This window comes from uncultured Pseudokineococcus sp., assembly GCF_947499845.1.
GTDB lineage: Bacteria > Actinomycetota > Actinomycetes > Actinomycetales > Quadrisphaeraceae > Pseudokineococcus.
In genome coordinates, this window is record NZ_CANMPM010000006.1 from 1 (window position 1) to 115,343 (window position 115,343).

Below are 115,343 nucleotides of genomic sequence, written 5' to 3' on the forward strand. Positions count from 1 at the left end.
TGGCCCGGTGGGGACCAGGGGTGCGCCCGAACCCTGCCTGCCTGGGGCCCGGACAGGAAGAAGGTGCACCAGTGAGCGGGAGCAGCAGCCCGGACGCCGCAGGGCGCGGGGAGGTCGCCCCCGAGGCGACGCCGGACGCCGCCGCCCCCGGCCCCGTCGGCACCCCGCCGGCGGACGGCTCCTACGCGGGCGACGTCACGCCCCGCGAGGCCTGGGACCTGCTCGCCGGTGACGAGCGCGCCGTCCTCGTCGACGTCCGCACCGACGCCGAGTGGGCTTACGTGGGCGTGCCGGACCTGTCGTCGGTGGGCCGCGACGTCCTCGGCGTCCAGTGGCAGCACTTCCCGACGGGCGAGCGGAACCCCTCCTTCCTCGCCGAGCTCGCCGACGCCGGCGTGGGGGAGGGGACGCCCGTCGTCTTCCTCTGCCGCTCGGGCGTGCGCTCCGTCGGCGCGGCGCAGGCGGCGACGACGGCGGGCCTCGGCCCGGCGTACAACGTCCTCGACGGCTTCGAGGGCCCGACGGACGACCACCACCACCGCGGGGTGCGCGGCTGGCGCGCCGACGGGCTGCCGTGGCGGCAGGGGTGACCCCGCCCACCGGGGGCGCCGACGACGCCGTCTTCCCGCTCGACCCGGCGGCCGCGGCCTCCGACGACCCGTCGGCGGGGGACGGCGCCCGTCGGCTGCGCCCCGACACCCTCGCCGTCCGTGGCGGTCTCGAGCGCTCGGGCTTCTCCGAGACGGCCGAGGCGCTGTACCTGACGTCGGGCTACGTCTACGGCTCGGCCGCCGAGGCGGAGGCGGCGTTCTCCGGGGACCTCGACCGGTTCGTGTACTCCCGCTACGGCAACCCGACGGTCGCGACGTTCGAGGAGCGGCTGCGGCTGCTCGAGGGCGCGCCCGCGTGCGTGGCGACGGCGTCCGGCATGTCCGCGGTCTTCACGGCGCTCGCGGCGCTGCTGGGGCAGGGTGACCGCGTCGTCGCCGCCCGCAGCCTCTTCGGCTCCTGCTTCGTCATCCTCGACGAGATCCTCCCGCGCTGGGGCGTCGAGACGGTCTTCGTCGACGGCGCCGACCTCGACCAGTGGGAGGCCGCGCTCGCGCAGCCGACCACGGCGGTCTTCTTCGAGACGCCGTCGAACCCCATGCAGGAGGTCGTCGACGTCCGCCGCGTCTCCGAGATGGCGCACGCGGTCGGCGCGACGGTCGTCGTCGACAACGTCTTCGCCACCCCGGTGCTGCAGAAGCCGATGGAGATGGGCGCCGACGTCGTCGTCTACTCGACGACGAAGCACATCGACGGCCAGGGCCGCACCCTCGGCGGGGCCATCCTCGGGCCGGTCGAGCTGCTCACCGGCGGCGTCGAGACGCTGATCCGGCACACGGGGCCGTCGCTGTCTCCCTTCAACGCGTGGGTGCTGACGAAGGGCCTCGAGACGCTGGCGATGCGGGTCGAGCGCCAGGTCGCCTCGGCCGAGCGGATCGCGCGGTGGCTCGAGGGGCAGCCCGGCGTGCGGTCCGTCGTCTACCCCTTCCTCGACAGCCACCCGCAGGCCGACCTCGCCCGCGCGCAGATGAGCGGCGGCGGCACGGTCGTCACGATGACGCTCGACGGCGGCAAGGACGCGGCCTTCCGGCTGCTCGACGGGCTGCGCGTCGTCGATATCTCCAACAACCTCGGCGACTCCAAGTCGCTCATCACGCACCCCGCGACGACGACGCACCGCCGGCTCGGGCCGGAGGGACGCGCGCGCGTCGGCATCACCGACGGGCTCGTGCGGCTGTCGGTGGGGCTCGAGGACGCCGACGACCTGCTCGAGGACCTGGCGCAGGCGCTGCCGGGCTGACGGCCGGGGCGCCCCGCCCGAGAGACCGGGTGGGGGGAGCGGTGCGCCGAGGACGCGGCTGACCGCGTCCTCAGCCCACGGCTGACGTCGTCGGCGCGAGAAGTCCCTCGACCGTGCGACGGGCGCCACGTAGCGTCCGCGCGTGCCCGCCTCCCCTCACCGCCATGTCGCCCTCGTCACGGGCGCCAACCACGGCATCGGCGCCGCCACCGCGCGGCGCCTGGCCGCCGACGGGTGCGCGGTCCTCCTCACCTTCCTCGCCTTCGACGACCCCGAGGCCGAGGAGGGCTCGCGGCGCGCGCACGCCTCCGACGCCGACGGCGTCGTCGCCGCGATCCGCGCCGACGGCGGCACCGCGCTGGCCGTCGCCGCCGACCTCTCCGACGCGGACGTCGTCCCGGCCCTCTTCGACCGCGCCGAGGCCGCGCTCGGGCCCGTCGACGTGCTCGTCCACAACGCCACGGCGTCGCTGCTCGACACCTTCCGCCCCCAGGCGCGCGACTGGGCGGGCCGGCCGCAGCACGGGCTCACCGTCGAGAGCTTCGACCGCCAGCTCGCCGTCGACGCGCGCGCCGGGGCGGCCCTCATCGCGGACTTCGCCGTCCGCCTGCAGGTGCGCGGCGGCACCTGGGGGCGGATCGTCACGCTGACGTCCGGTGGCGTCGAGGGGTTCCCCGGCGAGGTGTCCTACGGCGCCGCGAAGGCCGCGCTCGTCAGCCTGACGCTGTCGGCGGCGCTCGAGCTGTCGCGCTTCGGCGTCACCGCGAACGCTGTCCACCCGCCCGTCACGGACACCGGCTGGGTCACCGACGAGGTGCGCGACGCCGTCGCGGCGGACGACCGGTGGATGGGCGTGGCCGGGCCCGACGACCCGGCCCGCGTCATCGCGTGGCTCGCCTCGGAGGCGGCGGACCGGGTGACGGGGAACGTCCTCCGGATGGCCTGAGCGTCGGCGCGACGGGTCGAACGGTGCGCCGAGGGCGCGGCGCACCGCGTCCTCGGCGCACAGCTCCCATCGATCCGCGGTCCATCACGCGGAAGAGACGCCGCGGGATGGTCGTTGCCCCGGGCATGACGACGATCGGACTCATCGGGGCCGGCAACATCGGCAGCACCGTCGCGCGACTGGCCGTGGACGCCGGCTACGACGTGGTGCTCTCCAACTCGCGCGGCCCGGAGACGCTGTCCGACCTCGTCGGCGAGCTCGGCCCCCGGGCGCGGGCCGCGACGGCGACGGAGGCCGCGGAGGCGGGCGACCTCGTGGTCGTCACCGTCCCGCTGCACGCCTACCAGGCCGTCCCGGCGGCGCCGCTGGCCGCCAAGACGGTCATCGACACGAACAACTACTACCCGGACCGCGACGGGCACGTCGACGCCCTCGACCACGCCGAGGTGACGACGAGCGGCCTGCTGCAGGAGCACCTGCAGGCCTCGCACGTGGTCAAGGCCTTCAACAACATCTTCTTCGTCGCCCTCGGCCAGCTCGGGCGCCCGCAGGGCGAGGAGCGCAGCGCGCTGCCGGTCTTCGGCGACCACGCCGGCGCCAAGGGCGAGGTGACGGCTTTCCTCGACGCGATGGGCTACGACGTCGTCGACGGGGGCGGGCTCGACGACAGCTGGCGCTCGGAGAACGGCCGCCCCGTGTACGTCATGCCGTACGCGACCGACGGCGACGTCATGAAGCCCTCCCGCGGCAGCGCCGAGGACGTCCGCGAGGCCCTGGCCCGCGCCGACCGCATCAGCGAGCCCCAGCCCGCGCAGGCGGCCCCGCCCAGCTGATCGATACCCCCAGCTGATCGACACCGCCCAGCTGATCGACACCCTCTGGGCGCAGTCCCACGACGCCCCGGAGCGCCGCCACAAGCGGCGCGTCGGGGCGTCGTCATCCCCGGCCCGCAGCGGCCGGAGGGGCCTCGTCGAGCCCCTCCGGAGCCCCGCCGTGTAACGGTCGTGTAGCGCGCCGTGAACAGTGGATGGCGGGGCCTCAGGGAGGGCGCGCGGAGGGCGATGGAGGGGCTACCGTCCCGCCACCACGACGACGTGGACGACGTCCGGCGACGCACGACGCGCCGGGCGACCCTCAGCCGGAAGGAGCCCGCCGTGAGCCACATCACCACCTTCTACGAGCCGGGCTCCGATACGGGGGGCTGGCGGGGCACGCGCGTCGCCGCCGTCCAGGTCGCCCCGGTCCTGCTCGACCTCGCGGCCAACGCCGCTCGCTCGGCCGCGGCCATCACCGCCGCCGTCCTCGACGGTGCGGACGTCGTCGTGCTGCCCGAGCTCGTGACGAGCGGCTACGTGCTGGCCGACGTCCACGAGGCGCGGTCGGTGGCCATCCCCGCGACCTCCCCGGTGCTCGCCGGGTGGGCCGAGGCCGGCAGCGCCCGGCCGGGCGCCGTGGTCGTCGGGGGCTTCCTCGAGCTGGCCGAGGACGGGCGCCTGCACAACAGCGCGGCCGTCGTCGACGCGGCCGGCGTGCGCGCCGTCTACCGCAAGGTGCACCTCTGGGACGCCGAGCGGCACCTCTTCTCGCCCGGTGACGCCCCGCCGCCCGTCGTCGAGACGGCGCACGGCCGCGTCGCCGCGCTCATCTGCTACGACCTCGGCTTCCCCGAGTGGCCGCGCACGGCGGCGCTCGCCGGCGCCGACCTCATCGCCGTCCCGACGAACTGGGCGGCCGGCTACCGGCCTCCGGGGGAGCGGCCGATCGGCCAGGTCGCGGCCATGGGGGCGGCGCGCGCCAACCACGTCGTCGTCGCGTGCAGCGACCGGACCGGCGTCGAGCGCGGCGTCGAGTGGAGCGAGGGCTCCGCCGTCGTCGGCGCCGAGGGCTGGGTGCTCAGCGAGGACGTCGCGGGCGAGGGCGTCGCCTGGGCGACGGTCGACCTGCAGGCCGTCCGCGACCGCCGGCTCGGCCGGCACGGGCACCTGTGGGGCGACCGGCGCCCCGACCTCTACGGCGCGCTCATCGCGCCCCTGCTCCCGCACGCCGACGAGGCCGTGGCCGCGCACGTGCCCGCCGTCCGCGAGCCGGTCGGCCCGGAGGTCGGCGTCGAAGTCGGCGCTGCGGTCGGCTCTGCGGTCGGCGCCGAGGTCGCCGCTGCGGTGCCGGCGCCCGTCGAGTGACCGTCGGGCGGGCGCCCGTCATGCACGGCCGCCCGCCCGCCACCACCGGCCCGTCCGGCACGCCCGGCCCCTGACGAGCACGCCCTCGGACGTGACCGCCGTGGGAGCATCCGCGCCGGGCGTCCGGACGGTCCGGTCCCCGGCGGAGGAGAGCGCGTGGCCCGGACGACGAGCGCCGACGTCGCGCGCGCCAGCGGCGTCTCGCGCACCACGGTCAGCTACGTGCTCAACGGCCGCCGCGACGCCTCGATCTCCGAGGCGACCCGCGAGCGCGTCGTCGAGACGGCGCGCCGGCTCGGGTACGCGCCGTCCGCCGCGGCCCGCGCCCTGCGCACCGGTCGCAGCGACCTCGTGCTCTGCGTGCTGCCCGACTGGCCGATCGGGCCCGTCGTCGACGTCCTCCTCGAGGACCTCACCGAGGAGCTGGCCGCGCGGGGCATGGCCCTGCTCGCCCACCACGGGCGCGACCGCCGCCCCCTCGCCGACCTGTGGCGCGCCGTCGACGTCCGCGCCGTCGTCGGCCTCACCGCCTTCGCCCCCGAGGACGAGGCGGCCATGCGGCGCGCCGGCATCCAGGTCCTGACGACGGCGGCGGCCGAGGGCGGGGGCCGTGCCCCCTTCGCCGGCGACCAGGTGCGCGCCGGTCGTCTCCAGGCCGAGCACCTCGCCGCCACGGGCCGCCGCCCCCTCGGCTACGCCTACCCGGCGGACCGGCGCGTCGCGGCCTTCGCCGACCAGCGGCTCGCCGGCGTGCGCGCCGCGTGCGCGGAGCTCGACCTGCCCGCCCCGGTGGTCCGCGAGGTGGAGCTGGAGGCGACGTCGGCGGCCGCGGCCGTGCGCGCGTGGCGGTCGGCGGGCGACGCCGTGACGGGGGTGGCGGCGTACAACGACGAGGTCGCCCTCGCCGTCCTCGCGGGCGTCCGGCAGGAGGGCCTGCGGGTGCCCGACGACCTCGCCGTCGTCGGCGTCGACGACGTGCCCCTGGCCCGGCTCGCCGCGCCGCCGCTGACGACGGTCGCGCAGTCCGTCGACCGGCAGGTGGCCCACCTCGTCGCCCGGCTGGTCGCCGGCATCGACGACGGCGCTGAGGGCGGGGACGCACCCCCCGCGCCGCCAGACCTCCTGGAGCTCGTGGTGCGCGAGTCCGGCTGAGCGCGAGCGCGTCCGGGGACGCGCAGCCGTGCGGATCGCTCTCGCGAGCACGGCTGCGCGTCCCCGGACGCAGGGGCGCCGGACCTGAGGAGCCCAGGTGCTCAGGAGGTCAGCGGACGGGGAAGTCCGCGACGTACTGCGGCGTACCGGTGTTCGTGTCGTCCACCTGGCCGCCGACGCCCTCGACGACGTGGCGGATGGTGCCCGCGCCGAGGTTGACGGTGAGCAGGTGGTGCAGCTGGACGCCCGGCGTCGTCGGCGCCTCGAACCCGTTCTCCGTCACGATGCTCGGGTTGTTGCGGTTGTAGACGTACGACCCGCCGCCGTAGAGGCGGTGCGTCCGCACCGAGTCCGCCACCCGGTAGCCGGGGTAGCCGAGCGTGCCGTCGGGCTGCGTCCAGTCCGCCTGCGTCGGCGGGTCGTACGGCAGCTCGTTCTGGTAGAGCACCACGGTGCCGCGCTCGCCGTTCCAGGTGGTGTTGACCCGCTGGAAGTGCTCGACGAAGAGGCCGGTCGCGGTGACGTCGTCGCCGTTGACGACGGCGCCCTGGCGGCCGGTGTTGACGGCCCAGCGCTCGTCGTCGCCGAGGAAGCCGCCGGAGAAGTCCTCGACGCCGTGGTCACCGCGCCAGACCCACGTGTGGTCGACGAGCACGTCGTCGCTGTTGACCTCGAGCGCGGTGTCCACCTTGCCGACGTGGGGCCCGCCGACGCGGAAGAAGACGTCCGACAGGGTCGTCGGGTCGTCGGCCCCGCGGTGGGCCCGGCCCGCGTTCCCGTTCTTCGACCCCACCTGCAGCAGCACCGGCGACTCGACGGTGCCGGCGTCGATCGTGACGCCCGCGACGACGACGCCGGGGACGTCGGCGACGGTCAGGGGCACGGCGCCGCCGACCGCGGTGAGGGTGGCGTGGCCGAGGCCGAGCACGACGGTGCCGGCCCGCTTGACGGCGATGGTGCGGTCGACGTCGTAGACGCCCGGCGTGAGCAACAGGTTGCTGCCGCGCGCGAGGGCCGTGTTGATGTCCTTGACGGCGCTGCGGGGCGTGGCGACGTAGAAGGACGACAGCGGCAGGGTGCGGCCCTCCGTCACGTCCTGCTCCCAGGAGGCGCCGCGGGTGCCGCGGTGCGCCGCGGGCACGCGGACCTGGTACCGGCCCTGCCCGTCCACCCAGAGCCAGGGCTTCTCGCGGCTGAGCGGCGTCTCGTCGAGCACCGTGTACGGCGGCGTGGGGAAGCCCTCCTCGCTCGGGGCGCCCTCGACGCCGGAGAAGACCTGGTTCCAGACGCCGTTGGACCACGAGCCGATCGAGCTGTTGCGGGTGAGCCACTGCTGCTGCGAGCCGTTGACGACGTCGCCCGCGACGGTGTCGGCCATGAAGCCGCCGCTCGCGAACTGCGGCCCGTCGGTGCAGTAGTCCATCAGCGAGAGCGTGCCGCCGGTGACGTGCACGCGCCGCATCGGCGAGGCCTGCGAGACGGCGAAGAAGTTGGCCGTCGAGCGGCAGCCGTCCTGCCCGGCCGCGTTCACGGCGATGTGGAGGTTGGACACGGTGCGCCAGAAGTTGTCGAGGGCGATGCAGTTGGGGCTGCCGTCGGCGTTCGGGCGGCAGCGGTTGTAGACCTCGACCTTGCCGTTGATGGTGACGTCGTCCGGCGAGGCGCCGAGGCCGGCGACCTCGGTGTAGTAGCCGACCTTCACCTGCAGCGGCTCGGCGTCGGTGCCGTAGGTGCCGGGGCGGAAGAGCAGCGCGTAGCGCTCGGTGCCGAACTCGTTGGTGAACTGCTGGGCGTAGACCTCGTCGACCCGAGCCTGGATCTCCGCCGTCGGCATGCTCGGGTCGAAGACCGTGACGTTCGGACCGAGGTCCGACGTGGGGGGCTGCGGCGGCGCTGCGGCCGCGGGTCCGGCGCCGAGGGCGCCGGTGAGCAGGAGACCGGCGGTCAGGGCGGCGGCGCGCCGTCCCGTCCGTCCGGGTCGAGGGAGCTGGTGTCGCAACGTGGTCCTCCTCGTCGAGGGCGTCACCCGGTGACTCGTGTCACCAGCGCCCGGATCGTCGCACGACGGCGCGCTCCTGCCCAGGCCCCACCTCCGGGGCCCGGGTGGTCGGCTCAACCGCCGGCCACCCGGTCGCCCAGACCGACAGCAGGGCGAGCTTCTCGGCGTCGGGCGTGCCCGGCGTCGCGGTGAAGACGAGCAGCGCCTGGCTGCGGTCGGAGGTGTGCAGCACCTGGCAGTCGAGGTCGATCTCGCCGAGGTCGGGGTGGACGAGGACCTTCCGCTGCTCGGCGCGGACCGCGACCTCGTGCCGCGCCCACACCTCTGCGAACTCGGGGCTCACCCGCAGCACCTCCGCGACCAGGCGCTGCGCGGGCGGAGCGGCGTCGCGCCCGAGCGCGGCGCGCAGGTCGGCCGCCCAGACCCGGCCCTGGCGCTCGTGGTCGCGGGCCGCGTAGCGGGCGCGCTCCTCCTGGTCGCCCGCGAACCAGCGCCAGACGGCGCTGCGCGAGAGGCCCTTCAGCGCCGTCTGGTCCCCGAGGAGCGCTCGGGCGCCGGGGTTCTGGACGAGCGTGCGCGCGAGGTCGTCGACGACCTGCGCCGGCGTGTCGTGGAGCCGGTCGAGCACCCGCAGGAGCGCCGGGTGCACGTGCTCGGACCGGCTCGTGCGCTCGGGCGCCGGGTGCCCGGCGAGGCGGAAGAGGTGGTCGCGCTCGTCCTGGGTGAGCCGCAGGGACCGGGCGACGGCGAGCAGCACCTGGGGCGACGGCTGCGGGCCGCGCTGCTGCTCCAGCCGCGCCCAGTAGTCGCTGGAGATGCCCGCGAGGCCGGCGACGTCCTCGCGGCGCAGCCCGGGCGTCCGCCGTCGGGCCGTCGTCGCCAGCCCGACGTCGGCGGGCTGCAGGGCCTCGCGGCGCCGCCGGAGGAAGTCGGCGAGCTCGGATCGGTGCACGGGCGCAGCATCCCCCGCCCGACGGGGCACCAGCCAGGGACCGGCGGTCCCTGGACGAGCCGTCCCTTCCGCCGCCCAGACGCGGGGCGCAGGCTGCTGCGGCACAGGGGGTCCGGGCGCGGGAGGGTCCGTCGCCCCCACGGCCCGCAGCGGGCCGCACCCACCCAGGAGGAGGACCCATGAGCACCACGGCACCGGCGGGCACCGGACCCGCGACCGAGAAGATCGCCGTCATCACCGGGGCCGGTCGCGGCCTCGGCCGCAGCACCGCCGAGCACCTGCTGGCCCGGGGCACCCGGGTCATCGGCACCTACCGCAGCGACGAGGCCGCCGCCCGCTCGCTCGTCGAGGCCCACGGCGCCGACCGCGTCGAGGTGCTGCGGCTCGACACGGCCCGCACGGCCGAGTACCCGGCGTTCGTCGACGCGGTCCGCGCCGCCGCCGCCCGCTTCGGCCGCGACCGGGTCGACCACCTCGTCAACAACGCCGGCACGGCCCTGCACGCGTCCTTCGCCGAGACGACGGAAGAGCAGTTCGACGAGGTCCTCGCCGTGCACCTGCGAGCGCCGTACTTCCTCACCCAGGCGATGCTGCCCGTGCTCGCGGACGGCGGCCGGGTCCTCAACGTCTCCAGCGGGCTGGCGCACTTCGTCGTGCCGGGCTCGTCGGCCTACGCCGTGATGAAGGCCGGCGTCGAGGTGATGTCGCGCTACCAGGCGGTCGAGCTGGGGGAGCGGCGCATCCGCGTCAACACCGTCGTCCCCGGCGCCATCGCCACCGACTTCTCCGGCGGGATGGTGCGCGACGACCCGGGCGTCAACGCCGCCGTCGCGGCGAGCATCCCGCTCGGGCGGGTCGGCCGCCCCGAGGACGTCGGCGGGGCCGTCGCGCTCCTCCTCGACGACGCCTTCGGGTGGGCGAACGGGGCGACCGTCGAGCTGACGGGCGGCCAGCGGCTGTAGCCGGTGGCCCGGCGCGTCGGGCCCTGGCGCGTCGGGCGCTGGCGAGTCGGGCACCGGGGGGTCGAGGCCCCGTAGGTTCGGCTCCTCGACGAGGGGAGGTCGGCCATGGGACGCGACGAGTTCGCCGTGGCGCCGGGAGCGGCGCAGGAGCCGCTCGTGCTGGCGCTGGATGTGGGGTCGACGGCGACGCGCGGCGCGATCCACGACGCGACCGGGCGGCCGGTCGGTCGCCGGGCCAAAGTCGCCCACGCCTTCACCACGGGGGCCGACGGCACCTCGGAGATCGACGCCGACCAGGTGGTCGACGAGGTCGCCGACGTCGTCACCCGCCTCCTCGACCACCACGAGGGCCCGCCCGTGGCGGGCGTGGCGCTCGACACCTTCGCCACCTCGCTGGTCGGCGTCGACGCGGACGGGCGCGCGCTCGGGCCCTGCTCGACCTACGCCGACGCCCGCGCCGCGGCCCACGTCGCCCCGCTGCGCGCCGAGCTCGACGAGGCCGCCGTGCAGCAGCGCACGGGCACGCGCCTGCACACGAGCTACCTCGCGCCCCGGCTGCGGTGGCTGGCCGAGACCCGCGCCGACGTCGTCGCGCGCGCGAGGACGTGGATGTCGCTCGGCGAGTACGTCCACCTCCGGCTGCTCGGCGCCACCGCGGCGAGCACGCCGACGGCGGCCTGGACGGGCATGCTCGACCGCCGCACCGGTCGCTGGGACGAGGAGCTGCTCGCCGCGAGCGGCACGACGGCGCAGCGCCTCTCGCCGGTGCAGGACCCCGGCGTGCCGATCGACGGCGTCGACGCCGCACGCGTGGCCCGCCGCTGGCCGGCGCTCGCGCACGCCGCCTGGTTCCCGGCCGTCGCCGACGGCCTCTCGAGCAACCTCGGCACCGGGGCGGGCGACGCCGCGTCGATGGCGCTCGCGGCGGCCACGAGCGGGGCCGTGCGGGTGCTCGTCCCCGGCGTGCCCGAGCACGTCCCCGAGGGCCTGTGGTGCTACCGGGTCGACGCGCGGCGCAGCCTGCTCGGGGGCGCCGTCAACGACGTCGGCCGGCTCGTGGCGTGGGCGCAGGCGACCCTGCGGCTGCCCGAGGACGACGCGGCGCTCGACGCCGTCCTCGCCGCCGACCCGGACCCGCGGACGCCGGCCGTCGTGCCCTTCCTGTCCGGCGAGCGGAGCACCGGCTGGGCGGCGAGCGCCCGCGCCGTCGTCGCCGACGTCTCCGCGGGCACGACGCCCGAGGCCCTGTTCCGCGGCAGCGCCGAGGGCGTCGCGACGACGTACGCCCGCGTCGTCGAGCAGCTCGTCGAGGTGGCGGGCCGCCCCGAGCGCCTCGTCGCCTCGGGGCGCATCACGCAGGGCCTGCCGCACCTGCTGCAGCTGGTCGCCGACGCCATCGGCGCCCCCGTGCAGCGGGTCGACCTCAAGCGGATGACGCTGCGCGGCACGGCGCTGCTGGCGCTCGAGGCGCTGGCGCCCGATGTCGTCCGCGCCGACCCGCCGGTCGCGGGCGTCTTCGAGCCCCGGGCCGAGCGGGCGGAGCACTACGTCGCCGTCCGGGAGCGCTTCGACGCGCTGTACGACGTCGCGCGGGGTCGCTGAGGCTCGGCCCGACCGGGAGGCGGTGGACCTGTTCGACGCTCGTGACCGTGCACCGTCACGAGCGTCGAACAGGTGAGGCGGGGGTCAGGCGGGACGCACGGCGAGGGCCGCCACGGCGGCGACCACGACGACCGGCACGAGCACGAGCCCGCGGGCGGCGAAGCGCCACCAGTCGACGGGCACGCCGGCCTCGCGGCACGCCCGCGCCCACAGCAGCGTGGCCAGGCACGCCCACGGCGTGACGAGCGGGCCCAGGCCGACGCCGACGAGGAGGGCGACGACGCGCTCCGGGCTCCCGGCGACGGGCTCCAGGGCCAGGTAGGCGGGCAGGTTGTCGACGAGGTTGGCGCCGACGGCGCCGACGGCCGCCAGGCGCAGCAGCCCGCCGAAGCCGTCGCCGTCGCCGGCGGCGACCGCGAGGGGCGCCGTGAGGCCGTGCTCGCCGGCGGCGGCCACGAGGAGGAAGAGGCCGAGGACGCCGACGAGGAGGGGGAGGTCGGTGAGGCCGCGCAGCGAGGCGCGGCGGCGGAGGGCCGCCGCGAGCAGGACCGAGGCCGTCACGAGGGCGGGCACCTCGACGGGGACGCCGACGAGCGGCAGCACCGCCAGGGCGGGCGCGAGCAGCACGCAGACGACCGACGCGAGGACCAGCTCGCCGCGGTCCGCGACGACCGGCGGCGGCACGAGCGCCGGGTCGTAGCGGCCGCGCAGCGCCGGCCGCCCGAGCAGCGCGAGGACGGCCACGGTGACGAGCACGCCGACGACGGCGGGCGCCAGCGCGAGCCGCAGGAACTGCTCCTCCCCGCCGGGGAGCCCGGGACCGGCCACCGCGAGGAGGTTGGTGAGGTTGGCCACGGGCAGCAGCAGCGACGCGGTGCTGGCCAGCCAGACCGTCGTCATCGCGAGGAGCATCGGCGGGGTGCCGGTGCGCCGGGCCAGGACGAGCACGACCGGTGTCAGCAGCACCGCGGTCGTGTCGAGCGACAGGACGGCGGTGCACGCCGTCGCCAGGGCGACGACGGACAACCACAGCACCAAGCGCCGGCCGCCCGCGAGGACGGCGAGGCGCGCGGCCGCGGCGGCGAAGACGCCGGCGCGGTCGGCGAGCGTCGCCACCACGGTGATGCCGAGCACGAAGAGCAGCACGGGCGCCGTCCGCCCGACCACGTCGCGGGCGCCGTCCTCGCTCAGCGCGCCGCTCACCAGGGCCAGCCCGCCCGCCCCCGCGAGCAGCAGCCAGACGCCGCCGCGGGCGGACGGTCGCTGGAAGGCGGCCCTCACGTCAGCACGGGGTCTCGGGCGCAGCGGTGCACCGCTGCCGGTCCACCCCGGAGCGGCACCGCGGCCCGGCGCCGGAGACCGGCGAGAGCGTCACCGCAGGACGACGTCGAGCGCACGGCGCCTGTCCCTCGCCGGGGTGCCGAGCTCGACAGCGACCTCGTCGGCGCCCCGCACGGACGCGGCCGTGGCGTCGCGCACCAGGGGCGGCAGGGCGGTGGCGAGCAGGTCGCGCAGCTCCTCCGGCGTCGCGGGCGCCGACGGCTCGAGGGCGCAGGCCCGCGCGACGAGGCCGCGCGTGTGCTTGGCCATGTGGGAGACGACGGACCGCTTCCCGTCGCTCTCGCGCAGGACCCGCACGGACGCCGTCCGGGAGGCCGTCTCGCCGCGCGGGGTCCAGGCCGCGGCGTAGTCGGCGGAGCGGCAGTCGACGACGAGGCGGCCCGCCGCCAGGGGGTCGAGGGCCGCGCGCAGCGGCTCGCGCCACAGCGCGGCCAGCCCGCCCAGGTCGGGCAGGGCGACCCCCATGGACAGCCGGTACGGCGGCACGCGGTCGTCGAGCCGCAGGGCGCCCCACGCCGCCGAGGAGACGAGGAGCCGCTCGTCGGCGCGCTGGCGGGCGCCGTCGTCGAGGGAGGCGAGGTCGAGGGCGTCGTAGAGGACGCCGGTGTAGAGCTCGGCCACCGGGACGGCGGGCTCCGTGCGCCAGCGGGTGGTGCGCTCGGCCTCCGGGCGCAGCTGCTCGCTGCCGGCGCCGAGGGCCTCGCGGCCCGCGCGGGTGCGGCTCAGCCGGGCCGCCGCGCCGAGCACCCGGCGGCGGGTCGGCGTCAGGCCGGGGGAGGAGAGGGCGCGCAGGTCGACGGGCTCGCCCTCCGCGGCGCCGGTCTTGCCCTGGGACGGCGGGAGCAGCACGAGCACGGCCGGAGCCTACGGACCGCCGTCGCCGCTCCCGGACGCGTCGTCGCCCGCTCGCCCCCGACGCGGGCGCCTCAGGGGCGAGTCGTCGCCGGCTCGCCCCGGGGAGGGGCGCACGAGCGGCGAGTCGTCGTCGGCTCGCCCTCGGGAGGGGGCGCGCAGGTCAGGCGCCGGCCGCGTCGACGGCGACGCGCAGGCTCTCCCGCAGCGCCCGGACGCCCGGGCTCGTGGCGGCACCTCGCCGCACGGCGGTGAAGAGGCGGCGCCGCGGGCGCTCCGGAAGGCGGTGGAGGACGACCCCCGGCGTCCTCCCGGCGCGGACGAGGTCCGGCACGAGGGCCGCCGCGTGGCCGGAGGCCACGAGGTGGGCGTGCAGGAGGACGTCGCTCGTGACGATCCGCACGTCGGGCTCGAAGCCCGCCTCGCGGCAGCGGGCCAGCGCCCAGCGGCCCGGGTCCAGGCGCGGCGGCTCCATGACCCACGGGACGTCCGCGTGGTCCTCCAGGCGGTGGCCCCGGCCGGCCAGCGGGCCCTCGAGCGGCACGGCGAGGCGGAACTCGTCGTGGAGGAGGTCCTCGACGTCGACGCCGGGGGAGCGGACGGTCGGCGATCCCGGGTACTCCTCGCCGAGGACGAGGTCGGCGTCGTGGGCGGTGAGGGCCGACAGCGCCGGTGCGGGCTCCTGCTCGACGAGCTCGACGCGCAGGTCGGGGTGGTGCTCCGCCAGCCAGGTGAGCGCGTCGGGCACGAGCGAGAGCAGGACGGAGGCGAAGGCGGCGACCCGCAGGGTGCCGCGCGCCGTGGACCCGAGGGCGGCGAGGTCCGCCTCCGCCTGCTCGAGCTGCGCCAGGACGGCGTCCGCGTGGCCCACGAGCACCCGGCCCGCCGCGGTGAGCCGCACGCGCCGGCCGGCCGGCTCGAGCAGCTGAGCCCCGGCCTCGCGCTGCAGCTGTGAGAGCTGCTGCGAGACAGCGGACCTGCTGTACCCGAGGGCGGCGGCGACCTCGGCGAGGGTCCCGCGGCGGTCGAGCTCGTGGAGCAGGCGGAGCCGGTGGACGTCGAGCACGGTCCGCCTCCTTCGAACGGTCAGCAGAGGTGAACGGTACCGCTCGGACAGGGTCGCTGGACGGGAAGGTTGACAACGCGGACACTGGGGGCTGCGACGGCGCGCCGAGGTGGTCCACGCCCGCGTCGGCGCGTGGTGGTCGCCGTCCCGCACGCCGGGACGCCGTGCGCGGCAGTCGCTCGCGCACCCCGACGACCTCCGAGGAGGAGCCCTCGTGACCTTCACCTTCACCTTCTTCCTGCTGCTGGGCCTCACCGCCTGGGTCGTCGCCCTCGGACGCCAGGCCGTGCCGCGCCGCCTCCGCGTGCCGCTCTCCCACGCGGGCACCGGTGACCTGGCGCGCGACGCCGCCCGCGGCGCCCGCCTGCTCGCCTCGCCGGCCGGCCCGCGCCGCTGACGCGGTCCCCGGCCGGGCGGACCCCCTCCCGCCCGGCTGGGGTCGGCCGCTCGGGGGAGCGTGACGATCCGCCCGTCGGCGGACGCACCGGGCAGGTGGGGCGTCCTAGCGTCGCCAGTGCCGGGCGGCCCGTCCGGTGTCGACCGACCCGGAGGACCGGACGTGGCCCCCACCCCTCGCCGCACCGCTCGCCCCACCGCTCGTCGGGGCGCTGCCGCAGCCCTCACCGCCGCCCTGCTCACGACGACGCTGCCCTCGGCGGCGGCTGCTCCCGGCCGCGCGCCGGTGGCCGCGGCTCCCGTGGCCACCACGGACCTGACCACCGGGGACCTGAGCACCGGCGGCGTGAGCGCCCCCGTCCCCGCGCTGGACTGGCGGCCCTGCGGCGCCGGTCTCGAGCCCTTCCTCTGCGCGCGGGCCGAGGTGCCCGAGGACTACGACCGGCCCGAGGGGCCCACGAGCAGCATCGCCCTGACGAAGCTGCCGGCCTCCGACCCCGCGGGGCGCATCGGCACCCTGTTCACGAACCCCGGCGGGCCGGGGGGCTCCGGCGTCGACTTCGTCCAGCAGGCCGCGCAGGTGGCCTACTCGCCCGAGGTGCGCGCCCGCTTCGACGTCCTCGGCTTCGACCCGCGGGGCGTCGCCCGGTCGACGCCGGCGACCTGCTTCCGCACGGCGCAGGCGGAGGAGGACTTCCTCCTCGGCCTGCCGCCCATCGCCTTCCCCGTCACGGAGGCCGAGGTGGCGCCCTACCTCGGCGCGAACGCGCGCCTGTCGACGCGCTGCGGCGTGACGGCGGGCGAGCGCCTCGACTCGTCCTCGACGGCGAACGTGGCCCGCGACATGGACCTCCTGCGCCAGGCGGTCGGCGACGAGGGGCTCACCTACGCGGGCTACAGCTACGGCTCCGTCCTCGGCGCCACCTACGCGGCGCTGTTCCCGACCCGGGCGCGCGCCCTCTTCATCGACGGGACCCTCGACCCGGCGGCCTGGGTCGGCGACCCGAGCGGGCGCGACCCGCTGTCGGTCGGCGTCCGCACCGGCCAGGGCGTCGCCGCCAGCCAGACCTTCGCCGAGCTCCTGCGGCTCTGCGCCGAGGCCGGGCCCGGCTCGTGCCTGCTCGCCTCGCTGGGCGACCCGGCCGACGTCGCCGAGCAGGCCCTCGCCGGCCTGCGCGCCGAGCCGCTCGTCGTGCCCGTCCCCGGGGCCGCGCCCGTGGTCCTGGACTACGCGACCACCGTCGCGAGCCTCTTCCCCCTCCTCTACAGCTCGGCCACCTTCCCCCTCGCCGACCAGCTGCTCGCCGAGGTGGCGGTGCTGCAGCAGGTGACGACGGGGGCGACGCGCGAGCGGGCGCTCGTGCGCGCCGGCGATGTGCTCGGGGCGCTGGCGGACGCGGGTCTGCTCGCGCCCGCGGGAGCGGCGCCGGCGCCCGGAGCCCGGGTCGGCGAGGAGTACGCCTCCTTCGGCGGCAACCTGGCGAGCCTCTGCGCCGAGACGGCGCGCCCGGGCCGCCGCTCGGCCTACGCGGCGATCGCGGCGGCGCAGGAGGACGTCGCCCCCCACTTCGGGCCCTACCGCGCCTGGGTGGGCCTGCAGTGCGAGGGCCTGGGCGCCGACGACCCCGACGCCTACCTCGGGCCGTGGGAGCAGGCGACGGAGATCCCCGTGCTCGTGGCCGGGACCCGCTTCGACCCGGCGACGGCCTACGGGTTCACGGCGCCGTACGCCGCCTCCTTCCCCGACGGTCGGCTGCTCACCGTGGAGGGCGTCGGCCACACGACCCTCGGCGTCAGCTCCTGCGCGGACGCGCTGGTGACGCGGTACCTCGTCGACGTCGAGGCGCCGCCGAGCGGAGCCGTGTGCGGCCAGGACGTGCCGGCGTTCCCGCCGCCCGTGCCGGGAGCCGGCGCGCGCGCCCTGCTCGCGGACGACGGCGCCGCGGCCCGCGAGGCGCTGACGCGCACCGCGGTGCTCTCCGGCGCGCGCTGAGCCTGCGCACCACGGGGGCGCTGTGGCGCCCGTGGGGCGGGCCCGCTTGCCGGGTCCGCCCCGCGAGCGCAGCGTGGGGCCTCCGACGGGTCGGCGCTGGAGACGGCGGCGCGGCCCGTGCGCCCGTGAGGAGCACCGTGATGGCTGCGCGACGGCACGGCACCGCAGACGCCCGGCACGACGGAGGACGAGCCGGTGCCCCGGTCCCGGCGGGCCGCGACGGGGAGGTCCGACGGTGACGACCGAGCTGCTCGACCCGCGCGGGGCTGCGCCGGTCGCGACCGCCCACTTCGTCGGGACGGCGACGACCGTCCTGCGGCTCGGGCCGTTCACGGTGCTGACGGACCCCAACTTCCTCCACCGCGGCCAGCGCGCCTGGCTCGGGTACGGGCTCGTCAGCACGCGCCTGTCCGAGCCGGCGATGAGGGTGGACGAGCTGCCCGGACTCGACGGCGTCGTGCTCAGCCACCTGCACGGGGACCACTTCGACCGGGTCGCCCGGCGCGGTCTCGCGCGGGACCTGCCCGTCCTCACCACCGGGCAGGCCGCCGAGCGGCTGCAGCGCTGGGGCTTCTCGGCGGCGCGCGGGCTGGCGACGTGGGAGACGACGGTCTTGCGGCGCGACGGCTGGACGCTGCGCATCACCGCGACGCCGGGCACGCACGGGCCGGGGCCGGTGGCGCGGGTCCTGCCCGACGTCATGGGCACCGTCTACGAGCTCCTCCACGGCGAGGGCGCCGCGGAGCCGGCGCTCGTCCACCGCCTCTGGGTCAGCGGCGACACCCTCCGCCGCCCCTTCCTGCACGAGGTCGTCGAGCGCCACGGACCGCTCGACGCGGCCGTCCTCCACCTCGGCGGCACGCGCGTGCTCGGGCTGCTCGTGACGATGGACGCCCGGCAGGGCGCCGACGTCGTCCAGATGCTCGCGCCCCGCGTCACCGTCCCCGTGCACTACGACGACTACACGGTCTTCCGCTCGTCGCTCGGGCACTTCGTCGACGAGTGGCGGCGGCGCCGCCTGCCCGGCGAGCTGCGCCTCGTCCAGCGCGGGGAGACGGTCTCGCTGGTCCCCGCCGCCTGAGGCGCCGTCCGAGGGCGCGGCCTCACGCCGCCCGGTCGCCCGACGTCCGGTGGCCCGCCGTCCGCTCGCCCGTCGTCCGGTCGCTGGTCGCCCGCAGCCAGCCCCGCAGGAGGGCGGTGGCGGCGCGGTCGGGGACGGCGCGCAGGAGCGCCTCGGGCAGCACCCGGCCGGTGGGCTCCCGCCGCGACGCCTCGGAGACGAGCGCCGTGCGGGGGTGGCTCGCGCGCTCGTAGGCGCGCAGCGCCGCCGCCGGGTCGGCCGCCGCCGAGGGCCGGCGCAGCGCGCGGGCGAGGGCGGCAGCGTCCTCGAGGGCCTGGTTGGTGCCCTGCGCGAGGGCGGGCGGGACGGCGTGGGCTGCGTCCCCGAGGAGGGTGGCGCGCCCGCGGCCCCACGGCCGGTGGACCCGGTAGGTGCCGCGCTCGTAGGCGGTGAGCCGCGCCCGCGGGTCGTCCAGCAGGGCCAGGGCCGCCCGCGCCTCGGGCGCGCGCCAGCCGCCGAAGAGGCGGCGCAGCAGGTGCGCCGGCTCCTCGGGAGCGTCCAAGGGTCCGCCGCCCGCAGGCGCCTCGCCCGCGCCGGACGCCGGCTGTCGACGGACGTCCCACCACACCTGCACCAGGCCGTCGCCGCAGGGGTTGAGCCCGAGCATCCCGGCCCGCCCGACGAGCAGGAGGCACGTGTCCCCGTCGTCGACGGCGGTCCCGGTGGGCAGGGGCGGCAGCTGCCACGTCGTCGCCCCCGTGGGGCGCAGCGCGTCGCCGTGCAGCGCCGCGCGGACGGCGCTGCGGGCGCCGTCCGCGCCGACCACCACGTCCGCCTCCGCGCGCCCGCCCCCGTCGAGGAGCACCGCAGGGCGCCCCCCGCCGCCTCCGTCCTCGTCCTCGGCGCCCTCGCTGAGCCCCGCGCACCGGGTGCCGGTGCGGACGAGCGAGCGCGTCGCGCCCGCGGCGAGGGCGTCGACGAGGTGGCCGCGCGGGACGGTGACGACGGCCCCGCCGGCCGCCCGCAGGTCGAGGGACAGCAGCGGACGTCCGTCCGGCGAGCGGCGCTCCATGCGCGCGAGCCGCCGGCCCAGCCGCGCGGCGCCGACCTCGAGGTCGTCGAGGACGGCCGTCGCCCCCGGCCACAGCGTCACCGCGCCCCCGCTGGCGCGCAGGGCCGGCGCCTCCTCGAGCACGACCACGGCGTGGCCGTCACGGTGAAGGCCCCGCGCCGCGGCGAGCCCTCCGACGCCGGCGCCGACGACGACGACCTCCACCTGCCCACCGCCCTCCGCCGCCCCGGCGGCGGCCCCGGCCCATCGTGCGCGACGGCGCCCGCCGCGGCACGACCGGCCCGGCGCCGCCTCCCCGGTCAGCGGCCCGGGCACGGTCCCGGGGCGCGGTCAGCGGTCAGCGGCCGGGGCGCCGGCGCTCGTCGCGCCTCCTGCGGCCCTCGAGCCGCTGCAGCCGCACCGGGCACACCGGTGCGTGCACCAGGGCGAGCTCGCCCTCCGTCATCCCCGGGTAGCGCGCCGCGTACTCCCGCGCGCACCCGCATCCCCCCGTGTCCTCCATGCTTCAACCATCGGCCGCTCGTCCCGCTCCGACGAGCGCCCGGCGGCCCCGCGGGTGACGCCGCTCGGCCGGTCGGGTGCGCGACGGCGCGGCCGCCACCCGCCGGGTCCGCGGCCGCGAAGCCGCCTCCCGCGGGGCGCCGCACCTCCGACCGCGCTCCTGCCCGGGCCCCTGATAGCGCCCCCGACTGCGCCCCTCACGGGGCCCTCACCCGCGCTCCGGCCCCGGTGCGACCGGGCCCGCGCTCCCGGGCCCGCCCGACGCCCGGGCGGCGAGCTCCTCGCGCAGCGCGGCCACCTCCGCCCGGAGCGCGTGGACGTCGCCGCGGGTGGCGGCCTGCTGCTCCGCCTCGACGTCGCGGACGCGGTCGATGAGCCAGGAGGCGAGGGAGGCCGTCACGGTCCCGAGGAGCGCGACGCCGGCGACCATGAGGCCCACGGCGACGGCCCGCCCGCTGTCCGTCACGGGGTACAGGTCGCCGTAGCCGACGGTGGAGATCGTCGTGACCGCCCACCACACGGCGTCGGGGTAGGTCTCGATGAGCGCCCCCGGCGCGCCCCGCTCGGCGTCGAGGACGGCGAGGCCGGCCACGACGACGACGAGGACGGTGGCGCCGCCGACGTAGACCGCCACCCGCCCGCGGAGGCTGTCGGCGGCGTGGCGGTTGAGCACCTGCAGCAGGGTGATGAGGCGCAGCAGGCGCAGCGGCCGCAGCAGCGGCAGGACGACGACGGCGACGTCGAGGGGGTGTCCGCGGAGGAAGCCCCACCGGTCCTCGCTGAGCACGAGGCGCACGGCGAGGTCGACGGCGAAGACGGCCCACAGCAGCCACCCGGCGACGTGCGCCGTCGTGGCCCAGGCCGAGGCGAGGTCCGGCTCGAGGATCGGCACCGCGTAGGCGACGAGGTAGAGCAGCGCCGCCGCGGTGAGGGGCCACTCGGCCCGCCGCTCCCAGCGGCGGCGCCGCGCGTCGTCCTGCAGGCCTGCCATGGGGTGAGGCTAGGAGGTGCGCCCGACGCTGCCCGGTCGCGCTGCCCGGTCGCGCTGCCGGTCCCCGCTGCCCGGTCCGCCGGCGCGTCCGGCTGCCGGCGCCCGCCCGGCCGGGGCCTCGACGGCGCCGACGCGTCCGCGCGGATGATCTCCGGCGCCCCGGCGCCGGGTCTCCTCAAGCGGGGGAGGGACCCGGACGACGGACCACCCATGGGGGAGACCGGTGACCGGTGGATGGCGACGAGCCAGGCGAGCGCCGCCGCGGGCGCGCGGCGCGCCGGCGCCGAGGCGGCCGGCCGCGCGCTGGCGGGCCGTGCGCCGGCCCTCGTCGTCGTCCAGTCCGCCGGCCACCTCGACCACGTCGAGGTGCTCGCCGGCGTCCGCTCCGTGACGGGGGAGGCGCCCCTGCTCGGCGGCAGCGCGACGGACGCCTTCGGCGCGGAGGGGCCCGCCACGGACGTCGTCGTCACCGCCCTCGGAGGGTCGGGGCTGCGTGCGGCCACCGCCGCCAGCAGCGACCCCGACGTGCGCGCCCGGGGCGTCGAGGTCGCCCGGGCGCTCGAGCACGTCGCCGGGAGGCACCGCCTGCTCCTCCTGCTCCCCGACGGGCTGGACTACAGCCAGGACCAGCTGGTCCGCGGGGTCTACGACGTCGCCGGGCCCTCCGTGCCCGTCGTCGGCGGCGGCTCCTCGGCGGTCGTCGGGCGGGAGCGCACGGCGCTGCTGCACGGCGGCGAGGTGCGCCGCGGCGGCGTCGTGGCGGCTGTCCTCGCCTCCGACCGCCCCTTCGGCGTCGGCGCCCACCACGGCATGCGCCCCGTGGGCGACGCCCTCGTCGTCACGGGCTCGACGGGGCTGGAGGTGCAGACGCTGGACGGCGAGCCGGCGCTCGACGCCTACCTCGCCCGCCTGAGCGCGCCGTCGGCCGCCCACTACGACGCCAGCGCCTTCGCCGCCTTCGCGCAGCTGCACCCGCTGGGGCTGGCCCGCCGCCGCCGCGAGGAGGCGCGCGTCGTGGTGGGGGCGGACCTGCGGAACCGCACGCTCCAGTTCGTCACGCCCGTCCCGCAGGGCGGCCTCGTGCGGCTCATGGAGGGCGACACGGGCTCGGTGCTGGAGGCCGCCCGCACCGCGTGCGACGAGGCGGTCGGGGGCCTGGGCGACCACGCGCCGGCCGGGCTCCTCGTCTTCAGCTGCGTGGCGCGCCGGCAGCTGCTCGGCGAGGAGGGCGTCGCCGCGGAGGTCGCGTCCGTGCGGGAGGTCGGCGGCAGCGCGACGTCCGTGTCCCACAGCTTCGGGGAGATCGCCCGCACCAGCGGCTACGCGGGCTGCCACAACCAGACGCTCGTCGCGCTGGCGGTGTGACGTGCCCGCGTCCGCGACGTCCCAGGCGCAGCTCGTCGAGTTCGTCGCGGCGACGTCCTCGAGCCGCTCCGAGGCCGAGGTCGTCGGCGCGGCGGCCGAGCTGGCCGCCACCACCATCGACGCCGAGGTGGCGCTGCTGCTGGACGGCGAGGAGGTGCTCTCCTCGACGGGGTGGGCGCCGGGCGCGGACGTCGGTCCCCTGGTGCGGGCGCTGGGGACCTGCGGCTCGGCGACGGTCGACCTCCAGGACCTGGGCCCCGTCACGGCGCTCGCCATGCCCGTGCCCTCCCTCGGACCGGGCGGCCAGCTCGTGGTCGCCCGTCTCGACGACGGGTTCGAGCCGGCCGAGCGCGCGCTCGTCATGGGCATGGCGCGGCTGCTCGGCGTCTCGGTGGACGCCGCGCGCGCCCTCGAGGGCGAGCGCGACGCCCGCGCCGAGGTCGAGGCCACCGCGGGGGAGCGGCTCCGGCTGCTCGCCGCCCTGCGGGAGCGGGAGATGCTGCTGACGACCCTTCTCGAGGTCCAGCGGGCCATCTCCCACCGGCGGCCGCTGGAGGAGGTGCTCGACCTCGTCGCCCGCGGGACGAGCGCCTCGCTCGGCGACGTCCCGGTGGCGCTGGTGCTCCAGAGCGGCCCCGCCGGCGACCGGCTCGGCGTCGTCGCCTCCACGCACCCGGCCCTCACGGCCACCACCGGCGACGACCTCGTCGCGCTCGCCGCCAGGGCCGTCACCGCCCCCGGCACGAGCAGCGAGCGCGTCGGTGGCGAGGTGCGCCTCGCCGCCCCCGTCCACCTGCAGGGGCGGGCGCTGGGGGCGCTCCTGGCCCGTGTCGCGCCCGCGGACGTCGAGGCGGCCGAGGGGCTGCTCGCCGCCTTCGCCGCGCACGCGAGCATCGCCCTCGGTGACGCCGACACGGCGGCCATCACGCGGCAGGCCTTCTACGACCAGCTGACGCGCCTGCCGAACCGGGCGCTGCTGCTCGACCGGCTCGAGCGGGCGCTCGCCCGCCGGGACGCGACGGGGCGGAGCACGGCCCTGCTCTTCGTGGACCTCGACCGCTTCAAGCAGGTGAACGACCGGTACGGGCACGCCGTCGGCGACCGCGTGCTCGCGGAGTGCGCCGCCCGGGTCGAGGGCTGCCTGCGCGCGGACGACACGGCCGCCCGCCTCGGCGGTGACGAGTTCGCCGTCCTGCTCGAGGACGTGACGAGCGAGGGCCACGCCGTCGAGGTCGCCGAGCGCCTGGTGCACGCCGTCTCCGCGCCCCTGCGCTCGCTCGGCATCGAGCTCGGCGTCGGCGCGAGCGTGGGCGTGGCGCTGGCCGCGGACGGCGCGGGCGACGCCCACGCGCTGCTCGGAGAGGCCGACCTCGCCATGTACCGGGCGAAGGCCGAGGGGGGCGGGGCCGTCGTCGTCTTCCACCCGAGCATGCACGCCGAGCGCACCGACCGGCTGGCGCTCGAGGCCGACCTCGCCCGCGCCGTCGACCGCGAGGAGCTCGTGCTGCACTACCAGCCGGTCGTGGACCTGCGCGACGGGCGCGTCCTGGGCGCCGAGGCGCTCGTGCGCTGGCAGCACCCGGTGCGCGGCCTCCTCGGCCCGGACGTCTTCGTGCCGGTCGCCGAGGCGACCGGGGACATCGCGGCGGTGGGGCGGTGGGTGCTGCGCGAGGCCTGCCGGGCGGCGGTGCGCTGGCGGGTCACGGCGCCGTCGGCGACCGTCGCCGTCAACGTCTCGCCGCGCCAGGTCGCCGACCCGGGCTTCGTCGCCCTGGTGCGGGACGCCCTGCGCGACGCGCGGCTGCCGCCCGAGGCGCTGGTGCTCGAGATCACCGAGAGCATGCTCCTGCCGGGCGGGGCGCCCGTCCTCCAGCGGCTCGAGGAGCTGGCGCACGCCGACGTGTCCGTCGCCGTGGACGACTTCGGGACCGGCTACTCGTCGCTGTCGTCGCTGCGCCGGCTCCCGGTGGACGAGCTGAAGGTCGACCGCAGCTTCGTCCGCGACATGGGCGACCGCGAGGGCCTGGCCGTGGTGCGGGCCGTCCTCGACCTCGCCCGCGCCCTGGGGCTCCGCTGCGTGGCCGAGGGCGTCGAGCACGCCGAGGAGGCCGCTCTGCTGGCCAGGCTGGGGTGCGAGCGCGCGCAGGGGTACTACTTCTCGCGCCCCCTGCCCGAGGGCGCGCTGCTCGAGATGCTCGCCGAGCGCGCTGCCGCCCCGCGCCCCGCGCCGGTGCCCGTCCCGCGGCAGCCGCGCCGTCGTCCGGCCCGAGCGGAGCGGCGGGATCCCGCGGGCGCGCCCCGGGGCTGAGGGCGCTCCAGGAGCCGCGGGTCGCGCAGCGCCTGCGGCCCCGGCGCGTGGCCGGCGGCGTGGGTGCGGACGAGCCGGTCTCTACGCCGGGTTCTGTCCCCCACCGCCGTCGCCGGCGCTGGTGGGGTGGCGACCATCCATCTCCGACGTGCGTCGCCGCACGCCTCCAGCGACCTACCCGGCAGCTCGGGCGGGCCGCCCTCTGACGCTGCCTGTCTGGTCTTGCTCCGGGTGGGGTTTGCCGAGCCACCCCCGTCACCGGGGGTGCTGGTGGTCTCTTGCACCACCCTTTCACCCTTACCGGGGCCGTCCGTGGACGGTCCCGGCGGTCTCCTCTCTGTGGCACTGTCCCGCGGGTCACCCCGGGTGGGCGTTACCCACCACCCTGCCCTGCGGAGCCCGGACGTTCCTCGGCGCCGCCCCTCGCGGGGCGACGACGCGGCCGCCCGACCGACTCGTCCGCGAGCGGGAGGCTAGACCGCCGGGCGGGGCGCCCGCGAGCCCGGCGCCGCGTCGTCGGCGGTCGCCCGGCGCGGCCCCGGCACGTCGGCCAGCCCGCTGCCTGGGTGGGCGTCCCCGGCCGGTGCGGCGCTCGGGCGTCGCAGCCGGGCGGCGAGCGACGCCAGCGGCTCGGGCCGGCCGAGCGCGAAGCCCTGGAGCAGGTCGCAGCCCAGCCCGGCGAGCGCGCGGCCCTGCTCGGGCGTCTCGACGCCCTCGGCGACGACGTAGAGGCCCAGGGAGCGGCTCATCGCCGTCACCGCGCGGACCAGCCGGGCGCGCCCGGCGCAGGTGTGCGCCGTCGCGGTGAAGCCGGCGTCGAGCTCGAGGTAGGCCGCCGGCAGCCGGTCCAGGCGGCTCAGGGAGGAGTACCCGGTCCCGAAGTCGTCGACCGCCATCCGGACGCCGAGGACCCGGGCCGCCAGGTGGGTCGCGACGGCGCGCTCGTCGCCGCCCTCGACCACCGACTCCGTCACCTCGAGGACGAGCTGGGCGGCGGGCCAGCCCGTGCGGTCCAGGACGGCGGCCAGCCGCTCGACGTAGTCGTCGTCGACGAGCTCCAGCCCGGAGACGTTGACGGCCAGCACGAGGCCGCGCTCGCGCGCCTCCGGCAGGGACGCGAGGACGTGGCAGGCGCGCTCGAGGACGGCGGCGCCGAGCTCGCCGACGAAGCCGTGCGCCTCCGCGACGGCGACGAAGACGTCCGGGCTCACGGCGCCGCGCAGGGGGTGCGTCCACCGGGCCAGCGCCTCCACCCCCACGGGGGGTCCGCCGGGGGCGTCGGCGGCCACCAGCGGCTGGTAGACGGGACGGACGGCGCCGGCCGCGACCGCCGCGCGCAGGTCCGTCGCCAGGGCGACCGACGCCGTCTCCGGCCCGGCGACCTCGCACCGCGCCCGTCCGCCCCGCTTGGCGCGGTAGAGCGCGGCGTCGGCGCGGTGCAGCGCGGCCGCCGGCCCCTCGGGCGGCGCCCAGGCGGCCACGCCGGCCGACGCCGGGCGCCCGGGGTCGCGCACCAGCGGCGACAGGACGAGCGCGAGCTCGGCGGGCGGTGCCGCCAGGGCCACGGCGAACTCGTCGCCGCCCACGCGGGCGAGGAGGGCCGACCGCGGGAGCACGGCGCGCCACCGGGCCGCCGTCGCCCGCAGCAGCTCGTCGCCGGCGTCGTGCCCCGAGGCGTCGTTGACCGCCTTGAAGCCGTCGAGGTCGACGAGCGCCACGGACAGCGGCCCGCCGGAGCGGCCCGCGGCCAGCGCCAGCCGCTCGAGGGCGTCGTCGAGGCCCCGCCGGTTCGGCAGCCCGGTGAGGCCGTCGACGCTCGCGCTGGAGGCGCGGCGCGCGAGGACCCCGACGACCAGCGCGACGGCCACGAGGACGAGGTCGAGGGCCAGGGCGCTGAGCAGGCCGACGCCGCCGCGCACGAGCAGGGTCGCCGTCGTGGTGGCCAGGCACGCGGAGAGGTGGACCAGGGCGTGCAGCCGGGCGAAGAAGACGCCCGTGTCGACGGTGACGAAGACGGACACCGCGGCGACGAGGACGGCGCTGCGCGGGTCGGGGGTCACGAGGACCGCCGCGCCGATGAGACCGGTGGCCAGCGCGGCGAGCGGGTGCGTGGCGAGGCGCGGCAGGTGCGCGCGGCGTGCGGCCACGACCGCGCCGACGAGGAGCGCCGACGCGCCCAGGGCCGTCAGCACCGGGCGCCCGGGCGCCCCGGCGGAGTCGGACGCCGCCACGAGCAGCGCCACGAGGCCGCCGGCGACGTAGAAGACGCCGAAGGCGGCGCCCACCGCGCGCGGCGTCGCCACCTCCGGCTCCCGCCGCCACTCCTCCACGTCACCTTCTTCGGCCGGGGAGGGCGCGGGGCGCTGGGGGGCGTCACCCGGACGCCGGGCGTGCCAGGGTGGCGCCGTGGACGCCACCTCGGCCGCGGGCGGCGGCGGGCTCGCCGTCGCGGTCTCCGTCGTCTTCCTCCTGTTGGGGGTCGCGCTCGTCGTCACCGGCGTCCTGGGCGTCCGGCGGGCCGCGGCCGCCCGCCGTCGCGTCGCGGCCCTGCGCGAGCGGGGGGTGCGGGCGCGCGGCACGGTCGTCGACCTCCAGATCAGTACCCGCGGGCGGGGCCCGGAGGCGCGGACCACCTACCGCCCGGTCGTCACCTTCACGACGGCCGACGGCGCGGAGGTCACCACCGTGGCCGGCCCGGACGCGACGGCCGCCTGGGTCGAGCGCACCCCCGTCGTCGTCCGGCACGACCCGGCCGACCCCGAGCACGCCGAGGTGCTCGAGCCGGTCCCCGGCGCGGCGCTCGGCACCTCGACGACGGGGCCCCTGGCCGTCGGCCTCCTGCTCGCCGTCGTCGGGCTCGTCATCGGGGCGACGGCATTGGCCGGCCTCGTCACCTGAGCCCTCGCGCGGCTGCGCCGGACGGGTGAGCCGCGGCTGCGCCGGACGGGTGAGCCGCGGCTGCGCCGGACGGGTGAGCCGCGGCCGTCAGTGCGGCGGCGCGTCCCGTCGTCGGGCCACGCTGGGGCGTGCCGCCCGTCAGCCCGCTCGCCCTGCGCGCCCCGGTCGCCGCCCTGCTGGCGTCGCGGGCGCCCGCCGGGACGCCGCCCGAGGCCGTGGCCGCGCTGGTGCTGGCGCTCGCGGTGCCCGTCGTCGGTCCGGTCCTCGGCGTCGTCCTCGGCCGCTCCGCGCGGCGCCGGTGCGACGCCGAGCACCTGCCCGGCCGCGAGGTGGCCCTGGCCGCCGAGATCGTGGGGTGGTCGCTGCTCGGCGTCCTCGCCCTCGGGGTCCTCGTCGTCGCGATGCTCGTCGTCGTGCCGCTCGTCTGGCTGGCGGGCGCGGGCGGCTGAGCCCTCGACCGGGAGGGCCCCGGGCTCAGACGCTCTCGCGGGCGTGGCCGAAGAACCCGCGCGAGCGGATCATCTCGGCCACCTCCGGCGGCACCATCGGCTCCCAGGAGCCGTCGCCGGCGGCGATCCGCCGCAGCACGTCGCGGCTGAGGATGGGCAGGTAGTCCTCGCGGGCGTTGTCGAGCTCGACGAAGCTGCCGCGCCCGGCGAGGTAGTCGAAGAGCGGCTGCAGCTCCTCGTCCACGCGCAGGCCGCCGACGCGCCGCACCTCGCCGGTCGCCAGGTCGACCATCGGGTACACGAAGAGCTTGAGGTCGTTCTTCAGCAGCCGCCCGAAGCTCTCGAGGATCCCGCCGGGCAGGTGGGCGTGGTTGGCCTCGTCGAAGAGGTCCACGAGCGTGGGGACGCCCATGACGAAGCCGATGCGCCCGCGCGTGCGCTCCGCGAGGTAGGCCGCCAGCCGGTGGTGGTCGACGAAGGCCGAGATGAGCGTCGTCGCCCCGCAGGCGCCGAGGAGGTCGGCGCGGGCGAGGAAGTCGCGCCGGTCGACGTCCGCCCCGCCGGCGAGCAGGTTGCTCATCGTCAGCTCGGTGAGCCGCAGCACCTGGTCGCCGTCGACGTCCGGCTCGTCGGCGAACTTCTCGTGCGCGCACCGCAGCATGTCCATGTTGACGACCGTGGGCGGGCGGAAGCTGCCGCGCTCGACGAGCACCGGGCGCTTGCGCAGCACCTCGCTCGGCTGGAGGACGTCGCCGTCGGGGCCGAACACCGCGACGCCGGACAGGCCCAGCTGCACGAGCCGCAGCGCCATCAGCCGGTTGTCGACGTGGCGGAACTCGATGCCGCGGAAGGAGATGACGTCGATCTCGATGCGGCCGGTGGAGAGCCGGTCCAGCAGGCTCTCGACGAGGCGGTCGGGCTCGTACCGCTCGAAGAAGGCGGCGTGCAGGAGGTTGACGCCGACGATGCCCAGCGCCTCCTGCTGCAGGGACGCCTCGTCGTCGAGCATCCGCACGTGCAGCACGATCTCGCTCGGCTCGTCGTGGGGCTGGGCCTGGAAGCGCACGCCCATCCAGCCGTGGCACTCGTTGCCGCCCCGGTAGCTGCGGGCGACGACGGTGTCGGCGAAGGCGAAGAAGCACGTGTCGTCCCCGCGCGTGGGGCCGAGCCGCTCGACGTTGAGCTCGAGCTCGTGGTCGAGCATCGCCTCGAGCCGCCGGCGGGAGACGTAGCGGTCGGAGCGCCCGTAGACGGCGTCGCTGACGGCCATGTCGTAGGCCGACATCGACTTCGCGACGGTGCCCGCGGCGCCGCCGGCGCGGAAGAACCAGCGCGCCACCTCCTGGCCGGCGCCGATCTCGGCGATGGTGCCGTACCAGCGCGGCTCGAGGTTGATGCGCAGCGCCTTCTGCAGGGTGTCCGCCGCGCTGTCCACGGTCGTGCTCACGTCGTCCGCCTCCTCGCGTCCCCGGTCGCGTCCGGCGGCGCAGGAGGGCGGCCGCCGCTGGTCGCGATCATGTCGGGCCTCGGAAGCCCTGGCGAGCCCCGGTGGGCCGGTCGGGGGCCCGGTCGGGGGTGGAGCCGCGCTGTGCGGCCCGCTCGTCGCGCAGGAGCGCGAGGACGGCGGCGCCGCCCGCCAGCGACCCGGCGGCGAGCACCGCGAGCGCCGCGGACCACGACGCCCGCGCGGCCATGACCGGGACGAGCCAGACGGTGACCGCCGTCGTGAGGTAGCCCGCGGCCATCTGCACGGCGACCGCCCCGCCCACGAGGTCGGGGTCCGCGTGGCGGGTGACGAGCGCGGACAGCTGGGCCGAGTCGGCGACGACCCAGAAGCCCCAGACCGCGACGAGCGCTACCACGACGCCGAGCGGTGCGCCGCGCAGGACGGCGAGGGCCAGGGCGGCCGAGCTCGAGCCCGCGACGCACACGAGGACGACCACGGGCTGCCCCACCCGGTCGGCGAGCAGGCCGGCGGCCACGCAGCCGAGCGCCCCGGCGGCCACGCACGCCGCCGTCAGCGCGGGGACCGCCGTCGAGGGGTCCGGCAGCGCGGCCACGGCGGCGGTCCCGGCGAGCAGGGCCCCGTCCAGGCCCACATCGCGTACAGCTCCCACATGTGGCCGACGTACCCCAGGACCGCGAGCACGACGGGGCGGCGGCGCAGCGCGTCGAGCGCGGCCCGGCGGTCGAAGGCCGCCGGGGAGCGGCCGTGCGGGCCGGAGCGCCGCAGGAGCAGGGCCAGCCCGGCGCCGAGGAGGGCGCCCGCGCTCGTCACCACGACGACGAGCCGCCAGGGCGGGCCGCTCGCCCCGGTGCTCGCCCCGGCCGCGGCGACGGCGTGCGGCAGCGCGGTGCCCAGGGTCAGCGCCGCCACCATGGCACCGAGGGCCACGCCGCGGCTGCGGCGGGACCACGTCGTCGTCTCCTTCAGCGCCGAGGGGTAGACGAGCGCCAGCGCCGCACCCGTGAGCAGCCGCGAGGCGACGGCCGCCGCCGGGCCCGCGGCGAGCAGCAGCCCCGCGTTGGCGAGGGCGGCCGCGGCGGCGCCGACGGCCAGGAGGCGCCGGGCGGGGACGGCGTCGGCGAGCCCCGTGCCGGCCGAGACGAGCGCGCCGACGACGAAGCCCAGCTGCACGCCCACCGTCAGGAGCGCGGACGCGGTGGGGGAGAGGTCCCAGGCGGCGGCCAGCTGGGGCACGACCGCGGCGGCGGAGAACCACGTCCCCATCGCCAGGGCCGTGGCCGCGGCGAGGACGGCCAGCGCCGTCGCGGGGTAGCGGGGGAAGGCTGCCCGAGCCGCGCCGTCCGCCGTCACGACCCCTCCTCCCGCGCCGCCGGACCGGGTGCCGGGGCCCGTGCGGCGGACAGGCTCGCACGCGGAGCGCGCGCCCGCGGGGCCTCGGCGGAGGAGGGGGGCCCGGGAGGTGGTTCGAGAGGGGCTCCGACGAGGGGATCGGAGAGGCAGGTCACGCCCAGGTCTCGCGGGAGGGGCCTCCCGTACGGTGGACGGGTCCGGGCGGCCCGATGCGCCGCCGGGCGTCGCGGCCCCGTGGGCCGCCGGGACCGCCGAGCGGCCGCCGGGCGCGAGGGCGCCGACGCCGACCGACCCCGCGCCGCCCGCACGAGGCCACCGGCCCGTGCGCGCCCGTCCGTCGTCCCGCCCACCGGCGGGACCGCCGCGGGGTCCCGCCCACCACGGGAAGGACCCGATGACCCGCACCACCACGACCACCCGCGCCCTGGCCGCCTCCGGGGCGGCGCTCGCTCTCGCCCTCACGGCCGGCTGCGGCAGCGACGACGGCGCCTCGGCCGACGGCGGCTCCGACGGCATCACCGTGCGGACCACCGAGTTCTCCTGGGTCGCCGCCACGCTGACCAACGAGGTCGTGCGGCAGGTCGCCGCCGACCACCCCGACCTCGGCGTCGCCGACCTCGAGACCTCCCAGCTCGACCCGGCCGCCGCCTGGGCCGGCGCCGGCAACGGCGACCTGGACCTCGTCACCGAGGTGGCGCTGCCCAACCAGCAGCCGCTGCTGGACCAGACCGAGGGCTTCGAGCTCCTCGGCGAGGTCTACAGCGGGGCCGACCAGGGCTGGTACGTGCCGAGCTACGCCCTCGAGCCGGGCCAGCCGCTCGAGGGCCTGACGTCGGTCACGCAGCTGCCCGAGTACGCCGACGCGCTGGGCAGCACGCTCTACGACGCCGACCCGGGGTGGATCACCACCGAGCAGAACGAGGCGCGGCTGGCGGGCTACGACATCGGCTTCGAGCACTCGACGTCGAGCGCCGCCGCGCTCTTCGCGCAGCTGGACCGCGCGTACGAGCGCGAGGAGCCGGTGCTCGTCTACCTCTACCAGCCGCACTGGGTCTTCGCGCAGTACGACGTCACGAAGCTCGAGGAGCCCAACCCCTACGAGGAGGGCTGCTTCGCCGAGGGCGGCGCGGGCGACTGCGCCATGCCCGACTACGCCGGCGGCGTGGCCGCGAGCGACGAGCTGCAGGAGGAGGTGCCCGCCTTCACCGAGATGCTCTCCCGCATGGAGATCCCCGTCGACGACATGGACGCGATGATCGCCGAGGTCGACGTCGAGGAGCGCGACGCCGCCGACGTCGCCCAGGAGTGGGTCGAGGAGAACGACGACGCCGTGGAGAGCTGGGTCGGCTGACCCACCCGACCTCCCGCCGAGGGCGGTGCCGCGACGAGCGGCGCCGTCCTCGCGCGCGTCCCGGGCCTCGCGACACGGGAGCGGCCCGCGCCTCCGGAGGGCCCTCGCGGCCCGGCGGCTGCTCCGGGCGGGGGAGCGGAGGGCGCGGACGGCCCGCTCCCGCCCGGCTCGTGCCACGCTCGCCCCGGACGTGCGGCGGGGGCCCGTGGAGTGCGGGCAGGGGACGACGGCGGGGGCCATGACGAGCGGACCGGGGGGCGGGGCGCGGTGACCGCGCGCCTGCTGCCGGCGGACCCGGAGTTCGCCACGGCGAGCGAGCGGCTGCTCGCGACCACGCTGCGCGACCAGCTGCCGGACGACGCGGTCGTCGTGTGCGGACAGCGCTTCGCCTACCAGGGGCGGGACCTCGAGGCCGACCTCGTCGTCGCCTGGCCGGGCGTCGGCGTCGCCGTCGTGGAGGTCAAGGGCGGCAGCGTCTGGCGCAGCGACGGCCAGTGGTGGCAGGAGTGGTCGGGCGGGCCGCGCCGGGTGCACCCGGTCGACCAGGCACGGCGCTGCCGGTACGCCCTCCGTGACGTCCTCCGCCGGCACTCCCGGGTGAGCGACCTGCGCGCGGCCCACTTCGCCGCCTTCCCCACCACCGACCTGCCGGAGGGCTTCACGGCGCCGGACGCGCACCGCTGGATGCTGCTCGACCGGGCCGACGTCGCCCGGGCGGCGGACCGCATCAAGGACGGCCTCGAGCGCACGCCGGACGGGGAGGTCCCCACCCGGGAGGACGTCGAGGCTCTCGTGGCGTGCCTCACCGGCCCCTCGGTGCCCCCGCGGGAGGTTCTCGCGACGCTGCGCGAGCGCGAGGCCGCGTGCGAGCTGCTCACGCGGGAGCAGGCGCGGGTCCTCGACGGGCTGGAGGCCGCGTCCCGCGTCGAGGTCCGGGGCGGTGCGGGCACGGGCAAGACGTGGCTGGCGCTCGAGAAGGCGAGGCGCCTGGGGCGCAGCGGCCAGCGCGTCGCGCTCATGTGCTACTCGCGGGGGCTCGCCGCCTCGCTCGAGCGCGAGGTCGCGCCGTGGCCGCGGCGAGAGCGACCCGCCTACGTCGGCACCTTCCACGGCCTCGCGGCACGGTGGGGCGCCCCGCCCGGGTCGGACGACGACGGCGACTACTGGGAGCGGCGGCTGCCCGAGCAGATGGCCTCTCTCGCGACGGCCCTGCCGATCGCCGAGCGCTTCGACGCCGTCGTCGTCGACGAGGCGCAGGACTTCGACGCCGGCTGGTGGCCCGCGGTGCTCGCCGTCCTGCGGTCGCCGCAGCACGGGTGCCTGTACGTCTTCACCGACGACGGCCAGCGCGTCTTCGGGCGACGTGGCCGGCCCGCCGTCGACCTCGTGCCGTTCACCCTCACCGAGAACCTCCGCAACACCCAGCAGATCGCGCAGGTCTTCGGCAGCCTCGCGCCGGCGCAGATGCGCTACCGCGGCGGCGACGGGCCGGCCGTGAGCTTCGTGCCCTGCGCCGCGGGGGACGCGGTCGCGCGGGCCGACGAGGTGGCCGACGGCCTGCTGGACGACGGGTGGCCCGCGTCGTCCGTCGCGCTCCTGACGACGCACCACCGCCACCCCGTCCAGGTCGAGCGGCAGGCCCACGGGCAGGACGCCTACTGGGCGACGTTCTGGGAGGACGACGACCTCTTCTACGGGCACGTGCTCGGCTTCAAGGGCCTCGAGCGCCCGGCCGTCGTCCTGGCCGTCGACGGCTTCCGCGACCCCGCCCGCGCCCGGGAGATGCTCTACGTCGGCCTGTCACGGGCCCGCGACCTGCTCGTCGTCTGCGGGGACCCCGAGCAGATCCGTGTGGTGGGCGGCGAGGGCGTGGCGCGGCGGCTGCTGCGGCCCCACCCCGGTGAGTCGGCGGGTCAGGGCAGTGGAGCGGGGGGTATCGGGCTCTCGTAGGCCTCGGCGAAGACCTGCGCGACCTCCGGCCAGAGCCGTGCGCGACCCTCCTCGACAGAGGTGAGGTCCGCGGCGTGGTCGTCGAGCACCACGAAGTCATGGGGGATGACGCGGCCCGACCGGTCTCGGCGACCGAGGGGGTCAGGGAAGCGGAGGGCGCCGCCGACAGCGGTCGTCTGCCACAGCTCGTCGTCCATCACTGCCCCATCGAAGGCGCCTTCGTAGGCAAGGAGGGGGTCGTCGAGCCCCCCGGTGCGCAAGATGCGGAAGCCCCAGGTCCGGCCCCGCGTGGCCCACAGGAAAGTCACTCGAGGCCCCGGAGCAGCACCTTTGCTCGCTCTGCGTCCTCGAGCGCCAGCTTGAAGGCCGCCAACGTGGCCGCCGCGTACTCCTGCTTCTCGAGTGCGGTGGCGTGCACCTGCTTCAACTTTCCGCCAGCGAGGTCGGCAGCAGCCTTGGCGATGCGCGGCCCGAGTAGGCCAGCCAGCACCCCGGCAGGTCCCGGCAGCGGGAGCGGCACTCTCCGTCCTACTAGGAGACCTGCCAGACCGTCGACGTTCTCGAGCAACGCGTCGCCGACCTTGGCGGGCAACGCCTTGAGGGACGCCCACCGGGCGTGGGTCTCGAGAGGCAGGACGGCCGCCATGGGGTGGATGAGGTCGACGCCTACGCGATCGAGTACGCGGATCCGCTCGGCGTCGAACTTGGCCGAGGACAAGAGCACGAAGTCCGCCCCGAGTGCGAGGGCCTCGTCGGCCTCGACGAGCTCGCCGACCGCTCGGCGCAGTGCGTCGAGGTCGTCGCCGGCCTTCTCGATCAGGAGGTCTCGGAAGTCGTAGACGTCCATGTGGGGGAGCAGGTCGGCCTTGGAGAGCGCCATGACCCAGATGCGGGGGAAATTCGTCAAGCGTCCTTCGTCCGCGAGGAGACCGTCCTTCAAGGACAGCAGGCCGTTGCGTAGGTTCGTCATGAGGAGTTTGAGGTACTTCTCCTCCTGCCCGCTCTCCTCCACCAGGCGCTGTCCGTCGACGAGCACGAGAGCCACGTCGGCGCCAAGGAGCTGCTTGAAGGTCTCTACGCGTCGTCGCCCCTCCTCGGCGTTGACCGGAGTCTCCTCGAACCAGTCACCGGGGTAGTCGTGCCACACCAGTCGGAGGGCGTCGACGGACGCCCTCTTGCGGGAGTCGCCCTTGAATCGGGCGGAGAACGCGTAACGGGATGCGCGGAACTTGTTGGTGGGTGGCCTCTTGTCCGCGTTGCGCATGCCGAGGTAGTTCTTGTGCAGACGGATGCCCTGACTGACGTCGTCGGCTGTGACGTTGTACAGGGATGTCCGGTCGAATTCGGCTTCCTGCATGGCGCCGTAAAAGGATGACAGCAGGACCGTCTTACCGCTGCCGCTCTCCCCGAAGACGGCGATCGACTGCTCCAGCACCTTCGGTGGCTTCATGCCGCGACCCTATGCACTGCTGTTGGCCCGGCGCAGAGGAACCCGGGCGGGAACGCACCGCAGCCCCCGCCGGCGGACCGGCGAGGGGCTGCGGGAGGCCCGGACGACTCAGATGTCGAAGTACATCTCGAACTCGTGGGGGTGCGGGCGGAAGCGGATCGGGTCGATCTCGTTGGTCCGCTTGTAGTCGATCCAGGTCTCGATGAGGTCCTCGGTGAAGACCCCGCCGCGGGTGAGGTACTCGTGGTCGGCCTCGAGCGCGTCGAGGACGGCGCCGAGCGAGCCGGGCACCTGGTCGATGGCCGCGTGCTCCTCGGGCGGGAGCTCGTAGAGGTCCTTGTCGACCGGGGCCGGCGGCTCGATGCGGTTCTGGATGCCGTCGAGACCCGCCATGAGCATGGCCGCGAACGCCAGGTAGGGGTTGCTCGAGGGGTCCGGCACGCGGAACTCGATGCGCTTGGCCTTCGGGTTCGACCCCGTGATCGGGATGCGGACGCAGGCCGAGCGGTTGCGGGCCGAGTAGACGAGGTTGACCGGCGCCTCGTAGCCCGGCACCAGGCGGTGGTAGCTGTTCACCGTCGGGTTCGTGAAGGCCAGCAGCGACGGCGCGTGCTTGAGCAGGCCGCCGATGTACCAGCGGGCGACGTCGGAGAGGCCGCCGTAGCCGCGCTCGTCGAAGAAGAGCGGCGAGCCGTCCTTCCACAGCGACTGGTGCACGTGCATGCCCGAGCCGTTGTCGCCGAAGAGGGGCTTGGGCATGAAGGTCGCCGTCTTGCCGTGCTGGTGCGCCACGTTCTTGATGACGTACTTGAACAGCATGACCTTGTCGGCCGACTTGAACAGCTCGTCGAACTTGTAGTTGATCTCGGCCTGGCCGGCCGTGCCCACCTCGTGGTGGGCGCGCTCGACCTCGAGCCCGAGGGCGTCCAGGGCCAGGACCATCTGGTCGCGCAGGTCGGCGAAGTGGTCCACCGGCGGCACGGGGAAGTAGCCCCCCTTGTAGGGCGTCTTGTGCCCGAGGTTGCCGCCCTCCTCCTTGCGCCCCGTGTTCCAGGCGCCCTCGACGGAGTCGATGTGGTAGTAGCTCTCGTGCTGGTTCGTCTCGAAGCGGACGTCGTCGAAGACGTAGAACTCCGCCTCGGGGGCGAAGAACGCGGTGTCCGCGATCCCGGTCGAGCGCAGGTACTCCTCGGCGCGGCGGGCGATCTGCCGCGGGTCGCGGGAGTACGCCTCGTCGGTGAAGGGGTCGACGATGCCGAAGTTGACGACGAGCGTCTTCTCCGCCCGGAACGGGTCGACGAAGGCGGTCTCGACGTCCGGCACCAGCTTCATGTCCGACTCGTGGATCGCCTGGAAGCCACGGATCGAGGAGCCGTCGAACATCTGGCCGGTGGTGAAGAAGTCCGCGTCCACGGAGGCGGCCGGCACGGTGAAGTGCTGCATCACCCCCGGCAGGTCGCAGAACCGGACGTCGATGAACTTGACGTCGTTCTCGGCGATGTAGGCGAGCACCTCGTCGGCGTTGGTGAACATCCACTCTCCTGGCGGGGTCGGAGGTCGTCGGTGGCGGTCGGGCCGCCGGTGGTGCCTGTGGTGGTCCCTCGGTGTCGTGCTGGGTGTCGTGCGGGTGGTGCGGGCGGCGGCGGGGCCCCGCGCTGCGGGAGCGGTCCGGCGCGCCGTCTCGGGAGGGGAACCTAGGAGCGGGCGGTTGCCCGCTCGTCACGCGAGTGTTTCCGACGTGTTGCGCGGCGCGCGGTTGCGACGCGCCGCGCGGGCCAGCCGGGCGGGCGGCACCGCCCGCGGGGCGCCGGAGGGCGCCCGTCTAGCGTGGCGCCGTGGCGAGGAGCGGACCGAGCGGTGCGGAGGCGTCCTGGCCGGGGCGCCGCCTGGGCCTGCCCCGGGAGGGCTCGCGGTCCGTCGCACGGACCGGTCGGCGGCTCGCCGGCGTCGCGGTCGACTGGGCGCTGGCGCTGCTCGTCTCGAGCGCCCTGCTGGGCGGCGACCCCTGGGCGACCCTCGGCGTCTTCGCGCTCCTGCACGCCGTCGGCGTCGGCACGGTGGGCGGCAGTCCCGGGCACCTGCTCCTCCGTGTGCGGGTGCTGCGCGTGGACGGCGCATGGCCCGGTCCGTGGCGCGCGCTCGTCCGCACCCTCCTGCTGTGCCTCGTCATCCCGGCCGCCATCTGGGACGCCGACCAGCGGGGGATGCACGACCGCCTGGCCGGCACCGTCGTCGTCCGCCGCTAGGACGACCCGGGCGTCGGCGTCCGCCGGGCCCCCGCCGGGACGAGGACCGGACGCCCCGCGCGGCGCAGGCCTGCCAGCATCGTGCCGTGACCGAGCTCCCGCCGCCGACGCCCACCGCCGGACCCGCCGCGCCGCGCGTGCGACCCGCCTCCGGCGCCGGGGCGCGCGACGACGTCCTCGTCGTCGCCGCCCTGGCGGTGGAGGCCGTCCACGTGCCCGCGCACCTGCCCCTGCTGCTCACGGGGCCGGGCAAGACGGCCGCGGCCACGGCGGTCGCCGCCGTCCTGGCCGCCCGGCAGCCAGCCGATCGCCCGCTCGTCGTGGGCGTCGGCACCGCGGGCGCGCTGCGCGCGGGCGTGAGAGGCCTGCACGTGCCGCGCAGCGTGGTGCACCACGACATCTCCGCCGACGCCCTGGCCCGTCTCGGCGCGCCGACGACCACGGAGCTGGCGCTGGACGCGCTGCCGGGGGAAGCCTCGGGAGATGTGGTGCTCGCCACGGGCGACGTCTTCGTGGCCGACGAGGACGTCCGGGAGCGGCTCGCGCGGCGCGCCCACCTCGTCGACATGGAGGGCTTCGCCGTGGCGTGGGCCGCCCGGTCGCTGGGCGCGCGCGTCGTGCTCGCCAAGCACGTCAGCGACGCCGCCGACGAGGGCGCCTGGTCGTGGCCGGACGCCGTCGCCGCGAGCGCGCGGGCGCTGGGGGAGTGGCTGGCCGGCGTCCTGCCCCCGCGCTGAGGCCGCGGCGGCGGGCCCGGGCGCGCCGGTGCGAGGCCGGCGTCAGCGGCCGCGGGCCGCCTTGCGGTCGGGACGGGCGCGCATCGGGTCGACGCCCTTGGGGACGGGCATCCGCATGCCGCCGATGGCGCGCAGACGACCCTGCACCTGGCCCATCTCCGCCTTCGTCATCACGGGCTTGAGGCGCTGCACCTTGCGGGCGAGCTTCGGGAGCGGCACCTGGCCCTCGCCGGAGCCGGCCTGCAGGACGTGCACGGGGACGCTCGGCACCACGCGCGCGACCTTGCGCCGCTCGCCCTCGAGCAGCTTGGCGACGCGGTGCGGGGCGCCGTCGCCCACGAGCACGACGCCCGCGCGGCCGACGCCGCGGAAGACGGAGTCCTGCGTGCGCGGGTCGATGGCGACGGGCTCCTCGCCGATGTCCCAGCCCCGGCGGATGGAGCGCAGGGCGGCGCCCGCCGCACCCGGTCGGCCCTCGATCTGGCTGTACGCCGCGGCCTCGGCCTTGCGGGCCAGGACGACCATGGCGCCGAGCAGGGCCAGGGGCAGGCCGATGACCGTGAGGTAGATCGGGTGGCCGACGGCGAAGCCGATGACCAGGGCCACGACGAGCACGGCGGCCGCGACGCCGAGCATCCACCAGGTGACCGACGGGTCGGCCTTCCGGGTCATGTCGTAGACCTGGTGCATCTGCGCGATGCGGCCGGTGGGGCGCCCGTCGGGGCCGAACTTCGGACGGGCGCGGCGGCGGCGCAGGGCCGCGAGCGGCCCCCGCCCACCGGTCCCGTCGGCGCCCTTGCCGGCGGCGTTGGCGGGGGGCGGGGCGGGTGCGCGACGAGCCATGCCCGTCAGGATACGGGCCGTCGGCGGGCGCGCCGCCGCCCCCGCCGGAGAGGGGGCGGGGGCGGCGCGTCAGGTCGTCAGGGGCGACCGGGCGTCAGGAGCGCGGTGGGGCCGTCAGGAGCGGGCGAGCAGCGCGGACGCCTCCTGGCGGGCGGGCTGCTCGACGTCCAGGTGGCTGAGCTCGGGAGGGATGGTGGCGCCGCGGCGCTTCATCGCCCCGGCCCACAGCCGCCCCGCGCGGTAGGAGGAGCGGACGAGCGGCCCGCTCATGACGCCGGCGAAGCCCATCTCCTCGGCCGCGTCGCGCAGCTCGACGAACTCCTCGGGCTTGACCCAGCGGTCCACCGGGTGGTGGCGGGGGCTGGGGCGCAGGTACTGGGTGATGGTGACGAGGTCGCACCCGGCCTCGTGGAGGTCGCGCAGCGCCTCTACGATCTCCTCGGTGGTCTCACCCATGCCCAGGATGAGGTTGGACTTCGTCACGTGCCCGGCGCGGCGGCCCTGCGTGATGACGTCGAGGGAGCGCTCGTAGCGGAAGGCCGGGCGGATGCGCTTGAAGATGCGCGGCACCGTCTCGACGTTGTGCGCGAAGACCTGCGGGCCCGCGTCGAGCACCTGGCCGACGAGCTCGGGGACGCCGTTGAAGTCCGGCACGAGGATCTCGACGCCCGTGCCGGGGTTGAGCTCGCGGATGGCGCGGATCGTCTCGGCGTAGAGCCAGGCGCCGCCGTCCTCGAGGTCGTCGCGGGCGACGCCCGTGACGGTGGCGTAGCGCAGGCCCATGGCCTGCACGCTCTCGGCGACGCGGCGCGGCTCGTCCCGGTCCAGCGGCGACGGGCGGCCGGTGTCGATCTGGCAGAAGTCGCAGCGCCGCGAGCACTGCTCGCCGCCGATGAGGAAGGTGGCCTCGCGGTCCTCCCAGCACTCGAAGATGTTGGGGCAGCCCGCCTCCTCGCACACCGTGTGGAGGCCCTCGCGCTTCACGAGGCCCTTCAGCTCGGAGTACTCCGGACCCATCTTCGCCTTCGTGCGGATCCACGAGGGCTTCTTCTCGATGGGGGTCTCGGCGTTGCGCGCCTCGACGCGCAGCATCTTGCGTCCCTCGGGTGCGACCGTCACGCGCTCCAGCGTACGCGCGCGGGTCAGGCCCGCCAGCCGCCCTCGTCGACGCCGCCCGGCACGTCGGCGGACGGGTCGTAGGGCGTGCGCGTGAGCCGGAAGGTCGCGAGGTCGAGGTGCGAGGGGCGCCCGTCGCCGTCGCGGAGCACCCGCAGGCGCTCCCCGGCGTAGTAGGCGTCGAGGCCGACCCACGTGCCGTCGCCGGCGGGGGAGCGGCGGAAGCGGGAGGACCGGCCGGGGCGGCCCAGCCCCTCGAGGAGGAAGCCGTCGGCCTCCGAGCGCACCACGAGCGGGGAGGGGCCCCAGTACCAGGGGCCGACGAGCTCGAGCACGTCGTCGGCGACGGGGCTGGGGGACCAGGGCTCGGGCAGCCGCGGCTCGGCCTCGGCGAGGGTGTCGAGCAGGCGCAGGGGGAGGTCCCCGAAGCCGGTCGTCGAGCTCGTCATGGCGACGACGCCGTCGCCGCTCGCCACGTCGACCTGGAGCCCGGCGATGAAGCCCGGCATCGAGCCGCCGTGGCCGACGAGGCGCCGCCCGCCGAGGTTCCAGACCTGGACGCCGAGGCCGTACCCGACGCCCCACCCGGCGCCGCGGGGGTCGTCCACCGCCTGCGGCGTCGTCATGAGCCGGAGCGCCTCGTCGCTGACGACGCCGGCGGCGGTCGGCGAGCCCGCGAGGAGGGCGGCGAAGCGCGCCATGTCCGGCACGCTCGCCCACACCTGGCCCGCGGGGGCCATCGCCCCGGCGTCGTGCTCGGGCTCGGGGAGGACGACGTCGGCCCAGGGGTGGACGGCGAGCCCGGCGGCGGAGTCCTCGTCGCGCCGGAAGCCGGCGCGGTCCATGCCCAGCGGGTCGAGGACGTCGGCCCTCAGCGCCTCGTGCCACGGCCGCCCCCGCAGCCGGGCGAGGAGCTCGCCGAGGACGGCGAAGCCCGTGTTCGAGTAGTGGAAGCGCGTGCCGGGGCGGTGCCGCCGGGCGTCCGCCGTGAGCGCGGGCGCCAGGGCCGCCCAGTCGCCGCCCGGCGTGCGCTCCCACCACGGCCCGGCGCCGTCGTTCTCCGCCTGCAGGCCGGAGGCCTGGCCGAGCAGCTGCCCCACGGTGAGGGCGCCGACGTCCGCGCGGTCGGAGCCCAGCTCGGGCAGGTGCCGCCCCACCGGGTCCTCGAGGTGGAGGAGCCCCTCGTCGTGGGCGCGCATGAGCGCGGTGGCGACGAGCGGCTTGGTGATGGAGCCGATGCGGTAGCGCGTCGTGGGGGCCGGGGCCGACGGCGGCTCGCCCGGCCCGCTCGTGCTGCCGCGCGCCGCCCACCAGACGAGGTGGCCGTCGCGCACCAGGCCGGCGACCACCGACGGCAGGCGGCGGTCGACCTGCTCGCGCGCCAGCAGGTGCAGGAGGCGGTCGGTCGTGCTCTCGCGCAGGGGCGAGGGCGCGGGGGGCTCGGGCGGCTGCGGGGTCTGCGAGGGGGCGGTCACACGGGCCAGGATGGCGCCCATGGACCTCCGCGTGTTCACCGAGCCCCAGCAGGGCGCCACCTACGACGACCTCCTCGCCGTCGCGCGCACCGCCGAGGCGGCCGGCTACGACGCCTTCTTCCGCTCCGACCACTACCTCGTCATGGGCGACGGCGACGGGCTGCCGGGCCCCACGGACGCGTGGACGACGCTGGCCGGGCTCGCCCGCGAGACCTCCACCATCCGCCTCGGCACGCTCGTGTCCTCGGCCACCTTCCGCCACCCCGGGGTGCTCGCGGTGCAGGTGGCGCAGGTGGACCAGATGTCGGGCGGCCGCGTCGAGCTCGGCCTCGGCTCCGGCTGGTACGAGGAGGAGCACCGCGCCTACGGCATCCCCTTCCCGGACGTGCGCGAGCGCTTCGACCGCTACGCCGAGCAGCTCGCCGTCGTCGCCGGCCTCCTCGGCACGCCGGCGGGCGAGACCTTCTCCTTCGCGGGGGACCACTACGAGCTCGTCGACTCCCCGGCGCTGCCCAAGCCGGTGCAGGCGCGCGTGCCCGTCGTCGTCGGCGGCGGCGGCAAGCGGCGCACGCCCGCGCTGGCCGCCCGGTACGCCACCGAGTTCAACCTGCCGTTCGGGTCCGTCGAGGACGTCCGCACCCAGTTCGGCCGGGTCCGCGACGCGTGCGCTCAGGCCGGGCGCGACGCGGGCGAGCTCACGTGGTCGTCGGCGCTCGTGGCGTGCGTCGGCCGCCACGACGCCGAGGTGGCCCGCCGCGCGGCGGCCATCGGGCGCGACGTCGAGGAGCTGCGGGCCAACGGCCTGGCGGGCACGCCCGACGAGGTCGTCGAGAAGCTCGGGCGCTACGCGGCGGTCGGGTCGCGGCGCACCTACTGCCAGTTCCTCGACCTGGGCGACCTCGACCACGTCGAGCTCGTGGCCGAGCGCGTGATGCCGCAGGTCGCCGCCCTCTGAGGGCGGCCCCGGGCGGGGGCCGGGCGCCCGCTCAGACGGCCGCGGCCGCCGGGGCGGGGCGCTCGCCGGCCGGCAGGGTCGCGCCCAGGTGCCGCTCGACGACGGGCAGGGCCTCGGCGACGCGCAGCGGGCGGCCCAGCTCGGCCGTCAGCGTCGTGACGTCCGCGTCGGGGATGCCGCACGGGACGATGCCGCCGAAGCCGTCGAGGACGTTGTCGCAGTTGAGGGCGAAGCCGTGCATCGTCACGCCCTGGGCGACGCGGATGCCGATGGCGCCGACCTTGCGGTCCCGCCGGCCCGGCAGACCGGACCCGTCGCCGCGCACCCAGACGCCGCTGCGGCCCTCGACGCGCTCGGTGGGCAGGCCGAGCTCGGCGCAGGCGTCGATGAGGACCTGCTCGAGCCGCCGGACGTAGGCGACGACGTCGACGGGGTCGGGCAGCCGGGTGATCGGGTAGCCGACGAGCTGGCCCGGCCCGTGCCAGGTGATCTTCCCGCCGCGGTCGACGTCGACGACGGGCGTGCCGTCGAAGGGCCGCTCGTGGGGCAGCGTGCGCTTGCCCGCGGTGTAGACGGCCTCGTGCTCGAGGAGGAGGACGACGTCCTCGGCCCCGGTGACGACCTCGGCGTGGGCGGCGCGCTGCAGGTCCCACCCCCGGCGGTACTCCACGGCGTCGGACCCGAAGCCCACGTGCTCGAAGCGCATGGGACGACGGTACGCCGCCCGACCGGCGCCCCCGTGCGGCCGACCGCGCCGGAGGGGCAGGATCGCGCCGTGAGCACCGCCGCCCCCCGCCACCGCCCCGCCCCGCGTCGCCGGCCCCGGCAGGAGCGCCCGTGAGCGCCGCCGAGCGACCCGTGCGGGTCGGCCTCGTGGGCTACGGCAGCGCCGGGCGCGGCATCCACGCCCCGCTGCTGCGCGAGGCGGGCCTCGACGTCGCCCTCGTCGCCACGGCCTCCCCGGATCGGGCCGCGGCCGCGGCGCAGGAGGTGCCGGGCGCGCGGGTGGTCCCGGACCTCGACGCCGTGCTCGCGGCAGGGGACGGCCCGGACGGCGTCGACCTCGTCGTCCTGGCCTCGCCGACGGGCGTGCACGAGGAGCAGGTGCTCGCCTGCGTCGCGGCCGGGCGGCCGGTGCTCGTCGACAAGCCGCTGGCGGTCGACGCCGAGGGCGCGGCGCGCTGCGTGCGGGCCGCCCGCGCCGCGGGCGTGCCGCTCACCGTCTTCCAGAACCGGCGCTGGGACGACGAGCAGCGGGCGCTCGCCGCGGTGCTCGCGGCGGGCGAGCTGGGCGATGTCCTGCGCCTCGAGCGGCGCTGGGAGCGCTGGCGGCCCGTGCCCAAGGACCGCTGGCGGGAGAACGCGCCCGCGTCGGAGGGCGGCGGCATGCTGCTCGACCTGCAGTCGCACCTCGTCGACTCCGCGGTGCAGCTGCTCGGGCCGGTGGAGTCCGTCTACGCCGAGGTGTCGGCGGTCACGACCGCCGCCGAGGACACGACCTTCCTCGCGCTGCGCCACGCGGACGGGGCGCGCAGCCACCTCTCGGCGGTGAGCGCCGCCGGGGCCCCCGGGCCCCGCACCCGGGTCCTCGGCACGCGGGGCTCCTACGTCGTCGTGCCGTTCGAGGGGGAGGTCTCGGGCTTCGCCGGCGTCCTCGACGACGCGCCCGGCAGCACCGGGTGGGTCGTGCGCGGCGAGGAGCGCACGCCGGTGCCGACGCCTCCGGGCGGTCACGCCGACCTCTACCGCGCGGCGGCCGCCGCGGTGCGCGGCGACGGGCCGTGGCCGGTCGACCCGGCCGACGCGGTGGCCGTCCTCGCCGTCCTCGACGCGGCGCGCGCGAGCGCCGCGCAGGGCCGGGTCGTCCCCGTGGAGGTGCCGGACCTCGCTCCCTGAGCGGCCCAGGGCCGGGGAGTCAGGGCCAGGACGTCAGGACCGAGGGGTCAGGGCTGAGGTCAGGGCTGGGGGAGCAGCCGCGCCTCCAGGCGGGTCTCGACGGCGCGGGGCTCCGCCCCGCTCGTGTCGCGCTCGACGCGGTAGCCGGCCGCGGCCGGGCGGTCGGTGACGACCTCGACCAGCTCGGTGCCCCGGTAGACGAGGCCGGCGCCGTCGTCCGTGCAGTACGTCAGGGGCAGGTCGCCGGCGGCCACCGCGCGGTGGACGAGGGGGCGCCGCTGCTCCTCGGAGTCGTAGTGGACGCCGTTGCCGTAGGGCAGCAGCCCGAGGCCGTCGGTCACGAGCCGCAGGTCGGGCCCGAAGGAGTCGGTGGGGCCGCCGACGTGCCAGCACAGCGACCCCGCGCTCACGCCCGAGAGGACGACGCCCGCCCGCCAGGCCTCCGCCATGACCGGGCCGAGGTCGTGGAGGCGCCACAGCGCCAGCAGGCCCGCGACGCTCCCGCCGCCGACCCAGACGACGTCGGCATCGAGCAGCAGGCCGCGCACGTCGTCGTGCGAGGGCATGGGCATCAGCGCGAGGTGCTCGAGGTGCATCCCCGCGACGCGGGCGGCCTCCGAGAGCTCGGCGGCGAACCAGCGCTGGTCGCCCCCCGCGGTGCCGACGTGGACGACGCGCGGAGGCCGTCCGGTCGCGCCCGACAGGTCGACGGCGTGGTGGACGAGCCCGGAGAGCTCGAGGCGGGTGCGTCGTCCGGGGCGCAGGCCCCCGGAGGTCGCGAGGACGGTGGGGGCGTCGGCGGGCACGCTCCCATCCTGCCCCGGGGGCTCGCCCCCGCAGCGCTCCGCCGCCGGCTCGGCTCTCGTCGCAGGGTCCCGGGGGAGCCGCCTGTGGACGGCGCCTGCGGGGTCGGGCGCGAGCCGCTGCACTGACGGCGTGGTGGGACGGCACGCGGCGCGCGGTGGGCGGGAGCCCGAGGGGTCGGACGACGGCGGGCAGGGCCCGGCGTCGCGGGAGGGGCTCGGCCCCGACCGGGGCGCGGGGGAGGAGGACGACCTCGGCGGCAGCTCCGGCCCGCCGTGGTGGGAGCGGCTCGAGGACCGGGGCGCCGAGGCGGCGCCCTGGCCGCTGCGCGTCGTGCCGGCCGAGGAGCCGCTCCCGGGCCTCGACCTGCCCGTCGACTCCGGCGACGGCCCGGCGGAGGGGCCCGCCGTCGCTCCCGTCGTCCCCGGGTGGACGGTGCAGCGGCTGCTGGGTCGGGGCGGGTCCGGGGAGGTGTGGCGCGCCGTCGAGGAGGCCACCGGGGAGGCCGCCGCGCTCAAGGTGCTGCGCACGTCGGTGCCGGTGGACGAGGCCGCGCGAGCGCGTCTGAGGGACGAGGCGGCGCTGGCGGCCGCGCTGGACGGGCCCCACCTCGTGCGTCTGCAGGGGGTCACCGAGACGGCGGCCACCGCCGCGTCTCCTCCGCGGCCCGTCCTGGTCCTCGAGCACGCTCTCGGCGGCAGCCTCGGCGCGCTGGTCGCCGCTCGCGGCGCCCTCGACGCGGGCGAGGTCGTCACCCTCCTCGTCCCGCTGGCCGGGGCACTGGCGGACCTGCACGCCTCCGGCGTGGTCCACGGCGACGTCTCGCCGGGCAACGTCCTCTTCGCCGAGGACGGTCGACCGCTGCTGGCCGACCTCGGCACCGCCGGGCTCGTGGCGGCCGCACCGGCCGCGGGCGGAGGGCCGCCGCTCGTCGAGCTGACGCCGGGCTACGCGGACCCGCAGCGCCTGGCGGGCGCCTCCGCGACGCCGGCCGGGGACGTGCACGCGCTCGCCGCCTGCGCCTGGCACGCGCTCGCGGCCCTGCCGCCGGGGCCGGTGTCGCAGCGCCCGCCGCTCGTCGTGCTGCGCCCGGACCTGCCGCGGCCGCTCGTGGACCTGCTGGAGGACTGCCTGGAGGCGGACCCGGAGCGCCGGCCCGACGCGCGGGCCCTCGCCTCCCGCGCCTGGGGCTGCGCGGCGGCCGAGCCCGTCCGTCTCGTGCCGACCGACCCCGGTGCCCCGCCCGACGAGGTGGTGACGCACCGCGTCCGCGCCGCGGCGCGTCGCGGCGCGGCGTCCCCCGACGCGGCGCCGTCGGAGGGGACGGGTCGGCGGCGCCGTCGACGGTCGCGGCGGGGGGCCGCCGGAGGGCGTCGGCGCCCCTCGGCGCCGACGGCCGTCCTCGCGGCGGCGGGCGCGGCCGCGGTCGTCGCGCTCGTGGCGCTCCTGGTGCCGCTCGTCCTCCCGGACGCCGGCGCGTCGGCCGCCGGAGCGCCCGGTGCGCCCTCGTCCGCCGCGGGACCCACGGGGACGCCGACGCAGCCCGGTGGGACGGCGTCGCCGGCAGCGCGCCCCGCCCGGCCGACGGCGTCGGCGGCCGGCCCGACCGCGGAGCCTCCGGCGGACCCGGCGGTGGACCCGCCCGAGGGCCTGGTGGCGGACCCGTCGACGGACGACCCCGTGGCGGCCGTGACCGCGCTCGCGGCGCTGCGTGACCGCGGCTTCGCGACGAGGGACGCCGCCCCGCTCGAGCGGGCGTCGGCGGCCGGTTCCCCCGCCCTGGCGGCGGACATGGCCGAGCTGGAGGCGCTGACGCGCCGGGGCGAACGGCTCGCGGGGCTGGAGACCGTGGTGGTCCGCGCGGAGCGGGCGCCGGTCCCGGACGGGGCCGGGGCGAGCACGGACGACGTCCTCGTCGACGTCGTGACGCGCAGTGCCGCGCACCGGCTCGTCGCGGACGACGGCAACGTGCTCGCGGTGGTGGCGGAGGGGCAGGACGTCCCCGCGCGGCTCCGGCTGGTCCGGCGGGAGGACGGGTGGGCGGTGCAGGAGGTGCTGGCGCCGTCCTGAGCCTCAGGCCGACGGTCCGGCGACGACGAGCTCGGCGACGACGGTCGCGTCCGTGGTCGAGACCAGCCGGTAGGTGCCGGGCGCGTCCGGCGCCTGGAGGGTGATGAGCCGCTGGAGCGGGACATCGACCTCGAGGGCGCCGTCGGCGGTCGTGAGGACCTGGTCGTCCTCGGTGTGGTTCACCAGCGAGTACCAGTCACCGGGCTCCACCGGGCCCTGGACGCGGGTCGTCCCTCCGGAGCCCAGCATGACGGTCACCTCGAGGTCCCCGTGGTCGTGCGGGGTGCGTCCTCCGGCGGAGCCCGTGAGCGGTGCCGCCGCCTCGTCGGCCGCAGGTCCGGCGGCGAGGACCGTGCTGCCGTGGTGGCCGGCGACGACGGCCGGTGCGCCGCTCGGGCCGACGTCGTCGTGGGCGGTGGCGCCCACCGCCAGACCGACGAGGAGCGCGGCGGCGGTCGAGGCCGTGCCCACCTGGACGGCGCGCTGCCACCGGCGCACCACGGGTCGTCGTGCGGGGGTCATGCCTGCCTCCGTCGGCCGGACCTGCGGGGCCCGCGCGACGCCGCGCACGGGGGAGAGCGGTCGGCCCCGGCGCCGGCCGTGAGCACGGCCGGCGCCGGGGCCGGGGAGAGCCGCTGGGTCAGCCGCGCTGGCCGGCGCGACGACGCGAGTAGGCGAGGCCCGCGGCACCCGCCGCCGCCACGGCCGCGCCGCCGACGACGAGCGTGAGGGTCTGCGTGCCCGCCGCACCGCCGGCGCCGGTGTCGGCGCCGCCGCCCGGCATCGACATCGAGGCGACGTCGAGCGTGCCGCAGGCGGCCGGGTCGGTGGCCTCCTCGGGCAGCGAGGGGTCGAGGTCGGACATGACGTCGCCGTCGTAGGCGCCCGAGCCGTTGAGGTCGACGCCGTGCAGGACGACGACGCCGTCACCGTTCGCGATCTGCTGGGCCACCTCGGGCGAGACCTCGAGGGTCCGCGAGTAGGTGGGGTTGCCGACCGGGAAGCGGTCGACGGCGAGGCCGCTGTCGGGGGAGGTGTCGCCCTCGGTGGTGAGGGAGACGGCGATGGCGCCGTAGCTGCCGGCGGCGTCGGTGACCTGCAGGGCGCCGTTCGCGCCGGAGCCCTCCATGTCGTTCGACGGGCAGGAGTTCGTGCCGCCGATGTGGATGTGCTGCGCGTGGGGAGCGCCCTCGAGCAGGCCCTGGGGCGTGATGTTGATCGTCAGCTCGTCGCCGGTGATGGAACCGGTGACCTCGGCGCTGGCGCCGCTGTCGTTGAGCTGGGTGAGGCTGCCGGTGAGCTCCGTGGTGCCGCTGCTCGCCGCCATCGCGGGGGCCGCGAGGGGGAGCGTCGTGATGGCCAGGGCCGCGGAGAGGGCGAGGGTCTTCTTGATCACGGGGATGTCCTCCGGTCGTCGGGAACGGCGTCGGCGCCGTCGTCGGATCCGGCGGAGCGAGCTCCGCCGCGACCTACGAGACCACGGGAACAGGCCCCTGACCAGCGAGAACGCGTGTCGGGGGCCGAAGTCCACCGCTTCGGGTCGTCATCGGCGCGCGGACCAATCCAGAGGGTGCCGTCCCGCGAAGGGAGGGGAGGACGGGTTGGCGGCGACGACCCCAGGACGGCGCCCCGACGCGCGTCAGGCGGCGTCGGCGAGCCAGCGGGCGGCGGCGTCCGCGTCCTCGTGGGCGAAGCGGAAGCCGCTGCGCTGGAGCACGGTCGGCAGCACGCGCTGGCTGGCGAGGATCTCGTCGGCGAAGCCGCCCACGACCGCCCGCAGGGCGAGCCGCGGGACCGGGAGGAGCGTGGGCCGGCCGAAGGCCCGCCCCAGGGCTCGCGTCAGCTCCGCGTTGCGCACCGGCGCCGGCCCCGTGAGGTCGACCGGCCCCTCGACGTCGGTCTCCAGCAGGTGGACCAGGGCGGAGACCTCGTCCTCGAGGGTGATCCAGCTCCACCACTGCCGACCGTCGCCGAGAGGTCCGCCCAGGCCGAGGCGAAGCAGGGGGAGCAGCTTGCCGAAGGCGCCGGCGCCCGGGGCCATGACGAGCCCCGTGCGGGCGAAGGCGGTGCGGATCCCGGCGTCCTGCGCGGGGCGCGCGGCCGCCTCCCAGTCGAGGACGACGTCCGCCAGGAAGGTCGAGCCCGGCGCGGAGGCCTCGGTGAGGACCTCCTCGCCCCGGTGGCCGTAGACGCCGATCGCGGACCCCTGCACGAGGACCCGCGGCCGGGGCTCGAGCCGGGCGAGGGCCTCGGCGAGCGTGCGAGTGGGCTCGGTGCGCGAGGCGAGGACCTCGCGCTGGTACGCCGGGGTCCAGCGCTGGTCCCCGACGCCCGCCCCCGAGAGGTTGACGGCGGCCTCCACGCCCTCGAGGGCGCCCGCGTCGAGACGGCGACGGGCCGGGTCCCAGCGCACCTGGTCGGGACCGGAGGGCTCGCGCCGGACGAGCTGGACCACCTGGTGGCCCCGCTCGGCGAGGCGCTCGCGCAGGGCGGTGCCGATGAGGCCGGAGGCACCGCAGACGACGACCTTCATGCGCGCGACCTCCGGGGCCGGGAGGGCCCGGGAGGCGGGCCGTCGTGGTGGTGCGGGTGGTGGTGCGGGTCGACCGCCGCCGCGCCCGGGGAGGCGCGGCGGCGGCCGACTCCGACGGCGGCTGCGCCGTCGTCGTGCTCTCGCGGGGATGCCCCTACAGGCCGACCTCGGAGGCGAAGTCGCCCTCCTCGAGCCGCGCCTTCAGCGTGGACAGGAAGCGGGCCGCGTCCGCGCCGTCGACGATGCGGTGGTCGTAGGACAGGGCCAGGTACATCATCGAGCGCACCGCGATGGACTCCCCGCCGTCGCCGTCCGTGACGACGACCGGGCGCTTGACGATCGCGCCGGTGCCGAGGATGGCCACCTGCGGCTGGTTGATGATCGGGGTGTCGAAGAGCGCCCCGCGGCTGCCCGTGTTCGTGATGGTGAACGTGCCGCCGGCGAGGTCGTCGGGCGTGACCTTGTTCGTCCGCGTGCGCTCGGCGAGGTCGGCGATCCGGCGGTTGAGGCCCGCGAGGTTGAGGTCGCCCGCCTCCTTGATGACCGGCACGAGCAGGCCGCGCTCGGTGTCGACTGCGATGCCGAGGTTCTCCTGCGCGTGGTAGACGACCGAGTCGCCGTCGACGCTCGCGTTGACCTGCGGGTAGGCCTTGAGGGCCTCGCAGACGGCGAGCGCGAAGAACGGCATGAAGGACAGTCGCCCGCCCTCGCGCTGCTCGAAGGAGGACTTGGCGCGGGCCCGCAGTCGGGCGATCCGCGTCACGTCGACCTCGACGACGCTCGTCAGCTGGGCCGAGACCTGCAGCGACTCGACCATGCGCTGGGCGATGACCTTGCGCAGGCGCGACATCTTCTCCGTCGTGCCCCGCTTGGAGGCGACGGCGCGCGCCGCCTCCTCGGTGCGGCCCTTGACGGAGGGGCCGTCGGCGCGGGTGCCGGCGGAGGACTCCGCCGAGCCGGACGGGGCCTGCTGGGCCGGGGCCGCGGCGGCCGCGGGCTGCTCCTGCTCGGCGGGCTGCTGGTCCGCCTGCTGGGCCTTCTCGGCCGCGGCCAGGACGTCCTGCTTGCGCAGGCGGCCGCCCACGCCCGTCCCGGTGAGGGTCGAGAGGTCGACGCCGTGCTGCTGCGCGAGCTTGCGCACGAGCGGCGTGACGTAGCCGCTGCCCGTCGACGACGGCGACGTGGTGCTGCCGCCGCTCGCGGGCTCCGAGGCCTGCGGCTGGGCGGTGCCCGTCGGGACCTGCGGCTCGGGCGACGTGTACGACTGCGTGTCCTGCTCGGGCTCGGACTGCCCGGCGGGCGGGGCCTCCGGGTCGCCGGAGTCGTCGGCGCCCGAGCCGCGCGAGGACGTCTTGCGCTCCGCGTCCTCCTCGGCCTGCTCGCGGGAGGCCGCCTCGTCGCCGAGGTCCTCGGCGTCGTCGGACTCGCCGGGGGCCGGGGCGGGGGCCTCCTGCGCCTCGCCGGCGCCCTGGTCCTGCGCGTCGCCGCCGGAGGAGTCGCCGCCGGCGGGCTCGCCGCCGACGATCACGAGGTCCGCGCCGACCTCGACGGTCTCGTCCTCGCCCACGAGGATCTTGGTGATGGTGCCCGCCACGGGGGAGGGGACCTCGGTGTCGACCTTGTCGGTGGAGACCTCGAGCAGGGGCTCGTCGACCTCGACCGTGTCGCCCTCGCTCTTGAGCCAGCGGGTGACCGTGCCCTCGGTGACGCTCTCGCCGAGCGCCGGCATCGCGACCGTCGTCCCGGAGCCGCTGCCGCCGCCCTGCTGGGGCGAGGCCGCCTGCGGCCCCGCGGAGGAGGGCTCCTCCTGCTGCGGCTGCTCGTCCTGCGCGGGGGCCGGCTCGGGCGAGGGCTGCTCGTCCTGGGCGGCGTCCTGCGAGCCCTGGTCCGCGTCGCCGCCGTCCCCGGCCTCGCCGTCGCCGATGACGGCCAGGTCGGCGCCGACCTCGACCGTCTCGTCCTCCTCGACGAGGATCTGCTGCAGCGTCCCGGCGAAGGGCGAGGGGACCTCGGTGTCGACCTTGTCGGTCGACACCTCGAGCAGGGGCTCGTCGACCTCGACGGCGTCACCGACCTGCTTGAGCCAGCGCGTGACGGTGCCCTCCGTGACGCTCTCGCCGAGGGCGGGCATCTGCACGGACTGGGACATGGGGTCTCCTGTTCCTCTGGGGTCGGACGGCTCGGTGCGGGTGCTGGCGTCCCGCACGACGAGCGGGGCGCCCGGCCCTCAGCTGTGGCTGTGCAGCGGCTTCCCGGCGAGGGCCAGGTGGGCCTCGCCGAGGGACTCGTTCTGGGTCGGGTGCGCGTGCACCAGCGCGGCGACCTCCTCGGGGAAGGCCTCCCAGTTGACGATGAGCTGGGCCTCGCCGACCTGCTCGCCCATGCGGTCGCCGACGGCGACGAAGCCGACGACGGGGCCGTCCTTCTGCCGGACGAGCTTGACGAAGCCCTGGGTGCCGAGGATCTGGCTCTTGCCGTTGCCGCCGAGGTTGTACTCGAGCACCTCGACGCCGTCCTCGCCGTGGAGCTCGCGCGCCTGGCGCTCGGTGAGGCCGACGGAGGCGATCTCCGGCGTCGAGTAGGTGACCCGCGGGATCATCGCGTCGACGACCGGCGCCGGCTGCTGGCCGGCGATCTCCTCGGCGACGAAGATCCCCTGCGCGAAGCCGCGGTGCGCGAGCTGCAGGCCCGGGACGATGTCGCCGACGGCGTAGACGTGGCCGCCCGCGCCCGTCTCGACGCCGGTGCGGAGCCGCTCGTCGGTGATGACGAAGCCGCGGTCGAGGGTGACGCCGGCGTCCTCGTAGCCGAGGCCCTGCGTCGAGGGCCCGCGGCCCACGGCGACGAGCATGAGGTCGGCGTCGAAGGTCTTGCCGTCCTCGAGCTCGACGTGGACGCCGCTGTCGTCCTGCGTGACGCCCTTGAAGCGCACGCCGGTGGAGAAGCCGATCTTGCGCTTGCGGAAGGCGCGCTCGAGGGCCTTGGAGGCCGCCTCGTCCTCCGCCGCGACGAGGCGGGGGAGCGCCTCGACGATCGTCACGTCGACGCCGAAGGACTTCCACACGCTGGCGAACTCGCAGCCGATGACGCCGCCGCCGAGGACGATGGCCCGCTCGGGGACGTGGTCGAGCCGGATGGCCTGCTCGCTCGTGATGACGCGGCCGCCGATCTCCAGGCCGGGGAGGCTCTTGGAGTAGGAGCCGGTGGCGAGGACGACGTTCTTGCCGCGGTAGCGGGTGCCGTCGACCTCGACGGCGTCGCTGGCGACGAGGCGGCCCTCGCCCTCGACCATCGTCACCTTGTGGGCCTTCACGAGGCCCTGGAGGCCCTTGTAGAGGCGGCTGACGATGCCGTCCTTGTACTTGTTGACCCCGGCCATGTCGATGCCCTGGAGCTCGGCCTTGACGCCGAAGCCCTCGGCGTGGCGGGCGGAGTCGGCCACCTCGGCGGCGTGGAGGAGGGCCTTCGTCGGGATGCAGCCGCGGTGCAGGCAGGTGCCGCCCAGCTCGGCCTTCTCGACGAGGCAGACCGACAGGCCCAGCTCGGCGGCCCGGAAGGCCGCGGAGTACCCGCCGCTGCCACCCCCGAGCACGACGACGTCGTAGACGGTGTCTGCGGGGGACTCGGGCACGCGGGGCTCCTGGGGTGTCGCTGGGTCGCGGGACGTCTGTCCGCCCCTGCCCGCGGAGGTCGTCCGCGGCGCCGGGGCGCCGCCCATCCTGGCACTACCCCGGGCGAGCGCGGCAACCGGACGCGGCCGGGGCCCGCGGGGCGGTGGCGGGACCACGGGGACCACCGCGTGGGTCGCCCCCCACCTACGTCCGTCGAGCACGTGTTCGAGCCGCTGTCGGTGGTCGCGCCTACGGTCGTGGGTGTGGAGGACGAGGCGGTGCCGGAGGCGGGGGTGCCCGGCGCCGTGCCGGGCGCTTCTCCCTCCGAGGTCGTGCCCGGTGACGAGAACGTTGGTGCCGCGTCGCCTGCTGTCTCCTCCGGCGTGGTGGCAGGTGCTGAGGCGGTGCCGGCGCTGTTCGCGTTGCGGTCGGCTCTGGCGGCGGGGCGTGCGGCGGTGGCTGGGTTGGGGGTGTGGTCGGTGGCTACGGCGGACCTGCGGGCGGTGCTGTCCGAGCTTGAGGCCTTGGTGCGCGTCTCCCAGGCCGCGCAGGTGGTGGTGCTGGGGGAGGTCGCGGCCCGGGGTGAGGCGCTGGTGCCGGGCGGTCTGACGCCGGGCGAGCGGGCCGTCCTCGCGCGGTCGCGGGCGGGGGACGGGCGCGGTGAGCTCGCGGGGGTGCTGGGGGTGCACCCCGCGACCGCAGCCCGCCGGCAGGCCACCGTCGCCTACGTCACCGGTTCCGGGCTGCCCGCCCAGCGGGTCGCCCGCACGGGCGGGCGCGGCGCCGGGCTGGGGGAGGGCACCGCGACGGGCGCCGCGCTGGCCGCGGGGCTCCTCAGCGCTGAGGCCGCGGACGTCGTCGCGGGGACGGTGCTGGACCTGCCCGAGCACTACGGGCCGGCAGGACGCGCGGCGGTGGAGCGGGTGCTCCTCGCCCACGCCCCCGAGGTGCCGTTGACGGTGCTGCGCCACCACGCGGCGGGGTTGCTGGCCCGCGCCGAGCTGTCCGAGGCCGGCGACGACGCCCCGGTCGAGGGCGGTGACCTGCTGGGGCGGCGGGAGGAGCGCGCGCACCGGCGCCGGGAGCTGTACTGCTCGCCGGACCTGCACGGCACGTGGCACGTGCGGGGGCGCCTGGCCCCCGAGGCCGGCGCGACCCTCATGACCGCGCTGGAGGCCCTCGCTGCCCCGGAGCCGTCCGGACAGCACGGCCCGGACCTGCGTTCCGCGGCGCAGCGCCGCGCCGACGCCCTCGTGGCCCTGGCCGACAAGACCCTGTCGGCCCCGCCGGGCAGCCCCACCGGAGTCCCCTCCGAGGGCGGTGCCCGGGCCCGGGTGGTCGTGACGATGGACCTGCCCGCCCTCACCGGCGCCGTGGCCGGGGCGGGTCTGCTGGCTGACGACGCCCCGCTGTCGGCCGGTGCGGTGCGCCGGTTGGCGTGCGACGCCGAGGTCGTGCCTGCGGTCTTGGGCTCCCGCTCCGAGCCGTTGGACGTGGGCCGGGCCGCCTACACCGTCACACCCGCCCAGCGCCGCGCCCTCGCGATCCGCGACCGCGGGTGCATCGCTCCGGACTGCGACGCCCCCGTGAGCAGGACCCAGGCCCACCACGTCGTGCACTGGGCCGACGGCGGCCCCACGGACCTGTCCAACCTGGCCCTGGTGTGCGGGCACGACCACCGGCGCGTCCACACCGGCGCCCTCGTCGCCCACCTCGTCGACGGACGCCCCGTCATCACCCGCGCCGGCGACCCACCACCGGCCACCGCGCCCCCACCCTGGCGGGCGCGCCTGGAAGACCTCGCCCACGAGCTGACCGACGAGCTCCACCACCCCGACGGCACCTGCGCCGCCGACGAGTCCGAGCCCGGTCCCTCCGTCGAGCCCGGGGGTGCCGGTCCTGGCCGCCGACCCGGCCGTGATGGCGGCCTCGTGGACGACGGGTCACCGAGCGGCGACGACGGCGACGACCCCTGACCCCGGCGTGCGCCGTGCCTGTTCTCGGCGGCGTGGGTCCCCGCCCGCGGTCGCTGGTGCCCGCGGTCGCTGTTGCCGTCGGAGGCCGGTGCCCTCGGAGCCCGGTCCCTGCGAGGGGGGCCATGACCCCGGCGTCTCGTGCCGGACGGCCCCGCGCGCGCGTCGATCGGCCCGGCGCCGCCGTCGGTGGTCGGGAGGGCGACCCGCACCGGGCGCCCAGGCGGCACGGCTACCGTGGTGAGCTCGGCGGGGGCCTGCCTCGCACGGCGCACGGAGGAGGACGGCATGGCGTGGTGGTCGCGGCTCCTCGGCCGGGGCGGCGCAGCGTCGCCGGGGTCGGCGGCGGGCGCGCCGTCACCGCGCGCGGAGCGCGGTGAGTCCTCGGCGCACATGGCCGAGTTCGCGCGCACCCGCGTGGGCGTCGAGGCCTACCTCGAGCCGGCGACCAACGACACCGGACTGACGCTGCTCCTCATCGCCACCGACGGCGAGTGGACGCGGCGTCGGGTGCCCGACGTGAGGACGGCCCGGCAGTTCGCCCAGGACCTGGCCATGCCCTTCTACGACGTCAACTTCACCGGCTACCCGCAGCGCATGCGCGACTACAACGCGCGCCAGCGGGCGGAGGAGAAGGCCCGGCGCCGACGGTGAGGGGTCTCCCGCCCGCGGCGTCCCCGGGCGCCGGCGGCGCGCGACCTGTCGTGGTCTCGGCTCGGCGGGCGCGACCGTGATCGCCTTCCGCGTCGACGAGGGCTCGGGCGTGCCGCCGTACGAGCAGCTGCGGGCGCAGGTCGTGGAGGCCGTCGGCGCGGGTGACCTCGCGCCGGGGGAGAGGCTGCCGCCGGTGCGGCGCCTCGCCGAGGAGCTGGGCGTCGCGCCGGGCACCGTCGCGCGGACGTACAAGGAGCTCGAGGCCGACGGCGTCGTGGAGACCCGTGGCCGCGCCGGGACCGTGGTCGCCGCGGGCACGGACGCCGAGGCGCAGGCCGTCGCGGCCGCGACCGAGTACGCCGAGCGGGTCCGGCGCCTCGGCGTCGACGGCGACCGCGCGCTGGCGCTCGTCCGCGCAGCCCTCGGTCCTCGCTGACGCACCGCCTCCCGCCGCCGCCGAGGTCCTCTCGCCCTGAGGGGTCCTTCGACCTGACGGGCCCTTCGACCTGACGGTTCCTTCGGCGCCGCGGGTGCCATCAGGCCCGAGCCCCTCACGCGTTGGCCCTCACGCACGGGTCCTCACGCACGGGCCCACGACGCGGCGGACGCGGTCGCACGACGTCAGCACCACGAGCCGGGCCTACGAGCATCGAGCACGGGGAGCACGTCGGGCCGCAGGTCCACCCTCAGCGGTGGTCCTGCGGCCCGTCGTCGGCGCGGAAGACGCCCCAGCGTCGCGCGGTGGCGGCGGCGGGGGCGGGTGTCAGCGCTTGCCGGCGTCCTCGAGCACCTGCACGAGCGTGCGCACGGCCACGCCGGTGCCGCCCTTGCCGGTGTAGCCCCACGGCTTGCCCTCGTTGAAGGCGGGCCCAGCGATGTCGAGGTGCGCCCAGGGGATGCGGGGGCTGCCCTCGCCGCCCGTGCGGCCCACGAACTCCCGCAGGAAGAGACCGGCGACGAGCATGCCGCCGTAGCGCTCGCCCATGTTGGCGATGTCGGCCACCGGCGAGTCCAGGCTCGCGCGCAGCTCCTCCGGCAGCGGCATGGGCCAGAACTGCTCGCCCGAGCGCTCGGCGGCCGCGACGACGCGCTGGCCCACCTGCGGGTCGTCGGCCATGACGGCGGAGACCCGGCTGCCGAGGGCCACCATCTGGGCGCCGGTGAGGGTGGCGACGTCGAGGATGAGGTCGGGCTGCTGCTCGCTCGCGGAGACGAGGCCGTCGGCCAGCACGAGGCGGCCCTCGGCGTCGGTGTTGAGCACCTCGACGGTGCGGCCGCCGTACGTCGTGATGACGTCGGAGGGACGCATGGCGCCCCCGCCGGGCATGTTCTCGGCGAGGCAGAGCCAGGCGGTGACCTCGACGGGGAGCTTGAGGCGCGCGGCGGCGACGACGGCCTGCAGCACGGCGGCGGCGCCGCCCATGTCGCACTTCATCGTCTCCATCGACGCGGCGGGCTTGATGGACAGGCCGCCCGAGTCGAAGGTGATGCCCTTGCCGACGAGCGCGACCTTCGCGGCGGCGCCCCGCGGCGACCACGTGACGCTGACGAGCCGCGGCCCGCGCGCCGAGCCCTTGCCGACGCCCGTGAGGCCGCCGTAGCCGCCCTTGGCGAGCGCGACGTCGTCGAGCACCTTGACCTTGAGGCCGTGCTCCTTGCCCGCGGCGACGGCGACGTCCGCGAAGGACTCGGGGTAGAGGTCGACCGGCGGGGCGTTGACGAGGTCGCGGGCGGCGGCGACGGCGTCGGCGAGGACGCGCGCGCGCTCGACGCCGACCTTGAGCTCCTTGTCGCGCGGCGACGTCGTCAGCAGCGCGACCTCGGCGACGGGGGCCTTCTGCGCGGCAGCGGTGCGCTCCTTGTACGGCGAGTAGGCGTAGGCGCCGAGGAGGGCGCCCTCGACGGCCGCGACGGCGTCCTCGACGTCGGCCGCGGGCAGCCCGAGCGCGAGCACCTGCAGGCCCGCGCACGCGCGGGCGGCGGCGCCGGCGGCGCGGCGCAGCGCCTCACGGCCCGGGCGGTCGCCCGTGGTGCGGCCGACGCCGGCGAGGACCAGCACGCCGGCGGTGGCGCCGCCGGCCGAGGGCACCTTGACGACCTCGTCCGCCGCGCCCGTGACGCCGAGGGAGCCCAGGGCCCCGGGGAGCCACCGCAGGGCGCGCGGCAGGTCGGCGAGGAGGCGGGGGCCGTCGTCGGTGGCGGCGACGGCGAGGACGACGGCGTCGGCCGGCGCCGACGCCACGTCCTTGTTCACGAGGTTCACGGAAGTCATCTGGGCAGGCTACCCACGCACCCACGACCCGCGACCGGCGCGGACCGCCGTCGGAGGCCGCCGTCGCCGCGGGCCTGGCTAGGGTCGCCCGGGTGACCACGGGAGCAGGAGCCACGCACGACGACCCCCGCGACGCGAGCCGGGCGGGGACGGCGCAGTCCGCCGCCGCCGCGGAGGCCGAGGCCCCGGTGGTGCGCGAGGAGGCCGCCGACGACCTCGCCCCGGGCGGGGCCCTGCGGGGCCCGCTGCACGACCGCCACGTCGCCGCGGGGGCGAAGATGGCCGACTTCGGCGGCTGGTCCATGCCGCTGGAGCACGCCGGCGGCGGCGTCGTCGCCGAGCACCGGGCCGTCCGCGAGGCCGTGGGCCTCTTCGACGTCAGCCACCTCGGCAAGGTGCGGGTGCGCGGGCGCGGTGCGGCGGCCTTCGTGGACTCCTGCCTCACCAACGACCTGGGGCGCATCGCCCCCGGCCGCGCGCAGTACAGCCTGTGCTGCGCCGAGGACGGCGGGGTCGTCGACGACCTCATCGCCTACCTGCGCGGCGACGACGAGGTCTTCACGGTCCCGAACGCGGCCAACGCCGGCGAGGTGGCGGAGCGCCTGCGGGGCGCTGCGCCGGAGGGCGTCGAGGTCCTCGACGAGCACCGCGAGCACGCCGTCCTCGCCGTCCAGGGCCCGGAGGCCGACGGCGTCCTGCACGCCCTCGGCCTGCCCGTGGGCGCCGACTACATGGGCTGGGTCGACGCCTCGTGGCGCGGCCGGCCCGTCGTCGTCTGCCGGACCGGCTACACGGGGGAGCGCGGCTACGAGCTGCTGCCGCGGTGGGAGGACGCGGGCGAGCTGTGGGACGCCGCCCTCGAGCAGGTCCGCGCCCGCGACGGGCGAGCCTGCGGCCTCGGCGCCCGGGACACGCTGCGCACCGAGATGGGGTACGCGCTCCACGGCCACGAGCTGACGCGCGACATCACCCCCGTGCAGGCGCGCGTCGGCTGGGCGGTCGGGTGGGGCAAGCCCGCCTTCTGGGGGCGCGACGCCCTCCTCGCCGAGCGGGAGGCCGGCCCCGCCCGCCGCTCGTGGGGGCTCCTCGCGCAGGGCCGCGGCGTGCTCCGCGCCGGCCTCGCGGTCGAGGACTCGGAGGGCCGCCGCGTCGGCACCACGACGTCGGGCACCTTCTCCCCGACCCTGGGGGCGGGCGTCGCCCTCGCGCTGCTCGACGCGGCGGTCGAGCGGGACGACCTCGTGGCCGTGGACGTGCGCGGCCGCGCCCTCGCCTGCCGCGTCGTGCGCCCGCCCTTCGTGCCCGACCGCACGCGGGCCTGACCAGGTCCTCCCGGCACCCGCGCCACCGGCCCGCGCCAGCAGCCCGCCACCACCGGCCCGGCCCCCGGTGGGGCCCCGGGTCAGAGCCCGGCGGCCCCGCCGACGAGGCTGCCGACGGCGAAGGTCGCCGCCATCGCCAGGGCGCCGCCCACGAGCAGGCGCACGACGGCGGGCCGCACCGGCGAGGCGCCCAGGCGGGCGCTGACGGCGCCGGTGAGGGCCAGCGCCGCGAGGACGGCGAGGACGGTGACCGGCACCCGCAGCTCGGGCGGGGGCAGCAGCACGGCGAGGAGCGGCAGCAGGGCGCCGGTCGTGAACGCGACGGCGGAGGCGCCGGCCGCCTGCCACGGCCGGCTGAGCTCCTCCTCGTCGAGGCCCAGCTCGACGTCCAGGTGGGCCGCGACGGGGTCGTGCGCCGTCAGCTCCTCGGCGACCTGCCGCGCCGTCGCCGCCGACAGGCCCTTCTCCTCGTACAGCGACGCCAGCTCGGCCAGCTCCTCCTCGGGCTGGGTGGCGAGCTCCTGCCGCTCCTTCGCGATGAGCGCGGCCTCGCTGTCGCGCTGCGTGCTCACGCTGACGTACTCGCCGAGGGCCATCGACACCGCGCCGGCGACTAGCCCGGCGAGCCCGGCGGTGAGCAGCGGGCCGCGGTCGACCGTGGCCCCGGCGACGCCGACGACGAGGCCGGCGGTCGAGACGATGCCGTCGTTCGCGCCCAGCACCCCGGCGCGCAGCCAGCCCAGCCGCCCGGGGCCCCGTCCGTGCGGCTCGCCCTCGTGGGTCGCCGACGCCCGGATCCCGGCCGGGGCGACGACCTCGCCCGGCGACCGCTCGTCGACCTCGTCCACCGCTCGCTCTCCCGCTGCGTCCACGGGGAGATGCTGCGCCCGGACCGGTCGCCGCGCAGCCGAGGTGAGGCTGCGCTTCGCCGTCGCGCGCGGCGCCCGGGACCGGTTGGTCTGGGTCAGGGAGCGCTGCGCCGCCGCCGCTGCAGCGCTCGTGCCGCACCGGCGGACAGGCCCGCGGCGAGCGCCAGCGCCACCGCGACGGCTCCCGCGAGGCCGGCCGGTCCGGCGAGGAGGGAGTCCGGCCCCGGGGCGTCCGCGGCGGCGCCGTCGGCCCCTGCGGCGGCCTGCGGAGCGGGGGCGCCGAGGGCCACGTCGACCGGTCCGTCGGCCGCGCGCGCCGCGTCGGGCAGCGGGACCGCGGGCTGGCAGACGTCGGCGGGGTAGGAGTCGAGGGCGCACAGCACGCCCGACTCGGCGCGCAGGGCGGCGACGTCGTCGAGGACGACCTCGCCGGAGGAGCCCTCCGGCACCTGAGCGCAGGCGCCACGCGCGGCGGGGGGCTCCTCCTGCGCCCCCGGGGGCGCGTCGACGGGCCGGCCGTAGTCGACGACGACGCCCACGCGCACCTGCCCCTCGACGGGTGCGACGTCCTGGCACAGCTCGGCGAAGGTCGGCCGGCCGCGCGGCGGCCGCGGCCGGGCGTCGGCCGGTGCGGTCACGAAGCGCCAGCCCTCGACGGTGCCGTCCTCGGCGGTCCGGGCGCTGGGGCCCACGGGGGCGAAGGCCCAGGCGCCGTCCTCGACGAGGAAGGAGCCCCAGTAGGCGACGGCCTCCGGTGCCGTGGCCGACGCCGCGGGCGCGACGGCGAGCAGGGCGGCGACGGCGGCGGCTCCTGCGGTGGTGCGTCGTGCCAGTGTCCTCAGCGCTCCTCGTCGGTGGGCTCCTCCTCGAGTGGGGCCCTCAGCCACGGTAGGCGCCGTCAGGCCACGTCCTGGCGAGCCCCCCGCTCGACCCCGGCCCGCACCGCCTCGAGCTGGGCCGCGACCGCGAGGCCGAGGTAGATGGCGACGGACGTCAGCTGGCCCCACAGCAGGAGCGCGACGACGACGGCCAGCGGCCCGTAGACGGTCGTGAAGCTCGACGACAGCTCGACGTACTCGACGACGCCCGCCGTCAGCGCCGACCAGAGGGCGAGGACGACGAGGCCCCCCAGCGCCAGCCACGACCAGCCGGGCTGCACCCGGCGGGGCCCGTGGCGGAACATGGCCGTCACCGAGGCCACGAGCAGCAGCGCGCCGAACGGCACGGCCACCGCCTGGACGACGTCGTCGTCACGGCCGTAGATCTCGTGCACGGCGTCGCCGGCCGGCCCGGAGCCGACGAGCAGGACGAAGCCCGCGAGCGCCGGCAGCCCCGCGACGACGGCCATGACCGCCGCGCGCGCGTACCGGCGCACGAAGGGGCGGTCGCGCTCGACGCCGTAGATGCGGTTGGCGCCGCGCTCGACCTGGGCCATCGCCGTCGTCAGCACGGCGAGGGCGGAGACGAGGCCGATCCACAGCGCCAGCCGCGCGCCGCCCGAGGAGGGATCCTCGTCCAGCGTCGCGGTCACGAGATCGCGCGAGACGCCGGGCGTGAGGGCGATGACGACGGCGCGCAGGACCTGCGCCACGTCCGGGCCGCTGACGGACCCGGCCAGCCCGACGAGCGCCACGACGAGCGGCAGGGCGGCGAGGCAGATCTGCAGCCCGAGGGCGCGCGAGTGGGAGAAGCCGTCGGCGTAGCGGAAGCGGCGGAAGGACTCCACCGCGAGGGACGGCCCGCAGCGCCGCAGCGTGTGCCACGCGTCGTCGGCCTCGAGCTCCTCCTCGTGCCGGGACGTCTCGGGCACGTGCGTGGCGCTGCTCACGCGGTGCAGCCTGGCACTTCCGGGCGACCTCTCGTGCCGCCCCCGCCCCCGTGCGCCTGGACCCCTCGGGCCATCGGCGGGCGCCCGAGGACCAGCCCCGCCGAGGCGGGCGAGGATGACCCGGTGACGCCGGAGGAGGTCGTGCGCGCCGAGGCCGCCCCGGCGCCCGTGCCGCTCGTGCCGGAGGTGGTGCTGCCCGTGGCCGCCGACGTCATGGCGGTGTGGCAGCGCGCGGAGGACCGCGCCGGCGCCCCGCAGCCACCGCCCTTCTGGGCCAGCCCGTGGGCGGGCGGCCAGGCCCTGGCGCGCACGGTGCTGGACCGGCCCGGCCTCGTGGCCGGGCGGCGGGTCGTCGACGTCGCCTGCGGGTCGGGCCTCGTGGCCGTGGCGGCGGCCCTCGCCGGCGCCGGCGACGTGCGCGCGCTCGACGTCGACCCGGCGGCGGTGGCCGCCGCCCGGTGGTCCGCCGCGCTCAACGGGGTCCACGTGGAGGTGCTGCTCGCCGACGCCCTGGCGGACGCCGGCCCGACCGGTCCGCTGGGCGGGGCGGAGGTGGTCCTCGTCGGCGACCTCTTCTACGAGCGCTCGACGGCGCTGCGGCTGCTGCCGGTGCTGCGGCGCCTGCGCGAGGGAGGCGCCGACGTCCTCGTCGGCGACCCCGGCCGCGCCCACCTGCCCCGCGCGGCCTTCGACGAGGTGGCGCGCCACGACGTGCCCGTCGTGGGAGGGCTGGAGGACCGCGCCGTCCGCTCCACGGCCGTGCTGCGCCCCCGGGGCCAGCTCCGGGTCGGAGCCGCCGGCGGCCGGGACCGGTAGGCCCCCGGTCGCTCAGGCCTCCGGCTCGTCGCTGAGCGGCGTCCGGCAGGTGCCGCGGTAGACGTACTGCGAGAGCCGCTTGCGCTGGCGGCTCGACCAGTCGATGCGCGGGCGGCGCGCCTCCTCGGGCACGTAGCCGAGGCGGTAGACGGCCATGAGCTCGAGGTCGTCCGGCACCGCCAGCATCTGCTGGATCTCGGCCCAGGCCTCGGGCACCTCCATGGGGAAGGAGACGAACTGGATGCCCATGCCGAGCTGCACCGTCGTCAGCCAGATGTTCTCCACCGCGGCGCCCATGCCGAAGACGGAGTAGAAGCCGGAGAGCTCGCCCGGGCGGTACTCCTCCTTGTCGAGCAGCACGGCGAGCAGCAGCGGGGACCCGGCGACGAGCTGGCGGTTCTGCTCGGCGAGGGTCCGCGGCACCCGGAGCCGGTTCATCATCGCCTGGCCCGCGCCGGTGAAGACCGAGCGCGTGAAGGGGCGCAGGACCGCCGGCAGCTGGTCGATGAGCATCCCGTCGCGCCGCCGCTCCATCTCCTCCTCGGAGAAGCGGAAGTAGGGCTTGTACCGCTCGAAGAAGGTGCCGTTCGAGAGCATCCGCGCCATCGAGCTCGCGCTGATGTCGGCGACGCGCTCGATGACCTCGCGCTCCTCGACCAGGACGAAGCGCCAGGGCTGGCTGTTGAAGTGCGACGGCGCGGTGCCCGCGACCGTCACGAGCAGCCGCTGGTGCTCCTCCGAGACGGGGTCGGGCAGGAAGTGGCCGTTGGTCGTGCGGCGGTTGCGGACGACGTCGAGGAACTCCACGGTCAGCGCCTCCGGGGGGCGGTCGGGGTCCGGTCCGCGGCGCGCTCGGAGGCGGCCGCGCGCAGGGCGAGCAGGTAGGCGGGCGCGGCCGAGGCCGCCAGCAGGACGTGCCCGCGCGAGGGCGCCCGCACCCGGGGGAGGACGCCGAGGGGTACCAACGCCGGGGCGAGCAGGGGGGCGGTGCGGCTGCCGGCCGCCGCGCCGAGCGCGACGGCTCCCGCCGCACCGGCCACGACGACCCCGTAGAGGGCGTGGTGGACCCAGTGCACCCGTGAGGTGTCGACCAGGCGCAGCCCCACAGCCGTCCCGAGGGCGCAGTTGGCGGCGTAGAGGGCCGCGGCCGCACCGGCGCCGGTGCGGGCCAGCCGCCGCCCGGGGCGCCGGACGGGGGAGGGCGCGGGACGCCGGCCGGGGGAGCGGCTCACGGCGCCGCCCTCAGCGCGGCTGCTCGCCGTGGCGGACCTGCGGCTTGGGCAGCCGGCTGCGGCGGATCTGCAGCGCGCGCAGGACGCCGTAGCGGACCGTGCCCGCCGGGAGGTCGTCGCCGAAGCGCGCCGCGAGGCGCTTCTTGAGGTGCCGGTTGAGGAGGAAGGAGTCCACGACGACCGCGAGGACGACGAACCACAGGGCGAGCGTCGAGTACAGCCCCCACAGGGTGTTGACCGACTGCAGCGCGAACTGGAGCACGACGAGGCCCAGGGCCGCGAAGAGGAGGTACTCCCCGACGTTGCGGCGGGCGTCGACGAGGTCGCGGGTGTAGCGGCGGGCCGGGCCCTTGTCCCGGGCGGGCAGGTAGCGCTCGTCGCCCGTCTCCATCGCCGAGCGCGTGCGCAGGCGCTCGCTGCGCAGGCGCTCGCGGGAGGCCTTCGCGGCGGCCCTGCGGTCGGTGACGACGAGGGGGCGGCGGCGCGCCGCCTCGGCCTCGTGGCGCCGCGGCGTCGGGCGCCCCTTGCCGACCGCGGGCGGGGCGGTCTCCTCCACGGGGGGCGGCGAGGTCTTCCGGCGTCCGAGCACGGGGCGAGGATAGGTGCTCGCCGTGGTGGCTCCCGGCACCGCTGCCGGGGGCGAGCCCCGAGCTCGGGGGGCGGCGTCGGACCTCCTCGGTAGCGTCGCCGCATGGCCGACCCCCGCGCGCACGAGACCAGCCCGACGCCGACGACCAGCCCACTCCACCCGACTCGCCCGACCTGTGGGAGCGACGACGGGCGCGCGTCGGAGGCCGACCCGAGGGTGCCGGCGCTGCGCGAGCGCGTGCGGGGGCTGCTGCCCGCGGCGCGGGCGGACCTCGAGGCGCTCGTGCGCATCCCCGGGGTGTCCTCCTGGCCGGACGCCGCCGCGGCGCTGGACGAGAGCGCCGCCGTCGTCGCCGACCTCCTGCGGGGCGCCGGGATGCGGGAGGTGGAGGTGCTGCGGGCGCGGTGCGCCGACGGCTCGCCGGGCGCACCGGCCGTCCTGGCCCGCCGCCCCGCCCCCGCCGGGGCGCCCACGGTCCTCCTCTACGCCCACCACGACGTCCAGCCGCCCGGGCCCGCTGCGGCCTGGACGTCGCCGGCCTTCGAGCCGGCCGAGCGGGACGGCCGGCTCTACGGCCGCGGCACCGCCGACGACAAGGCCGGCGTCATGGCCCACGTGACGGCGCTGCGCGCCCTGCTGCCGGCCTGGGGGCCGCAGGAGGGGGTCGGCGTCGTCGTGCTCGTCGAGGGGGAGGAGGAGTCGGGGTCGCCCTCGCTGCCCGACCTGCTGGCGACCCACGGGGACCGGCTCGCCGCCGACGTCGTCGTGGTCGCCGACTCCGACAACTGGTCGGTGGACCGCCCGTCGCTGACGACGAGCCTGCGGGGCCTGCTCGAGCTCGAGGTGGGCGTGCGCACGCTCGACCACCCGCTGCACTCGGGCCTCTACGGCGGCCTGGTGCCGGACGCGACGACGGCGCTGACCGTGCTGCTGGCCCGGCTCTGGGACGACGAGGGCGACCTCGCCGTCGAAGGGCTCGTGCGCGGCGAGGCGGCCGACCTGCCCCGGACGGAGGAGGAGCTGCGCGCCGACGCCGGGGTGCTCGAGGGCGTCGCGCTGGTCGGCCGCGGGAGCCTGCTGGCGCGGACGTGGTCGCGGCCGTCCGCCACGGTCGTGGCGACGGACGCCACGCCGATGGCGGACGCGAGCAACACGCTGGCCGCGTCGGCGCGGGCCAAGCTGTCGGTCCGCCTGGCGCCCGGCCAGGACGTCGACGAGGCCGAGCGGCTCGTCACCGCCCACCTGGAGACCACCACGCCCTTCGGCGCGCACCTCGAGGTGCGGCGGCTCGGCTCCGGCCGCCCCTTCGACGGCGCGAGCGCCGGCGACGCCGCCGTCCTCGCGGCGGCGGACTGGGCCCTCACGACGGCCTGGGACGGCGCGACGGTGGCCCACCAGGGGATGGGGGGCTCGATCCCGGTGGTCGCGGAGCTGCTCGACGTCCTGCCCGGCGCCACCGTCCTCGTGACGGGCGTGGAGGACCCGGACACGCGGGCCCACGGGGTCGACGAGTCGCTGTCGCTGCGCGTGCTCGAGGGCGCCTGCACGGCCGAGGCCCTCCTGCTCGCCCGCCTCGCCGGCCAGGCGTAGCGGCACCCCGCCCGCGGCGTCGGGCGCCGCTCCTCCCGGCCCCGCGCGGCGGCGTCTACCCTCGGGTCGTCGGAACAGACCGGCGACCGGCGCCGTTGGCGCCCACGTACCCGCTCTCCCGAGAGCTCGACACCCCGGCGCCGCGGCGCCCGCAGTGCGGAGGCACACATGAGCACGCAGACCTCGGAGACCACGACGCCGACCGAGCCGGCCACGGCGCCCGCGAAGACCCACGGCGTCGAGCTGAGCACGCCCGCCGTCGAGAAGGTGCGCAGCCTCCTCGACCAGGAGGGCCGCGACGACCTGCGCCTGCGCGTGGCCGTGCAGCCGGGCGGCTGCTCCGGCCTCATCTACCAGCTCTACTTCGACGAGCGCACCCTCGACGGCGACGCCGTCCGCGACTACGACGGCGTCGAGGTCGTCGTGGACCGCATGAGCGTGCCCTACCTCGACGGCGCGACGATCGACTTCGCCGACACGATCGAGAAGCAGGGCTTCACGATCGACAACCCCAACGCCGGCAGCTCCTGCGCCTGCGGCGACTCCTTCAGCTGACGCGGCGCCCCCGCGTCCCGGCGCCGTCGCGCACGTGAGGGCACCCGCCGGCGCCGGCGGCACGACCAGGGCCGCCGTCCCTCCCCGGGACGGCGGCCCTCGTCGCGCCCGGGGTCGGAGGTGAGCCCCCGACCGGCCGGGACGCCGCGGCCGGGGCGCCCCCGGGCGGGCACGGGTCCTACGACGCCCGGGCCGGCGGTGAGCGGGCCAGCAACGAGGAGTCCGGCACCGGGCACGGGCGGTCCGCGGCTGCGGTCGGGCTGGGGACCCTCCCTGGCGGCGGCCCTCGCCGGCGCGGAGCCGGGGGAGGACCTCGTGGCGACGGGGGCCGACCTCGAGCCCGCCACCCTGCTCGACGCCTACGCCCTGGGCCTCTTCCCCATGGGGCTCGGCGGCGGCGGTCGCCGTCCGATCGGCTGGTGGTCCCCCGACCCCCGCGGGGTCCTCCCCCTCGACGGCTTCCGCGAGACCCGCTCCCTGCGCCGGTCGCGACGCTCTTTCACCACCTCGGTCGACGGGGCCTTCGCCGAGGTCGTGGACGGGTGCGCCGACCCCTCGCGTCCCGGCCGCTGGATCACGGCCGAGGTGCGCGAGGCGTACCTGCGCCTGCACCGGCTGGGCCACGCCCGCAGCGTCGAGGTCCGCGACGCCTCGGGGGCGCTGGTGGGCGGCGTCTACGGCGTCGTCGTCGGCGGGCTCTTCGCCGGGGAGTCGATGTTCTCGCGGGCGACCGACGCCTCGAAGGCCGCGCTCGCGGCGCTCGTCGAGCTCCTGCGCGACGACGGCGCCGGCGGCGCAGGCCGCCTGCTCGACGTCCAGTGGCGCACCGACCACCTCGCGTCCCTCGGCGTCGTGGAGATCTCCCGCGCCGCCTACCTGGCGCGGCTGGCGCGCGCCGTGGAGCTGCCGCCACCGCCCGGCCTCGCGGAGGGCGCCGGCGGGGCGAGCGGTCCTGCGGGCGGGGCCTGAGCCGCGGCTGACCTGCCCCCGGGCAGGGCCCGAGCCGGGGCCCGGGCCGGGGCGTCGACGGCCCTGCGGGGCGGGGGCGCGCCGCGGGCGCGAGCCCGCCTCACCCGTCGGGGGGGCGGGGGGTAGCCTTCGAGCCGTCAACACCCCGCTGCTCGTCGCCGTGCCCCGAGGGCCCGGCGCCGACGGACCCGGAAGGCCGACAGTGCGCCCGACCGCCACGAAAAGCCCTCGCCGCAGGGCGCTCGCCCTGCTCGGCGGGACCGCCGCGACGGCCCTGCTCACGGCGGGGTGCTCCGCCCAGGAGCTCTCCACCGGGTGGCTCCCCAGCACGCGGGACACCACCGACGAGACCGGCCGCATCATCACGCTGTGGAACGGCTCCTGGATCGCCGCGCTCGCCGTCGGCGTGCTCGTCTGGGGCCTCACGCTGTGGGTGGTGGTCGCCTACCGCCGCCGCAAGGACGAGGTCGGCCTGCCGGCGCAGCTGCGCTACAACGTGCCGCTGGAGATCCTCTACACGGTCGTCCCGCTCATGATGGTGGGCGTCCTCTTCTACTACACCTACCGGGACCAGACCGAGATCGAGGCGCTGCCGGAGAACCCGGACGTCAACATCGGCGTCGTCGGCAAGCAGTGGGCCTGGGACTTCAACTACGCGGACGAGGACGTCTACGAGACCTCCACGCAGGTCGACCTCGACGAGCAGGGCAACCCGATCAGCGAGATCCCGACGCTGTACCTGCCCGTCGACCAGACGGTCGAGTTCACCCTCACCTCGCGCGACGTCATCCACTCGTTCTGGGTGCCGGGCTTCCTCTACAAGAAGGACATGATCCCGGGCCGGGAGAACGTCATCGCCCTGACGCCGCAGCAGACCGGCGTGTTCGAGGGCAAGTGCGCCGAGCTCTGCGGGCAGTACCACTCGGAGATGCTGTTCCGCGTCGCGGTCGTCGAGCAGGACGAGTTCGACGCGCAGATGGAGCGGCTGCGGGCGGCGGGCCAGACCGGCCAGCTCGGCAGCGACCTGGACAAGACGACTGCCGACGGCTCGGTCGAGCCCGTCGACGCCGCGGAGGGCGAGCGATGACCACCTACTACGAGGCGGCCGGTGCGGGGGAGGCCACGACCACCAGCACCCGCCAGTCGCTGGGCCGGGTCTCCGAGCGCACGCTCGGCCGCGCGGTCGTGTCCTGGATCACCTCCACCGACCACAAGACCATCGGCTACCTGTACCTGGTGACCTCGTTCTTCTGGTTCCTGGTGGCGGGGGTCATGGCGCTGATCATCCGCGCCGAGCTCTTCGAGCCGGGCATCCAGATCGTGCAGAACAAGGAGCAGTACAACCAGCTCTTCACGATGCACGGCACGATCATGCTGCTGATGTTCGCCACGCCGCTGTTCATCGGCTTCGGCAACGTCATCGTCCCGCTGCAGCTCGGGGCCCCCGACGTCGCCTTCCCGCGCCTCAACATGTTCGCCTTCTGGCTCTTCGCCTTCGGCGGCTTCATGGTCTTCCTCGGCTTCTTCGTGCCGGGCGGCGCGGCCTCCTTCGGCTGGTTCGCCTACGCACCCTTGAGCAGTCAGGTGTACTCACCCGGCGTCGGCGGGGACCTGTGGGTCTTCGGCCTCGCGCTCCAGGGCTTCGGCACCATCCTCGGTGGCGTCAACTTCATCACCACCATCATCTGCATGCGCGCCCCCGGCATGACGATGTTCCGGATGCCGCTGTTCACCTGGAACATCCTGCTGACGTCGGTGCTCGTCATCATGGCGTTCCCGCCCCTGGCCTCGGCGCTGCTGGCGCTGGGCGCCGACCGCCGGCTGGGCGCGCAGGTCTTCGAGGCCGAGAACGGCGGCGCCATCCTCTGGCAGCACCTGTTCTGGTTCTTCGGGCACCCCGAGGTCTACATCATCGCGCTGCCCTTCTTCGGGATCGTCACGGAGATCTTCCCGGTCTTCAGCCGCAAGCCGATCTTCGGGTACAAGGGCCTCGTCTTCGCGACGATCTCCATCGCCGGCCTGTCCGTCACCGTGTGGGCCCACCACATGTACGTCACCGGTGCGGTGCTGCTGCCCTTCTTCGCCTTCATGACGATGCTCATCGCGGTGCCCACCGGCGTGAAGTTCTTCAACTGGATCGGCACCATGTGGCGCGGGTCCATCACCTTCGAGACGCCGATGCTGTGGTCGATCGGCTTCCTCGTGACCTTCCTCTTCGGCGGCCTGACGGGCGTCATCCTGTCCAGCCCGCCGCTGACCTTCCACCTGTCCGACAGCTACTTCGTGGTGGCGCACTTCCACTACGTCGTCTTCGGCACCGTCGTCTTCGCGATGTTCGCCGGCTTCTACTTCTGGTGGCCCAAGTTCACCGGGACGATGCTCGACGAGAAGCTCGGCAAGATCCACTTCTGGCTGCTCTTCGTCGGCTTCCACGGCACCTTCCTCATCCAGCACTGGCTGGGGGTCATCGGGATGCCGCGCCGCTACGCCGACTACCTGGCGACCGACGGCTTCACCGGCATGAACCAGGTGTCGACGATCTTCTCGTTCATCCTCGGTGCCTCGATGCTGCCGTTCGCCTACAACGTCTACAAGACGTGGCGGACCGCGCCCCGCGTCGTCGTCGACGACCCCTGGGGCTACGCCCGTTCGCTCGAGTGGGCCACCTCGTGCCCGCCCCCGCGGCACAACTTCGTCGCCATCCCCCGGATCCGCTCGGAGTCGCCGGCGTTCGACCTCCACCACCCGGAGGTCGCCGCGGCCACGGCGACGACGCCCGACCGCACCACCCTCGACCGCCTGTACGGCGAGGCCGACCTCGCCGGTGAGCCGAAGGGGAAGAACAACGCATGAGCATCGAGACCAAGCTCTTCTTCAGCGGCGTCTTCGTCTTCGTCCCGGTCGGGATCATCTACGGCCTGTGGTCGCGGTGGGAGGCCGTCGGCACGACGGGGCTCTTCCTCACCGGCGGTCTCGCCGCCATGGTCGGCGGCTACCTCTGGCTGACCGCCCGGCGCATCGACCCCCGTCCGGAGGACGACCCGCAGGCGCACATCAGCGAGGCGGCCGGCGACCAGGGCTTCTTCAGCCCCTGGTCCTGGTGGCCCCTGCCGCTGGCCCTGTCGGCGTTCGTCATCTTCTTCGGCGTGGCCGTGGCCTGGTGGGTGGCGTACATCGGAGCCGCCATGGCCGCGCTCTCCCTCGTCGGCTTCGCCTTCGAGCACTACCGCGGTCGCTTCGCCCACTGACCCGGTACGGCCGCCCCGATCGCGCTCGGGATCGACGACGGCGCCCCACCGCACCTGCGGTGGGGCGCCGTCGTCGTCGCGACGGCTGTCCCCAGCGGCGGTCACCGGTCTCGCGGTCGGGTGGGGCGCGCAGCTCGCTGCCCGGCTCACCGGAGACCTCGTCGTCGGGCACCGGCGACCGCACGGCCCCGTGCGGCGACACGGTCCGCCGGCAGTGCGCAGCTCCGGGGAGCGGTCGGGAAGCCGTCCGCACCGGCGCCGGTGCGGGGCGCCCCGCGGGACCTGACCTGGAGCCACCCGTAGCCCGACGGCGTGCGTCGGCGGACCGCTCCCGGGCCGCAGGGCGGTGGTGCTCCCTCTGGTCGCTGTGACGACGTCCCCGGCCGGGGGGACGGCACCGTCGACGGCATCGGCGGGCCCCGTGACGGGTCTCCGGCGGCACCGTGCCGGCCTCCCGTGCCCACTCCCGTCCCTCTGGCTCGCGCTCACGTCGTCTGGGGCCCCTCGGTCGCCCTCGGACGCCGTCTCGCTGAGCTCAGCCCCGGTGTGCCCGGCCGCGTCCCACTGCGGTGCGCAGGGAGGACCGATGGGCCTCAGGCCGTCACAGCCGGTGCCGCGCAGCGCCCGCGGTCCCGGGAGGTGCGGTGGGGAGCCAGCGACGGCGCTGAAACGGGAGGGACGCCGAAAGCCCGCCGGCTCTGCGTCCACCTCCGGCCCTGAGCACCCGTCCTGCGCGCCGCTGAGCGGCTGTCGGCCATCGCGCCGCGGGCGTGAGGGCAGCGTCAGACGCCGTCGCGTGTGCCCGCAGGACGCCTCGGACGCGCTCGGCGCCAGGTCGACCCCCGGGCCGCCGCGCGGAGCGCGGTACGGGCATCGGCGTGGGGTGGAGGGGCGCTGGACGCCAGGACCCCCTGAGGAGCAGCGAGGACCCCCGCCGGACCCGGCGCACCGCCGGTCGGAAGCAGTCGCCCGACGTGGAGGACCGGTGAGCCGGCGCGCGCACCGTCCTGACCCTGCCCGTCCGCGGGCAGCGGAGCGCCTCATGGGGGCACGAGCCGCCGTCCCCGTCCCCGTCCCCGTCGTCCCCGGTCCCGTCTGGGCCGTGCGTGCGCACGTCGTGGGCGTGTCCGGCCCTCCCTCTTCCTGCCCCGCAGCACGGCCGCGTGGTGGCCGGCGGGGGCCACCCACGACGTCGAGGGACCTGGGGCCTCGGCACGAGCGTGGAGCGCGGACGTCCTGTGTCGACGTGGTGCCACGCCCAGCCCGACCGACGCCGGGTCGGGACGCCGGGTCGGGGACGCCGGGTCGGACGGCGGAGGAGACGCGACGAGGAGGTGGCCGTCCTCGTCCGGCCCCGGGAGCCCACCGGCGACGCCGGAGACGACGAGAGCGCCCCTCCCGCAGAGGAGGGGCGCTCTCGTCGCCGTGGGTCGGTGTCGCTCAGACCCGGGTAGGGGTCAGACGCTGGAGCCCAGCTCGCGCCGCTCGGCCTCGCGGCCCTCCGGCTGCTCGATGGCCTCGTGGTCGCCGTGGTGGCGAGCTGCCTCGAGCTCGCGCGGCGTGACCGGCTCGACGCGGTCCTCGAAGAAGAAGTTCGAGAGGTTGGCGCGCAGGCGCTCGTGGGCGGGCACCTTGCGGCCGTCCTCGTGCTTCTTCGGCGGGATGGCCAGGGGGCGGTACGCCTCGTGCTGGACGAGCACCCAGCGCTCGGTCTCGCTGAGCGGCTCGTGCACCTCGAAGTACTCGCCGTCCGCGGTGCGGACGACCCGGCCGGTCTCGTGCCCGTGGAGGGCCAGCTCACGGTCCTTGCGCTGCAGGGACAGGCAGATGCGCTTCGTCACCACGAACGCCACCGGGGGCAGGACGAAGAAGGCGAACCGCAGGAGCCAGGTGAGGTCGTTGATCGACAGGCCGAAGGCGATGGCCATGAGGTCGTTGCCGGCAGCGGCCCACATGACGCAGTACGACACGATCGCCATGACGCCGATACCGGTGCGGACCGGGGCGTTGCGGGGGCGGTCGAGGAGGTGGTGCTCACGCTTGTCGCCGGTCACCCACTGCTCGAGGAACGGGTAGGCGAGGAGCGCCACCACCATGAGGCCCGGCACGACCAGGGACGGCAGGAAGACGTTCAACGAGAGCGTGAACCCGGCGATCGTGAACTCCGGCTGGCCCGGCATCAGGCGCAGCAGCCCGTCGACGAAGCCGATGTACCAGTCCGGCTGCGTGCCCGCCGAGATGGGTGACGGGTCGTAGGGGCCGTAGTTCCAGATCGCGTTGATCGACACCAGCCCCGAGATGAGGATGATGACGCCGAAGACGATGAAGAAGAAGCCGCCGGCCTTCGCCGCGTAGACCGGCAGCAGCGGGAAGCCCACGACGTTGTCGTTCGTGCGGCCCGGGCCCGGGTACTGCGTGTGCTTGTGCGCCACGACCAGCGCCAGGTGCAGCGCGATGACCGCCAGGATCAGCCCCGGCAGGACGAAGACGTGGAGGATGTAGAGCCGGGGGATGATCGACTCGCCGGGGAACTCGCCGCCGAAGAGGAAGAAGACGATGTACGTCCCCACCACCGGGATGGCGAGGATGACGCCCTCGATGATCCGCAGGCCGTTGCCGGAGAGCAGGTCGTCGGGCAGCGAGTATCCGGTGAAGCCCTCGGCCAGGGCCAGCACGGCCAGGATGACGCCGAGCACCCAGTTGAACTCGCGGGGCTTGCGGAAGGCGCCCGTGAAGAAGACGCGGAGCATGTGCACGACGATGGCGGCGACGAAGATCAGGGCCGACCAGTGGTGCACCTGCCGCATGAGCAGGCCGCCGCGGATGTCGAAGGACAGGTTGAGCGAGGAGGCGTACGCCTCCGACATCGTCACGCCGTACATCGGCGCGTAAGAGCCCTCGTACTCCACCAGCGTCATGCTCGGCACGTAGAAGAGCGTGAGGAACGTGCCGGAGATGAGCAGGATGACGAAGCTGTAGAGGGCGACCTCGCCCAGCATGAAGGACCAGTGGTCCGGGAAGACCTTGCGGGCGAAGCCCTTGACGAGACGGGCGGCGCCGATGCGCTCGTCGAGGTAGTCAGCTGCGCCGGCGGACAGGCGGGCGGTGCGGCTGGTGGGCGTGTACGCGTTGGTGCCGGTGGTGCTCATCCGCGCTCCCAGTAGCTCGGTCCGGGGGGTTCGAGGAAGTCGCTCTGCGCCACGAGATAGCCCTCGTCGTCCACCGAGATCGGGAGCTGGGGCAGGGCGCGCTTGGCCGGTCCGAAGATGACCTTGCAGTGCTGCGTCAGGTCGAACGTGGACTGGTGGCAGGGGCAGAGGAGGTGGTGCGTCTGCTGCTCGTACAGGGCGACGGGGCAGCCGACGTGGGTGCAGATCTTCGAGTAGGCGTAGATGCCGTCGACGTCCCAGCCGGCGCGGTCCTCGCGGACGTCGACGACGTCCGGGTCGACGCGCATGAGGAGGACTGCGGCCTTGGCCTTCTCGTCGAGGAAGTGGTCGCTCTCGTAGAGGTTCTCCGGGATGACGTGGAAGACGGACCCGATGGTGACGTCGGAGGCGAGGATCGGCTCGGCCGAGGGGTCGAGGGCGAGCCGGACGCCCTCGTCCCAGAGGGTGTGCGCCAGCGCGCCGCCGGGGGCCGGACCGAGGTCGCGGAGGAGGACGACGGCCGGGAGCGGGGCCAGCGCCGCGGCGCCCACGAGGCCGCCGAGGATGAAGGGCCGGCGCCCGAGGCCGGACTCCTGGCCGCCCTGCACCATGATCGCGGCCGCATCGGTGCGCTCTGCCTCGGTGCCGCGCTGGGGGTGGCGCTCGTCGAACATCTCCGTGTCGGGCATGAGCGTCTTGGCGAGGTGCACCGCCGCCGTGCCGATGAAGAAGATGCCCGCGCCGAGCCCGAGCCCGAGCGAGATGTTGCTGACCTGCAGCGTCGCGAAGGTGCCGTCGAGCGGGAAGGCGAAGTAGGCGACGATGAAGAAGATCGAGCCCACCGCCGACAGGCCCAGCATCGCGAGCACCTGGCGCTCGGCGCGCTTGGCGGCGCGCGGATCGACGTCGGCCTGGCGGTGGCGGTGCGCCGGGAGGCCGGGGTTGCGGAACCGGACCGGGGTGCGACCGGCGTCCGGCTCGTCCGCCGGGGACTTCCCCGAGTTGGGGAGCTGGATGTCGCTCACGAGGACTTCGCCCCCAGCCAGACCGCGCAGCCGATGAGGAGGACCATCGCGCCCACCCAGACGAACAGGCCCTCGGTGACGGGGCCGATGGAGCCGAGCGACCAGCCACCGGGGGACGGGGTGGACTGGACGTTGTCCAGGTAGCTGATGATCTGCTGCTTCTCCTCGGGTGTGATGTTGTCGTCGTTGAAGACCGGCATGGACTGCGGGCCGGTCTGCATCGCCTCGTAGATGTGGCGGCCCTCGACGCCCTCGAGGCTCGGGGCGTACTTGCCCTGGGTCAGCGCGCCCCCCGCGCCGACGACGTTGTGGCACATGGCGCAGTTGATGCGGAAGAGCTCGCCACCGGCGGCGATGTCCTCCGGGTCGTCGAGGACCTCGACCTGGCCGGGCTCGGGGATGGCCGGGCCGGGGGCGAAGGACGCGACGTAGGCGGCGAGGTCGGCGACGTCCTGGTCGCTGAACACCCGCGGCTTCTGCGGCGCCTGGGGCGCCTGCTGGGCCAGCGGCATGCGACCCGTGGCGACCTGGAAGTCCACGGCGGCGGCGCCGACGCCGATGAGGCTCGGGCCGGCGGTCCCGCCCTGGGCCTGCAGGCCGTGGCACGTCGCGCAGTTGGCCAGGAAGAGCTCCTGCCCCCGGTCGACGTCGCCGGTGGCGCCCTCGACGGTGGGGGCGGCGGTGGCGTCCGCGCGGTCCGGCGCCAGGGCGGTGTAGGCGGCGCCCGTCACCAGCAGCGCCATGAGCAGCAGCAGCGCCGTGGCGGCGGGGTGGCGCCGGCGGGCGGCGAGGGTTCTCACGTCTGGGGCTTCCTCACGCTCGGGGTGCGATGCGGGGCCGTCGTGCCGGTGGCCCGATGGTGCGTCGTCGAAGCGGTCCGCGTCGACCTCTGCTGCGTCTTCGGTGCCACGGCGCTCACCGGATGATGTAGATGACGAAGAAGAGGCCGACCCAGACGACGTCGACGAAGTGCCAGTAGTACGACGTCACGATGGCGGCGGTGGCCTCGTGGTGGCCGAAGCGGCGGGCGGCGAAGGCCCGGGCGATGATCACGCAGAAGGCGATGAGGCCGCCCGTCACGTGGAGCCCGTGGAAGCCGGTCGCCAGGTAGAAGACCGAGCCGTAGGCCGAGCTCGAGATGGTGATGCCCTCGCTGACGAGGGTCGCGTACTCCCACACCTGGCCGGCGATGAACATCGACCCCATCACGAAGGTGACGACGTACCACTCGACCATGCCCCAGCGGGCGACGTTGAGGTGCCCGCCGAGGCGGTGCGGCTGGAAGCGCTCGGCGGCGAAGACGCCCAGCTGGCAGGTGACCGAGCTCGACACGAGGATCCCCGTGTTGATGGCGGCGAACTGCCCGTCCAGCAGGGGGGCGTCCTCCGCCCACAGGCCCGGGGCGGCGGCGCGGATCGTGAAGTACATGGCGAAGAGCCCGGCGAAGAACATCAGCTCGCTGGACAGCCACACGATCGTGCCGACCGAGGTCATGTTCGGCCGGTTGACGGTCGCGTGGCCCACGGCCGTGGGGACTGCGGTCTCGCTGCTCACGGGAGTGAGTATGGACGACGCCGGTGCGCGGCACGCGGGGGGTGCGCGCGTGTCGGCGCGCCGGTGCCCCGCGGCTAGGCTCGGCCCCGCGGTGCGGCCCCTCCCGGGGGCCCGCCCCGGCCTCGCTGCGGGGGGCCGGACCACCTGCCCGGACGGCGGCGAGGACGACGTGGACCCCGACACCGGTACGCCCGCGTGGCGCGACCTGACCGCCCGCCTGCTCGGCGGCGAGGACCTGTCCGCCCGCGACACCGCCTGGGCCATGGGCGAGGTCATGTCCGGCTCCGCGCCCGGCGTCCCGCTGGCGGGCTTCCTCGTGGCCCTGCGCGCCAAGGGCGAGTCGGTCGCGGAGCTCACGGGCCTGGCCGACGCGATGCTGGCGGCCGCCGTGCCCCTGAGCGTGCCGGGGCGCTGCCTCGACGTCGTCGGCACCGGCGGCGACCTCGCGAGCACGGTCAACCTCTCCACGATGGCGGCGCTCGTCGCCGCGGGCGCCGGCGAGCGCGTCGTCAAGCACGGCAACCGCGCGGCGTCCTCGGCCTGCGGGACGGCGGACGTCCTGGAGGAGCTCGGCGTCGCCCTCGACGTGCCGCCGGCGCGCGTCGGCGAGCTCGCGGTCGAGGTCGGCATCACCTTCTGCTTCGCCCCCGTCTTCCACCCCTCCATGCGCCACGCGGCTCCCGTCCGCCGCGAGCTGGGCGTCCCGACGGCCTTCAACCTCCTCGGGCCCCTCACCAACCCCGCGCGCCCGGCCGCCGGCGCCGTCGGCGTCGCCGACGCGCGGATGGCGCCGCTCGTGGCCGGGGTCCTCGCGGGCCGGGGCTGCGACGCCCTCGTCGTGCGCGGCGGCGACGGGCTGGACGAGCTGACGACGACGGCGCCGTCCTCGGTGTGGTGGGCCCGCCGGGGCGGCGACGACGCGGCGGGCGCCCACGAGGTCGTCCACGAGCAGGTGGACGCCGTCGACCTCGGCCTGGACCGGGCCCGGCCGGAGGACCTCCGCGGGGGCGGGCCCGCCGAGAACGCCGCCGTCGTGCGCGACCTCCTGGCCGGTCGGCGCGGTCCCGTGCGCGACGCCGTGCTCCTCAACGCGGCGGCGGCCCTCGTGGCCGCCGAGGGCGGGGGCGGCGACCTGCGCGCCCGGCTCGCCGCGGGGCTCGAGCGCGCGGCGGCGGCCGTGGACTCCGGCGCGGCGGCCGACCTCCTCGAGCGCTGGGTGCTCGCGTCCCGCTCCTGACGGCGGCGCGGGGCGCTACCCGTCGAGGCCGAGGTCGAAGGCCTGCTCGAGGTCGTGGCGGGAGTAGGTGCGGAAGGCGATGTTCGTCCGCGTCCGCACGACGCCGGGCACCTTGCTGATGCGGTCGGCGATGGCGTCCGCGAGGTCCTCGTGGCGGCGCGCGCGCACGACGACGACGAGGTCGACGTCGCCCGTGACGGAGTAGACCTCCGTGACGTCGGGGAGCTCGGCGATCTCGGCCGCCGCCTCGGGGATGCGGTCGGCGGCGGTGTCGACGAGGACGATGGCGGTGATCACGGGCGCTCCAGGGGTCGCGGTCGGTGCCGGCGGCGGCCCGGTGGGCCGTCGGCGGTGGTCGGGGGCGGCCCCGCGCCGGCCCCTCGGCGGACGGGACGGCGGGGACGCCGGCGCCCAGCCTGCTCCGTCCGCCGGGCACCGGCGCGTCACGGTGCCAGCAGGGCGGTGTCGCCGCCGGACGCGAGGCTCAACCGGTTTCGACCTCGACCAGAGGTTCAGGGTCGTCGAGCGCGCCGGCGTCGACGGCCGCCCACGTGGTGGGGGCGGGGGCGTCGTCGAGGAGGTGGTCGACCTCGTCCGTCGACGCGGGCAGCCGCAGTCGCTGCACGAGCCCGGCCGCCCCGTGCAGCGGGCTGGCCCAGGTGCCCTCGAGCTCCACGAGGCGCACGCCGTCCTGCTCCAGCCACCGGGCCACGAGCTCCGTCTCGTCGACGAGGGCGGCGGGCGCGGGGAGGGCCGGCGGCTCGACCACCTCGCCGGCCGCCCGCAGGGAGGCCACGACCGGCATGGGGTCGGTGCCCGCGGGGGCGACCGCGGTGCCGGCGAGCCGCCCGTGCCGGACGAGCACGACCTCCCAGCCGCCGCCCGCGTCGGCGGGGCGGCGACGGGCGGCCACGAGCTCGGGCGCCGCGGCGAGGGGCTCGAGCCGCGCCCGGGCGCCGGAGGCCGCGAGGTAGGCGAGCAGGCGGTCGCGGTGGGTCGACGCCTCCTCGAAGCGCTCGTCGGCCGCGGCCTCGGCGGCGCGGCGCAGGCCCGCGCCGGCGACCGCGCGGGCGTCGCCGTCCATCGCGGCGCGGACCCGTGCGACGACGCGCGCGTACTCCTCGCGCCCCTGCGCCCCCGTGCAGGGGGCGCCGCAGCGGCCCAGGTCCGCGAGCGCGCAGGCGCTGGCCCCGGGCGCCGGGCGTGCGGGCAGGCGGGCGGTGCAGCGGCGCAGCGGGTGCGCCTCGTGCAGCGCCTCGACGGCGAGCTCGGCGGCGCGGGCGCTGCGCACGGGGCCGAGGTAGGCGGCGCCGTCGTCGGCGACCCGGCGCACCACCGACAGGCGGGGGAATGCCTCGTCGGTGAGCTTGAGCCACCGGCCGCGCTCGGGCCGCGTGGACCGCCGGTTGTAGGCCGGTCGGTGCTCGGCGATGAGCCGCAGCTCGCGGACCGCCGCCTCGAGCGGCGTGGGGCAGACGACCGGGACGACGCGGGCGGCGCGGGCCACCATCTGGTCCATGCGGGCGCGCGTCTCGCCGGCGGTGAAGTAGGAGCGCACGCGGCGCCGGATGTCGCGCGAGGTGCCGACGTAGAGGACCTCGCCGAGGCCGTCGAGGAAGAGGTACACCCCGGGCGCCGAGGGGAGCCCCTCCGCGAGGTGGCGCCGCGAGCGGCGGGCCGGCTGCAGGCGGGCGCCCGCGCGCAGCTGGTCGCGCAGGTCCTCCAGGGTGCGCACGCCCACGCCGCCGAGCCGCCCGAGGAGGGCGTGGAGGACGTCGACCGTGGCGCGGGCGTCGTCCAGCGCCCGGTGGGTGGGCGTGGTGGCGGAGCCGAGGTGCGCCGCGAGCGTGCCGAGCTTGTGGTCGCGCACCTCGTCGCGCCCCAGGACGGCCCTCGAGAGGCTCACCGTGCAGACGACCTCGTTGCCGGGCCACGGCCGGCCCGAGCGGGCCCCGGCCGCCCGGAGGAACCCCGTGTCGAAGGGCGCGTTGTGGGCGACGAGGACGGCGTCGCCCACGAACTCCCAGAAGGCGGCGAGCACCTGGTCGACCGGCGGGGCCGCGGCGACCATGGCGTCGGTGATGCCCGTGAGGACGGTGATGAGCGGCGGCACGGGACCGCCCGGGTCGACGAGCGTGGACAGCTCGCCGAGGACCTCGCCGCCGCGGACCTTGACCGCGCCGATCTCCGTGATGGCGCACGTGCGCGCCGAGCCCCCGGTCGTCTCGAGGTCGACGACGACGAAGGTGACGTCGTGCAGCGGGGTGCCGAGGTCGTCCAGCGACGTCTGCACGGGGGAGCGCAGGGGGCGCGGCGCCGAGGGCCCCGGGGAGGCGGCGGCCGGTGCGCAGGGCGGTGCGACGGGTGGGGCGGCGGCCGGTGCGACGGGTGGTGCGGCGGGCATGGGGCGGACGGTAGGGGCGCCCCCCGACAGCGCCCCCGGCAGCACGCCCGGCAGCGCGCCCGGCAGCGCGCCCGGCCACCCCCCGGGGCAGTCCTCCGAGCGCCCGGGGGGCGTCGTGCGGGGCGGTCGAGGGGGCCGTCGCCCGGATGGTGCCGGGGTGTCGTCGGAGGTGTCGTCGGAGGCGTTGTCGGGGGGCGCCCCTAGCGTCCGGCGCGCCGGTCGGGGAGCTCCTCGGCCGCTGCCTGAGGGAGGGGTCACCGATGATCGTCGACTGCGACGGCTGCGCCGCCCGCGGCCCGGCCTGCTCGGACTGCGTGGTGGGCGTGCTGCTCGGCGTGCCGCGGGTCCGGGAGGGGGTCGCGCCCGCCGGGCGCGGTCCTGACGCGCCGGGCCCGGTGGGCGAGCTCGACGACGCCGAGCGCGCCGCGCTGGGCGTCCTCGCCTCGTCCGGGCTCGTCCCACCGCTGCGCCTGGTGCCCGTGGGGCCGCCGGGGCCCGCCTACGATGCCCGCCGTGGCGGAGCGACCCGGGCCGGCTGAGGCCCTCGCCCCGCGGGCGGTGCTCCTCGGCCGGCGCGTCCCGACGGGGCGCGACGAGGACGGCCGGCGCCGCCCGGGGCCGGGGAGGTCGCGGACGGGGAGGTCGCGGGCGGGGAGGGCCGGTGCCGCCGCGGCCGCCGCCGCCCTGCTCCTCGCCGGCTGCCACGGCCCGGCGGCCGAGCGACCCATCGCCGGTGCGGGGTCGTCCGCGGCGTCGTCCGTGGGGGCGCCCGCGGAGGCGGCGCCGGCGGACGAGCGCAGCACCGCCCTGCAGCGCCTGCTCGACGCCCGCGCGGCCGCGGTCCTCGCCCACGACGTCGACGGGGTCCTCGCGCTCGTGGACCCGGGTGCCGCGGCCTTCCGCGAGCGGCAGGAGCGCACCGTCCTCGGTCTGGCCCGGGTGCCGCTGGCGGCCTGGTCCTACGAGGTCGTCGGGGAGGGGCCACGGCTGGCGGAGGACCGCCGGGCCGAGCTGGGCGGGACCGCCTGGGTGGCCGACGTCCGCCTGCGCTACCGCGTCGAGGGCGTCGACGTCGTCGACCAGCAGCGGCAGCGCTCCTTCACGGTCGTCGAGCGGGGCGGCACCTGGCTCCTCGCCGACGACGTCGACGGGCCCTCGCGGCCCGACGTCTGGGACCTCGGCGCCGTCGACGTCGTGCGGGGGAGCCGCACCCTCGTGGTCGGCACGGCCCCGCGACCGGTCCTCGAGCAGCAGGCCGCGCTCGGGGACGCCGCCGCGGAGCGCGTCGACGCCGTCTGGGGCACGGCGTGGCCCCGCACGACCGTCGTCGTCGTGCCGGACGACGCCGACCAGCTCGTGCGCCTGCTCGGGCGCGAGGACGCCGCCGGGCTCGACCAGGTGGCGGCGCTCACGACGGGCGCCGACCGCTCCTCCGGCGCGCCGGGGGCGGCCGGCGCCGTGGACCGGGTGATCGTCAACCCCGCGGCGCTCGACGTCCTGGGCGAGCTCGGCCGCGAGGTCGTGCTGACGCACGAGACCACCCACGTCGCCGTCCGCGCCGGCGCCGCGGCCGACCCGCCGCCGTGGCTCTCCGAGGGCTTCGCCGAGCTCGTGGCCTACGAGGGCGCCGGCCTGGGGCCCGACGTGGCGGCGGCCGACCTGCTCTCCGAGGTGCGGGCCGGGCGCGGACCGGCGGCGCCGCCGTCCGCCGCGGACTTCGACCCCGCGGTCGGGGCGGTGGCGCCGGCCTACTCCGCCGCCTGGCTCGCCGTCCGCACGGTCGACCGGCGCCACGGGCGCGCGGCCCTGCTCGAGCTGATGCGCGCCGCGAGCGGTCGCGCCGCGGGCGCGGGCGCGGGGGACCAGACAGCGGGGGACCAAGGCGCGGGGGACCAGAGCGCGGAGGAGGGGACCGCGGAGGGCGAGGGGCTGCGGGTCGCCCCTCTGCCCCTCGCCGAGGCCGTCCCCCGGGTCCTCGGCGTCGACCTCGACGTCCTCACGGCCCAGTGGCGCGAGGACCTGGCCGCCCTCGCCGGCGTCGACGCGCCCGAGGTCCCGGCGACGTCCGGGGACGGTGGCTGAGGTGGCGGGCCGGACCCTCGTCGTGACGAACGACTTCCCGCCCCGCACGGGCGGCATCGAGTCCTTCGTCCTCGCGGTGGCCTCGCGGCTGCCCCCCGGCGAGGTGGTCGTCCACACCGCCCGCCAGCCCGGGGACCGCGAGCACGACGCCGGCCTCGCCTTCCCCGTCGTCCGCGACCCCGCGCGGCTGCTCGTGCCGACGCCGGCGGTCGTGGCCCGGGTGGCCCGGACGGCCCGGGAGCACGGCTGCGACCGCGTGTGGTTCGGGGCGGCGGCGCCGCTGGCGCTCATGGCCCCGGCGCTGCGCCGCGCGGGGGTGCGCCGCGTCGTGGCGACGACGCACGGCCACGAGACCTGGTGGGCCAGCCTGCCCGTGGCCCGGACCGCCCTGCGGGCGGTCGGGGACAGGGTCGACGTGCTCACGGCCCTGGGCCCGTGGTGCGCGGCCCGGGTGGCGCGGCCCCTGTCCGCGCGCGGCCGGTCGCGCCTGCAGCGGCTGGTGCCGGGCGTGGACGCCGAGGTCTTCCGCCCCGGCGCCGGGGGCGGTCGGGTGCGCCGCGAGCTCGGGCTCGAGGGGCGGCCGGTCGTCGTCTGCGTGTCCCGCATGGTGGCGCGCAAGGGGCAGGACGTGCTCGTCCGGGCCCTGCCCGCCGTGCTCGCCCGGGAGCCGGACGCCGTCCTCCTGCTCGTCGGCGACGGGCCGGGACGACGCCGCGTCGAGCGCCTCGTGCGCCGCCTGAGCGTGTGCTCCTCCGTCGTCCTCGCCGGCCGCGTGCCGTGGGCGCGGACCGCCGAGCACTACGCCGCGGGGGACGTCTTCGCCGTCCCCACCCGCACCCGCCTGCTCGGTCTCGAGCCGGAGGCGCTCGGCATCTGCTACCTCGAGGCGGCCGCCAGCGGGCTGCCCGTGGTGGTGGGCGACTCCGGCGGCGCCCCCGACGCGGTCCTGCCCGGCCGGACCGGCGTCGTCGTGGACGGGCGCGACGGCGCGGCCGTGGCGGACGCCCTCGTGGGGCTCCTGCGCGACCCGGCGCGCGCCCGCGCCTGGGGCGCCGAGGGGCGGCGGTGGGTGTCCGCCGCCTGGTCGTGGGAGGGCCAGGTGGAGCGGCTGCGCGTGCTGCTCGACCCGTCGGTCCCCGTCCCCGACGGGCCCGACCCGGCGCTGCGCCTGCCCCCGGCCGGGCGGGGAGGGCGGACGCGGTCGCGCCGGTGGGCTCGGCGGGCGCGGGGTCAGGACGCGTAGATCTCCTCCACGCGGTCGGCGTGGTCGCGCAGCACGGCGGCGCGCTTGAGCTTGAGCGAGGGCGTGAGGTGGCCGCTCTCCTCCGTGAGGTCGGCCGGCAGCACCGCGAAGCGGCGGATGGACTCCGCGCGGGAGACGGCCTCGTTCGCGCTGTCGACGGCGCGCTGCAGCTCGGCGCGCACCTCCGGCATCGCGGCCGCCTCGGCCGGCGTCGTCCCCTCCGGCAGGCCGTGGTTGCGCAGCCACAGCGGCAGCATGTCGGGGTCGAGGGTCAGCAGGGCCCCGACGAAGGGGCGCCCGTCGCCGACGACCATGCACTGCCCCACGAGGGGCGCGGCGCGCAGCCGGTCCTCGAGCACGGCCGGCGCGACGTTCTTGCCCGCGGCGGTGACGATGATCTCCTTCGACCGGCCGGTGATGCGCAGGTACCCGTCGTCGTCGAGGTGCCCCAGGTCCCCCGTGCGGAACCAGCCGTCGACGAAGGCCGCCCGCGTGGCCTCCTCGTCGCGCCAGTAGCCGCTCGTGATGTGGGGCCCCTTGAGCTGGACCTCGCCGTCGTCCCCGACCCGCACGGACGTCCCGGGCAGCGGGCGCCCGACCGTGCCGATGCGGAGCTCGTCGGGCACGCCGACCGCGGTGGGGGCGGTGGACTCCGTGAGGCCGTAGCCCTCGAGCACCGTGACGCCGACGCCGCGGAAGAAGTGGCCGAGCCGCTCGCCGAGCGGCGCGCCCCCCGAGACGGCGAAGTCGAGCCGGCCGCCCATGGCCGCCCGGACGCGCCCGTACACGAGGCGGTCGAAGAGGGCGTGCTGCAGGCGCAGGCCCAGCCCCGGGCCGCCCGCGTCCTGGGCCCGGCTCCAGCGCTCGGCGACGCCGGCGGCCCGGCGGAAGAGGTCCCCGCGCCCGGCGGCGTCGGCCTTCGCCTCCGCCCCGTTGTAGATCTTCTCGAACACGCGCGGCACCGAGAGCACGAAGGTCGGCCGGAAGGAGGCCAGGTCGTCGGCCAGGTGCTTGGGGTCGGACGTGTGCCCGAGCGGTGTCCGCGACACGACGGCGAGGACCTGGATGTAGCGGGCCAGCACGTGCGCGAGGGGGAGGAAGAGCAGGGTCGAGGCGTCCTCGCGCCGCACGAGGTCGCGCAGCAGGGCGGCGCCGTTCTCGGCCAGCACGAGGAAGTTGCCGTGGCTGAGGACGCAGCCGCGCGGGCGCCCGGTCGTCCCCGACGTGTAGATCAGCGTGGCGGGGGAGTCGCACGTGAGGGCGGCGCGGCGGCGGTCGAGCTCCGCCGGGTCGAGGTCGCGGCCCAGCCGCCGCAGCTCGTCGAGACCGCCGTCCTCGACGGCCCAGGTCGGCCCGTCGTCGCCCTCCGGCCGGGCGCGCTGGACGAGGCCGGCGTGGACCGCCGTCTCCACGACGACGCACCGCGCGCCGGAGTCCTCGAGCACCCAGGCCACCTGGTCGCGCGAGGAGGTCTCGTACACGGGGACGGTCACGGCGCCCGCGGTCCAGATCGCGAAGTCGACGAGGGTCCACTCGTAGCGCGTGCGCGACAGCAGGCCGACGCGGTCGCCGGGCTCGACGCCGGCGGCGACGAGGCCGCGGGCCACCGCCTCGACGTCGGCCAGGAAGGCGGCCGCGGTGACGTCTGTCCAGCCGCCGGACCCGTCGGGCCGGCGGAAGGACACGGCCTCGGGCACCTCGCGCGCGGCGTCCACGACGAGCTGCGCCAGGCTCCTGTCGTGGTCGACCTCGACGAGCGGGGGTCGGCTGGACTCGCGCACGGACGGCTCCTCGACGCTCGGGGCCCGGGCCTCGGGCCCGGCGACGCCGGTCCCGGCGCCGCCTCGGGCCGGTGGCCCCCAGCGTAGGGCCCTGCGAGGGTGGCGGCCTCGCCCGACCGGGTGCTCCGGCGCCCGCCGGGCCGCCGCCCGCGGGCCGCTAGCCTCCCCGGGCGGCACCGACCCCGTCCGGGCACCGGTGCGCCCCGCAGCCGGGGCCGGCCGCTCACCTGCCAGACGGGAGACCCATGAGCACGATCGGCGTGGACATCGGCGGCACGAAGATCGCCGCGGGCGTCGTGGACGAGAGCGGCGCCGTCCTCGCGAGGACGCGCCGGACGACGCCGGCCACGGACCCGGAGGCCATCGAGGACGCCGTCGCGGACGCCGTCGCGGAGCTGCGCGCCGAGCACGACGTCACCGGAGTCGGCGTCGCGGCCGCCGGCTACATCGACGCGTCGCGCTCGACCGTGGTCTTCGCGCCCAACCTGGCCTGGCGGCACGAGCCGCTGCGCGAGGAGGTCGAGAAGCGCGTCGACCTGCCGGTGGTGGTGGAGAACGACGCCAACGCCGCCGCGTGGGGCGAGTTCGTCCACGGCGGGGGCCGCAGCGCCCGCGACATGGTGCTGCTCACCGTGGGCACGGGCCTCGGCGGCGGGATCGTGCTCGACGGTGAGCTCGTGCGCGGCACCGGCGGCATGGCCGCCGAGGTCGGGCACCTGCGCGTCGTCCCCGACGGCCAGCAGTGCGGGTGCGGGCGGACGGGCTGCTGGGAGCAGTACGGCTCCGGGCAGGCGCTCGTGCGGTGGGCCCGCTCGCTGGCCGCCACCGACCCGGCCCGGGCGGCCCGGCTGCTCGAGCTCGCGGGGGGCGACCCGGCCGAGGTCACCGGGCCGCACGTCACCGCGGCGGCCGAGGAGGGCGACGAGGCCTCCGTCGAGCTCGTGGCCACCCTGGGCCGCTGGCTCGGCGAGGGCGCGGCCAGCCTCGCCGCCGTGCTGGACCCCGGCACGATCCTCGTCGGCGGGGGCGTCAGCTCGGCGGGGGCGCTGCTGCTGGACCCCATGCGCCGCGCCTTCGCGGGCGCCCTCACGGCGTCCCAGCACCGCGACCTGCCCCGCATCGACCGGGCGGAGCTCGGCAACGACGCGGGGATGGTCGGCGTCGCGCACCTCGCCGACCGCTCGTGAGCGCCGGCGCCGGGGACGGCCCGCGCCCGCGCCGGGGCGAGGCCGTCCCGACGCCGGCGGAGCGCCGGCGCGCGGCGCGGTCCCGCCAGCCCCTCTTCGGGGGGCGCGCCGAGGTCGACGAGGTCCGCCGGCTGCGCCGGCTCCAGGCGGGCGAGCGCCTCCGCCGCCAGGCGCGGCGCGCCATGATCGGCGACGGCCTGGCGATCGGCATCGACATCGGCGGGACGAAGGTCGCGGCGGGCGTCGTCGACGCCCAGGGCCGCGTCGTCGCGCGGGCGCGCCGGGACACCCCGACGCGCAGCCCGCAGGCGGTCGAGGACCTCATCGCCGAGCTCGTGGCCGAGCTGTCGGCCCACCACGACGTCGTGTCCGTCGGCATCGGCGCCGCGGGCTTCGTGGACGCCACCCGGTCGACCGTCGTGTTCTCCCCCCACCTCGCGTGGCGGGACGAGCCCCTGCGCGAGGCCGTGGAGATGCGCGTCCGCGCCCGGCTCGGGCGCCGCGTGGGACGCCGGACGCTCGTGGAGAACGACGCCAACGCCGCGGCGTGGGCCGAGTACCGCTTCGGCGCGGGGCGCGGCGAGCCGCGGCTCGTCGTCATCACGCTGGGGACGGGCATCGGCGGCGCCGTCGTCAACGACGGGCGCCTGCAGCGCGGTCGCCACGGCATCGCCGGCGAGTTCGGGCACATGGTGCTGGTGCCGGGCGGGCGGCGCTGCGAGTGCGGGGGCCGGGGGTGCTGGGAGCAGTACGCGTCCGGCAACTCCATCGGTCGCGACGGCCGCGAGCTCGCGCGCGGCGGGTCGCCCTTCGCGCACGCCCTCCTCGCCGGGGCGGGCGGCGACCCGGAGGCCGTCCGGGGGCCCGTCGTCACCGCCGCGGCGCTGGCGGGCGACCCGGCCGCGGTCGAGGTCGTCGAGGACACGGGGCGCTGGCTCGGCACGGGCATCGCCAACCTCGCCGCCGCGCTGGACCCGGGCACCTTCGTCATCGGCGGGGGCGTGAGCGACGCCGGCGAGCTGCTGCTCGGGCCGGCGCGCGAGGAGTTCCGGCGCACGCTCACCGGCCGCGGCCACCGCCCGGAGGCCCGCATCGTGCGCGCCCGTCTCGGCCCCGACGCGGGGCTGGTCGGCGCCGCCGACCTGTCGCGGGGCTGGGGATGACGGCGGGGCCGGGGACGACGGGGACGGGCGCCCCGGACGCGCCGGGCGTGCTGCGCGTCCTGACGTGGAACGTCCACGGGCTGCGCGCGGGGACCGACGCCGTCGCCGAGGTGCTGCGGGCCGCCGCCTGCGACGCCGTCCTCCTGCAGGAGGGGCCCCGCGGCCCCCGTGCGGTGCCGCGGTCGGCCGCCCTGGCGCGGCGCAGCGGCCTGCTGGTGGCGGCGGCCGGCCGGCCCGCCGCCGGGAGCCTCGTCCTCGTCGCCGCCCGCCTGCACGTCCACGCCGCCGCGGTCCTCGCGCTCCCGGTCCGCGGGCTGACCACCCCCGTGCGCGGCAGCGCCTCCGCGCTCGTCAGCGCCGCCGGGGGCCCGCGCCTGCTGCTCCGGGCGGCCCACCTCGGTCTCGACGAGGGCGAGCGCGCCGACCACGCGGCCCGGCTCGCCGCCGAGGACGGCACCGGCCCCGCGGTGGTGGGGGCCGACCTCAACGAGCACCCCGGCGGGCCGTCCTGGTCGGCGCTGCTACCCGGCGGCCAGGACGCCTTCGCCGCCGCGGGCACCGGGCCGGGCGGCACCTTCCCCGCCGCCCGCCGGGCGGGATCCCGCGCCCGCATCGACGCCCTCCTCGTGCGCGGCGCGCGCGTGCGCTCGGCGCAGGTGCTCGACGCGGCGGGGGCGAGCGACCACGCGCCGCTCGTCGCCGAGCTGGAGGTGCCCGCCGCCTGACGGGTCCAGCACCTGACGGGGTGCGGCCCCGACGGTCCCCATCGCCCGCCGGGGGAGTGGGCACCCGGGGGGAGAGGGGTCAGACCACCGCGCCGTCGTCGTCGTCGTGGGAGCGCGGGAGGCGTGCCACGAGGACGCCGAAGCCGCCCACGAAGGCGACCACGGCGGCCGCGACGACGAGGGCGGGGGCGTCCCGCCACACCAGGGCGCACAGCAGGAGCACCGCGGGCCCGGCCACCGCGCCCGCCCACGCGAGCCGCGTGACGAGCGGGGTCGGCGGCCCCGGCACGGGCTCCGGCGGGGTGTAGTGCTCCTCGCCGTCCCTGTCGGGGGCCCCGCGGCCCTGCCCGTCGCCCGAGCCCACCGGGGCCGAGCGCCACGGGTCGTCCTCGCCCGGCGCGCGCAGGGGCACGTCGTCCCACCCGCGCGCCACCGGACCTCCGGACGCCTGCGGGGTCGTGGGCCCGGGGTCGGGGTCGGGACGAGCGTCGGCCGCGTCCCCGACGTCGGGCCGGGGCTCGGCGGGGCCGGGCCCATCGGTGCCAGGCCGATCGGTGCCGGGCCGCTCGGTACGGGGCTGGTCCGTGCCGGGCCGGTCGGTGCGGGGCTGGTCCGGGCGGGGCCCGCCCCGCGGGTGCCCGGGCTCGGCCGCCGGCTCGCCCCAGCGGGCGACGATGTCGGCCCAGGCGGCGTCGACGTCGACCGGGTCCTCGCCGCGACCGCCCGCGGCGTCCTCCGGGCGCCCGCTCACGCCACCGCTCCGGTGGACGCCGCTCCGGTGGACGCCGCCCCGGTGGACCGAGCGACGTCGCGGGCCAGCCGCAGGGTCTCGGCGACGACCACGGGCGCGTCGTGGTCGAGCGTCGCCACGTGGCCGCTGCGCGGGAGGCGGACGTCGCGGACGTCGCGCGAGGAGGTGGCGGTGCGCACGAGGGCGGCGCTGCGCGGCGGCACGACGCGGTCGTGGGCCGAGGACGCGACGAGCAGGGGCTGCCCCACGCGGGGCAGCTCCTCGCGCACACCGGCCATGAGGCCCACGAAGGAGGACAGCGCGCGCAGGGGGACGCGGTCGTAGCCCACCTCGGTGCGGCCCTCGAGGACGATGTCGTCGGCGACCCCCGGCACGTCGCGGCGCAGCAGGCGCAGCAGCGGCAGGGCGACGAGACGAGGGTCGCCGAGGAGGACGGCGGGGTTGACGAGCGCCACCGCGTCGACGGAGGAGGCCTCGTGGACCGCGAGCCGCAGGGCGAGGGCCCCGCCCATGGACAGGCCGCCCACGACGACGACGTCGCACCGCTCCCGCACCCGCAGCAGGTCGGCCCGGGCCAGGGCGTACCAGTCGTGCCACGTCGTCCGGTCGAGGTCGGCGACGCTCGTGCCGTGGCCCGGCAGGCGGGGCACGGCCACGTGCAGCCCGGCGGCGGCGAGGGCCTCGCCCCAGGGCCGCACGGAGGCCGGGCTCCCGGTGAAGCCGTGCAGGAGCAGCACCCCGACCCGGGGGCGGTGCGCCGCGGGCGGGCCCTCCCACGGCTGCGCGCCCGCGACGACGAGCGGGTCGGGGGCGGGGTGGCGGCCGCGGCGCCGTCCGGTCCGGGGGTCGCGCAGGGGCACGTCGTGATGGTCGCACGCGGCCCGGGTCCCGGCAGCGCGCTGCTCGGAGCCGGGCGGGTCCGCCGGGGAGCCGGCGGGGACCGGCTCGGGCCGAGCCGGCCGCGGTGCGGCAGCCGCTGCAGCGCCTAGAGTCCTGCGCGCCCCCGGGTGCCGGCAGGCGCCAGCAGGAAGGGGTGCCGGCAGGCGCCAGGAGGGGAGGGTGCCGACCGGCGCCAGCAGGAGGGGGTGCCGGCAGGCGCCAGCAGGGGAGGGCGCCGACCGGCGTCGTCGGGCGAGGGAGGCCGCGGTGCTCTACTGGCTGCTCAAGCGGATGGTGCTCGGGCCCCTGCTGCTCACGCTGTACCGGCCGTGGGTCGAAGGGCGCCACCACGTGCCCGACCACGGCGGGGCGCTGCTCGTCAGCAACCACCTGTCCTTCAGCGACTCCATCTTCCTGCCGCTCGTGCTCGACCGGCGCGTCACCTTCCTCGCGAAGGACGACTACTTCACCGGCCGGGGCGTGCGAGGCCGGCTCACCGCCGGCTTCTTCCGGGGCGTCGGCCAGCTGCCGGTCGACCGCTCGGGCGGCGCGGCCGGGCTCGCGTCGCTGCGGACGGGTCTCGCCGTCCTGCGGAGCGGCGAGCTCCTCGGCATCTACCCCGAGGGCACCCGCAGCCCCGACGGGCGGCTGCACCGCGGTCGCACGGGTGCCGCGCGCCTGGCCCTGGAGAGCGGCGTCCCCGTCGTGCCCGTGGCGATGATCGGCACCGACGTCGTCCAGCCCGTCGGGCGCCTGGTGCCGTCGGTCCGTCGCGTCGGGCTGCGCTTCGGCCCCCCGGTCGACCTCTCCCGGTACGCCGGCGGGGCGGACGACCGCTTCGTCCTGCGCGCGGCGACGGACGACGTGATGCGGGCGATCATGGCGCTGTCCGGCCAGGAGTACGTCGACGTCTACGCCCTGGTGACCAAGGACGCCATGGCGCGCCGCCGCGAGGCCGCCGAGCACGGCCGCGACGTCGACCTGCCGGCCGGCGGCGGGGCCCCGGGGGGCCTGGCCCCCGACGCCCGGGCCCCGCACGCCCCGGCCCGTGACGCCTCCTCTCCCCACGGCCCGACCGCGCCGGCGTCGGATCCCTCGCCGACCGCGAGCCCGGCGGCGCCCGACCGGCGCGCCGGGAGGGTGCGGCGCCGGGACCCGCGCGGTCGGTAGCGTGCCCCCGTGCCGATGACGACCCCGCCCGACGCCCCGAGGACGCCCCCGCGACCCTTCGGCGCCGTGCTGACCGCCATGGCCACGCCCCTCGACGCCGACGGGGCCCTCGACCTCGACGGCGCCGCCCGCCTCGCGACCTCGCTGGTCGACGCCGGCTGCGACGGCCTCGTCCTCAACGGGACGACGGGGGAGTCGCCCACGACGTCCCCGGAGGAGAAGGCGCGCGTGGTGCGCGCCGTCCTCGAGGCGGTCGGCGACCGCGCCCACGTCCTCACGGGCGCGGGCTCCAACGACACGGCGGGCAGCGTGGAGGCGGCGCGGGCCGCCGAGGCCGCCGGGGCCCACGGCCTGCTCGTCGTCACGCCGTACTACTCCAAGCCGCCGCAGGAGGGCCTCCTGGCCCACTTCCGCGCGGTGGCGGACGCGACCGGCCTGCCGGTGATGGTCTACGACATCCCCGGCCGCACCGCGACGCCGGTCGAGGTGACGACCCTGCGGGCGCTCGCCGAGCACCCCCGCGTCGTCGCCGTGAAGGACTCCAAGAACGACCTGCTCGCCGCCTCCCAGGTCATGGCGAGCACCGACCTCGCCTGGTACTCCGGCGAGGACGCCCTCAACCTCGCGCACCTCGCGCAGGGCGCCGCGGGCGTCGTCAGCGTGGTCGCCCACGCGGCGGCGGGCGCCTACCGGCAGATGGTCGACGCCGTCGACGCCGGGGACCTCCCGACCGCTCGGGCGCTGCACGTCCGGCTGCTGCCGATCGTCGACGCCATGATGACGCGCACCCAGGGCGCCGCCTCGGCCTCGGCCGTCGCGCAGCTGCTCGGTGCCACCCCCCACCGCACCGTGCGGCTGCCCCTGGTCGCCCTCACCGGCGAGCAGCTGGAGCACCTGCGCGGGGCCCTGACGGAAGCAGGACTCCTGTGAGCCACCCCCACCCCGAGCTCGCCCCGCCGCCCCCGCTCGCCGACGGCGCGCTGCGCCTGACCGCGCTCGGCGGCCTCGGCGAGGTCGGGCGCAACATGACCGTCCTCGAGGTCGACGGCAAGCTGCTCGTCGTCGACTGCGGCGTCCTCTTCCCCGAGGACCACCAGCCGGGCGTCGACCTCATCCTCCCGGACTTCTCCTCCATCGCCGACCGCCTCGACGACGTCGTGGCGGTCGTCCTCACGCACGGCCACGAGGACCACATCGGCGCGGTGCCCTACCTGCTGCGCCTGCGGCCCGACATCCCCCTCGTGGGCTCGACGCTGACGCTGGCCCTCATCGAGGCCAAGCTCCGCGAGCACCGGATCCGCCCGTACACGCTCACGGTGCGCGAGGGGCAGACCGAGCAACTCGGCCCGTTCGCCACCGAGTACGTCGCCGTCAACCACTCGATCCCCGACGCGCTGGCGGTCATGGTCCGCACGGCCGCCGGCTCGGTGCTCATGACGGGCGACTTCAAGATGGACCAGCTGCCGCTCGACGGGCGCATCACCGACCTGCGTGCCTTCGCCCGGCTGGGGGAGGAGGGGGTCGACCTCTTCTGCGTCGACTCCACCAACGCCGAGGTGCCGGGCTTCACGATGTCCGAGCGCGAGATCGAGCCCTCGCTCGACCGCGTCTTCCGCACCGCCGAGCGCCGCATCATCGTGGCGTCCTTCGCCTCGCACGTGCACCGCGTGCAGATGGTGCTCGACGCCGCCGCCCGCTCCGGCCGCCGCGTCGCCCTCGTCGGCCGCTCGATGGTCCGCAACATGGGGATCGCGGCGGAGCTCGGCTACCTCACGGTGCCGGACGGCGTCCTCGTCGACGTCAAGGAGGTCGACTCCCTCCCCGACGCGCGCACCGTCCTCATGTGCACCGGCAGCCAGGGCGAGCCGATGGCGGCGCTCTCGCGGATGGCCAACAACGACCACTCCGTGCGGGTCGGGCGCGGCGACACGGTGGTCCTCGCCTCCTCGCTCATCCCCGGCAACGAGAACGCGGTGTTCCGGGTCATCAACGGCCTCACGCGCCTCGGCGCCAAGGTCGTCCACTCGGGCAACGCGCGGGTGCACGTCTCCGGCCACGCCAGCGCCGGCGAGCTCCTCTACTGCTACAACATCGTGCGGCCGAAGAACGTCATGCCGATCCACGGCGAGCACCGGCACCTGCACGCCAACGCCGACCTCGCCGTCGCCACCGGCGTGCCGCGCGAGCGCGTGGTCATCGCCGAGGACGGCGTGGTCGTCGACCTGGTCGACGGGGTCGCGTGCGTCGCCGGCGCCGTGCCGTGCGGCTACGTCTACGTCGACGGCTCGTCGGTGGGCGCCATCACGGACGCGGACCTCAAGGACCGCCGCATCCTCGGTGACGAGGGCTTCATCTCCGTCTTCGTCGCCGTCGACTCCTCCTCCGGGGCCGTCGTCGCCGGGCCGGAGATCCACGCGCGCGGCGTGGCCGAGGAGTCGGTCGTCTTCGACCAGGTGCGCGAGCAGGTGGTGCAGGCGCTCGAGCAGGCCGTCGCCAACGGCACCACGGACACCCACCAGCTGCAGCAGGTCGTGCGGCGCGTCGTCGGGCGCTTCGCCTCGGGGCGCCTGCGCCGCCGCCCGATGATCGTGCCGGTGGTCGTCAGCGCCTGAGGCGCCGCCCCGGGCGCGGAGGCTCGCCTCCGCGGGGTGAGCAGGGGGGCGCGGGAAGCACCCCGTCCCCTGCTCGCCCCGGGAGGCGCCGCGCCGCCCGGGCTCGGTCGCCCGGGCGGCCCGCCGGGCTACGGTGCGCCCATGGCGACGCGCGGCACCACCACGGCGCGCCGCTCGGGCTCCACGCGCAGCAGCGGCAGCGGCACCCGAGGCGGCTCCCCCCGGTCCTCGGGACCCGACCGCCGCGGCGGCCGCGGGGGCTCCTCGCCCGCGCCGCGGACCGGGGCGTCCCTCGCAGGCCGCGCCGCCCGCGGCGCCTGGACGGGGACCGCGCACGTCGTCGGGGGTGCCGTCCGGCGCGTCGGCGACGGCGCCCGCGACCTCGACCCGGCCCACCGCCGCGACGGCCTGGCCTTCGCCCTCCTCGGGCTCGGCATCCTCGTCGCCGCCCGGGAGTGGTGGGGCATCACCGGCACCCTCGGCACGGGGGTGCACGTCGTCGTCGCCGGGCTCTTCGGCCTGGTCGGCCTCATCGTGCCCGTGCTCCTGCTCGCCTCCGCCGTGCGCCTCATGCGCCACCCCGACAGCCCCGCCGCCCGCGGCCGGTCGTGGATCGGCGTCCTCGCGCTGCTCCTCGCCGCCTGCGGCCTCGTGCACCTCGCCGCCGTGGGCGCGCAGGCCCCCGCCACGGCGGAGTCGCTGCAGGCCGGGGGAGGGGCGCTCGGCTACGGGGCCGCGGTGCCGCTCGCGGCGGGCGCGTCGCCCGTCGTCGCCGTCCCCCTCCTCGTCCTGCTGGGCGTCTTCGGCGTGCTGGTGCTCACCGCGACCCCGGTGCACGCCGTCCCCGACCGCCTCCGCGACCTCCTCGACCGCCTGCCCGGGCGCCGGGGGGCGGCGGAGGACGAGGAGCCGGCCGAGCGCCTGCGCGACGAGGAGGACGACGTCCCCGCCGCGGGGAGGCGCCGTGGGCGCCGCTCGGCCGCCGACGACGGCTCCGGCGAGGCCGCGGGCACGGGCTCCGGGGAGGGCGCCGACGAGGCGGCGGGCGCCAGCCGCGCCCGGCGGGCGGCCGAGCGCCTGCGCGCCCGCAGCCGCGGCACCGCTCCCGACGGCGAGGCGGGCGAGGAGGCCGAGCCCCCGGGCTGGTCGCGCGGCTCCGCGGCCGGGGCCGAGCCCGGTGCGGACGGCGACCCGGCGGACGGCGGCTCCCGGCGCCGGCGCCCCGCCCCGCCGCCCGACGACGAGGCGCCGGCAGCGACGCCGCCGGCCGCCCGCCCCGCGGCCCGGTCGGGCGCCCGCACCGCCCCGGCGCCCGCGCCCGCGGCTCCGGAGGAGCTGGAGGCGCCGCCCGTCGGCCAGCTGCCGCAGCGCGTCGAGCAGCTGCTCCTCGGCGGGGACGTCACCTACAGCCTCCCGGCGTCGGACCTGCTGACCCCGGGCACGCCGCACAAGGCGCGCAGCGCGGCCAACGACCGCGTCGTCGAGGCCCTGACGACCGTCTTCGACAGCTTCGACATCGACGCCGCCGTCACCGGCTTCAGCCGCGGGCCCACGGTCACGCGCTACGAGGTCGAGCTCGGCACCGGCGTCAAGGTCGAGCGGGTCACGGCGCTGAGCAAGAACATCGCCTACGCGGTCGCCAGCGCGGACGTGCGGATCCTCTCGCCGATCCCCGGCAAGTCGGCCATCGGCATCGAGATCCCCAACGCCGACCGCGAGACCGTCTCCCTCGGCGACGTCCTGCGCAGCCAGGCCGCGCGCGCCCAGGCGCACCCGCTCGTCATGGGCGTCGGCAAGGACGTCGAGGGCGGGTACGTCGTCGCGAACCTCGCGAAGACGCCGCACCTGCTCGTCGCCGGCGCCACCGGCGCGGGCAAGTCGGGCTTCGTCAACGCGATGATCACCTCGATCCTCATGCGCGCCACGCCCGACGAGGTCCGGCTCGTGCTCGTCGACCCCAAGCGGGTCGAGCTGACGGTCTACGAGGGCATCCCGCACCTCATCACCCCGATCATCACCAACCCGAAGAAGGCCGCCGAGGCCCTCGAGTGGGTGGTGCGGGAGATGGACGCGCGCTACGACGACCTGGCGACGTACGGCTTCAAGCACGTCGACGACTTCAACGCGGCGGTGCGCGGGGGGCGGGTCCAGCCCGTGCCGGGCAGCGAGCGCGAGCTGCTGCCCTACCCGTACCTGCTCGTCGTCGTCGACGAGCTCGCCGACCTCATGATGGTGGCGCCGCGCGACGTCGAGGCGTCCATCCAGCGCATCACGCAGCTGGCCCGGGCGGCGGGCATCCACCTCGTGCTGGCGACGCAGCGCCCGAGCGTCGACGTCGTCACCGGCATCATCAAGGCCAACGTGCCCTCGCGGCTCGCCTTCGCGACGAGCTCGCTGGCCGACTCCCGCGTCGTCCTCGACCAGCCGGGCGCGGAGAAGCTCATCGGCCAGGGCGACGCGCTCTTCCTGCCGATGGGCAGCTCCAAGACGATGCGCGTCCAGGGTGCCTGGGTCACCGAGGCCGAGGTCGGCGCGGTCGTGCGGCACGTCAAGGAGCAGCTGGCGCCGGTCTACCGCGAGGACGTGGTCGTCGCGGCGCCGGCGGCGCAGGTCGACGAGGAGATCGGCGACGACCTCGAGCTGCTGCTGCAGGCGACCGAGCTCGTCGTCACGACGCAGTTCGGCTCGACGTCGATGCTCCAGCGCAAGCTGCGCGTCGGTTTCGCCAAGGCCGGCCGGCTCATGGACCTGCTCGAGTCGCGCGGCGTCGTGGGGCCGAGCGAGGGCTCGAAGGCCCGCGACGTGCTCGTGCGCCCCGACGACCTGCCCGCGACCCTCGCCGGGCTCCGCGGCGAGCCGGCGCCCGCGGGCGACGAGGCCTACGACCAGGCGGTCGCCGTCGAGCCGGCGGCGCCGCAGCAGACCGGCGGGGGCGCCCGCGGCGGGTACGGGGGCGGCTACGGGGCGCCGGCGGAGGACGACTGGGACGCCGGCCTGCCGCCCCCGCCCCAGCGGTACGACGACGACGCGGACGGCGACGAGGACGGCCACGACGCGTGGTCGCTGACGGGACGGTGAGCGGGGCATGACCGCGGTGGTGGACGAGGTCGGGCAGGACGCCGGTCCGGCGGCGGGGGAGGGCCTGGACCTCCTCGTCTGGGACGCCCCGAACATCGACATGACGCTCGCCAACGTCATCGGCGAGCGGCCCTCGCCGTCCTCGCGGCCGCGCTTCGACGCCATCGCCCGGTGGCTCGTGGGGTCGGCGGAGGACCGCGACGTCGAGGGCTGCGTCTTCACGAACATCGCCCCCTCGGCCGCGCCCAACATGCGCGGGTGGGTCGAGGCCGTGCGGTCCTTCGGCTTCGCGGTCTTCGCCCGGCCGAAGACGCACCCCGAGGACGACGTCGACGAGGCGATGCTCGACCACATCGCGCGGCGCGCCGACGAGGGCGGCCTCGCCCGCGTCGTCGTCGCCAGCGCGGACGGGCGCAACTTCCGCGAGCCGCTGGAGGAGCTGGCGCGCGCGGGCGTGGAGTGCGTCGTCATCGCCTTCTCGGAGGTGGCGGGCTACGCCCAGGAGTCCGACCTCATCACCTTCATCGACCTCGAGGACGTGCCCGGCGCCTTCACGACGCCGCTGCCGCGCATCCGCCTCGACAACCTGCCGCCCGAGGGCGCGTGGCTGCGGCCGACGCGGTCGATGCGCGCGCTGGTGGAGGCGTCCGCCTGAGGGGGCGGGCGCCGGGGGGCGCCTACAGTGGCGGGATGAGCACGACGACGGCGTCCGACGCCCCTGCGGAGCGCGCGGCGGGCCGGTCGGTCGCCCTCGTCACGCTCGGTTGCGTGCGCAACGAGGTCGACTCCTCCGAGCTCGCGGGCCGCCTCGCCGGCGCGGGCTGGGACCTCGTCGAGGACGCGGCGGACGCCGACGTCGCCGTCGTCAACACGTGCGGCTTCATCGAGTCCGCGAAGAAGGACTCCGTCGACGCCCTCCTCGAGGCGAGCGACCTCAAGGGCAGCGGCCGCACGCGCGCCGTCGTCGCCGTCGGGTGCATGGCCGAGCGCTACGGCACCGAGCTCGCCGAGCAGCTGCCCGAGGCGGACGCCGTCCTCGGCTTCGACTCCTACGCCGACCTGTCCGGCCACCTCGACGCCGTCCTGGCGGGGGAGCGCCCCGCGAGCCACGTGCCCCGCGACCGCCGCACCCTGCTGCCCCTGTCCCCGACCGCGCGGCGCGGGAGCCGGGTGGCGACGCCGGGGCACGGGAGCGGCCTCGACGAGGCGGCGGCCGACCGCCGCGCCGCCGACCTGGCCCCCGCCTCCGGACCGCCGGTGCTGCGGCGCCTGCTCGAGCCGGGCCGCCCGTGGGCGCCGCTCAAGCTGGCGTCCGGCTGCGACCGCCGCTGCACCTTCTGCGCCATCCCGGCCTTCCGCGGCGCGTACCTCTCGCGACCGCCGGAGGACGTGCTCGCCGAGGCGCGTTGGCTCGCCGAGCAGGGCGTGCGGGAGGTCCTCCTCGTCAGCGAGAACTCCACCTCCTACGGCAAGGACCTCGGCGACCTCCAGGCGCTCGAGCACCTCCTGCCGCGGCTCGCCGCGGTCGACGGCCTCGAGCGCGTGCGGGTCACCTACCTCCAGCCCGCCGAGGTCCGCCCCGGTCTCCTCGAGGCCGTCGCGGGCACCGACGGCGTGGCGGACTACTTCGACCTGTCCTTCCAGCACTCCGCGCCGGCGCTGCTGCGCCGGATGCGGCGCTTCGGCGGCACCGCAGACTTCCTCGCGCTCCTCGAGCGGGTGCGTGCGCTCGCCCCGCTCGCCGGCGTCCGGTCCAACGTCATCGTCGGCTTCCCCGGCGAGACCGAGGCCGAGCTCGAGGACCTCATGGGCTTCCTCGAGGCCGCGCGGATGGACGTCACCGGCGTCTTCGGCTACTCCGACGAGGACGGCACCGAGGCGGCGGGCCTGCCCGGCCACCTGCCCGAGGAGGTCGTGGCCGAGCGCCGCGAGCGCGTCGAGCAGCTCGTCGAGGCGCTCGTCGACGAGCGGGCGGCCGAGCGGGTCGGCGAGCGCGTGCGCGTCCTCGTGGAGGCGACCGCGGACGAGGACGACGAGCTCGCCGCCGACGTCGTCGTCGGCCGCGCGGACCACCAGGGGCCCGAGGTCGACGGGACGACGGAGGTCGTGCTCCCGCCGGGCGCCCCCCGGCCCCGCGTCGGTGACGTGGTCGAGGCGGTCGTCACCGGGTCGGCAGGTGCCGACCTCGTCGCGGAGCCGGTCCGGTGACCTCCTGGCTCGTGGCGCGGCGGCACGCCGACGGCACCGCGAGCGCGTGGAACCTCGCCAACGCCCTGACCCTCCTGCGCGTCCTGCTCGTGCCGCTCATGGCGGCGCTCCTGCTCGTCGACGGCGGTCAGGACGACGGCTGGCGCCTCGCGGCGGCTGCCGCCTTCGGCGTCGCGATCGCCACCGACAAGGTCGACGGCGAGGTGGCGCGCCGGCACGACCTCGTCACCGACTTCGGCAAGCTCGTCGACCCCATCGCCGACAAGGCGCTCGTGGGCACGGCGCTCGTCCTGCTCTCGGTGCTCGGCGAGCTGCCGTGGTGGGTCACGGTGCTCGTGCTGGGGCGCGAGGTCGGCGTGACGCTGCTGCGCTTCGTCGTCATCCGCTGGGGCGTCATCCCCGCCTCCCGCGGGGGCAAGCTCAAGACCGTCCTGCAGAGCCTCGCCATCGCCCTGTACCTGCTGCCGACGCCGGACGTCCTCGCGGGGTGGAAGCCGGGGCTCGCGCTGGGGGTGATGCTCCTCGCCGTCGTCGTGACCGTCGTCACGGGCGCGGACTACGTCGTGTCGGCGGTGCGCCTGCGGCGCGAGGGCCGGCGCGAGCAGGCCGCCCGCGAGCGCGCCGCGGGGCGGGCCGGCGGGCCGCTCGCCGACGAGGCGGTCGACGGGGGAGGCCCCGGCACGAGCACCGCTGCCGACGGCGCGCCGGAGGAGCCCCGCGGTGGCCCGCACGCCTGAGGCGGCCGCGGGAGGGGCCCCGGCCGACCCCTCGAGCGACACGGAGGACCTGGCCCGCCGGTGCGTCGGCGCGGCCGTCGCGGGGGAGACGACGCTCGCGGTCGCCGAGTCCCTCACCGCGGGCCTCGTCTGCGCCCGCCTCGCCGACGTCCCCGGCGCCTCCGGCGCCCTGCGGGGCGGCGTCGTCACCTACGCGACCGACCTCAAGCGGGCGCTCCTCGACGTGCCGGCGGACCTCCTGCGCCGCGAGGGCCCGGTGCACCCGGCGGTCGCGGCGGCCATGGCCGAGGGCGCGCGACGCCTGCTCGGTGCGGACGTCGGCGTCGCGACGACGGGCGTCGCCGGGCCCGGGCCCGCGGACGGGCACCCCGCCGGCACCGCCTTCGTGGCCGTGGCCGGGTCGTGGGGGACCCGCGTGGTGGCGCTCCACGTGCCCGGCGACCGCGCCGCCGTCCGGGCGGCGGTCACCCGGGAGGCGCTGCTGCTCCTCGCCGACGCGCTGACGACGCCGCCCGCACCGTCCGTGACCGCCCACGAGACCCAGCGCGCGGAGGAGCGCACCTCCTCCTGTGCAGGGCGCCCGGGGCAGGACGTCGGCGGTCGCGAGACCGCCCCGTGACGCCCGAGCCGGAACACGGCCCCCGCGTCGCCCGTTCTCCCGTCATGCACGTCTCCCGCCTCCCCACGCCGCCCGGGGCCCCCTCCGGGTACCGTGGCGGTGCACGCACCTCCCCGCCCCGTCGACCCACCCCGTCACGACGCGGCGCCCCGGCCCGGCCGGTCGCGCCGCACCCCGGCGGCCCGTCCGCCGGACCCCGCCCCGCGAGCACCGCTCCCGCTGCCCGCGCGGCCTCCGCACCGACGCCCGCCCCGAGCCCGAGAGGGGGTCAGCCCGTGGTCCTCCTGCGACGCGAGCTCGGCGACGCCCTCCGCGACCTGCGCCAGAAGCAGGGCCGGACGCTCCGCGAGGTCTCCGGCACGGCCCGGGTCAGCCTGGGGTACCTGTCCGAGGTCGAGCGCGGTCAGAAGGAGGCCTCCTCAGAGCTGCTCTCCTCGATCTGCGGGGCCCTCGGGACGCCGCTGTCGGAGGTGCTGAGCGAGGTCAGCGACCGGGTCGCCCTCGCCGAGCACCTCCTCGTCCCCGACGTCGTGCCCGACGACCTCGTCGGCGAGGACGTCCGGGGGCCCGAGGGGCTCGTCAGCGCCGCCTGAGCCCCGGGCGCGTCAGCGCCTCTTACGCGCGAGGCGCGTCAGAGGCTCGCTCCTGGCACCCCGTACGTCCGCGGACGTGCGGGGTGTCGTGCGTCGACCTCCGCACGGCCGGGTCCTCCTCCCCGGCCGGCGCCCTCAGGCGCGGGGTGAGGTGCCGCGACGGCGCGCCGGGGCTCCGCCGCGCCGGTCGTGGCCGAGCGGGGCCTGCGGGCGGCCGTCGTCCGTCGGCCGGGGTCCCGGCTGGCACACCGGGCACGAGAAGGCGCTGCGGGCGGTCGGCCCGGACCCGAGCGGGGCCACGCGCACGGTGGTGCCGCACCGCAGGCAGGGCAGTCCCGACCGGGCGTGCACGTAGCGGTTGCGGCCCGGTCGCGTGTCGCCCGTCGTCGTCTGCACCGGCTCGCGGGCGTCCGCCGCCGCCCGCATCATCCGTCGCGTGCGGGCCAGCAGCCCGGCGAGGTCGGGGACGTCGCGCACGGCGGCCCACGGGCTCACGCCGCGCAGGAACAGGGTCTCGCTCATCCAGAAGGTGCCGATGCCGGCGACGAGCCGCTGGTCGAGCAGCGCGGCCCCCACCTCGCGGTCCCCGTCCGCGACGAGGGCGGCCACCGCCGCGCCCGCGCCGCCGGTGCCCCCGCCGTCGGTGCCCCCGCCGTCGGTGCACCCGTCACCGGTGTCCCAGTCGTCGGCCAGGAGGTCGGGGCCGAGGTGCCCGACCAGGCCGTCCTCCTCCGCCGTCGGGACGAGGTCCAGCATGCCCAGGCGGTGCCCCACGGCGGTCCAGTCGTCGGTGACGAGCACGGCGCGCACCCCCTCGGCGGAGCCGCCGCGCAGCCGCGGCGTACGGCCGGCCCCCGCGCCGCCCGGGGGCGGGGTGCGCTGGACGTGCCAGGAGCCGTCCATCCGCAGGTGGCTGTGGAGGGTGGCGCCCGCGTCGGTGCGGGCGAGCAGGTGCTTGCCGCGCGCGACGACCTCGCGCACGACCTGCCCCGACAGGTCCGCGGCCGCGAGCGTCGGCCACCGCAGGTCGGTCGACCGCAGCACCCGGCCCGCCAGCGCGGCGTCCAGGCGGCGGGCCGTGCGGAGCACCGTGTCACCCTCGGGCACGCGGACCTCCTGCCCCCGGCGCTGCGCACCGACGCCCAGGTAGGTGAGGTGCTCGTCCGGGGTTCACGGCCGCAGCCGCAGGCCGCGCGGCGTCGGCGTGAAGCCCGCCCCCTCCAGGGCCGCCGCCACGCCGCCCGTCGCGGCGAGGACGGGCTCGCCGTCGGCCCGCTGGACGAGGAGCTGGCCCAGCCCGCCGTCGCGGACGGCCGTCACGAGCGCCCGGGCCGCCGCCCGCAGGTCCTCCTCGTCGTCGGTCCACGTGCGCACCGACCGTCCGCCTCGCTCGACGTAGAGGAGCAGCCGGCCCTCGCGCAGCACGACGAGCGCCCCGGCCGCGCGGGCCGGGCGCCCGCGGCCGCCGGCCGGGCGGCCCTCCTCGGGCGTGCCCGCGCCCTTCCCGCGGTCCTCGGCGCCGCCGTCCTCCGAGCCGGAGCCCGCACCCCGGTCGTCCTCGTCGCCGTCGGTCGGCGCCCCCGCGCGCGGCGGCCACGGCAGGGCGGCGCCGAAGGGGTTGGCCGGGTCGCAGGCCGAGAGGACGTCGGCCGGCACCCCGGGCTCCCCGGTGGCCGGGGCGCCGGCCGCGCTCTCCCCGAGCGGCCGGGCGACGGCCCGCAGGCGGTCGACCGCGCCGGGCCCGGCGAACTGCGAGGCGCCGAGGCCCTCGACGAAGTACCCCCGGCGCACGCGCCCGGCGTCCTCCATCGCGGCGAGGACCCGGTAGACGCCGGCGAAGCCGCCCGCCACGCGCTCGGCCGCCACGGAGCCGCGCGTGACGACGCCGTACCGGTCGAGCAGCACCTCTCCGAGGGCCGCGGCCCGCACCGTCGCGTCCTCCTCGGCGAGGGGCAGCAGGGACCAGCGCCCGGCCGCGTGCGGCGGTCCGCCGCGCACGGGCACCGGGGGACGGCCCGGGCGCGAGCGACCGGCGGCCCACCCGCGCCGGCTGCCCGCGTAGCGCGAGCGCGGCGCCGCCGGGGCGGTCCGGTGGCGGGTGCGGCCCCCGCGCAGGCGCGCCCGCAGCGGGCTGAGGGTGTCGTTCGTGAGGCGCCCGTCCCACACGAGGTCCCAGAGCACCTCGGCGAGGTGGTCGTCGTCGACGGAGCCCACGGCGTCGGCCAGCGCCCGGAAGAAGTAGGCGCCGCCGCCGTCGAGCGCGTCGAGGACGGCGCGGTGGTCGTCGGTGAGCTCGAGCGCGTCGTCGTCGCGCCCTCCGGCGGCCGCGGCCGCGACGACGTCGGACCGGGCCCCGTCGCCGGCGGCGTCCCACGCCGGACGGGGGCGCAGCGTGAGGTGGGCGGAGTCGGCGAGGTGCAGCGACACCCAGCCGTCGTCGCCGGGGAGGGAGCCGTGACCGCACCAGAGGACCTCGCCGGAGGCCGTGAGCTCGTCGAGCAGAGCGGGGGTGTAGCGCTGGAGGCGGGCGGGGAGGACGAGCGACTCGAGCGCGCTCGCGGGCAGGACGGCCCCGGAGAGCTGCTCGACGACGCGGACGAGGCCCTCGGCGCCGCGCAGGCGCGCGCCGACCCCCTGCCAGCGGGGGAGGAAGGACGCGAGGTCCTCCGGGGGCACCGGCTCGACCTCCGCGCGCAGCGCCGCGAGGGAGCGGCGCCGCAGCACGCGCAGGACCTCGGCGTCGCAGACGTGCTCCGCGTGGTCGCCCTCGCCGGCGCCGTCCTCGTCCGCGGGCCCCTCGACCAGGCGCCCGCGGACGCCGTCGGGCAGCAGGTCGCCGCGCACGAGGCGCCCGCGCTGCTCGAGGCGGCGCAGGGCGGCGTCGACGACGGCCGTGCCGAGCCCCAGGCGCCGGGCGAGCGCACCGGAGGTGAAGGGCACGTGGGTGCGCGCGTGGCGGGAGACGAGCTCGCCCACCGGGTCGGGCACCGGGGCCGTGAAGGCCTCGGGCACGCCCACGGGCAGCGGGGTGCCGAGGGCGTCGCGCAGCCGGCCGGCGTCCTCGACGGCGGCCCACCGCTCCTCCCCGGCGATGCGGACGGCGATGACGCGCCGGCTGCGCTCGAGCTGCTGCAGCCACGCCTCCACGGCGGGCACCCGTGCCGCCGCGGCGTCCTCGCGCGCCGCGGCGCCCCCGGCCGGCCCCGCCCCCGCGTCGTCGGCCCCGGTCTCCTCCTCGTCGGAGGCCCCCCCCGGCACGGCGCCCTCGTCCGCGCCGAGGACGACGGCGCCCGCCGGGGCGGCGTCCTGCGGCGGCGCGCCGACGGCATCGGGCCGGGTGCGCCGCGCGACCTCGAGCGCGCTCAGCGGCCCGAGCACGCGCAGGAGGTCGGCGACGTCCTCGGCGCCGCGCGCCCCGCGCTCGGGCAGCAGGCGCTGCAGCTCGGCGTGGGTGCGCAGCACCGCCTCGGGGTCGAGGAGGTCGGCGAGCGAGGCACCCTCGCCTCGGCCGAGGAGCTCGGCGAGCAGGCCCGGGTCCAGGGACAGGGCGGCGGCGCGGCGCTCGGCGAGCGGGGAGTCGCCCTCGTAGAGGAACTGGGCGACGTAGCCGAACATGAGGCTGCGGGCGAAGGGGGACGGCTGCTGCGTCGTCACCTCGACGACGCGCACGCTGCGTGAGCGCAGCTCGCGCAGCAGCTGCTCGAGCGCCGGGACGTCGAAGACGTCCTGGAGGCACTCGCGGACCGTCTCGAGCACGATCGGGAAGGACGGGTAGCGGCTCGCCACCTCGAGCAGCTGGGCCGCGCGCTGGCGCTGCTGCCACAGCGGCTGGCGCCGGTCGGGGCTGCGCCGGGGCAGCAGGAGCGCCCGGCCGGCGCACTCGCGGAAGCGCGCGGCGAAGAGCGCCGAGCCGCCGAGCTCGTCGGTGACGACGCCGGCCACGTCGTCGGGCTCCATGAGCAGGACGTCGGCGAGGTCGGGCAGCCCCGCCCCGCCGCCCTCGTCGTCGTCCCCGCCACCGAGCCCGCCGCCCAGCCCTCCGCCGTCGTAGCCGACGTCGGGCAGCCGCAGGACGAGGCCGTCGTCGGCGGGCATCGCCTGGACGTCGACGCCGAAGCGCTCGCGCATCCGCGCAGCGACGGCGAGGGCCCACGGCGCGTGGAGCTGCTGGCCGAAGGGGGAGTGGACGACGACGCGCCAGTCGCCGAGCTCGTCGCGGAAGCGCTCGACGACGAGGGTGCGGTCGTCGGGCAGGTGCCCGGTGGCCTCCTGCTGCTCGCGCAGGTAGCCCAGGAGGTTGTCGACGGCCCACGCGTCGAGGCCGGCGGCGCGGGCGCGGCCGCGGGCGACGTCGCCGTCCCAGCCGCCGGGCGCCGCGGCCAGCTCGCGGACGAAGGCGCCGAGCGCCCGGCCGAGCTCGGCGGGGCGGCCCAGGGCGTCGCCGTGCCAGAAGGGCAGCTTGCCGGGCTGGCCGGGGGCGGGCGTCACGAGGACCTGGTCGCGGGTGATGTCCTCGATGCGCCAGGTCGAGGCGCCGAGCGTGAAGACGTCGCCGACGCGCGACTCGTAGACCATCTCCTCGTCGAGCTCGCCCACGCGCCGTCCGGGGCCCTCCCCCGAGGCGAGGAAGACCCCGTAGAGGCCGCGGTCGGGGATGGTCCCGCCGCTCGTCACGGCGAGGCGCTGGGCGCCGGGCCGCCCGCTGAGGACGCCGGTGACCCGGTCCCACACGACGCGCGGGCGCAGCTCGGCGAACTCCTCGCTCGGGTAGCGGCCCGAGAGCATGTCGAGGACCGCCTCGAGCACCCCCCGGGACAGGTGCTCGAAGGACGCGGCGCGGCGCACGAGCGCCTCGAGGTCGTCGACCGACCAGTCGTCCATCGCCGTCATGGCGACGACCTGCTGGGCCAGGACGTCGAGGGGGGAGGAGGGGATGCGCAGCTCCTCGATGCGCCCCTCGCGCATCCGCTCGGTGACGACGGCCGTCTGGACGAGGTCGCTGCGGAACTTGGGGAACAGGACGCCGCGGCTGACCGCGCCGACCTGGTGCCCGGCGCGTCCGACCCGCTGCAGGCCGCTGGCCACGCTGGGCGGGGACTCGACCTGGACGACGAGGTCGACGGCGCCCATGTCGATGCCCAGCTCGAGGCTCGAGGTGGCGACGACGGCGGGCAGGCGCCCCGACTTGAGGTCGTCCTCGATGAGGGCGCGCTGCTCCTTGCTCACCGAGCCGTGGTGGGCGCGGGCGAGGACGGCGGGCGCCCCCGCCGAGGCGCCGGCCTGCGCCATGACCTCGGCGGGCGGCCGTCGCGGCCGCTCCGCGCGGCGGGTGCCGGACGAGGCGGCCCACTGCGGGGCGTCCTCGTCGCCCTCGTCGTCGTCCTCGCCGTGCCCGTCGTCGTCCCGGTGCTCGTCGTCGCGGACCTCGTCGTCGAGGTGCTGCCCCCCGCCCGCGCCGAAGAGACCGGGTGCGTCGCCGGGGGAGAGCCGGCGCGGCTGGCCGTCGTCCTCGTGGCCGCCCCCGTCGCCGCCGGGGGACGCGTCGAGGTCGACGACGCCGCCGGCCGCCTCGGCCTCGAGGCGCTCGGCCCACTCCTCGTTGAGGCGGGCCGTGAGGCGCTCGGCCAGCCGTCGGGAGTTGGCGAAGACGAGGGTGGAGCGCTGCTCGCCGGCGGTCGGGGCGACGAGGTCGACGATGCGCTCCTCGACCGAGGGCCAGATGGACGTCGTCCGCTGCGCGCCCGCCGCCGCACCGGTGAGGTCGTCGGTCGGCTCGCCGAGGCGGGACATGTCCTCGACGGGGACGACGACGGACAGGTCGAAGCGCTTCTCCGAGGGCGGCTGCACGACGGTGACGGGCCGGCCGCCCTCCTCGCCCCGGGGCCGCGCGCCGGCGAGGAAGCGCGCCACGGCCTCGGGCGGGCGCACGGTGGCGGACAGGCCGATGCGCTGGGCGGGGCGGGGGAGCATCGCGTCGAGCCGCTCGAGGGACAGCGCCAGGTGCGCGCCGCGCTTGGTGCCGGCCACGGCGTGCACCTCGTCGAGGACCACCGTGGTGACGCCGGCGAGCGACTCGCGGGCCTTCGACGTCAGCACGAGGAAGAGGGACTCGGGCGTCGTGATCAGCACGTCCGGCGGGCGCCGCGCCTGCAGGCGGCGGTCCGCCGCGGAGGTGTCGCCCGAGCGGATGCCGACCTGGACGTCGGGCTCGGGGAGCCCGAGCCGCACCCGTTCGTGGCCGATGCCCGTGAGCGGCGCCCGCAGGTTGCGCTGGACGTCGCTGGCCAGGGCCTTGAGGGGGGAGACGTAGAGGACGCGGCAGCGCTGCGCGGCCTCGGGGACGGGCTCGCTGACGAGCCGGTCGATCGACCACAGGAAGGCGGACAGGGTCTTGCCCGAGCCGGTGGGGGCGACGACGAGGGTGTGGTCGCCGCTGCTGATGGCGTCCCACGCCCCCGCCTGCGCGGCCGTGGGGGCGGCGAAGGCGCCGGTGAACCACCGGCGGGTGGCCTCGGAGAAGCGGTCGAGGACGTCGGCGCCCGGGCGGGCCCCCGCTCCCGCGCCGCCGGCGCGCGCGCCCGCCGCCGCGCTCGTCGTCGCCCCGCTGGTCCTCGCCACGGCGACGATCCTGCCCCGGGGGTCCGACAGCCGCGGAGCGGGGCGTCGCGCCGCGTCGGGCGCGCTGGGCCGCACGGCCCCCGGGTGGCACCCTGGTCGGGTGCGGTTGAGCGAGTTCTGGCGGCTGATGGACGACGAGCTCGGCGCCGCCTACGCGCGGTCGGTGGCCGCCACCCAGGTCATCGGGGCGCTGGACGGCCGGACGCCGGACCAGGCCCTCGAGGCCGGCACCCCGCCGCGCGAGGTGTGGACCGCGGTGTGCGAGGCCATGGACGTGCCGCCCGAGCGCCGGCTCGGGCGCGACGAGCCGGCGCGGCGGCGCTGACGGCGGTCGGCGCCGGGCGACCCCGCCGGTCAGGACGGCCGCACGAGGTGGGGGCCGACGCGCCGGGCGTGTCGCCCCGTCTCGAACGGGTGTTCGCCTACTCTGGATGCGCACAGGGCGGCCCCGCAGGTCGTCCGTCCACAGCTCCCGGGCGCGGGGGCCCCGCTGTCGGTGGGGGCTCCTAGCGTCGCCCCGACGGATGAGAAGCCACCCCGGCCGGCCGGCCGGCGCAGACCCTGAGGTGAACAGATGCCCGTGACGGCAGACCGCGGCAAGGCGCTCGAGACGGCGCTCGCGCAGATCGACCGCCAGTTCGGCAAGGGCTCGGTGATGCGCCTCGGTGACGAGGTGCGCGCGCCCATCGAGGTGATCCCCACGGGGTCCATCTCGCTCGACATCGCCCTCGGCATCGGCGGGCTGCCCCGCGGCCGCGTCGTCGAGGTCTACGGCCCGGAGTCCAGCGGCAAGACGACCGTCGCCCTGCACGCCGTGGCCAACGCCCAGCGGGCCGGCGGCATCGCCGCCTTCATCGACGCCGAGCACGCGCTCGACCCCGACTACGCCGCCAAGCTGGGCGTCGACACCGACGCGCTGCTCGTCAGCCAGCCCGACACCGGTGAGCAGGCGCTCGAGATCGCCGACATGCTCATCCGCTCCGGCGCGCTCGACATCATCGTCATCGACTCGGTGGCGGCGCTCGTGCCCCGCGCGGAGATCGAGGGCGAGATGGGCGACAGCCACGTCGGCCTCCAGGCCCGCCTCATGTCGCAGGCGCTGCGCAAGATCACCGGTGCCCTCAACAGCTCGGGCACCACGGCGATCTTCATCAACCAGCTGCGCGAGAAGATCGGCGTGATGTTCGGGTCGCCCGAGACGACGACGGGCGGCAAGGCGCTGAAGTTCTACGCGTCCGTGCGCCTCGACGTCCGCCGCATCGAGACGCTCAAGGACGGCACCGAGCCCGTCGGCAACCGCACCCGGGTCAAGGTCGTCAAGAACAAGGTCAGCCCGCCGTTCAAGCAGGCCGAGTTCGACATCCTCTACGGGCACGGCATCTCCCGTGAGGGCGGGCTCATCGACATGGGCGTCGAGCAGGGCTTCGTCCGCAAGTCGGGCGCCTGGTACACGTACGACGGCGACCAGCTCGGGCAGGGCAAGGAGAACGCTCGCGCGTTCATGCGCGACAACCCCGACCTCGCCGACGAGCTCGAGAAGAAGATCAAGGAGAAGCTCGGTATCGGGCCCCGCGTGGACGCCCCGGCCGAGCCCGCGGAGGCCGAGGTCGCGTTCTGAGCGACGAGCCCGCCCTTCCCGGCCCCGAGGGGGACGCCGGCCGGGAGCGTCCCGGCCGGCGGCGGCGGGCGGGTGGTGACGCTCGTCGCCGCTCCACCGGTCGCTCCGCACAGGGCGACGACGACGCCGGCCGACGGGGTACCGCGGCGTCCGGCTCTCCCGGCGAGGACGCCGACCCGGTCGCGGTGGCGCGGGCGGTGGCCCTGCGCCAGCTGACCATGGCGCCGCGGAGCCGCGCCGAGCTCGAGCGGAAGATGGCGACCAAGGGCGTCGAGCGCGAGGTCGCCGCCCAGGTGCTCGACCGCCTCACCGAGGTGGGCCTCGTCGACGACGAGGCCTACGCGGGGATGCTCGTCCGCTCCCGGCAGGCCACGCGCGGGCTGGCCCGCCGCGGCCTGCAGCACGAGCTGCGCAGCAAGGGCGTCGACGACGACGTGGCGCGCGCCGCGCTCGAGGAGGTCACCGACGAGGACGAGCGCGTCGCCGCCGAGCAGCTCGTGGCCCGTCGGCTGCGGTCGACCCGGGGTCTGGAGCGCAGCGTCCGCGAGCGGCGGCTCGTCGCCGTGCTCGCGCGCAAGGGCTACGCCGGCGGTCTGTCGTTCGCCGTCGTCCGAGCGGCGCTGGACACCGAGGACGAGGGGGACCCGGGCTCCGCGCCGGGTCGACGCCCCGGAGGTGGACGACGGCTCACGGACGGGTGAGCTCCCACCTGCGGTGTGCGTCGCCTCGCCGACCCGCGTCGCTGCCGCGCTAGCATCCGGCGCGACGCCGGTCACGCCGACCGGGACCGACCGCGACGGGGGAACGGTGCGCCAGGAGCTGCACGGCGAGGGGAGGTCGCGCTCGCTCGCGCGGGCCCTCGCGCCCGCGGGCCTCGTCCTGGCGCTCGTCGGCTGCAGCAGCGCCGAGGGGACCGGCACCCCCGCCCCCGTCGCGGGGGGCGGCGGCGAGGAGTCCGTGACGGTCGACGTCCCCAGCTCGCCCCCCACCACGACGGCCGCCCCAGCGCCCCAGGACCGTCGGCGACGGCGTCCGCCGGGCTGCCGACCTTCACGTCGGTGCGGCTCCTGGACGCGTCACCCGCGGACGGGGACGAGTCGGCCGTCCTCGTCGCGTACGGCGGCTTCTGGGACGACTGGATGGCGGTGGCCGCGGCACCGCGGGAGCCGGTGCCCGCCAGCGAGCACGCGGACGGCCGGGGCCAGGCGGTCCTCGACCAGCTGGCGGTCACGCTGACGCAGGCCGGCAACGGGATCGAGGGGACGATGGTGATGGACGAGCCCGTGGTGTCGTTCGACGAGGTCCGCCAGAGCGCGGCGGTCTCCTCGTGCGCCGACCAGGCGGAGCTGGAGCCCGTGCTCTTCGACGGCTCGCCGGGCGCCCCCGAGGCGCAGTCCCGTCTCCGCACCGAGGTGACGCTGGCGCGGTCCGCTGAGGGCTGGAAGGTCTCCGGGCTCGACATCACGAGCGCGCCGTGCTGAGGCGACGGGCTGCCCTCGCCGCGGCGGCGCTCGTCGCCGCGACGGGCGCCGTCGTCACGAGCGGGGCCGTCCCGGCGGAGGCGGCGGACCCGGCGTGCGGCCTCGGCTGCGTCGGCGAGGGCGACGCCGGCTGGACGGCGACCGCGTACGCCGTCAGCGTCACGGTCCGTGGCGGGGGCGGCGCGGGAGGGACGTCCGGCACGGTGCGGACGACCGTGCCGGGCCCGCCACCACCGTGCCGCTACATCTCCATGATGACGCCGACAGCCGAGTGGCCCCCGATCGCAGACTACGACCGGCGGACGTGGGCGGAGCAGGGCCTCACGCCCGAGGACCAGGGGTACGACTCGGTGACGGGCATGCCGCTCGGGCACGAGGAGAACCTGGCCAAGGACGGCCAGTACTGGGCACCGATGTGCCAGGGGGCGAGCGAAGAGGTCTCCGACGCGTGGTTCGCCGCGAACAACCTCACCTTCGTCGAGGCTGGTCAGGCTCCTCCGCCACCTCCTCCGCCGACGGCCGAGCAGCTCCTCGACATCGCCGAGCAGCACCTCGTGCCGCCGCCGCCCGAGGTGTCCCTCAACCCGGCGGCCACGGGGTACGTGGGCCTGCCCACGTGGGTCTGGACCGACCAGGCCTCCTTCGAGCAGGTGAGCGTCCTCGCCGAGGCCGGGCCCAACTGGGCCGAGGTCGTGGCCGATCCGGCGGGCATGTCCGTCGAGTCCCCCGGCGGCGCGCAGGAGGGCACCTGCGCCACGGGCGGCACGCCGTGGTCGCCCGGGGCGACGACCGACTGCACCATCGTCTTCGAGCGGGCGTCGGTGCGGACCGGCACCTGGCCGGTCACCGTCACCACGACGTGGGAGGCCTCCTACCGCCTCAGCACCGGCGAGACCGGGGGGCTCCTCAGCGAGACGGCCGGCGCCAGCGTCGACGTCCCCGTCGGAGAGGTCCAGACGCTCGCGCAGGACTGAGGCGCGCAGGACCGGGCCGCGCCGCCCTCCGGGGCGGCCACCACCGGGAGAGGGCGAGGGCGCACCGGGGAGGGCGCCTCAGCGCTCGGCGCCGGCCGCTCCGGCCCCCGCGGTCGAGGTCCCGCCCAGGAGCCGGCGCCGGAGGCTCCGCCCGGAGGCGCCGGTGGAGCTTCCTCGCCGCTCGAGGTGGACCGCGAGGCGGCCGAGCAGGAAGTTGACGGTGATGTACAGGGCCGCGGCGACCACGAACATGGGCAGCCGGGCGTCGCTGCCGAAGAACTCCGCCATCAGGCGGGAGTGCCGCAGCAGCTCCGCGTAGCCGACGATGTACCCGAGCGAGGTGTCCTTCAGCAGGACGACGAACTGGCTGACGAGGGTCGGGAGCATCGTCCGCACCGCCTGCGGCAGCAGGACGACGCTGAGGACCTGGAACCGGCTCATGCCGATGGCCTCCGCCGCCTCGCCCTGGCCGCGGGGGAGTCCCGCGATGCCCGCGCGCAGGACCTCGGCGATGACGGCCGCGTTGTAGACGACGAGCCCGAACACGACGCCCTGGAAGATGGACAGGCCGAGAGCGATGACGCCGAGGAACATGAGGAGGACGACCGGCAGGCCCCGGAAGACCTCGACGACCGCGGCGGCCAGCCAGCGCACGGGGGACAGCGAGGAGCGGCGCAGGACCGCGAGGACGAAGCCCAGCGCGGCGGCCAGGACGGCCGCCAGCGCGGCCGCGCGGAGCGTGGCGAGCAGGCCCTCGAGGAGGAACGTCCACACGTCCGGGTCCGCCAGCGGGCTCCACGCCTCCGGGGCGAGCGCCCCCTGCGAGGCGAGCCGGGCGAGCGCGGCGGCCACGAGGCCCACGACGACGACGGCGCCGACCGCCGACCACACCCGCGACCGGCGCCGGGCCGCGGGCCCCGGGACGTCGTACAGGACGGAGGTCATCGCAGCACCGCCACCTTGCGCTCGAGGACGCCGACGAGCTGGCCGGCCGGGATGGTGATGACGAGGTACGCCAGGGCCACGCCGGCCAGGAGCCAGTAGATGTCGGCGGGGTAGTCGTTGGGCAGGCGTCGGGCCACCCCGAACAGCTCGAAGACGTAGAAGCCGCCTCCGGCCACGGAGGAGTTCTTCGTCAGCGCGATGAAGACGTTGACCAGCGGGGGCAGGACGCCGCGGACGGACTGCGGCAGGACCACCGTGGTGAGCGTCTGGCCGAAGGTCATGCCGAGGGAGCGGGCCGCCTCGGCCTGGCCGACGGGGATCGCGTTGACCCCGGAGCGGATGACCTCGCAGACGAAGGGCGAGGTGTACAGCGACAGGGCGAGGACGGCCCCCGGGAGCGGGTCGAGGCCCAGCAGCACCAGCGGCATGACGAAGGTGACGCCGTAGAAGACGACCGTCAGCGGCGTGTTGCGCACCAGCTCGACGTAGGTGGTGCCGAAGGCGCGCAGGACGGGGGTGGGGCTGACGCGGCAGGCGGCGAGGACCGTCCCGAGCACGAGGGACACGAGGGCGGACGCGAGGGTCAGACCCAGGGTCGTGCGGAAGCCCTGCCAGTACAGCGGGAGGTTCTCCAGGACGGCGTCCACGCGACCCCTCTCTCGGGTCCGGACGGGTGTCGACCGCCGGCGCCTGGCCGGCGGTCGACACCCCGTTCAGCGGGTCAGTAGCGGTCGACGGCCGGCGGCTCGGGCGTCTCGAGGACGGAGCCGGCGGTGGACTCCCAGGCGGCCTCCCAGGTGCCGTCCTCGTAGCTCTCCTCGAGCGTGTCGTTGATGAAGTCGCGGAAGGCGTCGTCGCCCTTCTCCAGGCCGATGCCGTACGGCTCCTCGGTGAACTGCTCGCCGACCAGCTCGAACTCGCCGGGGTTCTGGTCGACGTAGCCCGACAGGATGACGTTGTCGGTCGTCAGGGCGGCGACGTCGCCGCTGCGCAGCGGGTCGAGGCAGTCGGAGTAGGCGGCGACGCCGGGCAGCAGCTCGGCCTCGGGGTAGTTCTCGGCGATGTTCTGGTACGGCGTCGAGCCGTCGGTCGTGCACACGACCTTCCCGGCCAGGTCCTCGGGACCCTCGATGCCCTCCGGGTTGCCCTCGACGACCATGATCTGCTGGCCCGCCTCGTAGTAGGGGCCGGCGAAGTCGACGACCTCCTTGCGCTCGTCGTTGATCGTGTACGTCGCGATGACGAGGTCGACCTGGCCCTCCTGGAGGAAGGGCTCGCGGTTCGCCGAGACCGTCTCGACCCAGGTGATGTCCTCCGGGGCGATGCCCAGGGCGCCGGCGACGATCTTGCCGATCTCGACGTCGAAGCCCTCGGGGTCGCCGCTGGGCGCCTGCAGGCCGAAGAGCGGCTGGTCGAACTTCGTCCCGATCGTGATGGTCCCGGCCTCGGCCAGCTCGGCCATGGTGGTGCCGGCCTCGAACTCGGGGGAGTCGGCGACGGTCGGCTCGGCGTCCGAGCCGCCGTCACCGCCGCACGCGGTGAGTGTGAGGGCCGCCGCGGCGACGACCGAGACGGCGAGGGTGGATCGGCGGGACGTCATGGCAGGGGCTCCTTCGGGGGACGTGCTCGTCGGGGTGGGTCGTCAGTGGCTCAGGATCTTGGAGAGGAAGTCCTTCGCCCTCTCCGTCCGGGGAGCGGTGAAGAACTGCTCGGGCTCCGCCTGCTCGACGATCTCGCCGTCGGCCATGAACATGACCCGGTCCGCGGCGCGCCGGGCGAAACCCATCTCGTGGGTCACCACGAC

General features: G+C 77.0%; 100 protein-coding genes, 1 other RNA gene and 1 pseudogene (1 of these 102 running past the window's edge). 54 read left to right on the top strand and 48 right to left on the bottom strand.

The features are described 5' to 3' along the window. Positions 1–179: 179 nt before the first annotated feature. From Q0789_RS07505 to Q0789_RS07530, 6 genes and pseudogenes are all read left to right on the top strand, one after another. Positions 180–590, top strand: a pseudogene (locus tag Q0789_RS07505) (rhodanese-like domain-containing protein); the annotation flags it as partial. A gap of 95 nt (positions 591–685) precedes the next feature. Beyond that, positions 686–1,849 carry an O-succinylhomoserine sulfhydrylase gene (locus Q0789_RS07510; protein ID WP_366917676.1) on the top strand — a complete coding sequence of 388 codons (1,164 nt, stop codon included), beginning with the start codon at positions 686–688 and terminating at the stop codon, positions 1,847–1,849. 142 nt (positions 1,850–1,991) lie between these two features. After that, positions 1,992–2,795, top strand: a complete 804-nt coding sequence (locus Q0789_RS07515; RefSeq protein WP_298803760.1) for an SDR family NAD(P)-dependent oxidoreductase — start codon at positions 1,992–1,994, stop codon at positions 2,793–2,795. A gap of 125 nt (positions 2,796–2,920) precedes the next feature. Then, on the top strand, positions 2,921–3,628 hold the full coding sequence (locus tag Q0789_RS07520) for an NAD(P)-binding domain-containing protein (RefSeq protein ID WP_298803762.1): 708 nt from the start codon (positions 2,921–2,923) through the stop codon (positions 3,626–3,628). 321 nt (positions 3,629–3,949) lie between these two features. After that, positions 3,950–4,975 carry a nitrilase-related carbon-nitrogen hydrolase gene (locus tag Q0789_RS07525; RefSeq protein ID WP_298803764.1) on the top strand — a complete coding sequence of 342 codons (1,026 nt, stop codon included), beginning with the start codon at positions 3,950–3,952 and terminating at the stop codon, positions 4,973–4,975. A gap of 156 nt (positions 4,976–5,131) precedes the next feature. After that, positions 5,132–6,127, top strand: a complete 996-nt coding sequence (locus tag Q0789_RS07530; RefSeq protein ID WP_298803766.1) for a LacI family DNA-binding transcriptional regulator — start codon at positions 5,132–5,134, stop codon at positions 6,125–6,127. Between the two features lie 109 nt (positions 6,128–6,236). Here Q0789_RS07530 and Q0789_RS07535 read toward each other — a convergent pair whose 3' ends face one another. Both Q0789_RS07535 and Q0789_RS07540 read right to left on the bottom strand, forming a co-directional pair. Further along, on the bottom strand, positions 6,237–8,075 hold the full coding sequence (locus tag Q0789_RS07535) for an adenylyl cyclase (protein ID WP_366917677.1): 1,839 nt from the start codon (positions 8,073–8,075) through the stop codon (positions 6,237–6,239). A 91-nt stretch (positions 8,076–8,166) separates the two neighbouring features. Continuing rightward, positions 8,167–9,078 (bottom strand): helix-turn-helix transcriptional regulator, encoded by a 912-nt coding sequence (locus Q0789_RS07540; protein WP_298803770.1) that lies wholly within the window; start codon positions 9,076–9,078, stop codon positions 8,167–8,169. A 179-nt stretch (positions 9,079–9,257) separates the two neighbouring features. Between Q0789_RS07540 and Q0789_RS07545 the strand changes: the two genes are divergently transcribed. Beyond that, entirely contained in the window at positions 9,258–10,040 is a 783-nt protein-coding gene (locus Q0789_RS07545; protein WP_298803772.1) for an SDR family NAD(P)-dependent oxidoreductase, read from the top strand. Between the two features lie 105 nt (positions 10,041–10,145). After that, positions 10,146–11,642, top strand: a complete 1,497-nt coding sequence (locus Q0789_RS07550; RefSeq protein ID WP_298803774.1) for an FGGY family carbohydrate kinase — start codon at positions 10,146–10,148, stop codon at positions 11,640–11,642. An 84-nt stretch (positions 11,643–11,726) separates the two neighbouring features. Here Q0789_RS07550 and Q0789_RS07555 read toward each other — a convergent pair whose 3' ends face one another. The 3 genes from Q0789_RS07555 to Q0789_RS07565 form a co-directional block, all read right to left on the bottom strand. Continuing rightward, positions 11,727–12,923, bottom strand: coding sequence for an SLC13 family permease (locus Q0789_RS07555; protein WP_298803777.1), 1,197 nt, complete (start codon positions 12,921–12,923; stop codon positions 11,727–11,729). 90 nt (positions 12,924–13,013) lie between these two features. Then, positions 13,014–13,838, bottom strand: coding sequence for a peroxide stress protein YaaA (locus tag Q0789_RS07560; RefSeq protein ID WP_298803778.1), 825 nt, complete (start codon positions 13,836–13,838; stop codon positions 13,014–13,016). Between the two features lie 160 nt (positions 13,839–13,998). After that, positions 13,999–14,901 (bottom strand): LysR family transcriptional regulator, encoded by a 903-nt coding sequence (locus tag Q0789_RS07565; RefSeq protein ID WP_298803780.1) that lies wholly within the window; start codon positions 14,899–14,901, stop codon positions 13,999–14,001. A 214-nt stretch (positions 14,902–15,115) separates the two neighbouring features. Between Q0789_RS07565 and Q0789_RS07570 the strand changes: the two genes are divergently transcribed. The 3 genes from Q0789_RS07570 to Q0789_RS07580 all read left to right on the top strand — a co-directional run bounded on the left by Q0789_RS07570 (position 15,116) and on the right by Q0789_RS07580 (position 18,371). Then, positions 15,116–15,298, top strand: a complete 183-nt coding sequence (locus Q0789_RS07570) for a hypothetical protein (protein WP_298803782.1) — start codon at positions 15,116–15,118, stop codon at positions 15,296–15,298. Positions 15,299–15,460: 162 nt separating this feature from the next. After that, positions 15,461–17,290 (top strand): alpha/beta fold hydrolase, encoded by a 1,830-nt coding sequence (locus Q0789_RS07575; protein WP_298803784.1) that lies wholly within the window; start codon positions 15,461–15,463, stop codon positions 17,288–17,290. A gap of 235 nt (positions 17,291–17,525) precedes the next feature. Beyond that, the gene (locus Q0789_RS07580) at positions 17,526–18,371 is read left to right on the top strand and encodes an MBL fold metallo-hydrolase (RefSeq protein ID WP_298803786.1); all 846 of its coding nucleotides are present in this window, start codon (positions 17,526–17,528) and stop codon (positions 18,369–18,371) included. A gap of 22 nt (positions 18,372–18,393) precedes the next feature. Here the strand turns inward: Q0789_RS07580 and Q0789_RS07585 are convergent, their stop codons facing one another. The 3 genes from Q0789_RS07585 to Q0789_RS07595 all read right to left on the bottom strand — a co-directional run bounded on the left by Q0789_RS07585 (position 18,394) and on the right by Q0789_RS07595 (position 20,914). Then, a complete protein-coding gene (locus Q0789_RS07585; protein ID WP_298803788.1) occupies positions 18,394–19,626 on the bottom strand; it encodes an NAD(P)/FAD-dependent oxidoreductase in 1,233 nt (410 codons plus the stop codon). A 133-nt stretch (positions 19,627–19,759) separates the two neighbouring features. Further along, positions 19,760–19,924, bottom strand: coding sequence for a hypothetical protein (locus Q0789_RS07590; protein WP_298803790.1), 165 nt, complete (start codon positions 19,922–19,924; stop codon positions 19,760–19,762). Positions 19,925–20,131: 207 nt separating this feature from the next. Then, positions 20,132–20,914 carry a potassium channel family protein gene (locus Q0789_RS07595; protein ID WP_298803792.1) on the bottom strand — a complete coding sequence of 261 codons (783 nt, stop codon included), beginning with the start codon at positions 20,912–20,914 and terminating at the stop codon, positions 20,132–20,134. Between the two features lie 210 nt (positions 20,915–21,124). Between Q0789_RS07595 and Q0789_RS07600 the strand changes: the two genes are divergently transcribed. Together Q0789_RS07600 and Q0789_RS07605 are read left to right on the top strand one after the other, a co-directional pair. Continuing rightward, positions 21,125–22,279 (top strand): FIST N-terminal domain-containing protein, encoded by a 1,155-nt coding sequence (locus Q0789_RS07600; protein ID WP_298803794.1) that lies wholly within the window; start codon positions 21,125–21,127, stop codon positions 22,277–22,279. Position 22,280: 1 nt separating this feature from the next. After that, positions 22,281–24,587 (top strand): EAL domain-containing protein, encoded by a 2,307-nt coding sequence (locus tag Q0789_RS07605; protein ID WP_298803796.1) that lies wholly within the window; start codon positions 22,281–22,283, stop codon positions 24,585–24,587. Between the two features lie 66 nt (positions 24,588–24,653). Here Q0789_RS07605 and rnpB read toward each other — a convergent pair. Both rnpB and Q0789_RS07615 read right to left on the bottom strand, forming a co-directional pair. Then, positions 24,654–25,045: RNase P RNA component class A (rnpB, locus tag Q0789_RS07610), an RNA gene on the bottom strand. Positions 25,046–25,060: 15 nt separating this feature from the next. Continuing rightward, positions 25,061–26,917: a bifunctional diguanylate cyclase/phosphodiesterase gene (locus tag Q0789_RS07615; protein ID WP_298803798.1), complete on the bottom strand. Its 1,857-nt coding sequence runs from the start codon at positions 26,915–26,917 to the stop codon at positions 25,061–25,063. Between the two features lie 76 nt (positions 26,918–26,993). On the opposite strand from Q0789_RS07615, the gene Q0789_RS07620 reads away from it, so the two are divergent. Then, the gene (locus Q0789_RS07620; protein WP_298803800.1) at positions 26,994–27,485 is read left to right on the top strand and encodes a DUF3592 domain-containing protein; all 492 of its coding nucleotides are present in this window, start codon (positions 26,994–26,996) and stop codon (positions 27,483–27,485) included. Between the two features lie 128 nt (positions 27,486–27,613). Next, positions 27,614–27,934, top strand: a complete 321-nt coding sequence (locus Q0789_RS07625; RefSeq protein ID WP_298803802.1) for a hypothetical protein — start codon at positions 27,614–27,616, stop codon at positions 27,932–27,934. 25 nt (positions 27,935–27,959) lie between these two features. Here the strand turns inward: Q0789_RS07625 and Q0789_RS07630 are convergent, their stop codons facing one another. The 3 genes from Q0789_RS07630 to Q0789_RS07640 form a co-directional block, all read right to left on the bottom strand. Next, complete coding sequence (locus Q0789_RS07630) at positions 27,960–29,381, bottom strand: TonB-dependent receptor (RefSeq protein ID WP_298803804.1); 1,422 nt, start codon at positions 29,379–29,381, stop codon at positions 27,960–27,962. 67 nt (positions 29,382–29,448) lie between these two features. Further along, positions 29,449–29,994: an MFS transporter gene (locus Q0789_RS07635; protein WP_298803806.1), complete on the bottom strand. Its 546-nt coding sequence runs from the start codon at positions 29,992–29,994 to the stop codon at positions 29,449–29,451. After that, positions 29,952–30,752, bottom strand: coding sequence for an MFS transporter (locus Q0789_RS07640; protein WP_298803808.1), 801 nt, complete (start codon positions 30,750–30,752; stop codon positions 29,952–29,954). The genes Q0789_RS07635 and Q0789_RS07640 overlap by 43 nt, the downstream gene beginning before the upstream one ends. 394 nt (positions 30,753–31,146) lie before the next feature. Between Q0789_RS07640 and Q0789_RS07645 the strand changes: the two genes are divergently transcribed. Both Q0789_RS07645 and Q0789_RS07650 read left to right on the top strand, forming a co-directional pair. Next, positions 31,147–32,103 carry a glycine betaine ABC transporter substrate-binding protein gene (locus Q0789_RS07645; protein WP_298803810.1) on the top strand — a complete coding sequence of 319 codons (957 nt, stop codon included), beginning with the start codon at positions 31,147–31,149 and terminating at the stop codon, positions 32,101–32,103. 267 nt (positions 32,104–32,370) lie between these two features. Beyond that, positions 32,371–34,053 (top strand): NERD domain-containing protein/DEAD/DEAH box helicase, encoded by a 1,683-nt coding sequence (locus tag Q0789_RS07650; RefSeq protein ID WP_298803812.1) that lies wholly within the window; start codon positions 32,371–32,373, stop codon positions 34,051–34,053. Here Q0789_RS07650 and Q0789_RS07655 read toward each other — a convergent pair. The 3 genes from Q0789_RS07655 to glnA all read right to left on the bottom strand — a co-directional run bounded on the left by Q0789_RS07655 (position 34,017) and on the right by glnA (position 37,036). Further along, positions 34,017–34,250, bottom strand: a complete 234-nt coding sequence (locus Q0789_RS07655) for a hypothetical protein (RefSeq protein WP_298803814.1) — start codon at positions 34,248–34,250, stop codon at positions 34,017–34,019. The genes Q0789_RS07650 and Q0789_RS07655 overlap by 37 nt on opposite strands. A gap of 107 nt (positions 34,251–34,357) precedes the next feature. Beyond that, positions 34,358–35,503, bottom strand: coding sequence for a hypothetical protein (locus tag Q0789_RS07660; RefSeq protein WP_298803816.1), 1,146 nt, complete (start codon positions 35,501–35,503; stop codon positions 34,358–34,360). Positions 35,504–35,611: 108 nt separating this feature from the next. Further along, positions 35,612–37,036 carry a type I glutamate--ammonia ligase gene (gene glnA / locus Q0789_RS07665; protein WP_298803819.1) on the bottom strand — a complete coding sequence of 475 codons (1,425 nt, stop codon included), beginning with the start codon at positions 37,034–37,036 and terminating at the stop codon, positions 35,612–35,614. A 302-nt stretch (positions 37,037–37,338) separates the two neighbouring features. Here glnA and Q0789_RS07670 point away from each other — a divergent pair, with 302 nt between their 5' ends. Together Q0789_RS07670 and Q0789_RS07675 are read left to right on the top strand one after the other, a co-directional pair. Then, a complete protein-coding gene (locus Q0789_RS07670; RefSeq protein ID WP_298803821.1) occupies positions 37,339–37,749 on the top strand; it encodes an RDD family protein in 411 nt (136 codons plus the stop codon). A gap of 137 nt (positions 37,750–37,886) precedes the next feature. Continuing rightward, positions 37,887–38,486: a nucleosidase gene (locus Q0789_RS07675; protein ID WP_366917678.1), complete on the top strand. Its 600-nt coding sequence runs from the start codon at positions 37,887–37,889 to the stop codon at positions 38,484–38,486. A gap of 42 nt (positions 38,487–38,528) precedes the next feature. Here the strand turns inward: Q0789_RS07675 and Q0789_RS07680 are convergent, their stop codons facing one another. From Q0789_RS07680 to Q0789_RS07690, 3 genes are all read right to left on the bottom strand, one after another. Next, positions 38,529–39,329 carry a DUF4191 domain-containing protein gene (locus Q0789_RS07680; RefSeq protein ID WP_298803825.1) on the bottom strand — a complete coding sequence of 267 codons (801 nt, stop codon included), beginning with the start codon at positions 39,327–39,329 and terminating at the stop codon, positions 38,529–38,531. A 114-nt stretch (positions 39,330–39,443) separates the two neighbouring features. After that, positions 39,444–40,448, bottom strand: coding sequence for a lipoyl synthase (gene lipA / locus Q0789_RS07685; RefSeq protein ID WP_298803827.1), 1,005 nt, complete (start codon positions 40,446–40,448; stop codon positions 39,444–39,446). A gap of 23 nt (positions 40,449–40,471) precedes the next feature. Continuing rightward, positions 40,472–41,920 carry a serine hydrolase gene (locus tag Q0789_RS07690; protein ID WP_298803828.1) on the bottom strand — a complete coding sequence of 483 codons (1,449 nt, stop codon included), beginning with the start codon at positions 41,918–41,920 and terminating at the stop codon, positions 40,472–40,474. A gap of 19 nt (positions 41,921–41,939) precedes the next feature. Between Q0789_RS07690 and Q0789_RS07695 the strand changes: the two genes are divergently transcribed. After that, on the top strand, positions 41,940–42,875 hold the full coding sequence (locus tag Q0789_RS07695) for an LLM class F420-dependent oxidoreductase (RefSeq protein ID WP_298803830.1): 936 nt from the start codon (positions 41,940–41,942) through the stop codon (positions 42,873–42,875). 31 nt (positions 42,876–42,906) lie between these two features. Here the strand turns inward: Q0789_RS07695 and lipB are convergent, their stop codons facing one another. Continuing rightward, positions 42,907–43,581 (bottom strand): lipoyl(octanoyl) transferase LipB, encoded by a 675-nt coding sequence (lipB, locus tag Q0789_RS07700; protein ID WP_298803832.1) that lies wholly within the window; start codon positions 43,579–43,581, stop codon positions 42,907–42,909. A gap of 131 nt (positions 43,582–43,712) precedes the next feature. Between lipB and Q0789_RS07705 the strand changes: the two genes are divergently transcribed. Then, positions 43,713–44,771: a Gfo/Idh/MocA family oxidoreductase gene (locus Q0789_RS07705; protein ID WP_298803834.1), complete on the top strand. Its 1,059-nt coding sequence runs from the start codon at positions 43,713–43,715 to the stop codon at positions 44,769–44,771. Between the two features lie 59 nt (positions 44,772–44,830). On the opposite strand, the gene Q0789_RS07710 is transcribed toward Q0789_RS07705, so the two are convergent. Further along, the gene (locus Q0789_RS07710) at positions 44,831–45,577 is read right to left on the bottom strand and encodes a peptidase E (protein ID WP_298803835.1); all 747 of its coding nucleotides are present in this window, start codon (positions 45,575–45,577) and stop codon (positions 44,831–44,833) included. A gap of 130 nt (positions 45,578–45,707) precedes the next feature. On the opposite strand from Q0789_RS07710, the gene Q0789_RS07715 reads away from it, so the two are divergent. Further along, entirely contained in the window at positions 45,708–47,645 is a 1,938-nt protein-coding gene (locus Q0789_RS07715; RefSeq protein ID WP_298803837.1) for a serine/threonine-protein kinase, read from the top strand. A 3-nt stretch (positions 47,646–47,648) separates the two neighbouring features. Here the strand turns inward: Q0789_RS07715 and Q0789_RS07720 are convergent, their stop codons facing one another. The 5 genes from Q0789_RS07720 to lpdA all read right to left on the bottom strand — a co-directional run bounded on the left by Q0789_RS07720 (position 47,649) and on the right by lpdA (position 53,809). After that, positions 47,649–48,167 (bottom strand): hypothetical protein, encoded by a 519-nt coding sequence (locus Q0789_RS07720; protein ID WP_298803839.1) that lies wholly within the window; start codon positions 48,165–48,167, stop codon positions 47,649–47,651. A gap of 118 nt (positions 48,168–48,285) precedes the next feature. Next, positions 48,286–49,041 carry a hypothetical protein gene (locus tag Q0789_RS07725; protein ID WP_298803841.1) on the bottom strand — a complete coding sequence of 252 codons (756 nt, stop codon included), beginning with the start codon at positions 49,039–49,041 and terminating at the stop codon, positions 48,286–48,288. 243 nt (positions 49,042–49,284) lie between these two features. After that, a complete protein-coding gene (locus tag Q0789_RS07730) occupies positions 49,285–50,178 on the bottom strand; it encodes a TIGR01777 family oxidoreductase (RefSeq protein WP_298803843.1) in 894 nt (297 codons plus the stop codon). A gap of 154 nt (positions 50,179–50,332) precedes the next feature. Continuing rightward, complete coding sequence (sucB, locus tag Q0789_RS07735; RefSeq protein ID WP_298803844.1) at positions 50,333–52,327, bottom strand: 2-oxoglutarate dehydrogenase, E2 component, dihydrolipoamide succinyltransferase; 1,995 nt, start codon at positions 52,325–52,327, stop codon at positions 50,333–50,335. Between the two features lie 78 nt (positions 52,328–52,405). Then, positions 52,406–53,809: a dihydrolipoyl dehydrogenase gene (gene lpdA, locus Q0789_RS07740; protein ID WP_298803846.1), complete on the bottom strand. Its 1,404-nt coding sequence runs from the start codon at positions 53,807–53,809 to the stop codon at positions 52,406–52,408. A 459-nt stretch (positions 53,810–54,268) separates the two neighbouring features. Here lpdA and Q0789_RS07745 point away from each other — a divergent pair, with 459 nt between their 5' ends. From Q0789_RS07745 to Q0789_RS07755, 3 genes are all read left to right on the top strand, one after another. Then, entirely contained in the window at positions 54,269–55,765 is a 1,497-nt protein-coding gene (locus Q0789_RS07745; protein ID WP_298803849.1) for an HNH endonuclease signature motif containing protein, read from the top strand. Positions 55,766–56,050: 285 nt separating this feature from the next. Next, on the top strand, positions 56,051–56,416 hold the full coding sequence (locus Q0789_RS07750; protein WP_298803853.1) for a hypothetical protein: 366 nt from the start codon (positions 56,051–56,053) through the stop codon (positions 56,414–56,416). 79 nt (positions 56,417–56,495) lie between these two features. Next, positions 56,496–56,852 (top strand): GntR family transcriptional regulator, encoded by a 357-nt coding sequence (locus Q0789_RS07755; RefSeq protein ID WP_366917679.1) that lies wholly within the window; start codon positions 56,496–56,498, stop codon positions 56,850–56,852. 327 nt (positions 56,853–57,179) lie between these two features. On the opposite strand, the gene Q0789_RS07760 is transcribed toward Q0789_RS07755, so the two are convergent. Continuing rightward, positions 57,180–58,688, bottom strand: coding sequence for a leucyl aminopeptidase (locus Q0789_RS07760; protein WP_298803857.1), 1,509 nt, complete (start codon positions 58,686–58,688; stop codon positions 57,180–57,182). 233 nt (positions 58,689–58,921) lie between these two features. On the opposite strand from Q0789_RS07760, the gene gcvT reads away from it, so the two are divergent. Next, entirely contained in the window at positions 58,922–60,010 is a 1,089-nt protein-coding gene (gene gcvT / locus Q0789_RS07765; RefSeq protein WP_366917680.1) for a glycine cleavage system aminomethyltransferase GcvT, read from the top strand. Positions 60,011–60,090: 80 nt separating this feature from the next. On the opposite strand, the gene Q0789_RS07770 is transcribed toward gcvT, so the two are convergent. The 3 genes from Q0789_RS07770 to Q0789_RS07780 all read right to left on the bottom strand — a co-directional run bounded on the left by Q0789_RS07770 (position 60,091) and on the right by Q0789_RS07780 (position 62,707). Continuing rightward, entirely contained in the window at positions 60,091–60,807 is a 717-nt protein-coding gene (locus Q0789_RS07770; protein WP_366917681.1) for a VIT family protein, read from the bottom strand. Between the two features lie 167 nt (positions 60,808–60,974). After that, positions 60,975–61,766: an SCO2322 family protein gene (locus Q0789_RS07775; RefSeq protein WP_298803862.1), complete on the bottom strand. Its 792-nt coding sequence runs from the start codon at positions 61,764–61,766 to the stop codon at positions 60,975–60,977. Positions 61,767–61,777: 11 nt separating this feature from the next. Further along, positions 61,778–62,707 (bottom strand): YihY/virulence factor BrkB family protein, encoded by a 930-nt coding sequence (locus Q0789_RS07780; RefSeq protein ID WP_298803864.1) that lies wholly within the window; start codon positions 62,705–62,707, stop codon positions 61,778–61,780. A gap of 123 nt (positions 62,708–62,830) precedes the next feature. On the opposite strand from Q0789_RS07780, the gene Q0789_RS07785 reads away from it, so the two are divergent. Next, a complete protein-coding gene (locus Q0789_RS07785) occupies positions 62,831–63,523 on the top strand; it encodes a methyltransferase (RefSeq protein WP_298803866.1) in 693 nt (230 codons plus the stop codon). 12 nt (positions 63,524–63,535) lie between these two features. Here the strand turns inward: Q0789_RS07785 and Q0789_RS07790 are convergent, their stop codons facing one another. From Q0789_RS07790 to Q0789_RS07800, 3 genes are read right to left on the bottom strand one after another with little or no spacing between them, the layout of a single operon-like run. Next, positions 63,536–64,330: a nitroreductase family protein gene (locus Q0789_RS07790; protein WP_298803868.1), complete on the bottom strand. Its 795-nt coding sequence runs from the start codon at positions 64,328–64,330 to the stop codon at positions 63,536–63,538. 2 nt (positions 64,331–64,332) lie between these two features. Further along, positions 64,333–64,755, bottom strand: a complete 423-nt coding sequence (locus Q0789_RS07795; protein WP_298803870.1) for a hypothetical protein — start codon at positions 64,753–64,755, stop codon at positions 64,333–64,335. A gap of 10 nt (positions 64,756–64,765) precedes the next feature. After that, positions 64,766–65,344: a DUF3043 domain-containing protein gene (locus Q0789_RS07800; protein WP_298803873.1), complete on the bottom strand. Its 579-nt coding sequence runs from the start codon at positions 65,342–65,344 to the stop codon at positions 64,766–64,768. A gap of 216 nt (positions 65,345–65,560) precedes the next feature. On the opposite strand from Q0789_RS07800, the gene Q0789_RS07805 reads away from it, so the two are divergent. From Q0789_RS07805 to Q0789_RS07830, 6 genes are all read left to right on the top strand, one after another. Beyond that, on the top strand, positions 65,561–66,934 hold the full coding sequence (locus tag Q0789_RS07805; RefSeq protein WP_298803875.1) for a M20/M25/M40 family metallo-hydrolase: 1,374 nt from the start codon (positions 65,561–65,563) through the stop codon (positions 66,932–66,934). 168 nt (positions 66,935–67,102) lie between these two features. Further along, the gene (locus Q0789_RS07810) at positions 67,103–67,489 is read left to right on the top strand and encodes an iron-sulfur cluster assembly accessory protein (protein WP_171204364.1); all 387 of its coding nucleotides are present in this window, start codon (positions 67,103–67,105) and stop codon (positions 67,487–67,489) included. 315 nt (positions 67,490–67,804) lie between these two features. Next, complete coding sequence (gene aat, locus Q0789_RS07815) at positions 67,805–68,458, top strand: leucyl/phenylalanyl-tRNA--protein transferase (protein WP_298803877.1); 654 nt, start codon at positions 67,805–67,807, stop codon at positions 68,456–68,458. 202 nt (positions 68,459–68,660) lie between these two features. Next, positions 68,661–69,545, top strand: coding sequence for a cytochrome c oxidase subunit II (gene coxB / locus Q0789_RS07820; RefSeq protein ID WP_298803879.1), 885 nt, complete (start codon positions 68,661–68,663; stop codon positions 69,543–69,545). Continuing rightward, entirely contained in the window at positions 69,542–71,311 is a 1,770-nt protein-coding gene (ctaD, locus tag Q0789_RS07825) for a cytochrome c oxidase subunit I (protein ID WP_298803881.1), read from the top strand. Before coxB ends, ctaD begins: the two co-directional genes overlap by 4 nt. Next, the gene (locus tag Q0789_RS07830) at positions 71,308–71,706 is read left to right on the top strand and encodes a cytochrome c oxidase subunit 4 (RefSeq protein WP_298803883.1); all 399 of its coding nucleotides are present in this window, start codon (positions 71,308–71,310) and stop codon (positions 71,704–71,706) included. Before ctaD ends, Q0789_RS07830 begins: the two co-directional genes overlap by 4 nt. Before the next feature lie 1,457 nt (positions 71,707–73,163). Here Q0789_RS07830 and Q0789_RS07835 read toward each other — a convergent pair. The 4 genes from Q0789_RS07835 to Q0789_RS07850 all read right to left on the bottom strand — a co-directional run bounded on the left by Q0789_RS07835 (position 73,164) and on the right by Q0789_RS07850 (position 77,434). Then, entirely contained in the window at positions 73,164–74,855 is a 1,692-nt protein-coding gene (locus Q0789_RS07835; RefSeq protein WP_298803885.1) for a cytochrome bc complex cytochrome b subunit, read from the bottom strand. Then, the gene (locus Q0789_RS07840) at positions 74,852–75,871 is read right to left on the bottom strand and encodes a Rieske 2Fe-2S domain-containing protein (protein WP_363326111.1); all 1,020 of its coding nucleotides are present in this window, start codon (positions 75,869–75,871) and stop codon (positions 74,852–74,854) included. Before Q0789_RS07840 ends, Q0789_RS07835 begins: the two co-directional genes overlap by 4 nt. Before the next feature lie 5 nt (positions 75,872–75,876). Further along, on the bottom strand, positions 75,877–76,680 hold the full coding sequence (locus Q0789_RS07845; protein WP_298803889.1) for a cytochrome c: 804 nt from the start codon (positions 76,678–76,680) through the stop codon (positions 75,877–75,879). Between the two features lie 115 nt (positions 76,681–76,795). Next, positions 76,796–77,434, bottom strand: a complete 639-nt coding sequence (locus Q0789_RS07850; protein WP_339570502.1) for a heme-copper oxidase subunit III — start codon at positions 77,432–77,434, stop codon at positions 76,796–76,798. Between the two features lie 169 nt (positions 77,435–77,603). Here Q0789_RS07850 and trpD point away from each other — a divergent pair, with 169 nt between their 5' ends. Next, the gene (gene trpD, locus Q0789_RS07855; protein ID WP_298803891.1) at positions 77,604–78,671 is read left to right on the top strand and encodes an anthranilate phosphoribosyltransferase; all 1,068 of its coding nucleotides are present in this window, start codon (positions 77,604–77,606) and stop codon (positions 78,669–78,671) included. Between the two features lie 15 nt (positions 78,672–78,686). On the opposite strand, the gene Q0789_RS07860 is transcribed toward trpD, so the two are convergent. Continuing rightward, on the bottom strand, positions 78,687–78,968 hold the full coding sequence (locus Q0789_RS07860; protein ID WP_171202780.1) for an Lrp/AsnC ligand binding domain-containing protein: 282 nt from the start codon (positions 78,966–78,968) through the stop codon (positions 78,687–78,689). 187 nt (positions 78,969–79,155) lie between these two features. Beyond that, the gene (locus Q0789_RS07865) at positions 79,156–81,075 is read right to left on the bottom strand and encodes a DEDD exonuclease domain-containing protein (protein WP_298803894.1); all 1,920 of its coding nucleotides are present in this window, start codon (positions 81,073–81,075) and stop codon (positions 79,156–79,158) included. A gap of 260 nt (positions 81,076–81,335) precedes the next feature. Here Q0789_RS07865 and Q0789_RS07870 point away from each other — a divergent pair, with 260 nt between their 5' ends. The 3 genes from Q0789_RS07870 to Q0789_RS07880 are packed head-to-tail and all read left to right on the top strand — an operon-like array spanning position 81,336 to position 84,400. Next, the gene (locus Q0789_RS07870) at positions 81,336–81,614 is read left to right on the top strand and encodes a hypothetical protein (RefSeq protein WP_298803896.1); all 279 of its coding nucleotides are present in this window, start codon (positions 81,336–81,338) and stop codon (positions 81,612–81,614) included. Next, positions 81,589–83,157, top strand: a complete 1,569-nt coding sequence (locus tag Q0789_RS07875) for a hypothetical protein (RefSeq protein WP_298803898.1) — start codon at positions 81,589–81,591, stop codon at positions 83,155–83,157. The genes Q0789_RS07870 and Q0789_RS07875 overlap by 26 nt, the downstream gene beginning before the upstream one ends. 1 nt (position 83,158) lies before the next feature. Continuing rightward, on the top strand, positions 83,159–84,400 hold the full coding sequence (locus tag Q0789_RS07880) for a glycosyltransferase family 4 protein (protein ID WP_298803900.1): 1,242 nt from the start codon (positions 83,159–83,161) through the stop codon (positions 84,398–84,400). On the opposite strand, the gene Q0789_RS07885 is transcribed toward Q0789_RS07880, so the two are convergent. Beyond that, entirely contained in the window at positions 84,388–86,181 is a 1,794-nt protein-coding gene (locus tag Q0789_RS07885) for a long-chain fatty acid--CoA ligase (RefSeq protein ID WP_298803902.1), read from the bottom strand. The genes Q0789_RS07880 and Q0789_RS07885 overlap by 13 nt on opposite strands. Positions 86,182–86,426: 245 nt before the next feature. Here Q0789_RS07885 and Q0789_RS07890 point away from each other — a divergent pair, with 245 nt between their 5' ends. From Q0789_RS07890 to Q0789_RS07900, 3 genes are all read left to right on the top strand, one after another. Beyond that, entirely contained in the window at positions 86,427–87,368 is a 942-nt protein-coding gene (locus Q0789_RS07890; protein ID WP_171203384.1) for an ROK family glucokinase, read from the top strand. A 182-nt stretch (positions 87,369–87,550) separates the two neighbouring features. Further along, entirely contained in the window at positions 87,551–88,531 is a 981-nt protein-coding gene (locus tag Q0789_RS07895; protein WP_171203388.1) for an ROK family glucokinase, read from the top strand. Continuing rightward, positions 88,528–89,256, top strand: coding sequence for an endonuclease/exonuclease/phosphatase family protein (locus tag Q0789_RS07900; RefSeq protein WP_298803905.1), 729 nt, complete (start codon positions 88,528–88,530; stop codon positions 89,254–89,256). The genes Q0789_RS07895 and Q0789_RS07900 overlap by 4 nt, the downstream gene beginning before the upstream one ends. A 79-nt stretch (positions 89,257–89,335) precedes the next feature. Here the strand turns inward: Q0789_RS07900 and Q0789_RS07905 are convergent, their stop codons facing one another. Both Q0789_RS07905 and Q0789_RS07910 read right to left on the bottom strand, forming a co-directional pair. After that, positions 89,336–90,007: a hypothetical protein gene (locus Q0789_RS07905; protein ID WP_298803907.1), complete on the bottom strand. Its 672-nt coding sequence runs from the start codon at positions 90,005–90,007 to the stop codon at positions 89,336–89,338. Next, entirely contained in the window at positions 90,004–90,867 is an 864-nt protein-coding gene (locus tag Q0789_RS07910; RefSeq protein WP_298803909.1) for an alpha/beta fold hydrolase, read from the bottom strand. The genes Q0789_RS07905 and Q0789_RS07910 overlap by 4 nt, the downstream gene beginning before the upstream one ends. A 286-nt stretch (positions 90,868–91,153) precedes the next feature. Here Q0789_RS07910 and Q0789_RS07915 point away from each other — a divergent pair, with 286 nt between their 5' ends. The 9 genes from Q0789_RS07915 to Q0789_RS07955 all read left to right on the top strand — a co-directional run bounded on the left by Q0789_RS07915 (position 91,154) and on the right by Q0789_RS07955 (position 101,903). Continuing rightward, a complete protein-coding gene (locus tag Q0789_RS07915; RefSeq protein WP_298803911.1) occupies positions 91,154–92,056 on the top strand; it encodes a 1-acyl-sn-glycerol-3-phosphate acyltransferase in 903 nt (300 codons plus the stop codon). A gap of 15 nt (positions 92,057–92,071) precedes the next feature. After that, a complete protein-coding gene (dapA, locus tag Q0789_RS07920; protein WP_298804129.1) occupies positions 92,072–92,986 on the top strand; it encodes a 4-hydroxy-tetrahydrodipicolinate synthase in 915 nt (304 codons plus the stop codon). Further along, the gene (locus Q0789_RS07925) at positions 92,983–94,668 is read left to right on the top strand and encodes a ribonuclease J (protein WP_298803913.1); all 1,686 of its coding nucleotides are present in this window, start codon (positions 92,983–92,985) and stop codon (positions 94,666–94,668) included. The genes dapA and Q0789_RS07925 overlap by 4 nt, the downstream gene beginning before the upstream one ends. Before the next feature lie 141 nt (positions 94,669–94,809). Beyond that, a complete protein-coding gene (locus tag Q0789_RS07930) occupies positions 94,810–97,746 on the top strand; it encodes a DNA translocase FtsK (protein WP_298803915.1) in 2,937 nt (978 codons plus the stop codon). A 7-nt stretch (positions 97,747–97,753) separates the two neighbouring features. Beyond that, complete coding sequence (locus tag Q0789_RS07935) at positions 97,754–98,401, top strand: NYN domain-containing protein (RefSeq protein WP_171203795.1); 648 nt, start codon at positions 97,754–97,756, stop codon at positions 98,399–98,401. Between the two features lie 35 nt (positions 98,402–98,436). Further along, a complete protein-coding gene (gene rimO, locus Q0789_RS07940; RefSeq protein WP_298803921.1) occupies positions 98,437–99,954 on the top strand; it encodes a 30S ribosomal protein S12 methylthiotransferase RimO in 1,518 nt (505 codons plus the stop codon). Continuing rightward, positions 99,951–100,691, top strand: coding sequence for a CDP-alcohol phosphatidyltransferase family protein (locus Q0789_RS07945; protein ID WP_298803923.1), 741 nt, complete (start codon positions 99,951–99,953; stop codon positions 100,689–100,691). The genes rimO and Q0789_RS07945 overlap by 4 nt, the downstream gene beginning before the upstream one ends. Before the next feature lie 49 nt (positions 100,692–100,740). After that, entirely contained in the window at positions 100,741–101,310 is a 570-nt protein-coding gene (locus tag Q0789_RS07950; protein ID WP_366917682.1) for a CinA family protein, read from the top strand. A gap of 275 nt (positions 101,311–101,585) precedes the next feature. Continuing rightward, the gene (locus tag Q0789_RS07955; protein WP_298803928.1) at positions 101,586–101,903 is read left to right on the top strand and encodes a helix-turn-helix transcriptional regulator; all 318 of its coding nucleotides are present in this window, start codon (positions 101,586–101,588) and stop codon (positions 101,901–101,903) included. 135 nt (positions 101,904–102,038) lie between these two features. Here the strand turns inward: Q0789_RS07955 and Q0789_RS07960 are convergent, their stop codons facing one another. Both Q0789_RS07960 and Q0789_RS07965 read right to left on the bottom strand, forming a co-directional pair. After that, positions 102,039–103,010 (bottom strand): DNA-formamidopyrimidine glycosylase family protein, encoded by a 972-nt coding sequence (locus tag Q0789_RS07960; protein ID WP_298803930.1) that lies wholly within the window; start codon positions 103,008–103,010, stop codon positions 102,039–102,041. A 63-nt stretch (positions 103,011–103,073) separates the two neighbouring features. Continuing rightward, positions 103,074–108,521, bottom strand: coding sequence for a DEAD/DEAH box helicase (locus Q0789_RS07965; RefSeq protein WP_298803932.1), 5,448 nt, complete (start codon positions 108,519–108,521; stop codon positions 103,074–103,076). A 100-nt stretch (positions 108,522–108,621) separates the two neighbouring features. Between Q0789_RS07965 and Q0789_RS07970 the strand changes: the two genes are divergently transcribed. The 5 genes from Q0789_RS07970 to Q0789_RS07990 all read left to right on the top strand — a co-directional run bounded on the left by Q0789_RS07970 (position 108,622) and on the right by Q0789_RS07990 (position 112,594). Continuing rightward, positions 108,622–108,846, top strand: a complete 225-nt coding sequence (locus tag Q0789_RS07970; RefSeq protein ID WP_298803934.1) for a DUF3046 domain-containing protein — start codon at positions 108,622–108,624, stop codon at positions 108,844–108,846. Between the two features lie 249 nt (positions 108,847–109,095). After that, positions 109,096–110,139, top strand: coding sequence for a recombinase RecA (gene recA, locus Q0789_RS07975; RefSeq protein ID WP_171202071.1), 1,044 nt, complete (start codon positions 109,096–109,098; stop codon positions 110,137–110,139). Positions 110,140–110,336: 197 nt separating this feature from the next. After that, positions 110,337–110,840, top strand: a complete 504-nt coding sequence (locus Q0789_RS07980) for a regulatory protein RecX (protein ID WP_298803942.1) — start codon at positions 110,337–110,339, stop codon at positions 110,838–110,840. Positions 110,841–111,197: 357 nt separating this feature from the next. Next, positions 111,198–111,620, top strand: coding sequence for a hypothetical protein (locus tag Q0789_RS07985; protein ID WP_298803944.1), 423 nt, complete (start codon positions 111,198–111,200; stop codon positions 111,618–111,620). Next, positions 111,614–112,594: a hypothetical protein gene (locus Q0789_RS07990; RefSeq protein ID WP_298803947.1), complete on the top strand. Its 981-nt coding sequence runs from the start codon at positions 111,614–111,616 to the stop codon at positions 112,592–112,594. The genes Q0789_RS07985 and Q0789_RS07990 overlap by 7 nt, the downstream gene beginning before the upstream one ends. A 78-nt stretch (positions 112,595–112,672) precedes the next feature. Here Q0789_RS07990 and Q0789_RS07995 read toward each other — a convergent pair whose 3' ends face one another. The 4 genes from Q0789_RS07995 to Q0789_RS08010 all read right to left on the bottom strand — a co-directional run. Continuing rightward, complete coding sequence (locus tag Q0789_RS07995; RefSeq protein ID WP_298803950.1) at positions 112,673–113,539, bottom strand: amino acid ABC transporter permease; 867 nt, start codon at positions 113,537–113,539, stop codon at positions 112,673–112,675. Then, positions 113,536–114,186 carry an amino acid ABC transporter permease gene (locus Q0789_RS08000; RefSeq protein WP_298803952.1) on the bottom strand — a complete coding sequence of 217 codons (651 nt, stop codon included), beginning with the start codon at positions 114,184–114,186 and terminating at the stop codon, positions 113,536–113,538. Before Q0789_RS08000 ends, Q0789_RS07995 begins: the two co-directional genes overlap by 4 nt. A gap of 74 nt (positions 114,187–114,260) precedes the next feature. Next, complete coding sequence (locus Q0789_RS08005) at positions 114,261–115,139, bottom strand: glutamate ABC transporter substrate-binding protein (RefSeq protein WP_298803954.1); 879 nt, start codon at positions 115,137–115,139, stop codon at positions 114,261–114,263. Between the two features lie 42 nt (positions 115,140–115,181). After that, positions 115,182–115,343 carry the 3' portion of an amino acid ABC transporter ATP-binding protein gene (locus Q0789_RS08010; RefSeq protein ID WP_298803956.1) on the bottom strand. The gene runs 609 nt beyond the window's last position, so the window shows 162 of its 771 coding nt (coding positions 610–771); its start codon lies beyond the right edge, outside the window — the gene reads right to left on this strand; its stop codon occupies positions 115,182–115,184.

What these genes read in the sequence shown, in the direction of transcription:
- Q0789_RS07520 (WP_298803762.1), top strand. Translation starts at nt 2,921, where the DNA reads ATGACGACGATCGGACTCATCGGGGCCGGCAACATCGGCAGCACCGTC.
- Q0789_RS07545 (WP_298803772.1), top strand. Translation starts at nt 9,258, where the DNA reads ATGAGCACCACGGCACCGGCGGGCACCGGACCCGCGACCGAGAAGATC.
- Q0789_RS07550 (WP_298803774.1), top strand. Translation starts at nt 10,146, where the DNA reads ATGGGACGCGACGAGTTCGCCGTGGCGCCGGGAGCGGCGCAGGAGCCG.
- Q0789_RS07590 (WP_298803790.1), bottom strand. Translation starts at nt 19,924, where the DNA reads ATGGAGGACACGGGGGGATGCGGGTGCGCGCGGGAGTACGCGGCGCGC.
- Q0789_RS07595 (WP_298803792.1), bottom strand. Translation starts at nt 20,914, where the DNA reads ATGGCAGGCCTGCAGGACGACGCGCGGCGCCGCCGCTGGGAGCGGCGG.
- Q0789_RS07600 (WP_298803794.1), top strand. Translation starts at nt 21,125, where the DNA reads ATGGGGGAGACCGGTGACCGGTGGATGGCGACGAGCCAGGCGAGCGCC.
- Q0789_RS07645 (WP_298803810.1), top strand. Translation starts at nt 31,147, where the DNA reads ATGACCCGCACCACCACGACCACCCGCGCCCTGGCCGCCTCCGGGGCG.
- Q0789_RS07655 (WP_298803814.1), bottom strand. Translation starts at nt 34,250, where the DNA reads ATGGACGACGAGCTGTGGCAGACGACCGCTGTCGGCGGCGCCCTCCGC.
- Q0789_RS07660 (WP_298803816.1), bottom strand. Translation starts at nt 35,503, where the DNA reads ATGAAGCCACCGAAGGTGCTGGAGCAGTCGATCGCCGTCTTCGGGGAG.
- glnA (WP_298803819.1), bottom strand. Translation starts at nt 37,036, where the DNA reads ATGTTCACCAACGCCGACGAGGTGCTCGCCTACATCGCCGAGAACGAC.
- Q0789_RS07680 (WP_298803825.1), bottom strand. Translation starts at nt 39,329, where the DNA reads ATGGCTCGTCGCGCACCCGCCCCGCCCCCCGCCAACGCCGCCGGCAAG.
- Q0789_RS07695 (WP_298803830.1), top strand. Translation starts at nt 41,940, where the DNA reads ATGGACCTCCGCGTGTTCACCGAGCCCCAGCAGGGCGCCACCTACGAC.
- lipB (WP_298803832.1), bottom strand. Translation starts at nt 43,581, where the DNA reads ATGCGCTTCGAGCACGTGGGCTTCGGGTCCGACGCCGTGGAGTACCGC.
- Q0789_RS07720 (WP_298803839.1), bottom strand. Translation starts at nt 48,167, where the DNA reads ATGACCCCCGCACGACGACCCGTGGTGCGCCGGTGGCAGCGCGCCGTC.
- Q0789_RS07730 (WP_298803843.1), bottom strand. Translation starts at nt 50,178, where the DNA reads ATGAAGGTCGTCGTCTGCGGTGCCTCCGGCCTCATCGGCACCGCCCTG.
- sucB (WP_298803844.1), bottom strand. Translation starts at nt 52,327, where the DNA reads ATGTCCCAGTCCGTGCAGATGCCCGCCCTCGGCGAGAGCGTCACGGAG.
- Q0789_RS07750 (WP_298803853.1), top strand. Translation starts at nt 56,051, where the DNA reads ATGGCGTGGTGGTCGCGGCTCCTCGGCCGGGGCGGCGCAGCGTCGCCG.
- Q0789_RS07760 (WP_298803857.1), bottom strand. Translation starts at nt 58,688, where the DNA reads ATGACTTCCGTGAACCTCGTGAACAAGGACGTGGCGTCGGCGCCGGCC.
- Q0789_RS07810 (WP_171204364.1), top strand. Translation starts at nt 67,103, where the DNA reads ATGAGCACGCAGACCTCGGAGACCACGACGCCGACCGAGCCGGCCACG.
- ctaD (WP_298803881.1), top strand. Translation starts at nt 69,542, where the DNA reads ATGACCACCTACTACGAGGCGGCCGGTGCGGGGGAGGCCACGACCACC.
- Q0789_RS07830 (WP_298803883.1), top strand. Translation starts at nt 71,308, where the DNA reads ATGAGCATCGAGACCAAGCTCTTCTTCAGCGGCGTCTTCGTCTTCGTC.
- Q0789_RS07835 (WP_298803885.1), bottom strand. Translation starts at nt 74,855, where the DNA reads ATGAGCACCACCGGCACCAACGCGTACACGCCCACCAGCCGCACCGCC.
- Q0789_RS07865 (WP_298803894.1), bottom strand. Translation starts at nt 81,075, where the DNA reads ATGCCCGCCGCACCACCCGTCGCACCGGCCGCCGCCCCACCCGTCGCA.
- Q0789_RS07870 (WP_298803896.1), top strand. Translation starts at nt 81,336, where the DNA reads ATGATCGTCGACTGCGACGGCTGCGCCGCCCGCGGCCCGGCCTGCTCG.
- Q0789_RS07890 (WP_171203384.1), top strand. Translation starts at nt 86,427, where the DNA reads ATGAGCACGATCGGCGTGGACATCGGCGGCACGAAGATCGCCGCGGGC.
- Q0789_RS07895 (WP_171203388.1), top strand. Translation starts at nt 87,551, where the DNA reads ATGATCGGCGACGGCCTGGCGATCGGCATCGACATCGGCGGGACGAAG.
- Q0789_RS07900 (WP_298803905.1), top strand. Translation starts at nt 88,528, where the DNA reads ATGACGGCGGGGCCGGGGACGACGGGGACGGGCGCCCCGGACGCGCCG.
- dapA (WP_298804129.1), top strand. Translation starts at nt 92,072, where the DNA reads ATGACGACCCCGCCCGACGCCCCGAGGACGCCCCCGCGACCCTTCGGC.
- Q0789_RS07930 (WP_298803915.1), top strand. Translation starts at nt 94,810, where the DNA reads ATGGCGACGCGCGGCACCACCACGGCGCGCCGCTCGGGCTCCACGCGC.
- Q0789_RS07935 (WP_171203795.1), top strand. Translation starts at nt 97,754, where the DNA reads ATGACCGCGGTGGTGGACGAGGTCGGGCAGGACGCCGGTCCGGCGGCG.
- rimO (WP_298803921.1), top strand. Translation starts at nt 98,437, where the DNA reads ATGAGCACGACGACGGCGTCCGACGCCCCTGCGGAGCGCGCGGCGGGC.
- recA (WP_171202071.1), top strand. Translation starts at nt 109,096, where the DNA reads ATGCCCGTGACGGCAGACCGCGGCAAGGCGCTCGAGACGGCGCTCGCG.
- Q0789_RS07995 (WP_298803950.1), bottom strand. Translation starts at nt 113,539, where the DNA reads ATGACCTCCGTCCTGTACGACGTCCCGGGGCCCGCGGCCCGGCGCCGG.
- Q0789_RS08005 (WP_298803954.1), bottom strand. Translation starts at nt 115,139, where the DNA reads ATGACGTCCCGCCGATCCACCCTCGCCGTCTCGGTCGTCGCCGCGGCG.